General features: G+C 47.8%; 94 protein-coding genes, 11 tRNA genes, 3 rRNA genes and 2 other annotated features (2 of these 110 running past the window's edge). Of the genes, 99 read left to right on the forward strand and 9 right to left on the reverse strand.

The features are described from left to right. The 4 genes in view from HW560_RS11850 to HW560_RS11865 are tightly spaced (at most 48 nt apart) and all read left to right on the forward strand, a layout consistent with a single transcriptional unit that may run on beyond the window. On the forward strand, nt 1-1,356 hold the 3' portion of the coding sequence (locus HW560_RS11850) for a spore germination protein (protein WP_179263210.1). It extends 51 nt beyond the left edge of the window; only the last 1,356 of its 1,407 coding nucleotides appear in the window; its start codon lies off the left edge, out of view; it ends in the stop codon at nt 1,354-1,356. A gap of 40 nt (nt 1,357-1,396) precedes the next feature. After that, nucleotides 1,397-2,512, forward strand: coding sequence for a GerAB/ArcD/ProY family transporter (locus tag HW560_RS11855; protein WP_177185887.1), 1,116 nt, complete (start codon nt 1,397-1,399; stop codon nt 2,510-2,512). An 18-nt stretch (nt 2,513-2,530) separates the two neighbouring features. Further along, complete coding sequence (locus tag HW560_RS11860; protein WP_179263212.1) at nt 2,531-3,706, forward strand: Ger(x)C family spore germination protein; 1,176 nt, start codon at nt 2,531-2,533, stop codon at nt 3,704-3,706. A gap of 48 nt (nt 3,707-3,754) precedes the next feature. Then, the gene (locus HW560_RS11865; RefSeq protein WP_090904421.1) at nt 3,755-3,973 is read left to right on the forward strand and encodes a hypothetical protein; all 219 of its coding nucleotides are present in this window, start codon (nt 3,755-3,757) and stop codon (nt 3,971-3,973) included. Between the two features lie 80 nt (nt 3,974-4,053). Here HW560_RS11865 and HW560_RS11870 read toward each other — a convergent pair whose 3' ends face one another. Next, nucleotides 4,054-4,251, reverse strand: a complete 198-nt coding sequence (locus HW560_RS11870) for a hypothetical protein (RefSeq protein WP_256222467.1) — start codon at nt 4,249-4,251, stop codon at nt 4,054-4,056. Between the two features lie 203 nt (nt 4,252-4,454). On the opposite strand from HW560_RS11870, the gene HW560_RS11875 reads away from it, so the two are divergent. After that, nucleotides 4,455-4,826 carry a hypothetical protein gene (locus HW560_RS11875; RefSeq protein WP_053783145.1) on the forward strand — a complete coding sequence of 124 codons (372 nt, stop codon included), beginning with the start codon at nt 4,455-4,457 and terminating at the stop codon, nt 4,824-4,826. 631 nt (nt 4,827-5,457) lie between these two features. On the opposite strand, the gene HW560_RS11880 is transcribed toward HW560_RS11875, so the two are convergent. Beyond that, nucleotides 5,458-6,813, reverse strand: a complete 1,356-nt coding sequence (locus HW560_RS11880) for a dipeptidase (RefSeq protein ID WP_179263214.1) — start codon at nt 6,811-6,813, stop codon at nt 5,458-5,460. Between the two features lie 230 nt (nt 6,814-7,043). Between HW560_RS11880 and HW560_RS11885 the strand changes: the two genes are divergently transcribed. From HW560_RS11885 to HW560_RS11915, 7 genes are all read left to right on the forward strand, one after another. Then, nucleotides 7,044-9,446, forward strand: coding sequence for a helix-turn-helix domain-containing protein (locus tag HW560_RS11885; protein ID WP_179263216.1), 2,403 nt, complete (start codon nt 7,044-7,046; stop codon nt 9,444-9,446). Between the two features lie 331 nt (nt 9,447-9,777). Then, the gene (locus tag HW560_RS11890; protein ID WP_179265783.1) at nt 9,778-10,707 is read left to right on the forward strand and encodes an ABC transporter permease; all 930 of its coding nucleotides are present in this window, start codon (nt 9,778-9,780) and stop codon (nt 10,705-10,707) included. Between the two features lie 38 nt (nt 10,708-10,745). Beyond that, a complete protein-coding gene (locus tag HW560_RS11895; RefSeq protein ID WP_024632531.1) occupies nt 10,746-11,633 on the forward strand; it encodes a carbohydrate ABC transporter permease in 888 nt (295 codons plus the stop codon). Between the two features lie 18 nt (nt 11,634-11,651). After that, on the forward strand, nt 11,652-13,157 hold the full coding sequence (locus HW560_RS11900) for an extracellular solute-binding protein (protein WP_090904418.1): 1,506 nt from the start codon (nt 11,652-11,654) through the stop codon (nt 13,155-13,157). Nucleotides 13,158-13,389: 232 nt separating this feature from the next. Next, nucleotides 13,390-16,740: a glycosyl hydrolase gene (locus tag HW560_RS11905; protein WP_179263218.1), complete on the forward strand. Its 3,351-nt coding sequence runs from the start codon at nt 13,390-13,392 to the stop codon at nt 16,738-16,740. Between the two features lie 170 nt (nt 16,741-16,910). Then, nucleotides 16,911-17,735, forward strand: coding sequence for a polysaccharide deacetylase family protein (locus HW560_RS11910; protein WP_257031862.1), 825 nt, complete (start codon nt 16,911-16,913; stop codon nt 17,733-17,735). A gap of 56 nt (nt 17,736-17,791) precedes the next feature. Continuing rightward, nucleotides 17,792-19,969 (forward strand): glycoside hydrolase family 88/105 protein, encoded by a 2,178-nt coding sequence (locus HW560_RS11915; protein ID WP_257031863.1) that lies wholly within the window; start codon nt 17,792-17,794, stop codon nt 19,967-19,969. A 125-nt stretch (nt 19,970-20,094) separates the two neighbouring features. On the opposite strand, the gene HW560_RS11920 is transcribed toward HW560_RS11915, so the two are convergent. After that, nucleotides 20,095-20,970 carry a DUF72 domain-containing protein gene (locus HW560_RS11920; protein ID WP_110001408.1) on the reverse strand — a complete coding sequence of 292 codons (876 nt, stop codon included), beginning with the start codon at nt 20,968-20,970 and terminating at the stop codon, nt 20,095-20,097. A gap of 313 nt (nt 20,971-21,283) precedes the next feature. On the opposite strand from HW560_RS11920, the gene HW560_RS11925 reads away from it, so the two are divergent. From HW560_RS11925 to HW560_RS11945, 5 genes are all read left to right on the forward strand, one after another. Beyond that, nucleotides 21,284-22,027 carry a class I SAM-dependent methyltransferase gene (locus HW560_RS11925; RefSeq protein WP_090904413.1) on the forward strand — a complete coding sequence of 248 codons (744 nt, stop codon included), beginning with the start codon at nt 21,284-21,286 and terminating at the stop codon, nt 22,025-22,027. Nucleotides 22,028-22,045: 18 nt separating this feature from the next. Continuing rightward, on the forward strand, nt 22,046-23,035 hold the full coding sequence (locus HW560_RS11930; protein WP_179263220.1) for an MBL fold metallo-hydrolase: 990 nt from the start codon (nt 22,046-22,048) through the stop codon (nt 23,033-23,035). A gap of 171 nt (nt 23,036-23,206) precedes the next feature. Continuing rightward, a complete protein-coding gene (locus tag HW560_RS11935) occupies nt 23,207-23,602 on the forward strand; it encodes a hypothetical protein (RefSeq protein WP_179263222.1) in 396 nt (131 codons plus the stop codon). Further along, nucleotides 23,599-24,645 carry an FAD:protein FMN transferase gene (locus HW560_RS11940; RefSeq protein ID WP_179263224.1) on the forward strand — a complete coding sequence of 349 codons (1,047 nt, stop codon included), beginning with the start codon at nt 23,599-23,601 and terminating at the stop codon, nt 24,643-24,645. The genes HW560_RS11935 and HW560_RS11940 overlap by 4 nt, the downstream gene beginning before the upstream one ends. Nucleotides 24,646-24,678: 33 nt before the next feature. Further along, a complete protein-coding gene (locus HW560_RS11945; protein WP_179263226.1) occupies nt 24,679-25,332 on the forward strand; it encodes a ferric reductase-like transmembrane domain-containing protein in 654 nt (217 codons plus the stop codon). A gap of 129 nt (nt 25,333-25,461) precedes the next feature. Here HW560_RS11945 and HW560_RS11950 read toward each other — a convergent pair whose 3' ends face one another. Further along, complete coding sequence (locus tag HW560_RS11950) at nt 25,462-26,028, reverse strand: phosphatidylglycerophosphatase A family protein (RefSeq protein ID WP_076290808.1); 567 nt, start codon at nt 26,026-26,028, stop codon at nt 25,462-25,464. A 214-nt stretch (nt 26,029-26,242) separates the two neighbouring features. Here HW560_RS11950 and HW560_RS11955 point away from each other — a divergent pair, with 214 nt between their 5' ends. The 9 genes from HW560_RS11955 to HW560_RS11995 all read left to right on the forward strand — a co-directional run bounded on the left by HW560_RS11955 (nt 26,243) and on the right by HW560_RS11995 (nt 36,470). Then, nucleotides 26,243-27,298, forward strand: a complete 1,056-nt coding sequence (locus tag HW560_RS11955; RefSeq protein ID WP_063566699.1) for a GerMN domain-containing protein — start codon at nt 26,243-26,245, stop codon at nt 27,296-27,298. Nucleotides 27,299-27,472: 174 nt separating this feature from the next. Next, a complete protein-coding gene (gene rph, locus HW560_RS11960; RefSeq protein ID WP_090904406.1) occupies nt 27,473-28,231 on the forward strand; it encodes a ribonuclease PH in 759 nt (252 codons plus the stop codon). Nucleotide 28,232: 1 nt separating this feature from the next. Beyond that, the gene (locus tag HW560_RS11965) at nt 28,233-28,856 is read left to right on the forward strand and encodes an XTP/dITP diphosphatase (protein ID WP_179263228.1); all 624 of its coding nucleotides are present in this window, start codon (nt 28,233-28,235) and stop codon (nt 28,854-28,856) included. A 365-nt stretch (nt 28,857-29,221) separates the two neighbouring features. Continuing rightward, nucleotides 29,222-30,064, forward strand: a complete 843-nt coding sequence (locus HW560_RS11970; RefSeq protein WP_179263230.1) for an STM4015 family protein — start codon at nt 29,222-29,224, stop codon at nt 30,062-30,064. A 12-nt stretch (nt 30,065-30,076) separates the two neighbouring features. Further along, nucleotides 30,077-31,426, forward strand: coding sequence for an STM4014 family protein (locus tag HW560_RS11975; RefSeq protein ID WP_257031864.1), 1,350 nt, complete (start codon nt 30,077-30,079; stop codon nt 31,424-31,426). After that, nucleotides 31,423-32,208 (forward strand): STM4013/SEN3800 family hydrolase, encoded by a 786-nt coding sequence (locus HW560_RS11980; RefSeq protein WP_090904403.1) that lies wholly within the window; start codon nt 31,423-31,425, stop codon nt 32,206-32,208. The genes HW560_RS11975 and HW560_RS11980 overlap by 4 nt, the downstream gene beginning before the upstream one ends. Before the next feature lie 53 nt (nt 32,209-32,261). Then, nucleotides 32,262-33,659, forward strand: a complete 1,398-nt coding sequence (locus tag HW560_RS11985; RefSeq protein WP_179263232.1) for an STM4012 family radical SAM protein — start codon at nt 32,262-32,264, stop codon at nt 33,657-33,659. Beyond that, nucleotides 33,656-34,519: an STM4011 family radical SAM protein gene (locus HW560_RS11990; protein ID WP_090904401.1), complete on the forward strand. Its 864-nt coding sequence runs from the start codon at nt 33,656-33,658 to the stop codon at nt 34,517-34,519. Before HW560_RS11985 ends, HW560_RS11990 begins: the two co-directional genes overlap by 4 nt. A 253-nt stretch (nt 34,520-34,772) precedes the next feature. Then, nucleotides 34,773-36,470 carry a methyl-accepting chemotaxis protein gene (locus HW560_RS11995; RefSeq protein WP_179263234.1) on the forward strand — a complete coding sequence of 566 codons (1,698 nt, stop codon included), beginning with the start codon at nt 34,773-34,775 and terminating at the stop codon, nt 36,468-36,470. A gap of 103 nt (nt 36,471-36,573) precedes the next feature. Here HW560_RS11995 and asnB read toward each other — a convergent pair whose 3' ends face one another. Continuing rightward, nucleotides 36,574-38,418 carry an asparagine synthase (glutamine-hydrolyzing) gene (gene asnB / locus HW560_RS12000; RefSeq protein ID WP_090904399.1) on the reverse strand — a complete coding sequence of 615 codons (1,845 nt, stop codon included), beginning with the start codon at nt 38,416-38,418 and terminating at the stop codon, nt 36,574-36,576. 195 nt (nt 38,419-38,613) lie between these two features. On the opposite strand from asnB, the gene HW560_RS12005 reads away from it, so the two are divergent. The 3 genes from HW560_RS12005 (at nt 38,614) to HW560_RS33785 (ending at nt 39,515) form a co-directional block, all read left to right on the forward strand. After that, on the forward strand, nt 38,614-38,913 hold the full coding sequence (locus HW560_RS12005; RefSeq protein ID WP_090904398.1) for a hypothetical protein: 300 nt from the start codon (nt 38,614-38,616) through the stop codon (nt 38,911-38,913). Between the two features lie 25 nt (nt 38,914-38,938). Next, entirely contained in the window at nt 38,939-39,295 is a 357-nt protein-coding gene (locus HW560_RS12010) for a hypothetical protein (protein ID WP_064635807.1), read from the forward strand. A gap of 91 nt (nt 39,296-39,386) precedes the next feature. Beyond that, a complete protein-coding gene (locus HW560_RS33785; RefSeq protein ID WP_256222456.1) occupies nt 39,387-39,515 on the forward strand; it encodes a hypothetical protein in 129 nt (42 codons plus the stop codon). Nucleotides 39,516-39,591: 76 nt separating this feature from the next. On the opposite strand, the gene HW560_RS12015 is transcribed toward HW560_RS33785, so the two are convergent. Then, the gene (locus tag HW560_RS12015; protein ID WP_053783120.1) at nt 39,592-39,885 is read right to left on the reverse strand and encodes a magnetosome magnetite crystal formation protein family; all 294 of its coding nucleotides are present in this window, start codon (nt 39,883-39,885) and stop codon (nt 39,592-39,594) included. Between the two features lie 283 nt (nt 39,886-40,168). Here HW560_RS12015 and HW560_RS12020 point away from each other — a divergent pair. The 3 genes from HW560_RS12020 (at nt 40,169) to HW560_RS12030 (ending at nt 45,832) form a co-directional block, all read left to right on the forward strand. Next, nucleotides 40,169-40,242 (forward strand) — tRNA-Arg (locus HW560_RS12020). A 423-nt stretch (nt 40,243-40,665) separates the two neighbouring features. Next, complete coding sequence (locus HW560_RS12025; RefSeq protein ID WP_257031866.1) at nt 40,666-41,460, forward strand: methyltransferase domain-containing protein; 795 nt, start codon at nt 40,666-40,668, stop codon at nt 41,458-41,460. Between the two features lie 382 nt (nt 41,461-41,842). After that, nucleotides 41,843-45,832 (forward strand): S8 family serine peptidase, encoded by a 3,990-nt coding sequence (locus tag HW560_RS12030; protein WP_179263236.1) that lies wholly within the window; start codon nt 41,843-41,845, stop codon nt 45,830-45,832. Nucleotides 45,833-46,111: 279 nt separating this feature from the next. On the opposite strand, the gene HW560_RS12035 is transcribed toward HW560_RS12030, so the two are convergent. Both HW560_RS12035 and HW560_RS12040 read right to left on the reverse strand, forming a co-directional pair. Then, complete coding sequence (locus HW560_RS12035) at nt 46,112-47,344, reverse strand: CynX/NimT family MFS transporter (RefSeq protein WP_090904396.1); 1,233 nt, start codon at nt 47,342-47,344, stop codon at nt 46,112-46,114. A gap of 553 nt (nt 47,345-47,897) precedes the next feature. Then, nucleotides 47,898-47,971 (reverse strand) — tRNA-Arg (locus HW560_RS12040). A gap of 325 nt (nt 47,972-48,296) precedes the next feature. Here HW560_RS12040 and HW560_RS12045 point away from each other — a divergent pair. The 66 genes from HW560_RS12045 to yajC all read left to right on the forward strand — a co-directional run bounded on the left by HW560_RS12045 (nt 48,297) and on the right by yajC (nt 114,109). Continuing rightward, nucleotides 48,297-49,139 (forward strand): hypothetical protein, encoded by an 843-nt coding sequence (locus tag HW560_RS12045; RefSeq protein ID WP_110001505.1) that lies wholly within the window; start codon nt 48,297-48,299, stop codon nt 49,137-49,139. 135 nt (nt 49,140-49,274) lie between these two features. After that, the gene (gene tig, locus HW560_RS12050) at nt 49,275-50,615 is read left to right on the forward strand and encodes a trigger factor (protein ID WP_090904394.1); all 1,341 of its coding nucleotides are present in this window, start codon (nt 49,275-49,277) and stop codon (nt 50,613-50,615) included. Between the two features lie 377 nt (nt 50,616-50,992). Continuing rightward, on the forward strand, nt 50,993-51,583 hold the full coding sequence (gene clpP, locus HW560_RS12055) for an ATP-dependent Clp endopeptidase proteolytic subunit ClpP (RefSeq protein WP_024633993.1): 591 nt from the start codon (nt 50,993-50,995) through the stop codon (nt 51,581-51,583). Between the two features lie 12 nt (nt 51,584-51,595). Continuing rightward, nucleotides 51,596-52,849: an ATP-dependent protease ATP-binding subunit ClpX gene (clpX, locus tag HW560_RS12060; protein ID WP_063566713.1), complete on the forward strand. Its 1,254-nt coding sequence runs from the start codon at nt 51,596-51,598 to the stop codon at nt 52,847-52,849. Between the two features lie 123 nt (nt 52,850-52,972). Then, nucleotides 52,973-54,070: a flavodoxin-dependent (E)-4-hydroxy-3-methylbut-2-enyl-diphosphate synthase gene (ispG, locus tag HW560_RS12065; RefSeq protein ID WP_090904393.1), complete on the forward strand. Its 1,098-nt coding sequence runs from the start codon at nt 52,973-52,975 to the stop codon at nt 54,068-54,070. 168 nt (nt 54,071-54,238) lie between these two features. Then, on the forward strand, nt 54,239-55,993 hold the full coding sequence (gene lonB, locus HW560_RS12070; RefSeq protein ID WP_179263238.1) for an ATP-dependent protease LonB: 1,755 nt from the start codon (nt 54,239-54,241) through the stop codon (nt 55,991-55,993). Between the two features lie 86 nt (nt 55,994-56,079). Beyond that, complete coding sequence (gene lon, locus HW560_RS12075; protein WP_090904391.1) at nt 56,080-58,419, forward strand: endopeptidase La; 2,340 nt, start codon at nt 56,080-56,082, stop codon at nt 58,417-58,419. A gap of 156 nt (nt 58,420-58,575) precedes the next feature. Beyond that, complete coding sequence (gene yihA, locus HW560_RS12080; protein WP_090904390.1) at nt 58,576-59,229, forward strand: ribosome biogenesis GTP-binding protein YihA/YsxC; 654 nt, start codon at nt 58,576-58,578, stop codon at nt 59,227-59,229. Nucleotides 59,230-59,494: 265 nt separating this feature from the next. Beyond that, nucleotides 59,495-60,085, forward strand: a complete 591-nt coding sequence (locus tag HW560_RS12085; RefSeq protein ID WP_179263240.1) for a non-ribosomal peptide synthetase module — start codon at nt 59,495-59,497, stop codon at nt 60,083-60,085. A 328-nt stretch (nt 60,086-60,413) separates the two neighbouring features. Then, on the forward strand, nt 60,414-60,821 hold the full coding sequence (gene speD, locus HW560_RS12090) for an adenosylmethionine decarboxylase (RefSeq protein ID WP_179263242.1): 408 nt from the start codon (nt 60,414-60,416) through the stop codon (nt 60,819-60,821). A 337-nt stretch (nt 60,822-61,158) separates the two neighbouring features. Further along, nucleotides 61,159-62,547: a glutamyl-tRNA reductase gene (gene hemA / locus HW560_RS12095; protein WP_179263244.1), complete on the forward strand. Its 1,389-nt coding sequence runs from the start codon at nt 61,159-61,161 to the stop codon at nt 62,545-62,547. A gap of 14 nt (nt 62,548-62,561) precedes the next feature. Beyond that, a complete protein-coding gene (ccsA, locus tag HW560_RS12100; RefSeq protein WP_371129197.1) occupies nt 62,562-63,389 on the forward strand; it encodes a cytochrome c biogenesis protein CcsA in 828 nt (275 codons plus the stop codon). 5 nt (nt 63,390-63,394) lie between these two features. After that, on the forward strand, nt 63,395-64,045 hold the full coding sequence (locus HW560_RS12105; protein WP_090904386.1) for a precorrin-2 dehydrogenase/sirohydrochlorin ferrochelatase family protein: 651 nt from the start codon (nt 63,395-63,397) through the stop codon (nt 64,043-64,045). Nucleotides 64,046-64,047: 2 nt separating this feature from the next. Further along, the gene (hemC, locus tag HW560_RS12110; protein ID WP_090904385.1) at nt 64,048-65,004 is read left to right on the forward strand and encodes a hydroxymethylbilane synthase; all 957 of its coding nucleotides are present in this window, start codon (nt 64,048-64,050) and stop codon (nt 65,002-65,004) included. Between the two features lie 4 nt (nt 65,005-65,008). Then, nucleotides 65,009-66,583 (forward strand): uroporphyrinogen-III C-methyltransferase, encoded by a 1,575-nt coding sequence (gene cobA, locus HW560_RS12115; RefSeq protein ID WP_090904384.1) that lies wholly within the window; start codon nt 65,009-65,011, stop codon nt 66,581-66,583. A gap of 94 nt (nt 66,584-66,677) precedes the next feature. Further along, nucleotides 66,678-67,679, forward strand: a complete 1,002-nt coding sequence (gene hemB, locus HW560_RS12120; RefSeq protein WP_090904383.1) for a porphobilinogen synthase — start codon at nt 66,678-66,680, stop codon at nt 67,677-67,679. Nucleotides 67,680-67,701: 22 nt separating this feature from the next. Next, nucleotides 67,702-69,006 (forward strand): glutamate-1-semialdehyde 2,1-aminomutase, encoded by a 1,305-nt coding sequence (gene hemL, locus HW560_RS12125; protein ID WP_179263246.1) that lies wholly within the window; start codon nt 67,702-67,704, stop codon nt 69,004-69,006. Next, a complete protein-coding gene (locus HW560_RS12130; protein WP_090904381.1) occupies nt 69,003-69,911 on the forward strand; it encodes an RluA family pseudouridine synthase in 909 nt (302 codons plus the stop codon). Before hemL ends, HW560_RS12130 begins: the two co-directional genes overlap by 4 nt. Before the next feature lie 136 nt (nt 69,912-70,047). Next, complete coding sequence (locus HW560_RS12135; protein WP_090904380.1) at nt 70,048-71,523, forward strand: LysM peptidoglycan-binding domain-containing protein; 1,476 nt, start codon at nt 70,048-70,050, stop codon at nt 71,521-71,523. A 158-nt stretch (nt 71,524-71,681) separates the two neighbouring features. Next, nucleotides 71,682-71,960 (forward strand) — a binding site (T-box leader). Nucleotides 71,961-72,019: 59 nt separating this feature from the next. Then, nucleotides 72,020-74,686: a valine--tRNA ligase gene (locus tag HW560_RS12140; RefSeq protein WP_179263248.1), complete on the forward strand. Its 2,667-nt coding sequence runs from the start codon at nt 72,020-72,022 to the stop codon at nt 74,684-74,686. 77 nt (nt 74,687-74,763) lie between these two features. Next, entirely contained in the window at nt 74,764-76,140 is a 1,377-nt protein-coding gene (locus HW560_RS12145; RefSeq protein ID WP_090904379.1) for a bifunctional folylpolyglutamate synthase/dihydrofolate synthase, read from the forward strand. A gap of 56 nt (nt 76,141-76,196) precedes the next feature. Next, nucleotides 76,197-77,516, forward strand: coding sequence for a UDP-N-acetylmuramate--L-alanine ligase (gene murC / locus HW560_RS12150; protein ID WP_256222490.1), 1,320 nt, complete (start codon nt 76,197-76,199; stop codon nt 77,514-77,516). Between the two features lie 119 nt (nt 77,517-77,635). After that, nucleotides 77,636-78,835, forward strand: a complete 1,200-nt coding sequence (locus HW560_RS12155; RefSeq protein ID WP_179263250.1) for an SPOR domain-containing protein — start codon at nt 77,636-77,638, stop codon at nt 78,833-78,835. A gap of 145 nt (nt 78,836-78,980) precedes the next feature. Further along, nucleotides 78,981-79,223, forward strand: a complete 243-nt coding sequence (locus tag HW560_RS12160; RefSeq protein ID WP_090904376.1) for a DUF4321 domain-containing protein — start codon at nt 78,981-78,983, stop codon at nt 79,221-79,223. A 92-nt stretch (nt 79,224-79,315) separates the two neighbouring features. After that, nucleotides 79,316-79,927: a Maf family protein gene (locus HW560_RS12165; protein WP_090904375.1), complete on the forward strand. Its 612-nt coding sequence runs from the start codon at nt 79,316-79,318 to the stop codon at nt 79,925-79,927. Between the two features lie 35 nt (nt 79,928-79,962). Continuing rightward, entirely contained in the window at nt 79,963-80,652 is a 690-nt protein-coding gene (radC, locus tag HW560_RS12170; RefSeq protein WP_090904374.1) for a RadC family protein, read from the forward strand. 194 nt (nt 80,653-80,846) lie between these two features. After that, the gene (locus HW560_RS12175; protein ID WP_090904373.1) at nt 80,847-81,881 is read left to right on the forward strand and encodes a rod shape-determining protein; all 1,035 of its coding nucleotides are present in this window, start codon (nt 80,847-80,849) and stop codon (nt 81,879-81,881) included. 188 nt (nt 81,882-82,069) lie between these two features. Further along, nucleotides 82,070-82,942 carry a rod shape-determining protein MreC gene (gene mreC / locus HW560_RS12180; RefSeq protein ID WP_179263252.1) on the forward strand — a complete coding sequence of 291 codons (873 nt, stop codon included), beginning with the start codon at nt 82,070-82,072 and terminating at the stop codon, nt 82,940-82,942. Then, nucleotides 82,942-83,475, forward strand: coding sequence for a rod shape-determining protein MreD (gene mreD, locus HW560_RS12185; RefSeq protein ID WP_090904371.1), 534 nt, complete (start codon nt 82,942-82,944; stop codon nt 83,473-83,475). Before mreC ends, mreD begins: the two co-directional genes overlap by 1 nt. A gap of 73 nt (nt 83,476-83,548) precedes the next feature. Next, the gene (minC, locus tag HW560_RS12190) at nt 83,549-84,211 is read left to right on the forward strand and encodes a septum site-determining protein MinC (protein WP_090904370.1); all 663 of its coding nucleotides are present in this window, start codon (nt 83,549-83,551) and stop codon (nt 84,209-84,211) included. A 3-nt stretch (nt 84,212-84,214) separates the two neighbouring features. Next, nucleotides 84,215-85,009, forward strand: coding sequence for a septum site-determining protein MinD (minD, locus tag HW560_RS12195; protein ID WP_053783092.1), 795 nt, complete (start codon nt 84,215-84,217; stop codon nt 85,007-85,009). Between the two features lie 227 nt (nt 85,010-85,236). After that, complete coding sequence (locus tag HW560_RS12200) at nt 85,237-86,121, forward strand: M23 family metallopeptidase (protein WP_179263254.1); 885 nt, start codon at nt 85,237-85,239, stop codon at nt 86,119-86,121. Beyond that, nucleotides 86,114-86,974, forward strand: a complete 861-nt coding sequence (locus HW560_RS12205) for a M50 family metallopeptidase (protein WP_090904368.1) — start codon at nt 86,114-86,116, stop codon at nt 86,972-86,974. The genes HW560_RS12200 and HW560_RS12205 overlap by 8 nt, the downstream gene beginning before the upstream one ends. A gap of 105 nt (nt 86,975-87,079) precedes the next feature. Further along, complete coding sequence (locus HW560_RS12210) at nt 87,080-88,330, forward strand: Rne/Rng family ribonuclease (RefSeq protein ID WP_090904367.1); 1,251 nt, start codon at nt 87,080-87,082, stop codon at nt 88,328-88,330. A 56-nt stretch (nt 88,331-88,386) separates the two neighbouring features. Continuing rightward, nucleotides 88,387-88,471, forward strand: a sequence feature (ribosomal protein L21 leader region). Nucleotides 88,472-88,485: 14 nt separating this feature from the next. Then, on the forward strand, nt 88,486-88,797 hold the full coding sequence (rplU, locus tag HW560_RS12215; RefSeq protein WP_062328098.1) for a 50S ribosomal protein L21: 312 nt from the start codon (nt 88,486-88,488) through the stop codon (nt 88,795-88,797). Nucleotides 88,798-88,810: 13 nt separating this feature from the next. Further along, complete coding sequence (locus HW560_RS12220; RefSeq protein WP_079347324.1) at nt 88,811-89,140, forward strand: ribosomal-processing cysteine protease Prp; 330 nt, start codon at nt 88,811-88,813, stop codon at nt 89,138-89,140. A gap of 23 nt (nt 89,141-89,163) precedes the next feature. Further along, the gene (gene rpmA, locus HW560_RS12225; protein ID WP_024633959.1) at nt 89,164-89,475 is read left to right on the forward strand and encodes a 50S ribosomal protein L27; all 312 of its coding nucleotides are present in this window, start codon (nt 89,164-89,166) and stop codon (nt 89,473-89,475) included. Between the two features lie 151 nt (nt 89,476-89,626). Then, nucleotides 89,627-90,364 carry a Spo0B domain-containing protein gene (locus HW560_RS12230; RefSeq protein ID WP_090904366.1) on the forward strand — a complete coding sequence of 246 codons (738 nt, stop codon included), beginning with the start codon at nt 89,627-89,629 and terminating at the stop codon, nt 90,362-90,364. 17 nt (nt 90,365-90,381) lie between these two features. Further along, on the forward strand, nt 90,382-91,692 hold the full coding sequence (obgE, locus tag HW560_RS12235; protein ID WP_090904365.1) for a GTPase ObgE: 1,311 nt from the start codon (nt 90,382-90,384) through the stop codon (nt 91,690-91,692). Between the two features lie 228 nt (nt 91,693-91,920). Then, a complete protein-coding gene (locus HW560_RS12240; protein ID WP_024633956.1) occupies nt 91,921-92,358 on the forward strand; it encodes an ACT domain-containing protein in 438 nt (145 codons plus the stop codon). 91 nt (nt 92,359-92,449) lie between these two features. Continuing rightward, nucleotides 92,450-93,736: a homoserine dehydrogenase gene (locus HW560_RS12245; protein ID WP_179263256.1), complete on the forward strand. Its 1,287-nt coding sequence runs from the start codon at nt 92,450-92,452 to the stop codon at nt 93,734-93,736. Nucleotides 93,737-93,850: 114 nt separating this feature from the next. Continuing rightward, complete coding sequence (thrC, locus tag HW560_RS12250; RefSeq protein WP_090904363.1) at nt 93,851-94,921, forward strand: threonine synthase; 1,071 nt, start codon at nt 93,851-93,853, stop codon at nt 94,919-94,921. Further along, a complete protein-coding gene (gene thrB, locus HW560_RS12255; RefSeq protein WP_090904362.1) occupies nt 94,918-95,886 on the forward strand; it encodes a homoserine kinase in 969 nt (322 codons plus the stop codon). Before thrC ends, thrB begins: the two co-directional genes overlap by 4 nt. After that, on the forward strand, nt 95,883-96,764 hold the full coding sequence (pheA, locus tag HW560_RS12260) for a prephenate dehydratase (RefSeq protein WP_179263258.1): 882 nt from the start codon (nt 95,883-95,885) through the stop codon (nt 96,762-96,764). The genes thrB and pheA overlap by 4 nt, the downstream gene beginning before the upstream one ends. Before the next feature lie 137 nt (nt 96,765-96,901). Further along, nucleotides 96,902-97,786: a branched-chain-amino-acid transaminase gene (gene ilvE, locus HW560_RS12265; protein ID WP_179265789.1), complete on the forward strand. Its 885-nt coding sequence runs from the start codon at nt 96,902-96,904 to the stop codon at nt 97,784-97,786. A gap of 193 nt (nt 97,787-97,979) precedes the next feature. Further along, nucleotides 97,980-99,596: a LysM peptidoglycan-binding domain-containing protein gene (locus tag HW560_RS12270; RefSeq protein ID WP_179263260.1), complete on the forward strand. Its 1,617-nt coding sequence runs from the start codon at nt 97,980-97,982 to the stop codon at nt 99,594-99,596. A 495-nt stretch (nt 99,597-100,091) separates the two neighbouring features. Further along, nucleotides 100,092-101,643 (forward strand): 16S ribosomal RNA (locus tag HW560_RS12275). 310 nt (nt 101,644-101,953) lie between these two features. After that, nucleotides 101,954-104,878 (forward strand): 23S ribosomal RNA (locus HW560_RS12280). An 82-nt stretch (nt 104,879-104,960) separates the two neighbouring features. After that, nucleotides 104,961-105,077 (forward strand): 5S ribosomal RNA (rrf, locus tag HW560_RS12285). The 16S, 23S and 5S rRNA genes sit together here with 9 tRNA genes alongside, the layout of an rRNA operon. Nucleotides 105,078-105,161: 84 nt before the next feature. Continuing rightward, a tRNA-Asn gene (locus HW560_RS12290) sits at nt 105,162-105,237 on the forward strand. 4 nt (nt 105,238-105,241) lie between these two features. After that, nucleotides 105,242-105,313 (forward strand) — tRNA-Glu (locus HW560_RS12295). Nucleotides 105,314-105,321: 8 nt separating this feature from the next. Beyond that, a tRNA-Val gene (locus HW560_RS12300) sits at nt 105,322-105,397 on the forward strand. Nucleotides 105,398-105,417: 20 nt separating this feature from the next. Next, a tRNA-Met gene (locus tag HW560_RS12305) sits at nt 105,418-105,491 on the forward strand. A gap of 27 nt (nt 105,492-105,518) precedes the next feature. Then, nucleotides 105,519-105,596, forward strand: a tRNA-Asp gene (locus tag HW560_RS12310). A gap of 21 nt (nt 105,597-105,617) precedes the next feature. After that, nucleotides 105,618-105,692, forward strand: a tRNA-Gly gene (locus tag HW560_RS12315). Between the two features lie 9 nt (nt 105,693-105,701). Next, a tRNA-Arg gene (locus tag HW560_RS12320) sits at nt 105,702-105,778 on the forward strand. A 14-nt stretch (nt 105,779-105,792) separates the two neighbouring features. Further along, nucleotides 105,793-105,871 (forward strand) — tRNA-Leu (locus tag HW560_RS12325). Nucleotides 105,872-105,878: 7 nt separating this feature from the next. Next, a tRNA-Pro gene (locus HW560_RS12330) sits at nt 105,879-105,952 on the forward strand. 238 nt (nt 105,953-106,190) lie between these two features. After that, on the forward strand, nt 106,191-106,883 hold the full coding sequence (locus HW560_RS12335) for a BofC C-terminal domain-containing protein (protein ID WP_179263262.1): 693 nt from the start codon (nt 106,191-106,193) through the stop codon (nt 106,881-106,883). A gap of 291 nt (nt 106,884-107,174) precedes the next feature. Beyond that, nucleotides 107,175-107,678: a crossover junction endodeoxyribonuclease RuvC gene (ruvC, locus tag HW560_RS12340; RefSeq protein WP_053779097.1), complete on the forward strand. Its 504-nt coding sequence runs from the start codon at nt 107,175-107,177 to the stop codon at nt 107,676-107,678. Next, the gene (gene ruvA / locus HW560_RS12345) at nt 107,675-108,289 is read left to right on the forward strand and encodes a Holliday junction branch migration protein RuvA (RefSeq protein ID WP_090903981.1); all 615 of its coding nucleotides are present in this window, start codon (nt 107,675-107,677) and stop codon (nt 108,287-108,289) included. The genes ruvC and ruvA overlap by 4 nt, the downstream gene beginning before the upstream one ends. 55 nt (nt 108,290-108,344) lie before the next feature. Further along, complete coding sequence (gene ruvB / locus HW560_RS12350) at nt 108,345-109,355, forward strand: Holliday junction branch migration DNA helicase RuvB (RefSeq protein WP_053779099.1); 1,011 nt, start codon at nt 108,345-108,347, stop codon at nt 109,353-109,355. Between the two features lie 70 nt (nt 109,356-109,425). Continuing rightward, nucleotides 109,426-111,513 carry a SpoIID/LytB domain-containing protein gene (locus HW560_RS12355; protein WP_179263264.1) on the forward strand — a complete coding sequence of 696 codons (2,088 nt, stop codon included), beginning with the start codon at nt 109,426-109,428 and terminating at the stop codon, nt 111,511-111,513. A 7-nt stretch (nt 111,514-111,520) separates the two neighbouring features. Continuing rightward, nucleotides 111,521-112,549 carry a tRNA preQ1(34) S-adenosylmethionine ribosyltransferase-isomerase QueA gene (gene queA / locus HW560_RS12360; RefSeq protein WP_090903980.1) on the forward strand — a complete coding sequence of 343 codons (1,029 nt, stop codon included), beginning with the start codon at nt 111,521-111,523 and terminating at the stop codon, nt 112,547-112,549. Between the two features lie 45 nt (nt 112,550-112,594). Then, nucleotides 112,595-113,731, forward strand: a complete 1,137-nt coding sequence (tgt, locus tag HW560_RS12365) for a tRNA guanosine(34) transglycosylase Tgt (RefSeq protein WP_062325081.1) — start codon at nt 112,595-112,597, stop codon at nt 113,729-113,731. Nucleotides 113,732-113,797: 66 nt separating this feature from the next. Next, nucleotides 113,798-114,109, forward strand: coding sequence for a preprotein translocase subunit YajC (yajC, locus tag HW560_RS12370; RefSeq protein ID WP_110002009.1), 312 nt, complete (start codon nt 113,798-113,800; stop codon nt 114,107-114,109). Nucleotides 114,110-114,243: 134 nt separating this feature from the next. On the opposite strand, the gene HW560_RS12375 is transcribed toward yajC, so the two are convergent. After that, complete coding sequence (locus HW560_RS12375) at nt 114,244-114,636, reverse strand: TIGR04086 family membrane protein (protein WP_076287744.1); 393 nt, start codon at nt 114,634-114,636, stop codon at nt 114,244-114,246. 228 nt (nt 114,637-114,864) lie between these two features. On the opposite strand from HW560_RS12375, the gene HW560_RS12380 reads away from it, so the two are divergent. Further along, nucleotides 114,865-115,343: the 5' portion of a YetF domain-containing protein gene (locus HW560_RS12380; RefSeq protein ID WP_179265790.1), read on the forward strand. Its footprint extends 238 nt past the window's final position; the window shows 479 of its 717 coding nt (coding positions 1-479); it begins with the start codon at nt 114,865-114,867; the stop codon falls past the right edge of the window.

Below are 115,343 nucleotides of genomic sequence, written 5' to 3' on the forward strand. Positions count from 1 at the left end.
ATGGATGAGGAGACATTGCGCTCCGTGTTTGCCGATTGCGCAGATATCGTATTTCATCCGTTTGACACCGCGTGCTCTATCTCGGCAATTTGCGTGTATTGTGTGGGTTTATGCGACACGGAGCGGCTGGAACGTCAAGTGCTGACGCCTTTGCAGGAAATCGGAATAGAGGCGGCCCAGGTTCCGATGGCATCAGTCAAAACGGTCGAAACACCCTCTCAGGCTGTCCAAGCCATCTTGGAAGGGGAGGCGCTGCTGCTACTGGAAGGTTCAACCGTTGGCGTAACCTATCCGCTCTACAAAGCGGCCAATCGCTCTACGGAAGAGCCGCTCGCTGAATCAGCCGTCCGCGGTGCACGTGATGGGTTCACGGAATCTCTGCCCACGAATTTGTCTCTGCTCCGCAAACGCATCAAAACACCTGCGTTGAAACTTCTTACCCGCACGGTTGGGGAACGATCGAATACGAGCATCACTCTTGCTTATATGGAAGGCATTATTGATCCAAAACTGGTAGAAGAGGTCCAAAAACGGCTTGATAAGCTAAGGGTCCGAGACATATTGGAGAGTCAATATATCGAAGAAGATATTGTGGATCAGCGATTGTCACCATTCCCGCAGATGATAGCCACAGAGCGTCCGGACGTAGTCGCTTCGAACCTGTTTGAAGGTCGTTTTGCCATATTGGTTGATGGGACCCCCTTTACGCTGATTGCTCCCGTAACCCTATTTTCCATGCTGCAGTCTCCGGAGGATTATTATCAATATGTGTTTATGAGCGTCTTCTTGCGCTGGTTGCGCTATCTGTTCTACGCCCTGTCCATGCTGCTTCCTTCGGCTTACGTAGCCATTACGACTTATCATCAGGAGATGATTCCGACAGTGCTGCTGCTCAGTATCGCCAAGGCCAGAGAGGAGATTCCTTTCCCTGCTTTGGTGGAGGCGCTCATTATGGAGATTGCCTTTGAAGCTTTGCGTGAAGCAGGGGTGCGGTTGCCCAAACAGGTGGGTTCTGCGGTAAGTATCGTCGGTGCCCTGATTATTGGCCAAGCGGCGACGACAGCCGGCATTGTATCAGCTCCGATGATTATCATCGTTGCCATCACCGGAATCGCATCCTTCATGATTCCGCGTTATGCTGCCAGCATCGCGACGCGTCTGCTTCGCTTCCCAATCATGATCCTCGCAGGTACGCTCGGACTGACAGGTGTTATGCTGGGAATCATTCTAGTTGTCATCCATCTGAGCAGTCTTCGCTCATTCGGCACACCGTATCTGTCACCGCTTGCACCCACAATAGCGAATGAAGTCAAAGATGTATGGTGGCGTCCATCGCCATGGAACAAGCCGCGTTAATTTATTTTCAATCTCAAGCCATGAAGGAGGCAGGGTCATCATGTTAACCGATCAAGGAAAAATATCCGTGACACAATTGGCTTACATGATTTTCCCGGCTATCCTGGCGACATCGATTTTGTCGGTACCGGGAATCACGATGCATTATGCAGGTCATGATATGTGGATGACTCCGATTCTGGGATCGATCTTTGGGATTGCTGCAATAGGCATATCGTTTGGACTGCATCGGATGTATCCGGGGAAAACGCTTATACAATCCAGCGTACTGATTGCCGGACGAATCCCAGGAAAGGTATTGGGGCTGATCTATATCTTCTTCCTGCCTCATATCACTGGTTTAATTATCCGGGAATACGGCGAGTTCATATCCAATAATGCTCTTCCGCGCACCCCGATGTTTGTCATCATGGGTACCATGGTTATTGTGTGTGCCATTAATGTCAGACTGGGCATCGAAGTTGTCGGACGAACCGCCCAGGTCTTTGTGACGCTGCTGATTGTGCTCCTAGCACTCATTTTTATATTGCTGATCGGAGAGTTACATCCCGTTGAACTGTTTCCGTTTATGGAAAACGGACCGCTGCCCGTTATCCAAGGAGGCTTGGCTCCCGCTGCATGGTTCAGTGAGTACATCGTGCTGGCCTTTCTGCTGCCCTATGTGAATCAGCAAAAGAGGACAGTTCGTGTTATGCTCGGCTCGCTCTTTCTGACAACGATGGCCATGACGGTCACGAATATATTTTGTCTGTTCCTGATCGGGGACCTGACAGATACCTTTGTATTTCCGGTGATGATTGCTGCAAGGTACATCACGATTGCGGATTTTCTACAACATATTGAATCGATCATTATTGCCATATGGATATTCGGTATCTTTGTCAAAATCTCCGTGTTTCTGTACATCTTCGCGACTTCCACTGCGGAATGGTGCGGTATAAAAGATTATAAACCTCTCGTTGGACCGCTGGCATTCATGTCTTTGATATTTGCTTACTGGGTAGCAACAGGCGGGTCGGGTATATCCGGTTTAATCACAGCTTCAGCCAACCTCTATACCATCAGTATACTGTTAATCTTTCCGGCCCTCACCTATGGGCTAGCATGGCTTAAGAAGGGATGGTTACATGTGCGGAAGAAAAGGACGAATACCTGATCGGATGGAGGCAGGCTGATGCAAATATGGCAGCGTATCTTGATCACTGCACTCTGCTGTGTCCTGTTAAGCGGGTGCTGGGACCGTACCGAGATTAATGATCTGGCCATCGTGTTGGCAACAGGCGTGGATTATAAAGACGATAAAGTTGAACTGACCGCACAAATCTTCATTCCTCGTAAAGCCGGTGGAGGAGAAAGCACAGGTGGAGGCGGCAGTCCGAGCGGTGTCACATTAATTCGCACAGCAGAAGGGCGTACCATTGCAGAATCGCTTAACCGGCTGCAACGTAAAATTGCCCGAAATATGTTCTGGGGACATTGTGAAGCCATTGTGCTTAGTGAAGCTGCGGGCAAACACGGAATCCGTGAATATATTGATTTTTTCCTCCGTTATCCGCAGATTAGGGAACATGCTTATGTATTTTCCACCACAGAAGCTGCGAAAGATATCCTTGCCTTGCTTGATCCACTAGAGAGGAGTTCTGCCGAATCTCTGCGTGAAATGGCCAATATGAAACTGGGTACACGTACAACGGTGCTTGACTTGGCCAAATCCATCGAAGGACCTGGTGCTTCCGCCATCCTGTCGCGCATGTTGATTCTGCCACCGGAAGAAAATCAGGATAAATTGACAACCACGCCTTATATCAAGGGACTAAGTCTCTACAAAAATGATCGTTACATCAGAACCGTTACTGAACCGCTATCGGTTGGTGTACTATTGCTCGCCAAAGAATTGAACAACATCATTATGCCTGTAGATTTTGAGCAGTCCAAGGGTTCTTTTTCGATACGTCCTCTTGACATTCAAACGAAATATAAGCCGAAAATTTCGGGCGGACGCTGGAGCATGGCAGTTGACATTCAGACACGAGGCGAAGTGGTGTTAAACACGACAGATGAGAACCTTACCGACCCTGCGGTGCTGAAAAAACTGGAACAGGCATGGTGCAAGAAACTCTCCAAAATGGCTGAAAATGCTTTGCGCATGTCCCAACAGGAGATGCATACCGATTTGTACAAATTTGCGGTGGAATTTCGCAGATATTACCCGAAACAGTGGAAAGAACAGCAGAAAAACTGGGAAACGATCTATTCCGAACTTGACGTGAAGATAAAGGTGAAGGCCAATGTGGTACGTACTGGCAAGTCCACTGGACCGCAGGGCATTCCTGATGAGGATGAGCATTGAACGTTCAAGTTTTCAGGCACGTAAATACGCAATCGGAAGGAGAATTTTATGAAGCTGGCGTCCGTTCTGGGCATACTGATACTCGCTGCAACAATCATCTATGTGGAGTGGAATTACAGTAAGGAGAAGAGAGCCAAGTGGCTTTCAGCAGGATTCACTTCTGTGAGTGCGTTGATTGGCATTGTGCTGCTTTTTGATTCGAACTTGCCAGGACCAAGTGATGTGGTTAAGCTTCTGTTTGGACGTGTGGATCAGATGATGAAATAACATAAGAAGAACCACACTCCGTTGCCGGGTAATGTGGTTCTTCTTTGTTTTGACATGTTGAATAAGATAAACGAACCAATCTATTCCTTGATGACGGAAGTATTAATGGCTTCTTCCATCTCGGCATCATACAAGCGGAAAATCCCTAATCTCCAGAAAGGCGCTCCCTTAAGATCAGAACGTTTGGCCAAGCCAAGCTTATCGTCTACGTAGGACGAGGTTTCACTGTTCAGACTGCGACGCAGGAGCTTTTGTTTAGGGACACCCACACTTAGCAAGTTGAATAGCCTCATGGACCCATGTAGATTATATTCATGCACTGAATTGCGTTATAAACGCATTTAGATTTCCTAGTTATTCCATTTAAAACACAATATTTCAAACTATAAACACTGTATTTATACGTGAAACTCTGTAATGTGATAAAATAGATCTCAAAAAAGCCGGGATCTGCGGATCACGCATTACGGAGGCGTGAAACATGGAACGTAACGCTATGCTCGAATTCGACCCGTTCATCACAGAGCTGGCGGAGAAGCTGCACGTACACGGATATTATGCCTTTTATGGCGAGCACTACAATGAGACCGATATGGAGCAGTACCGCAGACACCTATTCACCTCATTCAGCAATATCGTATGGGTGGAGCTGGATGCACGCAAAAAGTATATGATTGTGGATCACCGTGGACGCAACACGGTTATGAAATTAATCGACGGTATGCTGAACACCCGTAGAACGCTTCGGGCCAATCTGGCGATGGCTGGTACAGACACCTCCGAAGTCCAGCAGGAAATTACGCACATGATGCAGCTTGTGCATATGTTAAATTTCACAACCTTCCGTTCATAAGTGGAGATACAAGAGTAGAATCTGGTGGATGTCTCCGGAAGTTGGTTTGCTTCAACTGGACACAACGCTAATGAATCTGTCGCACCTTATTGTGAGGATTAGTCTGGATCGGAATGGCTAACGAACGTCAGCCACGTTAATTCAGTAAAAACCTGATGAATGACATGCAAAACAAGGGAATAAAGCGTCTACGATTCGTTAATTCGCCGAAACTGCGGATTTACGTCGAATAGCACGTGCTAGGTTCGTTAAAAGGTAAATAACGAGCCGTTGCGAATGTATCCAGATCTACCAATCACAAAAGGGGTGTGCCGTCCATATTTATGGCGGCACACCCCTATTTATATAACTACCCACTACCCATCATTTGTAAAGTAAGCTCAGTCTTAAAATAAGTTCATGGAAAGCTGCAAAGTAGTGAAGGAGACGAAATCGATTCTGTAGAAGCGGAGCGTTTGCCTAAAAGCTTTCTGCAAGAAAGCTACTTCGGAAGCATATGCTATCGTCGGATTTTACCCTTTGAGAAGGGGAATCCAAAAAATCCGACGATAACAGCGATCGAAAGAACGATTCGTATCCGTAACGGCCACTTGCACGCTTTCCAATACTTATTTTTCACATGAACTATACTTTACAAACTTTTTAAAAACTGAACAATCGTCAACAACCCTTTATCAAAGTTCTCCAGGTTGAAATGCTCATTCGGTGCATGCAGATTCTCGTCTGGCAAACCGAAGCCCATCATAACAGCCGGGATACCAAGCACGCGTGAAAGTTTCTCCACGATCGGAATGGACCCGCCGTCTTTCGTAAACAGGGCACGAACACCGTACACTTGCTCATAAGCATCGGCTGCCTTTTGCAGGAATGGATTGGAAGGATCTGTATTGAAAGCAAAGGCTTTCTCAATCTGTTTTATATCCAGCGTTGCGCCTGGTTGGACGTGAGCGCGCAGATGTGCTTCGATACGGTCCAGCACATGCTGTGGATCTTGATCCGCAACAAGGCGGCAGGTAATTTTGGCATGAGCTTCCTTCGGAATAACGGTTTTGGTGCCTTCACCTTGGAATCCGCCCCATACGCCATTCAGTTCCAGGGTCGGACGTGCGCCAACACGTTCCACGAACGAGTAACCTTCTTCCCCATACAATTGCTCCAGTCCAAGGTCTTGACGAAGCTGTTCTTCATTGAAGCCTTGCTTCACGAACTCTTCTCTCATCTCAGGAGAGAGCGGCAAAACGCCATCATAGAAACCATCTACGCTCACGCGGCCTTGCTCATCATGCAGCGAAGCGAGCAGGGACACCAATGCGTGCAGGGCGTTCGGTACACCGCCTCCAAATGAACCGGAATGCAGGTCCGTGTTGGCTGTGTTCAGATCCACTTCGAGCGAGCAAAGACCACGCAGACCCGTGGAAATGGCCGGTTTTCCTTTTTCGAGCAAGGACGTATCCGAGATCAGTACCATGTCTGCACGCAGCTTGTCTGTATTGTCGTTCAGGTAGATCGGCAGGTTCGGGCTGGAGATTTCCTCTTCGCCTTCGATGCAGAATTTCACATTAACGGGAAGTTCCTTGTTTTCGGCAAGCAGAGCTTCAACCGCCTTGATATGTATGAAGATTTGTCCTTTGTCATCCGTAGCACCGCGTGCAAACAGCTTGCCGTCCCGAACGGTAGGTTCGAATGGAGGTGTTTCCCACAGGTTAAGCGGATCGACAGGCTGTACATCATAGTGTCCATAGATCAGTGCGGTTGGTTTGCCGGGTGCATGCAGGTGATCTGCATATACAATCGGATGTCCCGCTGTTGGAATAACCTCTACATTTTCCATACCTGCACGAGTGAGTGCATCTGCAGCCCATTGTGCCGCACGGTTAATATCCTCTTTATGTGCCGAAATGGCTGAAATACTTGGAATGGACAACCATTCGTTTAATTCTGCCAGATGTTTCTCTCTATTTTCTTGAAAATAAGTTTGTTCCTTCATTAAAAGGCCTCCTTCATGTTTTGCTTTATCCTATTGTAATCCATTTCGATGCGTTAATAAAACATTGGTTAAAAAATGCTCTGCTGCATACCGTTTCATTCCCCTGGAAATTATGCGTATAATACAAGAAACGGATTTCATCCATATATTCTCATGTAAACCATTCAGCAGGGGAGTTGAGGGAGTTCCCATGACAGTCAGACCATACGCAAGCAGGCAGGTGAGCGCAGATGGAACCAGTTAGGAAGGGAAGGTCCTCCGGCATACTCACGCGTTGGCCAGGGTTAACCACAGGACGACATAAAGGGCGTTTTTATCGAAATAGTCTGATGCTTATTCTGCTCATTGCCAGCATTCCCGGACTGATTACAGGCATCGTGATGTACCAGTTGGTCGTTGGCCGGATGGAAAATGAATTTAATCAGATGCACCAAAGCCAGATTGAGAACCGGGCGCGCAACGTGGACGACCAACTCGCTTATCTGGAGATGACCTTGTCCCATTGGGCTTTTGAACCCAGGTTTGGCAATGCGCTGCGAACGCTGGATTTTGTGTATTATTTCAACGAAACACAGGAGATCGTCACCACACTGTACGTGCTGCAAGGCTCTCATCCGCTCATCAAATCCGCGCAGCTATATTTACAGGAACCGAAACCGATTTTGTTTAACCGGGATTATAACGCGTTGAAGGATAAAGCCAAAATACAGGCCTATGATCGCTATCTGACGATGGGCAACCATGTGTATTGGACAGACTGGATTGCGAGCCAGAGTAGTGATAAGGCATCTCAAGCAAATGGTAGTATCCTGCATACCGATCCGGGTAATGCACTGGTTCTTGTACATAAGATTCCGGGTGAAAGCATTAATCCATTTGGTGCCCTAATTATTACACTGGATAATGACAAAGTCGCCAGCTTGTTGAAAACGCTTACTCCATATGATGAAGGGGTAACCTTTCTCATGGACCAGCAGGGCAATACACTGGTTACCGGTAATCCGGCAGAAGGGAAGGCCGACCTTGCTTTTGAGCAGCAGCTCAAAGAAGAAATTGCCCTGAATTCAGACGCGCATTCCTTTCTTTTCAAATATGAGGACGAAACTTATTCGGTGTCCTATGGATCATTGAGTCGGATTGATTCGGACTGGACATATGTCTCCGCAGCTCCGCTGACATCGGTGACCTCGCCCGTGAAGCTCGTATCCAAAATTATTGTCATTGCGAGTGCAGGCAGTCTTATCCTGGGATTGGTATTATCCTGGTTTGCTTCACGCAGAATATATTCCCCCGTAGCAAGGATGTTACATCTATTGACGCCGGGCAGGAATGAAGCAACAACAGATACCAGGCTGGATGAATTCCAGTTGCTGGAACAGCAATGGAACGAATTGACTTCGCAGAGTCTGACCGCCCGTCGGCAGTTGCAGGAGCAGCTTCCCCATTTGCGGGACAGCTTTGTATTACAACTGGTGCAGGGGCATCTGTATGCCTATAACGAGCAGGATCTCCAGCAGCGGATGAGGAATCTTGGCTTTGAGGTGGAAGGCCAGCAGTTTTTGCTGCTTCAGATGTATTTTACGGGCTATGCCCAGTTACAGGGTCGATTTGGGAGCCAGGATACGGGGCTGGTTACCTTTGCGGCAGTGAATATCATTGAAGAAGTGGCCAAAAATGTTTTCAGTCAATTTAGTGTGATGAACTTTCACGACCTGTCTTCAGCCATGCTTGTGATTGCTCCCAATGACGAGCCAGTGAAATCACAAGCGTTATTATGGGGACAAGAGCTGGTGGAGGTCATAGGTCAGACTTTGAAAATGAACGTGACGGTAATCGTAAGCCGCCCGGCTGCTTCTCCTCAGGAATTACCGGGATTATTCATGGAGATGGAGCAGGCGGTTGCTTATCGCAGCGTGGAAGACGGGAGCCAGATTCTCGATCTGGAGGATGAGCAATGTTTCCGCAGAACCGAAGAAGCCTCGTATCCGCTGGGGCTGGAACGTGAGATTCTTCAGGCAATCAGGCTTGGGAAGAAGGAAGAGTCTGAGCGTGTACTGGAGCAATTTATGACCGAGATCACCCGAGCGGGCAGTTCCGAATTCCAGGTGCAGCAGATGATGCTTCAATTACTGGGAAGTATTCAGCATATGATGCTGCAGACCGGAGTAACGCCTTACAAGCTGTTTGGTGGCTGCAACATGTATGAGCGCTTGTCCACGATTCGCGAACCTGCACAAATGATGAAATGGATGATGGGAGAAGTATTGCTGCCATATGTGCAGGAGATTGAGATGCGATCCCAGGAGCCTCTGAAGCAGGTAGTGGAACGTACGATGTTGTTTATTGATGAGAATTATAGAAACGAACTTTCCCTGGAAGGCTGTGCAGATGCGGAGCAGATGACCCCTTATACATTAAGCAAGGCGTTCAAGCAGGTATCCGGTATGAATTTCATTGATTATTTAACACGGGTACGAATGGATGCGGCGAAGCAAATGCTGCGTGAGACCACGATGAAAATCAATGATATCGCAGGCGCTGTTGGATACCAGCACAGTTACTTTAATCGGATTTTCAAGAAACAGGAAGGTTTAACGCCGAGCCAGTATCGGGATCAATGGCAGGGTAAATAAACCTGTTTATCAGAGTTCATCACGGACCGGAATCCCGCTTCAGGGGCTCCGGTTTTTCATGTTTCACCTTTGGAACAAAGAAGGATAATACTGCAAAAATGTGCAATAACCTCTACCTCAATATGTCCAAATTGAATTAGAAATGGCGTTATAGCGGGCTTTCGGGCCGCTTTGCACAACCATGCAAAAAATGAAGGTTGCCGGAAACAGGGCAGCTGTATAGTCTGAATAACAGATCAATTGATAACGCTTACATAAATAGGGAGGGGAGACATTTATGAACGGGAAGACGGACTGGAATGGAAATGGCGCTACAGCAGCTCAAGTGGAAATGGCCGCATTGCCCATTAAGCGGAAGTCCAACTGGAAGAGGCAGATCAAACGAAATAGATGGCTGTATGTGCTTGTGCTTCCCGGATTTTTGTACTTTGTCATTTTTAAATATTTGCCCATGTGGGGGATCGTTATTGCCTTCCAGGATTATCAGCCTTTTCTGGGCATTCGCGACAGTCAATGGGTGGGCATGGAGAACTTTACGAATTTCTTCTCCAATCCGGACTTCTTCCGTTTGCTGAGGAATACGCTCGTCCTTGCCCTATATGATCTTATATTCTTTTTCCCGGCACCGATTATCATCGCTTTGTTACTCAATGAAATCCGGGTCGCATTCTTCAAAAGAACGATTCAGACACTGGTTTATGTACCTCACTTTGTATCCATGGTCATTATCGCAAGTATCACTTATGTATTTCTGACTCCGCAAGGCGGGGTATTATATGACCTGATCTCCTGGATCACAGGCAAACCGATCGATGTATTGGCTAGTCCGGGGTCATTCCGTCCGCTCATTATTGTTCAGATGATGTGGAAAGAGATGGGCTGGGGAACGATTATCTTCCTCGCAGCACTTGCAGGTGTGGATACAGAGCAGTATGAAGCTTCCATTGTGGATGGTGCAGGTCGATTACGGCGCATGTGGCACATCACGCTTCCAGCGATCCGCACGACCATTGTTATCTTGCTCATTCTCAGGCTGGGGAACTTCCTGGATACCGGCTTTGAACAAATCTATCTGATGACCAACTCGCTGAATCGTGATGTGGCAGATGTATTTGATACGTATGTATACACCGTTGGGATTACGCAAGGGGCATTCAGTTACAGTACCGCGGTCGGGTTATTCAAGTCTGTGGTCGGCATTATTCTGGTGCTGGGCAGCAACAAACTGGCCAAGAAATTCGGGCATCCCGGAATCTATTAAACGTGTGTTGAGATCCATTCATAAGGAGGAAATCGCCCATGAACAGCCGTCTATACAACAGCCCTGCCGGCAGAGTGTTTGATATTTTCAATTACGTCATGCTGGGGATTCTGGGCATATTAACCGTCCTTCCTTTCCTGTATATTATAGGAAATTCATTCGCGACTGAAGCCGAGATAACCGAACGCAGTTTTTTCCTTATTCCGAAGGTGTTTTCATTCAGTGCGTATGAGTATATTTTTTCCTCGTCCACCATCTTCCGCAGTATAGGGGTTTCAATATTTGTTACAGTTGCAGGTACATTGGTCAATCTCTTCTTCACGCTGACGATGGCTTACCCGCTGTCCCGAAGTGACTTCTGGGGCCGGAATGTCATGATGAACATGGTAATTTTCTCTATGCTATTCGGCGGCGGGATGATCCCGACCTATCTCGTCATTCGTGGACTTGGACTTCTGGATTCCTATTGGGCCCTCATGCTTCCTGGCGCGATTAGCGCTTTTAACTTAATTGTTGTCAAAAACTTTTTTCAACAAATGCCGCCAGGGCTGGAGGAAGCGGCCCGCATCGACGGCTGTTCGGATCTTGGGGTACTGTGGCGAATTGTTCTGCCATTATCCAAACCGGTGATTGCCACATTTGCGTTATTCTATGCCGTAGGGCATTGGAATAACTTTTTTTCGGCACTCCTGTACATTTCCGACAGTGACAAATGGCCATTGCAAGTCATGTTGAGACAGATCGTTCTGCTCTCGCAGGCCAGTGTCGGAGATATGGCGAACATGGACCCCAATTTTGTACAGCCACCAGAGCAGTCCATTAAAATGGCGGTTATTGTGGTCGGTACCATTCCGATTTTGCTGGTGTATCCGTTTTTGCAGAAGCATTTTGCCAAAGGTGTCATGTTAGGTTCAATCAAAGGCTAAAGCCAAGGGGGAGAACGTATGGGACAAAAGACGGGATTCAAAAAAGGCGTATTGCTACTCTCTGCATCATTGGTATTGAGTACGATTCTGGGAGCTTGCTCCACGGACAAAGCAGGTTCAGGAACAGCTGCGGGTGGCACGAATCAGATCACGATCATGCTTCCGAACTTTGAAGCGGAGAATCCGCCGGATAACAGTCCTGTGATTCAGAAGCTTGAGGAATTGACCAAGATGGATGTGAATCTGCAATGGGTACCGAGCAGCTCTTATGAGGACAAATTCAATATTACGCTGGCTTCGGGCAAGCTGCCCGATGTTATGGTTGTGCTGGGCAAGTCCCCAAGTTTCATTAATGCGGCTCGTACCGGGGCTTTCTGGGAGCTTGGACCTTATTTGAAAGACTATCCGAACCTGAGCCAGATGAATGAAATTATTACCAACAATGCTTCCATCGATGGCAAAACCTATGGCATCTACCGCGCACGTGCTCTGGGACGTAACGGTGTCACGATCCGCAAGGATTGGCTGGAGAAGCTCGGTCTGGAAGAGCCAAAGACCATTGACGAGTTCTACAACGTATTGAAAGCGTTCACGAAGGATGACCCGGACGGCAACGGCAAAGACGACACCTACGGTCTGGTGGCAAGCAAGTTCACGGGTCCTTGGGATAACATGCAGATATGGTTTGGTGCACCCAACAAGTGGGGCGAGGATGGTAACGGAGGTTTGATACCGGCGCATGAGACACCAGAGTATATGGAAGCTCTGAAATTTTTCCGCCAAATCTATAGCGAAGGTTTGGTCAACAAGGACTTTGCCGTGATGGATGCGACGAAACTGCCTGATCCTTTTGTGAACGGGCAAGCAGGCGTGATGGTGGATGTGGCGGATAACGCACAGCGTATGGATCAGAAAATATTGGAGAAAGATCCGTCAGCAACCGGTCACGTGGATGTGCTTCAAGCGATGGAAGGTCCAAAGGGATTGCGCGATATGCCAACATCCGGCTATTCCGGCATGATCGCCATTTCCAAAAGCAGTGTCAAAACGGAAGAAGATCTGAAAAAGGTGTTGAGTTTCCTGGATCAACTAAATGAACCTGAATTGCAGGCGCTGCTGGGGAACGGACTGGAAGGCAAGCAGTATGAGAAAAAAGAGGGTTACATCATTCCGACCACGGACAAACTGGCGCTACGAGATGTACAGGGTTTGAACCAGATCCTCATGTTTATTCCAGAGGATAAAACACTTCGTGTGCAGCAGACCCCTGTTCGTGAAAAGGTTGCACAGGTGCAGAAAGCCAATGAGGAGATCGTCATTGCCAATCCTGGCGAACCGCTGATTTCCGATGTGTATGCGCAGAAAGGACCACAGCTGGATAACATTATTAATGATGCCCGTATCAAATTCATCGTGGGGCAGATAGATGAAAAAGGCTTCCAGGATGCTGTTGCATTGTGGAAAAGCAGTGGCGGCGATGACTATGTCAAAGAAGTGAATGAGCTGTACGCTGCACTGAAGTAGTTTGATGTTCCAGAGCCCGGCAGCCTTGCTTGTAGTGCAAAGGTGCAGCCGGGCATTTCCGTATATGCATAGTTCAGGACAATTAAAACCATCTTCATCTCTGTTTTTGTGATTTATAGCTTCCAGTCTTTGGATTTTGATGTATAATCAATGCGAAACAAACCTATTTGAACTTAAATGAACGTTATCGGTAGATGGACGACCACTCTTGCACATACAGGGAGGAAGCGACATGTGGAACGGGGATGCATTTGAAAATCCCGAGGCGCAGTACCGGGTTCATCCCTTTTGGTTTTGGAATGGGGATATGGAAGAAGAGCAAATCAAACGGCAAATAGCCGAAATGTCCGCACAGGGCGTAGGTGGTTTTTTCATCTGTCCACGTCAGGGGCTGGAGATTCCCTATCTGTCCGAAGCATGGTTTGACAAAGTACGGATTGCAGTGGAAGCGGCGGCCGCCTGCGGCATGCAGGTATGGTTATATGACGAGTATCCCTATCCAAGCGGGATGGCTGGCGGTGAGGTGACACTTGATTTTCCTGAGGCGAAGCAGCGCCAGCTTGTACATCAGCACATTTGTGTTCATGGCCGAGAAACAGTGGATCATGAGTTGCCGTGGGGTCGAATTTTAGTGGCGAAGGCAATACCCAAGGATGCGCAGGGCCAAAGATTGTGGCATGAATCCATTGATTTGCGCAGTAACATCGGCAATATCCAGACTGATCAGGTGTATCAGGAGACAGGACTCACGTCGTATAATCGCAAGCGGTTTTTTACATACCGAACGGCTTTTCGCCTGTTGTGGAAAGCTCCCGCTGGGGAATGGGACGTGATTATATTTCAGGAAGAAGAGGTGCATGATTTCAAATATTACGGCAACTTTGTAGACCCGTGTCACAAAGAAGCGATGAGCCGTTTTATTGAACTGACCCACGAACGGTATAAGGAAGCCGTTGGAGAACAGTTTGAAAGCGTAATTAAAGGTATGTTCTCCGATGAAATTGCGCCGCTTGGGCGTATCCCCTGGTCTCCACAGCTTCCTCACTATTTCAGTGAACGCTGCGGTTACAGTCTGATCGAGTCGCTACCCGGTCTGCTGCATGGCGATGTCCCAGATGCAGAACGAATTCGGTATGACTTCTACCAGTCGTTACATCTGCTGCTCAGGGAGTCGTATCACAAACAGGTACATGACTGGTGCGAAAAAGCAGGGATTCAGTATGCGGCAGAAGTGCCCGGGGTAAGGATGACCACGCAGTTGTTTAGCCATATGCCAGGTGGAGATTCCGCGCACGAGAAAATCGGACGCCCCTTATCCTGGATTCTGGAACGGTATGGCAAAAAAATGCGCGACAATCCGAAGATGGTCAGCTCACTTGCCAGACAGTTGGGACGAAGCCGTAATCTGATTGAGTGTTTCCACAGTGTAGGCTGGTCGATGACCTTACAGGATGCCAAATGGATGATTGACCGGATGGCAGCCATGGGTACCAACTTTTTTAATTTTCACGCCTTCTTCTATACCATCGACGGACTTGCCAAGCATGATGCACCGCCATCCCAGTTTATACAGAACCCGTATTGGCGTCATTTCCGGCAGTTGGGAGATTACGCGGGGCGTTTAAGCTATCTGATGAGCACCGGGACAGCGGACATTCGAATTGCCGTGCTTGATCCAACGACCACGTTCTGGAGCCTGATGGGAAATCCGTTACAAGGGTTCGAATATGGCGGAGAAGACGAAGCAGAACGGACGCAGCTGGATCGTCTCACGAACGATTGGATGCGGATCACCTCGCATCTGCTCGAAAACAGACGTGACTATGATCATCTGGACCCCGAGCTGTTAGCGGAAGCTGTGCTGGCAGAGGGCACGATTCAGATTGGCGCTGCACGTTATGAAGTGCTGATTCTTCCACCGATGCTGAACCTGGAGGCAGCAGCCTGGCAGCAGGTGAAGCAGTTCGTGGAACAGGGAGGAACGGTTATATCTGTAGGCATGCCGCCGTATGTAGCCATCCAGCCAGGAAGCCCTGTAGGAAATGAGGCCGCCCAATTCTTTGGTGCAGGCAACCAGCCGCATGAGGCATATTGGGGCAATGCGGACGAAACAGGTCATGACAGCAGCGAATTGATGTGGCAGCAGGGACAGGGAAATGCCTATTTTCTACCTGCGGGAACAGGTCGCGGGGATGACTTCTCCTTGGAACTGATCTCCCTGCTGCTGGATCAGGTACTGCCCGAACCGATCTGTTGGATCATGGAAGAAGAAAGTGCGTCGCTGCTTATGCAGACCCGTCAATTATCGGACGGAGAGTTTATGATCTTTTTGTCCAACCAGGAAGGACAACAACTTGAAGGGCAATTGAAAATGGTAGCCAAGCGCTTATGGACGGATGTGGATCTTTCAGCGGGTACAACTCTGCTGGCGGAACGGCTCAATCTGGAGAACGGACAGCATGAACCATTGCCGTTTACCAGCAGTGGTGGTGAATGGTGCATTTCGTTAAAGCTTGCTCCCTATGAAGCACATGCGGTAAGGCTTACTTTACAACATGCCCAAGAGGCATTAGAGGAGAATTCTTTTGCTCTGAATCAAACAGGGACGAAGTCTGGCGCGGGTCGTTTAGTTACTGAGACTGAGAACGCACCCTATACCATTCAGCTTCCTTCGGAAGGGCCATGGCGACTGGAAAGCGTACAGTCCAACACACTTCGCATGGGGCAGTTCAACGTAACAGCTTCCAATGACAACGGTGTAATTTTTGAACGTAATCATGTTGCAGTCAAACCGTTTATTGACCAGGCGGCGGAATTATCGGAGAACCATCATCTGCCGCTCCAGTTTAATCAGGTATTTGGCACACCGAAGAAAGCATCCGTTGCCTACCCAATCCAGTGCAAGTATACGACTACATTTGAGCTGAGAACGGCATTGGCAGAATGTCTGTTATTCATGGACAGGGCGGCGATATCAGGTGACTGGACCATGGAAATCAACGGAGAACCGATTGGACCCGATCAATTTGAGCCAATTGAAATTACCGATCACCATAATATTGGCTGCAATATAACTGCGTTGTTGCGCAACGGCCTGAATGAAATGACCGTTACCATACAGGTTACGAGGGATGAAGAAGGTATCGTTGATCCGCTGTATCTGCAAGGGAGGTTTGGCGTGGAATTCCATCATGAAGGCATGGTCTCTCTCGTTCGTGAGCCGGATACGGCGACTCGAATTGGACCTGAGCCACAGCCGTTTTATCCCCATTTTGCAGGAGAGATGAGTTACAAACGCAGCTTCTGGGTGAATCAGCCTACTGAAGAAGTCGCCTCCTTTGAACTGGAATTCAGCGACTGGCAGGTGCAGGATGTGGTAGAAGTACGGGTGAATGGTTACAGTCTGGGCGTTCGATGCTGGTCTCCATATCGCTGGAGGGGAGAAGTCTCCTGGCTGCGAGCAGGGGATAACGATATTGAAGTACGCGTTACCAATACATTAATCGGACTGCTGGAAGGTACGTATTTTGACTCGGGTAGCCACCGTTTGCTGGAAGCTGGTCATGTATCAGCTGAAGAATAAACCTCACAAGATAAACGGATTTATTCCTTAAGGAGTTAGAAGGATCGTTGATCTGCTGTTCTACAGCAAGGATAATGAAAAGCCGGAAAAAAGCAATTGAACGTACATTTACACGATAACGAAGAAACAGTGTGATTCATTCGCTATTGAAGAAGCAAGTGGGAGGAAAAATGATGGGACATCGTATCCAGTTTGACCGCTACCCGGGTGGCGTGATGAAGGCTTTGACGTTCAGTTATGACGATGGTGTGGTACATGATCGCAGACTGGTGGAAATTTTCAATCAACATGGACTGCGGGGCACATTCAATCTGAATTCCGGTACGCTGAGCAAGCCTGGCCGAATTGAGACGACAGAAGTTGCGGATTTATATGCTGGGCATGAAGTGGCTGTACATACGGTCACCCATCCCACATTGCCCTATGTCCCGGATGAGCTGCTGACCGAAGAGATCATGGAAGATCGGAGAGTGCTGGAACAGCTGGTCGGTTATCCGGTGCGAGGTATGGCCTACCCGAATGGGAGTTATGACCGTTCACTCAGCACCAAGCTCGAATGGCTTGGCATCGATTATGCACGCACGGTTGAATCCTACGGCAGGTACACACTGCCTGAGCGGCCGCTCGAATGGCATCCAACCTGCCACCACAACCATGATTTGACAACCCATGCCGAACGATTTATCCAGCATACGAAGACAGGTACGCCACTCCTGTTATATGTATGGGGTCACAGCTATGAATTCAATGATAACGACAATTGGCAGATTATTGAACAGTTTGCTGAGCAGATTGGCGGTCGGGATGACATCTGGTACGCCACAAACATCGAAGTGATTGCTTACTGGAAAGCGGTCAAACGCCTGGAATGTTCAGCAGACCGGTCGATTATCCACAATCCATCGGCTATCTCTGTCTGGTTTACGGCGGATCAGCAGGTGGTTGAAGTGAAGGCTGGCGAGACATTGCGACTAACCGAACGAATTAAGGTATAGGAAGGGAGCTGAAGATCATTCGTTATTTTCATGAGAACGAGGCGATTGCAGGCAAGGTGTATGATTCAATTCCGGATATGTTGACTACCGTGGCACAGCGTTATATTGGGGACCATCCGAAACACTCCTTTTTGTTCCGAGCGTACCACCGTGGAGGCTTCCGTAGACTGGGGGATTATCGTTATGATCTGAATTTGGATGCCAAATGGAAAGAGGCTCGTGCAGGACAGTACGTGTACGTATGGGGCAAGTTGTGGAGCCAGCAGGAGGCTACGTTAAATACGGGACTGAACTGTTACAGTCCGGTGACGGTCTATGTGAACGGAGAAGAGATTTTCAAATCGGAGCTGTTGCAGGAGTTATTTCCCGAGCGCATAACCCAGATTCCGATTTCCGTGAAATATGGCTGGAACGATGTGCTGCTTTGTTTTGTAAAAACTGAGGTGGGATTCGGCGGGATCTACGGAACGGCCTCATTTAAAAACTTTCCGCTTCACTTCCTCACACCTGGTTTGGACCGCCAAGGACAGGAGGGCTGGCTGTACTCGGAACCAGTCGATGAACCTTTATCATCACTCCCTCGTGATGGCATGACTGAAGAAGAAACGGGCCTCTCCTGGTATCCGCGCAGGGACTGGACAGAAGGGGAACAGAACGCTGGAGCTTTCGCCAGAATCTTTGGGACAGAGCAGCCTGCTGTTGCGTACGCATGGTCCAAACTGGATGTCATCCAACCGGGATCGACACCTGTTCTTCTGCAAGGAAAACATGAAGGTGCCCTCACCCTGTACGTTGATGGCAAGGAGATATATTCCGCTGGGCAAAGCGGTAATTTCCGCGTTGAACTGCCTCGCCGATACGGTGGTTCTGATCTGGTAGCGAAAGGTGAAACCAAGGCTGGGAGCGAGTTGTGGGGATTTACACTGGAAGATGCGAAGACCTCAGGGACGAAAGGCTGGAGATTAAGACCACCTCATCCGGTTGCAGGATGCCACGATGCGTGGCTGTTTACGGGTGTATTTTCCCCAGGCTCTGAACCATCTCCCCAAGATATTGTGGTAACAGATACTGTATTTGATGATGGAACCCAAGGCGTATACTGGCATGTGGATCTTCCTGAAACGAGTGTCCGTCCCTATTTGGAAAATACCCACTATGGCAAATGGAATTATCCACTCGGGGTCACCCTGCTTGGACTTCTTCAGATTGGCCAGGAGTTGGGACGTGACGACTATGTTCAGTATGTGCGTGACCATATCGGCCTGAGTACGTCGTTTGACCGTTATGGTCTATGGGATCGGGAAGGGTACGGCGCCGCGGGAATCAATAATCAGTTGTCTGCGATCGACAGTCTGGATGACTGTGGTTCGTTTGGATCTACTTTGCTGGCAGCGATGGAACTCGGCGACATTCGTGGGGGGAGAGATACCGCAGATCGTATTGCGGGCTATATTACGGATGAACAGGAACGTCTGGACGACGGAGCCTTTTACCGTGTTCGTGGCAGCGGAGAGATGCGCCAGGAAACGATGTGGTGTGATGATCTGTATATGAGCACACCTTTCCTGATGCGGTACGGTCAGTTGACGGGAGATACTTCTTATTGGGATGATGCGATCAACCAGTTCCTCATGTTCCGCAAATATCTGTATATTCCTGAACAACAGATCATGTCCCACGTGTATGATTTTGTGCGTGGACGGGCGACAGGCATACCATGGGGGCGCGGGAACGGATGGGTTCTGTTTTCGCTAACCGAACTACTGTCGATTCTGCCAAGCGATCACGTCAAACGGCCGGAACTGCTGGGCTTCTACCGGGATCTATGTCAGGGGTATCTGGCGCTGCAAGGTGAAAATGGTCTCTGGCATCAGGTGCTGAACCGCCCGGATTCGTATGAGGAAACCTCCTGCACGTCCATGTTCATCTACGCCTATGCCCGCGGTATTCGTGAAGGCTGGCTGGAGCAGCCAGCGGCCTACTTGGATGCGGTACGCAAAGGATGGGAGGGTATGACCCATCTGTCCATTGATTACAAAGGCAATGTGTACGGTGTATGCCGGGGTTCCGGTTACTCCTTTACCGCACTTTATTACCGGGATGATCTGGGATGGATTCTGAACGATACGCACGGTATTGGCATTGTGCTTCTGGCCGGGATTGAGGTGCATAAAATGAACCAGCAGCTGAGCCGGATTTCGTTCGACTCTTCGGTTACAGCTGCACAACGCTAGTACAGCAATCATGAGTTCATCTGCATATAACCTAACGACAAATAAAGCGGCACAGCCTTAATGGCTTACCGCTTTTTTCGTTATGAATGGAAATATTCAATTAAGATTCCAAATTAAACGTGTTGTTAAAACAGTTCCAATTGCTCCGGACCCTCTTCCTCTTCCGGCTCCGTACGATCAGGGAAGGGCTTCACGGGCTGCTCCAGCAGCTCCATCATCATCTGAGCATTTGCAGCCGCATCGCCGCCCGAGTTGTTGTTGAAAATCACATAGACATCTTTGCTCTGCTCCTGCAATTGCTCCAGATAACCTTTCCACTCCAGCAGCTCTTCCTGGTTGTAGCGATACAGATAACGGGTTTCGCGCCAATTAGGTGCACCATTCTGATGCCAGCCTGATACATTGCGCCCATGCATACGCACCAGTGTCATTTCGGCATCGGTAGCCTCAGGTACAATAGGGATAGATCCTGGCCCCGCTTGAGGTTCATCACAGACGCTGTGAATCCAGCCTTGTTCCTTCAGAAATGCCAGCGTCCGTTCGCGCATGCCCTCTTCATACCAGCTGCGATGACGAAATTCGAGGGCACAAGGGATGCCTTCCATTCTCAGTTTTACTTCACGAAGTTCATTAACGTTGTCCCGATTGCATTCAAACCAGGGCGGGTACTGGAATAAGGCCGCTTGCATCTTGCCTGCTTCCATGACAGGCTCCAGGGATTCGCGAAAGGCCTTATACATCTCTGAGGTGCTTGTGAAATAGGGTTTTCCTCGCAGGTGTCCGGTCATCCCTTGATAGGCTTTGACGATAAAAGCAAAGGATTCCGGCGTTTCCGCTGCCCAGCGTGCCATCCGGTCCCGAGGCTGAACGGCGTAGAAGGAACTGTCTACCTCCACGGTCGTAAAATATTGTCCATACAGACGGAGCTTGTCTTTCGCTTTGGTACGGTTGGGGTACAAATCCTCCTGATCTCCCCAGCCCGTAAGTCCAATCCGAATCATAAATAACACCTCCTGCTGCTTTCCTCTTATGTTAGCGTTATGTTTCAGTTGTCTCATGTTGTTCATGAAGTGAAAATGCCATAGTGGTTCTGTATCAATCTTCTATGTATAGTTAACCGATTTACGTGGGCCTGACTATGTTTAACATTATATCGTGTGGTTTCCGGCCGTTCAATGTGGACGATCCTTGGAAATTTTTGAGTTTGAAGGATAAAGACGATACAATGGCTAAAAGCTATAGAGATATGATCCGGCTGATAGAACAGCTTATTACGGATAGTTGGGCCAGTGACCATGTGGAGGGCGATACGTAATGACGGAATGGTATGAAAAGAGTTTTGGAGAAGACTACCTTCTTGTGTACAAACATCGGGATGTGCAAGGCGCATATCAGGAAGTACATAAAATGATCAATTGGTTAAAGCTTGAGCCAAAGTCCAAGGTGCTTGACCTGTGCTGTGGTATGGGTCGACATTCTCTGGCCCTGGCTGACGCTGGTTTCCAGGTGACCGGAATCGACCTGTCTGATGTGCTTCTGCGTGAAGCACGCAATATGGACACCGAACATCGTGTAGAGTGGTATCACGCCGATATGCGTGAGCTTCCGTTGAAAGGCGGATTTGACGCCGTGGTCAATCTGTTTACATCATTTGGTTATTTCCGAGAGGATGGAGAGCAACTAAGAGTGTTACGCGCCATTCATCGGATGCTGAAGCCAGGTGGCAGCTATATTATTGATTTTATGAACACGGCTTATGTGACTCGTCATCTGGTGCAGCATTCAACACGTGAAAGCGAAGGACAGAATATAGAGGAGTTTCGCAAGATCGAGAATGGATTTGTGCAAAAAGAAATTCACATCACCGATACCGTATCGGGCCAAAAACCGCGGATCTATCAGGAACGCGTCAAGCTGTACACTCGCGAACAACTACGTGATCTGCTTCACGAGGCAGGACTCGTGGTGGATCAGGTACATGGCGGTTATGATGAAGAAAAGTACGATGAGCAGGCATCGCCGCGGATGATTTTTGTCGGTCATCGGCCTGAGCAGTAGAGTTGGAGGAGAATATTAATGAAGCAAACGGAATCCATTTCCATGCCAGCAGGCATGCATCGGGTCAAGATTACTATGGCTTTTCCACTGCGTTGGGTGAACAGCTATGTGCTTCATGAACCGGATGGAACAATAACGATTGTTGACCCGGGACCACGCAGTACTGAGACGGAACAGGAGTGGCACGAAGCACTTGCAGATTTCAATTTAACTTTTCAGGATATTAGTCAGATTGTACTGACCCACCATCACCCCGATCATCTGGGGTTGTCCGGCTGGATACAGCAGCAAACGGGTGTGCCTGTTCGAATGTCCACACGATCCCGCCAGGAAGCGGATTACATGTGGGGAACAGAGGCAACCATCAATACCGTTTTACCTGAATATTATAGTCGCCATGGCATGCCGGAAGACAAGACGCAGCAGATCCGCGAACATATGGGGGGATTCATCTCACAGATTACGCCACTTCCGGTAGTGACACCGATTGAAGATGGTGAATGGCTGGTTATGGGCGGGAAAAAGTGGCTTGCTGTAGAAACCCGTGGTCACGCCCCAGGGCATCTATCCTTCTATGCGCCGGACTCCAGAGAGATCTTGTGTGGAGATGCCGTATTGCCGCAGATTTCACCGAATATCAGCTTGCAACCGGGAAGTGACGATCAACCTTTATTATCTTACATGGAAGGGCTGCATCGACTGGGGGCTTTGGATGTAGAAGTGGCATATCCAGGGCATCGGAATCCGTTTGGTCATTTTGCCGATCGAACGGTTCATCTGCTCACTCATCATGAAGAGCGCCTACAGAAGATGATGGAGCAAATCCGCGAAGCACCGACGAATGCGTATGATATCTGTGTGTTTATGTTTGGTGACCGATTGGGAACACATCAGCTTCGTTTTGCGATGAGCGAAACTTTGGCGCATCTGCAAGAATTGATCCGGCGAGAGCATATTGTACAGGAGCAGCAGCCCGACGGAGTGTTCTTTTTTATCGAAAATACTTAGAGGATGACAAGACTTTGACCAGGAGAACTGCCTGTTCAGAGTCTTTTTTTTGCGTGTAACGACTCAAATAAATGAAAGCTTTAGTCTCTCTTAACCGTTCATTCATCTTCTTTTAAGGCAGCACTTCTATGATAAATGCATGAACTTCGCCAGAGAAAGCAGGGAAGAGCGATGACCAGGAAAAAACGAAATCAATGGAGAAAATGGCAAGCCTCAGCGGCAGCAACGTTGACCGTGGCTGCACTCTTTCAATATGTAAGAACTTCTGATGCCTTTGATGTCGCTTATGCGGCGGCTAATGGTACCGATATAAGCAGTACAGCTTCTACCCAGATAGATGCTCAGGATGATGTCATGGACGAATGGACGAACAACACAGATAACAATTCCGATGCATCGTCCAATGAGGGTGACATCCTGGATGAGGGAACGACGGATGGAAGCACTGCCATCGGTTCGAATCAAGGCAGGTCGTCGGGTGGCTGGATAACAGATCAGAACAGCAATCAGGATACTGACTCCGGATATAGTCGTGGCAATTATCAGTCACGCACAGGTGCGTCATGAGCCGCACGGAGCAAGTCTCCCGTCTTCTCAAGTTCCGCTTCCGGGCGATGAACACGAACGTGGAAGTTCAGTTAGCCGCAGGACGGGAAGAGGCTGAGCATGCGGCAGCCATGGTGAAGAATTGGTTCGAAGCGCAGGAACAGCGTTTCAGCCGATTTGTGGCAGACAGTGAATTGAATCGTCTGAATCGTTGCACAGGGTGGATGCCCATCTCCGCAGCAATGGACGAAGTGTTAAGTTTGGCATACGGTTATATTGGTCAGACGGAAGGGATTTTTCAGCCGGGTATTTCTCAGGCTCTGCGGGCTTCTGGTTATGATGTCAGCTTCGAACAGCTGCAACAAAGAAGAGGACTTCCTCAATCAGGAACCGAACGCAGATTGGACATTAAAAAATTGAAAATAGCAGATATGCTGAGAGACGAATATGACTATAGCCGCCCACGATGGATTCAAAGGGAAGGCAGCCGAATGGTTCATAAGGACCCTGGGACTGAGCTGGACCTTGGAGGCATTGTTAAGGGTTGGGCCGTTGAGCGTATCGCCGATTGGCTGCAACGTACACTTCATATTTCGGCCGGATTAATCAATGCAGGTGGAGATATTCAGGCATGGGGAACAACATCTCATCCGATGTGGTCCGTGCAAGTCACTGACCCGTATGAGGAGAAGCGTGATCTGATAGGGAGAATTCAATTGAGGAAAGGTGCGGTGGCCACTTCAGGAGTGATACGAAGACAGTGGCAGAATACGGACGGAAGCCTCTCACATCACTTAATTGATCCCCGGAAGATGGAGCCAGCAGATACGGATGTGCTACAGTGTACCGTTCTGGGCCAGCATACATCGCAATGTGAGATTATTGCCAAGACCGTCTGCATTTTGGGAAGTGCCGATGCAGTAGGTTGGTTAAACCGTCATTACGATCGTCATGACGTCCTGTGGATGACCCGGGATGGGAGCACTTATTTTAGAGGAAATACCGGTACGCTCGCTGAACGCTGGCCTGGTTTCGATCCGGATCACCGCTTCAGTCTTATATAAACGACAAGTCTATCAGATATGGGGGAGCCGGTTATGGCGCAATGGATTGTAGATTACCTGCCGACGTGGAATATCATTCGAATTAGTGGGATCGCCGCTTATTTGCTGCTCTTTGCGGGGGTATTTCTGGGAATTGCCCAAGGGATGCCCATGGCTAAAGGCAAACCTAAAGCGGCCATGTTTAAATGGCATACCCGAACGACCTGGCTCGCCTTTGGACTTGGACTTGTGCATGCGTTAACCCTATATATTGATCACTATAGTCCATTTACATGGAGTGAACTGCTCATTCCGTTTACGGCTTCAGTACATCCGATCGGCAGCGGACTGGGCACATTATCCTTTTATGGTTTGGTGATTGTACTGCTATCCAGTGATTTGCGTAACAAGCTTGGCCGTAAATGGTGGTTTATGTTCCATATGTTGTCTTATCCCGTATTCATCGGTTTACTGTTCCATGGTATGGTTACCGGCTCTGATTCAGGCAATGTGCTTATGCGTCTGATGTACGTGTTTACTGGCTTGAGTGTTCTTGGTATTACGGTACTTCGAGGCATGCTGCGAGAACGCAAAGGCCCGGAAATTACGATTGGACCCAGCCGTGTACAGCCTAAGCCGGCAGCGGAACAGAAATGGGCTGAGGTGTATCGTTTGGCGGGAGCGGGAAGACAGGAGCATCTGAAATAGTTTAGTACAAAAGAAATGAATCCATACAAAAGAAGCGGCCTTTATGGCCGCCTTTTTGTCATGATCAGTATAAATCGGAGAGTGGAACATGCGTGGTTCGTTATTTCCAACTCCTGTTACACATGCCAATTATACGATATCATCGCTGACAGGTTTTTCTCCCAAAGCCTCTTCAAGCTCCGATTGTTTGCGATGCGCAATCCGGCTGCTGGCCGCTGAGGCAATGGCCCCCACAATATCATCCAGAAACGTATGCACAGGCCCAAGGCTCTTGTCGTTCAAACGTTCAAGCACACCGGGTTTGAGCTTGTCTACATAGCCGTAGTTCGTAAATCCGATACTTCCGTATACGTTGACGATGGAGAATGCGAGAATCTCATCCACGCCATATAACCCTTCATCATTTTCAATCATCTCCTGCAAAGGAGAAATGAGTTTGCCTTGCTCTGCCAGCAAGTCCAGTTGAATGCCTGTCAGGACTGCGTTCTGCACCTCACGTTTGCGTAATACTTTCTCCACATTGTCAATACATTCTTCCATCGTAAGACCCGGGTAATACTTTTTCTGCAGCATCATGACCAGTTCTGCGATCTCAGGGATCGTAACGCCCCGCTTGTGCAGCCATTCCCTCGTTGCCTCTGCCACTTTGCGGCTATTCAGGCTGTAAGGGATTTTTTCTTGCTCCGGATGTTCCATGGGCGATTCCTCCTCTGAAGTTAGCAATGTCCCTACACTTGTATCCTAATACGTTATTAACCGTTTTGGGTTTCTTTGCTATCCTTCCACGGGGATGGAAAGTCTGTTTTCAGCTTTATGCATGGTGAGCTTGTTTAAAAAGTAGTTATTTTTTGGGCAAAGGCTCGTATACATGGTAGTACAAACTGTAAAAATGATGAGGGGGAACGTGATCATGAGTAAGATCCGTTATTTGCGTACAGCTTCTGCAGCTGCGCTGTTGAGTATTCCTGTGGTGTTATCCGGATGTGGCATGTTTGGGGCACAGTCCTCCGAAGCCATTGATCCACCGCCGCCGATTCAGGAAGCGGCCATGATTCAGGCGGCTGAAGGCAATGGCTCACTTGCCAAGCTGCCACTTACAACCGTGTATCTGCAGGATCAACAAGGTTTGCTAGCTCCGGTATCCATGACACTCCCGTCAGGCACGGACGTTAGCAGTCCCAAAACAGCCCTGGATACACTTGTGACGGGTGGTCCATATGCAGGTATGTTGCCTGAAGGATTTCAGGGCGTACTCCCGCAGGGGACCGTTGTTCAGAACGTAACGATTCATTCGGATGACAAGCTGGCAGTCGTGGAGTTCTCCGGCAATTTTGCCAAGTATGATGCCAAGAACGAGCGAAAAATGCTGGAGGCAGTCACCTGGACACTCACGGGTACACCGGATGTGCAGAACGTACAGATATGGGTAGACGGCAAAAAGTTAACGCAAATGCCAGTAAACAGCACACCCCTGCCGGAACCGTTGAATCGGGCGGTGGGCATTAATCTCGATTTGGGTGATACATTCACGACCAACAGCAGCCCAGTAACCGTTTATTTCTCAGCCGCTTCGCCAGCAGGCATTCAATATTATGTCCCGGTTACGCGTCTAGTGACACCAGGTGGAGACCGGGTGCAGGCGGCGTTGAATGAACTGATCAAGGGGCCAGCCAAAGGTGGCGAGCTGGAAGAGGTCATGACAGGTGGAACGCAGCTGCAATCGGTCAAAACATCCGAGGATGGAACCGTAACGGTTGCACTCAAAGACGACATGTTCACCGAGGGGGACGTCGTGCCAAGTGAACTGCTGCAATCCGTCGTATTGACTACGGCCGAGAACACAGCTGGCAAGGAAGCTAAAGTCCAGATCGAATGGAATGGGCAAAAGACGGTCATGAGTGATGATAACCGGGATTACAGTGCCCCAGTATCGAAGCCTGAATATATCAATGAGATTCCAATTTAATCCACAAAGGCGGTTTAGCCTACTGTCGATAGAACTCTTTGGGGGACAGGATGCTTTTAAGTGAACTCTTTGGGGACAGGTGCTTTTAAGTGAACTCTTTGGTAATATAGAAGGGATTAGTAAAAGTGTGAACAAGCTCGACATTACAGGATGCTTAAGTCGTAGGAGGCAGAAATGATGAGATCTAACGGACGAACCAGCGACCAGCTGCGCCCGATGAATTTAACAATTAACACGAATAAATACGCCGAAGGTTCTGTACTGATTGAAGTGGGAGATACCAAGGTTATTTGTACAGCTACGGTGGAGGAGCGTGTTCCTCCCTTTATGAAAGGGCAGGGTAAAGGCTGGGTAACGGCTGAATACTCCATGCTGCCACGTGCAACACATACCCGTAATCAGCGTGAAGCGAACCGCGGCAAATTGACTGGACGCACCATGGAAATACAGCGTCTGATTGGCCGTGCACTGCGCTCAGTTGTTAACTTGCAGGCGCTTGGCGAGCGTACGATTACACTGGACTGTGATGTTATTCAAGCCGACGGAGGTACACGCACAACGTCCATTACCGGTTCGTTTGTAGCTCTGGCGCTCGCGGTGAACAAAATTGCCCAACAGTATAAATTGCAAGTATTCCCGATTACGGATTTCATTGCAGCAGTAAGTGTGGGTGTAGTTGGAGAACAGCCTGTGCTGGATCTGAACTATGATGAAGATTCCAAAGCCAAGGTAGATATGAACCTCGTGATGACAGGCGGCGGGAAATATGTGGAGCTTCAGGGAACAGGTGAAGAAGCACCCTTTGACCGTCGTGAGCTGAACGCGATGCTGGAGCTGGGTGAGCAGGGCATTCTGGAGATGATTGAGCGCCAAAAAGAAGTTCTCGGTCCCATTGCGCTCAAGATCGGTGCTCGTGGATTAGGAGAAGCCTAACATGAGTCTGGATAGCCCAATTATCATTGTCGCAACCCGTAATGCAGGAAAAGTACGTGAATTCGCTCATGCATTCGCTCCGCTGGGCAAAGAGGTCAAAAGCATGTTCGACTATCCGGAGCTGCCGGATGTCGTTGAGGATGGCGTAACCTTTGCGGAGAATGCCTGGAAGAAAGCCAAAACAGTGGGCGATGCTCTGGGTCTGCCTGTTCTGGCTGACGATTCGGGATTGTGTGTGGATCTGTTGGACGGTGACCCGGGAGTGTACTCTGCGAGATATGCAGGCGAAGGTGCTACCGATGCGAAGAACAATGCCAAACTGCTTGAGGCGCTGGAATCACTCAAATCCGGTGAGGATACGGAGCAACCGCTTCTGAGTCCAGCAAGTTTCGTCTGTGCACTGGTGCTGTATGACCCGGCAACCGGAGACAAGTATGAATCAGAGGGCACGGTGGAAGGCTGGATCACAGCTAAAGCTGCCGGTGGTGGCGGTTTTGGATATGACCCACTCTTCTACGTGCCTGAATACGAGATGACAATGGCCGAGCTTACGCTGGAGCAAAAGCAGGCAATCAGTCACCGGGGGCATGCCCTGAGAGCGCTCGTATCCAGTCTGAAAGGCTGAGATTCAAACTTGGCTTATGCGAATATGAATGTTATAAGGTGAATTATGGCCTTGCTTAAATATCAAAGCGTTAATGGAAGGTAAGTGTCATTCCTGTGGAATGGCCCACCAACCATTAGCGTTTTTTTATTTTTGCATGACTAAGCAATCTTAATGAAGCCAGTACGTGAGACCTATAATAAAATCCGTTTCTATAGGGGGAACTATAGGAACGTACGTTCTTGTACCTATAAAGAAAATACAGGGATTTCACGTTTGAGCAGCACATTAGGACTGGGGTTGGAAGAAGTTGCAAGTCTTGTACCGTATGGGTTAACATTCAAGTTAACGAATCATCAATGAACTCAAACGGAGGGGATTTGCTTATGCAAGAAGTGAAGCTTACGGTGTCTTATGATGATTATGAGGACGGTATTCGCATGGAAACACTGATCAGGGAATTGGCTGCCAAACCGGAGGCGGGTTCGCTGGAGAGCCTGATTATTGGAGACTGGGGACAGGCCTATGAAAATTCGCCGGAAGAATTTATGGGCACACTCATCGAGCTGGCTCCAAGCTTTCCATCTTTGAAGAAACTGTTCATCGGAGATATGGGCTTTGAAGAATGCGAGGTTTCATGGATTATTCAGACGGATCTCACACCCCTATTGGTTGCTTTCCCTGAATTGAAGTCATTCACAGTGAAGGGCAGCAGCGGACTAAGTCTGGAACCCATCGAACATGCCAAGCTTGAAGAATTAATCATTATTTGCGGTGGCCTTCCCAAAAGCGTGTTAGCTTCAATTGCCCGGGCAAAGTTGCCTGAATTGCGTAAGCTTGAGCTGTATCTGGGCGTGGATGATTATGGATTCGACGGCTCACTGCAAGATGTACTTCCACTTTTGGAACAGGGCTTATTTCCAAAGCTTGTATACCTGGGTCTGAAAGACAGTGAAATTCAGGATGAGATTGCAAAGGCTGCAGCTGAGGCACCAATTCTGGATCAACTTGAAATCCTGGATCTGTCAGAGGGCACGCTGTCTGATGAAGGGGCGGAGGCGCTGCTTGCCAGCAACAAGATCAAAAAACTGAAACATCTCAATCTTAGTTACCACTACATGACGGACGAAATGCTTATTCGCTGGAAACGTTCCGGTATATCTGTGGATGTTAGTGAGCAACAACAGAGTGATGAAGATGACTGGCGTTATCCGTCGTTAACGGAATAAATGATATCAGGCATGACGGAAATGGAAGGAAATTTGCAAAGCCCAGTTAAGGATTCGGATATGACGCTGGAGCAGCCCTTATTGTTAATTGGAAACCCGAATAATCGCCGTACCCTTGGACTACAGGAGGCAAGACAGCGCCTTGGTTTACAGCCTGCACTTGTGCTGCCCTATATCCGTTTGCTACAGACCTGGAGAAGGGGTGGAACTATTGCGGATGCCGTACAGCAATGTCTGGAAGGGCGAGTGGCTACACACACGCACGGAGCGTCGTGGATATCTTCACCAGCGTCGATCTCATATGCCAATCATGATCCAGTTGACGGAGTGAATAGTATACCTCTTATTCGACTGGATGCCCCTGGTGAGGAATGGGAAGTAGAGTGTGAGCTGCTCTTTCTTGGAGCTGTGAATGATGTATCTCCGTTAATCGATGGCCCTTCTGCGGGAATGATTCCGGCAGCGCAGACACTCACTCTTGAACAGGAGTGGGGGCGGATCTACGCGCCCAACCAATGGTTTCGTGGCTGGAAGGCTTGTTTGGAACGAATTCGCTATGAAGCCTTGGAGTATTGGCCCAATGCCCGGTTTACGAATGATCCCAATGATATTGCGATCATGTTTGATAAAAGGAGATGCCAGCAGCAACTAACTGCCCATGGCGTTCACGTTCCCCCAACGCTCCAGTCTTCGGAGCCGATCCGCAATTATGCGGACCTGCGTACAGCGATGAAAACAGCCGGTATGAATCGGGTTTTCGTGAAACTTGCGTGTGGCTCCGGGGCTTCAGGCGTTGTTGCCTATCAAATTAATCCGCGAACGGGTGCTGAAATCGCTATAACCACTGTGGGAATGGAGCGGATTCAGGGAAATCTCATTTTTTATAATGAAGGTCGGATGCGCAGGTACACACGTACTTCGGAAATTTCGGTGCTCATGGATTGGTTGTGCGCTGAAGGTGCCCAGATTGAACGTTGGATGGCAAAAGCATCCCTTGGTTCAAGCGTGTTTGATATTCGCCAGCTTGTGGCAGGTGGACAAGCAGGTCATGCCATCGTACGGGTTAGTCAGACACCGATCACCAATCTGCATTTGCGCAATGAGCGGTTGCTGCCCGCAGAAGCGGGGCTGGATGAACAGCAGATGGATGGGGTTCAGACGTCAGCGAAAGCAGCAATGGCTGCCTTTCCCAACTCATGGTCTGCCGGGATTGATGTGATGCTCAGTGGTGGAACTGAACCGCGTGCTTATATTCTGGATGTGAATCCGTTCGGAGATTTGTTGTACAGAGTACAGCATAACGGACTTGGAACCTATGAATGGCAAATGGAACTTTTGCGAAAGGAGCCCTTACAACCATGACTGATATGAACACCATAGTAGGCTCCCATGATCTATTAATGATTACGCTGGACACGTTAAGGTATGACGTGGCCAAGCTGGAGGAACAGAATTGCCCCAACCTGTGCGGTACGGGTCCTTGGGAGAAGCGTCATACTCCGGGAAGTTTTACCTATGCGGCACATCATGCTTTTTTTGGTGGCTTCATGCCTACACCTGCCAATACGGACAAAGCCTCCCACGTACGACTTTTTCATTCCCGGAATACCGGATTAAAGACACATCCGCATACCTGGCTGTTCGACACTCCGGATATCGTATCCGGGTTAGCAGCGGAAGGATACCGTACGATTTGTATTGGCGGGGTCATTTTCTTCACCAAGAAAAATCCACTCGCCAAAGTGCTGCCGGGTTATTTTCAGCAAAGCTACTGGCGGATGAATTTTGGCGTAACCAACCCCAAATCGACCGAGCATCAGGTTCAGCATGCCTTGAAGCTGCTGGAGCAAATCACACCGGATGAAAAGCTGTTTTTGTTCCTGAATGTGTCTGCCATCCATGGGCCCAATCGCTATTTTGTGGAGGGTGCAAGAGAAGACTCCGTAGAAACACAGCGAGCAGCCCTTCGGTATGTGGACCAGGCTCTTGGGCCATTGTTTGATGCAATGAGGCAGCGTTCACGGCCTACGTTTTGTTTAGCTTTTTCCGATCATGGCACGGCGTATGGTGAGGATGGTTATCAGGGGCACAGGCTGGCGCATGATGTTGTCTGGAATGTGCCTTACCGTGAATTTATTTTATAGAACAATTGATTCATATCATCAACAACTACAAACCGGATACAGGGAGGAAACCGATGGACGATCAATCTCAACATACGACAGTAGGTCATTCCGCAGAGTCCGGACCCAATACAACTACTGGTCTCAGAGAAGTGCTTACTTCCCCCTATCGCTCTTATTTATATTCGTATCCCCACAAGACCGCATATCGGGAGTTGAACCCGCCATTACCACTCGGTCCATTGTGGGAACGTGAGAATACAGAAACGTATTTTTTATACATGCACATTCCGTTTTGTGCCGCTCGTTGCGGATTCTGTAACCTGTTTACGTTGCCGGATCGTCGTGATGACACCCATGTGCGTTATGTGGATGCGCTGGAACGGCAAGCCAAGCAGTGGGCACCGCTCACATCACGCAGACCCTATTCGAGGTTTGCCATCGGTGGTGGGACCCCCACATTATTAAATGAAATTCAGTTGAACCGCTTGTTCGATATCGCGGAACAGGTGATGGGGCTCGATCCGACGCAAGCTTCGATCTCGGTAGAAACGTCACCGGATACTGTGACAGAAGCCAAATTGGCCATCATGAAAGAACGGAGCGTGGACCGGGTAAGCATGGGCATCCAAAGTTTTATCGAAGCCGAAGCCTCAGCCATCTACCGTCCGCAGAAACCACAGGAAGTGGAACGAGCGCTTGAGAAGCTTACACAGTATGAATTCCCTTTGTTGAATCTGGATCTGATCTATGGTCTGCCGGGACAAACGGTGGAATCATGGCTGTATTCGCTGGAACGTGTCCTTTCATATGAACCGGGTGAGATATTCATTTACCCATTGTACACTCGCGAGAATACCATTGTGAAACCCGGTGATATTCAGCGTCAGGGACCGGATATTCGGATGGAGCTGTATAAGGCTGCGCGTGAAACTTTGAAAAGCCGGGGTTATGTCCAGTATTCCATGCGCAGATTTGCCAAAGAACAATCTTCTTCGGGAAGCAAAGAGCTTCTACCCTACAGCTGTCAGGAAGAAGGCATGGTTGGTCTGGGTTGCGGTGCACGCTCTTATACCCGTGAAGTACACTATGCTTCCAAGTATGGTGTTAGTTATAAGGCCACACAGAGCATCATCGCCGATTATGTGGCAACCGAGCGTTATGATGTGGCCGATTACGGCATTGTACTCAGCCGGGAGGAGCAGAAGCGCCGCTTTATTCTGAAAGCCCTGCTGCATCGGGAAGGATTGGCGCTATCGGATTATGATGAGCGATTCGGAACGGGAGTCCTGTCAGACTACGGTTGGTTGAGTGAACTGTTGTCTGAGGGCATGGCTGAGCTGAAGCAGGACGATAAAGGAAACCAGGTGCTGCGTCTGACAGAAGAGGGATTGGGCTACTCGGATGCTATTGGAGATTGGCTCATCTCCGCTGAGGTTCGTGAACAAATGGAAGGGTTTGTGTTCTCATGAGAGCAACCTTGTATTATCGGGGGAAGCTGTCGTCCTGTAATTACGACTGTCCATATTGTCCGTTTAGCAAAACGGTAGATTCCAAGGAGACGCTCGAAGTGGATGAACTGCAACTGCGTCAATTTGTGAATTGGGTGAGGGATCAGGAGAGTGCTGGACATCAATTTTCGATTTTCTTTAACCCGTATGGAGAAGCTCTGGTACGACGCTGGTATCGTGAAGCGATGATTGAGCTATCTCATATGCCACATGTGGACAAAATTGCAGTTCAAACCAACCTGTCTGTCAAACTGGACTGGGCCCGTGAATTAAATCGGGATAAAGCGGCATTCTGGGCGACCTATCACCCGCGTGAGACGAAGGAGTCTTCCTTCGTCAAACAATGTTTGACTTTACGAGAGATGGGGCTTGCTTTCAGTGTGGGGACGGTTGGATTGCGCAGTGCATTTCCTGCTATTGAATCGATGAGGCAGGCTTTACCTGATGACGTGTATATGTGGATCAATGCATTTAAAGATCGACCCCAATATTACAGTATGGAAGAGGTCGAATTTTTACGATCCGTTGATCCGCTGTTTGAAGGGAACCTGCGGGATTATGAGAGTCTGGGCAAGCGTTGTTCCGCTGGTTCGGAGGTATTTTATGTTCAAGGGTCAGGGCATGTAAAAAGGTGTTACAAGGATCGTCGAATTATTGGGCATCTCTACCGAGATGGTTTGCAGGCTTTGGCCGCAGATCGGCCTTGTGGCATGAAGAAGTGCGGCTGTTATATCGGTTATATTCATATGGAGGATTCTCCGTTCAGGGATATCTTTGGCCGTGGATTGCTTGAACGTAATCCGGCACTGATCAATCAATAGATGTCGGTCATCCAACTGACAGACTTTACACCAGAAAATGTGCTGGTGTAAGGTCTTTTTTTATTTTGAACAAAAGATTCATGCTGCTGGCATATAGGTTAATAGGCTTAGGAGAAATTGTCGTTTAGGGGCATTGGGAATCATAATTTCGGGAGAAAAAACGACAAAAGTCCTAGTTTAATTTTAGAAGAATGGAGGGCACGGGAGTAAAACTACATAATTGCAAAACATCTGAACATATGGGGGAATTCACATGAAGAGAGTATCCATCAGTCGCAAATTACTGTTAGGTTTTGTAGCTGTATTGATTTTATTGGTGGCAGTTGTCGTCATCTCGTATACTCAATTTATCTCCGTAGAGAAAACATATACAGATCTCATCAAGGAACGTACGTATAAACTGCTTACGATTAAAAACATGATTATTGATGTGAAATCTCAGCAGGTTGCATTGCGAAACTATGTGACCGAAGCCAGTGATGCTAATGAGCAGCTGTTTCAATCGTCTTATGAAGATTACCGTAAAATAAGTGAAGAATTAAGATCAGGTCTTAAAACACAAACCATGATTGACCTTCTGGACCGTTCCGACCAGCGTGTGAAAGATTACTTAGCCTTTGGGCAGAATGTTATTGCATTAAAGAAACAGGATCGAAATAGTGAAATTACAACGTTGCTGCTCAACACAGGACCTGCAATCGTATCTGAATTTGAAGAAACCATGGCATCGATGGAGCAGGTTCAGCAAGATTTATTGGACACAGGGGTCGTGAATGCCAATCAGCTGATTCAAAAGGTAATCCGGTCAATTGTAATCATCGGTATTGTTTCGATCATTGTGGGAGCTGCCATTGCTTTACTTATGGGTAGATTGATCTCTAAACCGGTGGCTTCTGTTGCTAGAGCAGCAAGACAAATAGCTGAAGGTGATTTGACTGGCGAGGCGATCATTGTACGAAATAAGGATGAAATTGGCGAGTTGGCCCAATCCTTTAATACGATGTCGGTTCATTTACGCGAGTTGATTCATCAGGTGGGTAATAACGCGGATCGGGTAGCCGCCTCATCTGAAGAGCTAACGGCTAGTACGGAACAGACTGTGGCGGCGACAGAACAAGTGGCCATTACAATGGAAGAGATTGCTACCGGTATGGATACACAAGTGAGCATGGTTAGCGATGGGTTCCATACGATTAATGAACTATCCACAGGTTTTCGGCAAATTACTGAGAATACGCAAACGATGTCTGATGAAGCTACGAACGCATCGGCTAAAACCTTAGCTGGCAATGACTCGGTGCAATCGGCTGTGGAACAAATGAATTCCATCCATCAGACCGTACAGGGTCTTGCAACGGTTATTGAAGAGCTGGGTAACCACTCACAATCTATTGGTTCGATGGTGGAAACCATTTCCGAAATATCGGCGCAAACGAATCTGCTTTCGCTTAACGCAGCCATTGAAGCGGCAAGAGCTGGAGAACATGGACGCGGGTTTGAGGTGGTTGCTACCGAGGTGCGGAAGCTCTCGGAGCAATCGGCAAGGTCAGCAGAACAAATAGGCACATTGGTAGCCTCTATTCATAAAGGCATGAGTGATGCCGCCCAATCCATGGGAGAAGTGACTGCCGAGGTTCAGGCAGGGATCAGCCTTGTGCATAGAGCAGGAGACAGTTTTGAAGAAATTCGTGCAGCTGTCAGCAAGGTAGCAGGACAGACCCAGGAAGTATCCGCTTCTATTGAGCATATGGCGGCCGGGGTGGAACAGATCAACGTATCCATGAAAACAATCATGGATGTTACACAGAATGCAGCAGCAGGCACAGAAGAGGTCAGCGCGACGTCTGAGGAGCAATTGTCTGCTATGCAGGAGATATCTTCTGCTGCCAATGAACTTTCGTCCATGGCGGAAGAATTACAGCAGTCTCTGGGTCATTTTAAAGTGGGATGATGTGTAGACATAATTAAATCGAGTATGACAAAGGGGGGTGCCTGATGAACAGCTGATATGCTGCTCACCGGCACCCCTTTTAAGAAAGAAAAGATAGCTTTGTTTATCGAATGGCCACTTTGTACGTACGCAACCACGAGTTAATCTGTGTCAGATAAGCAAATAGCTGTGGACCCGACATTAACTGTCCAAACCAGGGCAGGTTCGATGAAGCATCCGGTGAGGAGGCCAATTTGCGAATTTGAGCTTTGTCGATTAATGGCAAGATCGGTGAACTTGCGTCATCCAGAATATCAAGCACCTGCTGTTTAACGGAAGCGAGATACTGCGGGTTATGTGTTTTCGGATACGGACTCTTTTTCCGGTACAACACATCGTCAGGCAGCACACCTTCCAGCGCTTTACGCAGAATGCCTTTTTCCCGTCCGCCTGTCATTTTCATGTCCCAAGGCACGTTAAACACATATTGAATCAAACGGTGATCACAGTAAGGTACCCGAACCTCAAGCCCGGCTCCCATACTCATCCGATCTTTCCGATCCAGTAGTGTAGGCATGAACCGGGTGATGTTCAGATAGGACATAACTCTCATCTGGGCAGCCTTACCGGTCTCCCCATCGAGTAAAGGCACTTCTGCTACAGCATCCGAGTAACGATCTGCGAGATAGTCGAGTGGTCTGATCCATTCCCGAATGTCCGGGGATAACAATCCTGCTCGCATATCAGGTGCTACAGACCATGGGAATGTACCGGAGTTCAGCATCTCTTCCCGATGGAACCAGGGATAACCGCCAAATACTTCATCTGCTGCTTCGCCTGAGATGGCAACGGTGGCTCCTTTTTTGATTTCTTTACAGAACAGATAGAGAGAGGAATCTACGTCCGCCATACCCGGTAAATCCCTTACGACCATCGCCTGAGTCAACGCATGAACCAGTTCTCCGTTTTCAATCTCAATCCAGTGATGATCTGTCTTCAGTTCATCCACCATTCGCTGAATCCAGGGTCCATCTGCACCAGGCTGGAAGGAATGCGCCTGAAAATGCTTTGCATTATCCACATAGTCGACAGAATATGTGCTGACCTGGCCTTGACCTGTACGGTTGTAATAATCCACGGCTAACGCAGATAGAGCACTTGAATCCAATCCCCCCGACAAAAGGGAGCAGACCGGAACGTCCGAAGCCAATTGGCGTTCTAATGTATCCTGCAACAGTCTGCGTACTTCGGCAGCTGTCTCCTCCAAATTATGTTCGTGATTCTGGCTTTCCAGCTTCCAGTAAGCATAGGTTTTAATGCCGTTTCGGTTGTAGATAAGCGCATGCGCAGGTTTGAGCTCATTAAGGGAGGAGTATACGCCGTGTCCAGGTGTCCGGGCAGGACCGACAATAAATACTTCTGCCAAACCTTCGGGTCCTACAGCAGCCTCAACATCCGGATGGATGAGCAGTGCTTTGGGTTCTGAGCCAAATACGAGTGCATCCTTTGCATGACTGTAGAAGAGGGGTTTGACGCCCAGCCGATCACGGGCGATAAAAACCTGTTCGCGTCCGCCATCCCATATAGCAAAAGCAAAAATGCCGTTAAACCGGTCAACGCAGGCCGGTCCCCACTCAATATAAGAGGCGAGCAGCACTTCCGTATCACATTGTGTGCGGAAATGGTGTCCGCGTTGGAGCAATTCCTTTTTCAACTCGGGTGCATTGTATAGTTCTCCGTTATACACGACGGTATAGGAGGTGTCTCCCTGTAACGCATGCATGGGCTGTGCCCCATTCTCCGGGTCCATAACGCTGAGACGCCGATGTCCGAACGCACAAGGATTGGAGATCCATGTACCTGAAGCGTCGGGCCCCCGGTTCGACAAGCTGTCCGTCATCTGGACCAGCAGCTCTGATTCCTGGGTCAAATCCCGATTCCACTGTATGAAGCCGGTTATACCGCACATGGTTTGTTCATCCTTTCTTAGTCGAGTCATTCATCCGTATGGCTGCTTGAGTTGCTAACAGCCAGCAAATGTTGTCTTTTTCGTCAGAAGTCGTAACAAATATATGCCGAAAGCAGGCATAAAATGTCTGTCCTCTTCGGAAACTATATCTAGGGACAACGGCCTCAACATGCCTGTGAAGGAGAGAACTTGCAAATGGACAGTATGACCTATTATGTATCTGTCATGGGGCGCTCTGTTATACCTGACCCGCACGTAACGTCGTATGAATGGGTGATCCAGGCAACGCCTCAGGAGGCGGAACAATTACTGGGATTGCTTAATCTGATGCAGGAAAAAGAGGAAGAGGCCTTTCCAGGAATGGTATTCCCTTGGCCGGATACGCCGGAGGAGTCTGTAAACCGCGCATATGAAGCTGTATTACAGCAGGTGTATCGGGAAATTTATCGCTTGGGAACACCAGAGACCCGATACCAGATCGAACAAAGTATATGAAATGGACAAAGGAGTGCGATAAAAAATGTATGCCATTCAGGATGCCAAAATACGCAGATTAACCGAAGTGGATGGATTGTCTTGTGCAGAAGTTGAGGTACAGCCAGGAAATACAGGTGATCCGTCTTTGCTTGTATACGTTGCGGCTACCCAGCCTGGGAATTCGCTTGAAGTCGTTCGAATTGTACGCAATCATTCAGATGCAGTTCTGGATTGGTACAATAACAATATGCACACAGCGTTTGAAGATGCTACGGAAACGGCGTTTGAGAACAGTGAAGGCATTACAGCCGGAGAAGATAAAGCCCGGTTTCAGAGTGAGCTCCTTGCTTTTGGATTACTGGGGCCGACGCTTCAACGCTATTTGGTGGGTCAAGGTTAAGCTAGGCGTTCCAACAAATGCCGATAGCGGCAAAGGATAAGCGGAATTACCCGGAGCCATACTATATGCAAGTTCCGGGGAGGTGATAGCAATGGCTTCCAAGTTCAAGAAAAACAAAGGGAACCTTTATGCACATCATACCGAGTTTGCCGAGGAAGTGCTCGCCATTAACAGCAAGCGTCCTGCCCAGAAAAATCCGTGGCTTAAGGGAAACAAGTAACCGGAATGCAGAAACCCGCCCTTCTTTCGAAAGGCGGGTTTTTGAATGTTTAATTGAACGTGATTGGAAGCTTTGCTCAGGCATATTCACGCAGTACTTGAATACCTTTGACAATATTGTACACAAAACTTAATGCATAAATGACAAAGAACAAAATTACAAATCCGACAGCGGAACCCAGACTGTGTGCGGTAACGAAGAAATACAGCAGCGGGATTGCCGCAAGAAACGGGAATATATGCGAGAATAAGGCTCGTTTCGCATGTCCCTCAATATAGTTGTCCTTGGCCACAATCCAAATAATGATGGGGAACAGGAACGGGGCAAAGAAAATACTAAAATAGGATAATGCTGATAAAAGTTGTCTCATATCGGTTTCTCTCCTTTATTTGGTTCAGTAGAATATATGTATCCAAATGATTACCCAGCAGGTCTCATCCTGAATATATCTGCCCATGTTCTAAACGCCCTGAGCTTAATATTCTCAATATTGCCTGCTTAAAGCATTCATATTCTGTAGCTGTCCTGAGTATGAAAATAATACGTTCAAGTCATGAGGAACGATGCAATTATTAATTTTTTTATAAAACTATTGAAAAATATAGAAATGAGAGTATAATAGGAATCGCGCGGTATTTTTATTATACATATTTGTCTCAGTAGCTCAGCAGGATAGAGCAACGGCCTTCTAAGCCGTCGGTCGGGGGTTCGAATCCCTCCTGGGACGTTAGAAAAAGCTTCCTTATGGGAAGCTTTTTTGCGTACAGGGGAAGAGAACCCCAAAGGTTCGTCGGAGCATAGGCTTCGGTAGGAATACTTCGCAGTCTCGACGGCAAGGAGAGTATCCCTCCTGGGACGTAAGAAAAGGCTTCCTTCGGGAAGCCTTTTTGCGTACAAGGGAAGAGAACCCCAATGGTTCGTCGGAGCATAAGTTTCGGTAGGAATACTTCGCAGTCTCGACTGGAAGGAGAGTGGCATTTCCTCCAGGCATCAAAAAAAGCTCCCCGAGGGGCAGTAGAGGGAGGCCTTTGAGTTAAATGATTTGTGTTTATGGAAAAGAGACGAGCATTTATAGGTATAAACTATCAAGTGAATAGAATTTATATATTTAATTAATAAACCATCTTATGACACAATGAAGATATCAATCATGAAAGCGATGGTGGTATCCATGCAATCGATTAATCAATGGCAAGCGGATGAGTATGACAACAAACTGGCTTTTGTATCGGGTTACGGTAAAAGTTTAATCTCATGGCTTCAACCTCAAAAAGGGGAATACATCCTTGACTTGGGCTGCGGGACGGGGGATTTGACGTACGAAATTTCTATATCACAGGCTGAGGTAGTTGGCATGGATGCATCACCGGACATGATTCGTCGTGCAAGAGAGAAGTTTCCCGATATTGAGTTCATGGAGGGGGACGGCCATCAGTTTGCGACGAACAAGCTCTATGATGCCGTCTTTTCCAATGCAGCTCTGCACTGGATGCGAAGTCCACGACTTGTAGTGGATAGTATATGGAAGTCTTTGAAGCCTGGGGGACGTTTTGTGGCGGAGTTCGGTGGCAAAGGAAATGTGCAGATCATTGTAAATGCATTAGAAGAAGTGTTTGAACGACACACTGGCATTCCTGGATCGGAACGCAACCCTTGGTATTTCCCGACGATCGGACAATATAGCAACATTTTGGAACAATGTGGATTTTTGGTGCGGCAGGCCTACCACTATGACCGTCCTACCAGACTGACGGATGGTGAACAGGGTATAGAGGGCTGGTTGGCCCATTTCGGAGGGGACTATTTTGATGGTTTGAGTCAGGAGCAAATTCAGGAAATCTGTCGTGAAACTAGCCAAATCGTTGTGCCGAAACTTTGGGAAGAAGATGCAATCTATGCCGATTATAAGCGTCTTCGAATTGAAGCAGTGAAGCCGGGAAGTTAAATAATCAAGAGATGTATCTTTGTTAAATGAATCAATAGCATATTTTTCATGAAATCCATTGATCACATATAGGCTGGGGATCTCTTTCGAAATGAAGAGGTTCTTGGTCTTTTTTCCTATGTTGTATTTAGAAATTGAATTATTCAATCGACAAATAAATACAATTTCACACGGTTCTCTTACTCAAGAACCATATAAGTAACTTTTATATCATAATTGTAATTATTTAGAAGGGAAATGTGCTATTTTAGTAGAATAATTTACCAAGGGTCAATCTTCTTGCAGATAGGGCGGTGAGTTGTCACAGGTATTGCAGTACTTGTCATAGCAGGACCCAAGCGATTGGTGAGGTACTTTCATATTGAGAAGGAGGGGCATAGCCTTGAATAAACGATTGATATCCATATTGTTAAGTATCCTTATGACTTTTTCTATCATCATGCCAGCGGCCGGAGCCGCTCCTGTAGGTGTTCAGCTTGAGAACTCGTTAAGCAAGGGCGAAGCCACACAATGGAGAGAGATTCTTGCCCAGCGGGAAGGAAAGCTTGCAGCAGATCCATTTTTGGACAAGAGCCTGGAAGGTCTTGGGGGAGAGAAAACAAGAGTAATTGTTGAGCTCTCCAATAAACCAGTTGCAGTTGCTCAAGGCGAATCTACCCTCTCTGGAAAATCTTTTACCTCCTCTATGGAAACAAAGGCTGTGACTCAAGTCGAGCAACAACAACAGTCATTTGTACATAGCCTCACTCAGAATAAAATCAAACACGAAGTATTGGAAAATTACACATATGCCCTGAATGGTGTAGCCATCGAACTTAAGGGCAACCAATTGGGACAGTTGCTTCGCATTCCGGGCGTAGTCAGTGTATACCCTGACCTTGAAATTACCGTAGCCCCGGAAACAGATGAAGTGAACCCTTATATGAAAGATACTGCACCATTTATTGGCGCCCCTGAAGTATGGAATCTGGGTTACAAAGGAAAAGGCGTCAAAGTTGGTGTTATTGATACAGGAATCGATTATGAACATCCTAATTTGCAAGACGCCTACAAAGGTGGTTGGGATTTCGTTGCAAATGACAATGATCCTTATGAGACAACACGTGAAGAATGGAAAGTATCTGGCGCACCTGAATTTAATGCCAATGGAAGCGCCTATTACACATCCCACGGTACTCATGTAGCCGGTACCATTGCTGCTCGTGAAGCAGGGGACTACGGCATTGTCGGCGTTGCACCCGAAGCTGACATCTATGCCTATCGTGTGCTTGGGCCCTACGGAAGTGGTCAAACTTCATGGGTGCTTGGTGGAATTGACCGTTCCGTTGCCGATGGTATGGACGTGATCAATCTCTCGTTGGGTAACGCTGCCAATGATCCAAGTTATATCACTTCAGTTGCACTTAATAATGCCATGCTGTCTGGCGTGACTGCAGTTGTGGCAAGCGGAAATGATGGTCCAAATCGTTATACATTAGGTTCTCCAGGAGCATCTGCTATGGCCATCACTGTAGGTAACTCCACAGGGCCTAGCCAGAGTATAACAGCCAACACTCATTTCTGGATTGGTGAGGAAGGTGAAGGTACGCTACCTGAAGAACAACCTGTCCCTGAGGTTGAGCCGTCTCCTGAACTGGGTACAGCACCGGGTACGGATACGTCTGAAGTTCCGACTCAAGGCGAACCATCAACCACATCGGAAGACGCGACAAGCGAAGAAGCTTCATCAACAAACGAAGCTGCATTGTCTGAATCAGCATCTGACGATGCTACAGATTTAGATGTGGAAGCCAGCCAGTCAGAAGAGAGTGTTCAGCCAGCATCGCCTTCGGCACCAGTCGAAACCTCTCCAGAGGTTGCACCTGTGAAAGAAGAGCCTGCGATTGCTCCAACTGAAACGGAGCAAAATCCATTGGCTGTTACTGAGTCGGTGTACCGACTTGATGTAATGGGCTGGAGTCTTTCAGCTGATCCCGAATCGGTTTTGACGGATCAATATGATCTTTTATTTGCAGGGTTGGGTAAACCGACCGACTTTGAAGGCAAGGATTTTACAGGAAAAGTGGCTTTTGTGCAGCGCGGTGAGTTGGCATTTGTGGAGAAAGTAGCTAATGCCAAAGCTGCTGGTGCAGTTGCTATTATCGTATATAACAATATTCCAGGCCCGATCGGCGTAAGTTTGGGAGATAATTTTGAACTTATTCCAACCTTGAGCATGTCGAAGGAAGATGGAGAAAGTATCAAGGCTGAACTGGATGCCGGTCAACGTGTTGAAGTAAGCTTCAGTGACTTCATTAAAGGTCAAACGGCTGGCGATGAAATGAATGCATCCAGCTCCCGCGGACCAGCCAAGGTGACTCTGGATATCAAACCGGATGTAGTTGCACCGGGGACCAGCATTCTGTCTACAGTTCCTGCCTATGGCAAGGACGAGCCTGGAGCAGATTATTCACAGGCTTATGATCGTAAATCAGGTACAAGTATGGCTACACCTCATGTTGCCGGGCTGGTTGCCCTGTTGATTGAGAAGCACAGTGACTGGACACCATTTGATATTAAAGTTGCACTCATGAACAATAGTAAAGTGCTCGACACAACAAAATATGATGTGTTTGATCAAGGTGCAGGACGTATTCAAGCAGTAAAAACGATTGATCCTGCTGCATTTGTTAAAGTATTGGACGTAACGAAGTACACAGAGAATGGTGTGGCTGTTGAGAAGCCTAATGTTATAGGTAGTGTCAATTTCGGCAACTTCCTGAGCACGGACGAAAAAACAGTCAGCAAAACAATCAAAGTGGAGTCGCAGAATGGCAGTGGTGGAAACTACACTGTAAGCGTGAATCCAACACGTACGGTACCTGGTGTATCCGTTGTGGTAGACAAGAGCTCTTTTACACTGAATGGTGAGGAAGAGTTGCAGGTTACCATTACAGTTCCAAAAGGTGTTACTGCGGTAACAGAAGCGCAAGGATACCTTCAGTTGTCTAATGGAACGGACACATTTACGGTTCCGTATGTCGCACATTTCAACCTTACCCTTGCAGGCGTTAAATACATTGAGACTGTCAATGGTACAGAGAAGAACCCATTCCATTATCCATTGAAGTCGGATGGTACCCTGGATACACTTAATGTAGCTATGGAATTCTACAATCCGATGAATTTTGCCCTTATTGAGATCTTTGATGGCCTTAACCCTGAGGGGGGCTATTATGGTGATGGATATATTGGATCTATTTTTGGGAACTACTACAATTTCGCTGCCAACACAAGATATACTCTGGCTTGGGATGGACAGTATGCTGACTACACTACCGACGAGGTAACGACAATTCCAGATGGTCTTTATACGGTTGACATCACTACAATCGGTGTGGATGGCAAAACGTATATCGAAGATACTTCTCCATTCTTGGTGAAAAAAGCAGCGCCGGTTGTAACAGCACCGGATAAGTTGGAATTCAAGCAAGATGAATCTGTTGTTATTGATGGCAGCGTGGATGATTTGTACTTCCGTGTTGCTCCTTCACTTAAAGAGAACTGGAACATTGAGTTTGATCCAGCGGCTGCCTTGAAAGCAACGTACGTCCTGAAAAAAGAGGATGGTTCGATTTACAAGGAGGGTGTATTTGAAGTAAAACCTGATGGTAGCTTCACACTTCCTTTAGAAGGCATCCAAGCAGGTGAATATGCTGTTGAACTTACGGTAAAAGACCAACAAGGGCTTTCTGGTAAAGCCACTACGGCCCTGAGTTTGAAATCCAAGGAGACTGAGCCGGAAACTCCAGCTGTCAAAGCGCCTGGAACACCTGTGTTGTCTCATAATAATTGGGTTGGTAATGGCCTGAGCGAAGGCTCATATATCGTTACCATGAACCTGTGGTGGGGCGAGAACGCCACCAGCTACAAACTTTATGAGGACGGGGTTTTGATCGATACGCAGAAGTTGACCTACAATGCGCCTCTGGCACAGTTTGCCCAAACGAAGATCACAGGCAAAGCCAACGGCACCTATACGTACGTAGCCGAGCTAACGAACGACAAAGGGACCACGCGGAGTCAGACACTGACAGTCAAGGTTACCAACGCATCGCCAGGCAAAGCAGTTCTCTCTCAAGATAACTGGGATGGCGACGGCAATTATAAGGTTACTATGAACTTGTGGTGGGGAACCAATGCCACGGAATACCGGCTCTACGAAAATGATAAGTTGATCGACACCCAAGCACTCAAGGCTGTTACGCCTAATGCGCAAAGTGCTGTTACTTCGCTGACTGGGCGCGCTTCGGGTACGTATACGTACCGGGCTGAGTTGCTCAACGCAGCTGGTGTCACCAGCACGGACAAGATCACGGTAAAAGTGAAGTAAGTTCTTCGGCACTAATTTATTGAAGGAATTGTTTTTCGTATATGCGGTCTTCATCCTGAACTCACGGGATGGAGGCCGTTTTATTTTGTTTTTCTGTCTTGTGATGGATGACTGCTCGTGGTCCTGTTAATTTGTAATTGAACATAGTTCGTATGAAAGTGCGTCATAAATAAAACGCTCCCCTTAGGAGGAGGACAGGTTTTGTTAGCCTGTCACCACCATAAGGAGAGCGTAAGTTAAAAGTCTCGTATATGATCAGAAGTTATCCTTTTATTGAAACTAACCGATCACTCGATTCTTGCTGGCCTTGATACCTGCGATCAGCAAAACAACCGCAAGGATAACCTGTACCAGCAGGGGAAGGGTCCATCCTTGTGTCCAATCATGAAGCACGCCGAACAGCAAAGGTCCGACCGCCGCCAGCATGTATCCTAAGGATTGAGCCATACCTGAGAGACCAGCAGCCTGTCTTGCATCGGACGTACGCAGTACAAAAAACATGGTTACAAGCCCGAACGAAGCCCCGGCTCCAACGCCGGCCAAAGCAACACCGACGGTTACGAGAGAGGGAATGCCGCTTAAAAGGAATGCATATCCCAGAATCAGACATGAGCCAGTAATTGCTGTCAGCTTACGTTGGTCCTTCATTCGTCCAGCGAGAATGGGAACGATGAACGTTACCGGAACGCTAACCATTTGCATCAGGGATAACATCCAGCCCGCTGAAGAGGAACTGAAACCCTGATCAGATAGAACCTCGGGCAGCCAGGTAATTGTCGTGTAAAAAATTAAAGATTGCAGTCCCATGAACAACGTAACATGCCAGGCTAAGGAAGAGGAAATAAGACGAACCGGCTTCGCTTCTGTTCTCGAAGCCACATAAACTTCGCCGCGACGTCCAGAACGGACGTGAGGCAGCCAGAGAATCAGGGCTAGAATGGACAGTATAGCCCACATGCCCAGTGAAGCGTGCCATCCCATGGAAGTTAAACCTGCAGCAGGAACACTGATTCCTGAAGCGATGGCGCCCCATATATTCATGGATACGGAATAGAGACCGGTAACAAGTCCCACTCGCAATGGGAAATCCCGTTTAATTAGACTTGGCAGCAATACATTGCTTAGGGCAATGCCACATCCAAGAATCGCTGTTCCTGCAAAGAGAACGGGAACAGAGGGCATAAACCTTAGGGATACACCTATGGTCACGAGAATTATGGCGGTTAACAGAGCGGTTTCTAGTCCGAATCTTCGCGCCAATTGTGGAGCGAACGGAGAAATTGCCGCGAAGGCAAGCAAAGGAAGAGAAGTAAGCAAGCCTGCCATTGTATGACTTATTCCTGTATCTGTACGGATCAGTTCCACAATTGGACCTGTTGCCGTAATAGGTGAACGCATTGTTGCTGCGATAACGATAATGCCTGCCAGCAAAAGCCCAAGTTTCATGGATGCTGACGATGAATTATCGATTGCAGAGCGGTCAGGTGAGTTTTGATGTAAAGATGATGGCATGGTAAATCTCCTATAGTTTATTTGTCTAATATGTATGCATTGATACATACCTATACATAAACAAGCATAACATCCCGTGTCAACATCAGGCGATTAACGTATTCAACCATCCCTAGAACGCAAAAAAAAGCTTCCCGAAGGAAGCTTTTTTTCTTACGTCCCAGGAGGGATACTCTCCTTGCCGTCGAGACTGCGAGGTAGTGCTCCGGAAGCTTATGCTCCGACGAACCAATGGGGTTCTCATCCCCAGAACGCAAAAAAAGCTTCCCGAAGGAAGCTTTTTTTAATACGTCCCAGGAGGGATACTCTCCTTGCCGTCGAGACTGCGAAGTAGTGCTTCCGAAGCTTATGCTCCGACGAACCATTGGGGTTCTCATCCCTAGAACACAAAAAAGCTTCCCGAAGGAAGCTTTTTTTAATACGTCCCAGGAGGGATACTCTCCTTGCCGTCGAGACTGCGAAGTAGTGCTCCCGAAGCTTATGCTCCGACGAACCATTGGGGTTCTCATCCCCAGAACGCAAAAAAGCTTCCCGAAGGAAGCTTTTTTTAATACGTCCCAGGAGGGATTCGAACCCCCGACCGACGCCTTAGAAGGGCGTTGCTCTATCCAGCTGAGCTACTGAGACATGAAATTTTTCAAGCAAAATTGATTTTATCATAAATAATGATGAATATCAAACATTTTATTTTAAACTATTTTTCGTATATGATATTTGGCGGCGGTAACGTTTTTTTCATTATAATTAAGGTTATGTTAGAATATCAGAAGAACTCAAAAAATAGATCGACTTTCGTTTAATATACATCTATTTATGGTTGATTGCGACTGGAGATTCAGGATACAGAGGAGGTGCTCCTATTAAGGAATCCACGACCCCGGAAACCGAGCACAGTAACAATATCGTGCTGTTTCCTAAGACGCTGGACTATTACCAGATTCAATTGACGGTTATGCTAGAAAATGAACGATATGGTGAAGCGATGGACCTGCTTCGCTTTTTGCTGCAATGCCAAGGGCAGGAAGAACGGCATTACGACGAATGGCGAGCCTTGCTCGAATGGCTTGAAGCTGCTTTCCCTCATTATGGGGAAGATTTGCCCGAGATTCGTGAAGAGCGTGAGGAAGAGGACATTAGTGAAGAGGACATGGCACGCCAACATGCCCGGTCCAAGCTCGAGCAGGATGACGGCTATGCGGATAAACTGCTTCGTACCGTGATGGAGGAACCTTTATCTGAACAAACGATGCTGGCGCTGGAGCAGCTTGCGTATCTCGAACGACCAGAAATTGATGATTCGCTTACCGGTTGGCTCAAAGACAAGACACTGCATCCATTGCTTCAGTTCCGTGTGCTTCAAACATTACGTCGCCGAGGTGTCCAAGGCATTATTGCGTTTACTCGAGGGGAAGAGCCGGTTGAAGTGGAAATTGATACCGTTCCGCTTAGACCTGAGGATTTCCCGATTCAGATCGTTCAGATTCTTGAAAGAGTGGCAGATCAGACGGAGGTTCATGAACCTACGCTCTTTTATTTTGCACAAGAACTGTGGATTCAATATGTCATGGCCGTGTACGGAACCCGTGATTACATGTCCATGCTGGAAGAAAATGATTCCATGACAGATATCTGGGCAGCCGCTCTACATATGACCGTAGCAGACAGTCTGGGCGGTTCGCATGACGAGGAAGATACTCGCTCAATGTATGCTGTGACAGGGGCGATGCGCTTTCGTCTGGAGCAAGCATATCGATCGATGAAGCAGTTTGTTTCTGCCGGTTTGGACGGTCAATAGGAGCCGGAAACGTTTTCCTCAAACCGTATCAAGGGATTCCCCTTGAAAAAGAATCTAATCTTGTTTATACTAAAATGGTTATTTTGTACGTGATTGCCTACGTGAACATGTGAATTTTGGAGGGGAAAGTATACAATGAAAGCAACTTGGGAAAAGATAGAGAAGAACCTTGGGGTTCTTGAGGTTGAAGTGGGTGCAGATCGTGTAACTGCAGCACTCGACAAAGCTTTTAATAAAGTAGTTAAACAAGCAAACGTACCTGGATTCCGTAAAGGTAAAGTTCCACGTCCAATTTTCGAAGCTCGTTTTGGTGTGGAAAGCTTGTATCAAGAAGCAATCGACATTTTGCTTCCTGAAGCTTACACAGAAGCAATCGACCAAACGGACATCTTCCCGGTTGATCGTCCTGATGTAGATATCGAACAATTCGCTAAAGGACAAGTTTTCAAGTTCAAAGCGAAAGTAACCGTTAAACCTGAAGTTACACTGGGTGACTACAAAGGCGTTGAAGTTGCTGTAGCCAAACATGAAGTAACTGATGTTGAAGTGACTGAAGAGCTCGAGCGTCTTCAACAACGTCACGCAGAACTCGTTGTTATCGACGAAGGTGCTGCACAAAACGGCGACGTTGCTGTAATCGACTTTGACGGTTCCGTTGATGGTGTACCGTTCGAAGGCGGACAAGCTGAGCGTTATTCCCTGGAACTTGGTTCCAACACGTTCATCCCAGGATTTGAAGAGCAGGTTGTGGGTCTGTCCACAGGCGACTTCAAAGACGTTGAAGTGACTTTCCCAGAGAGCTACCATGCAGCTGAACTGGCTGGCAAACAAGCGGTTTTCAAAGTGAAAGTACATGAAATCAAACGTAAACAGCTTCCTGAGCTGGATGATGAATTTGCTAAAGATGTTAGTGAATTCGATACGCTTGAAGAGTACAAAGCTGATCTGAAAAAACAATTGGAATCCCGTAAAGCAGACGAAGCCAAAGCAGCTCAAGAAAATGCTGTTGTAGAAAAAGTGGCTGAAAATGCTGAAGTGGACATTCCTTCTGCAATGGTTGAGAGCGAAGTACAAAACATGATGCGTGATTTCGACAACCGTCTGCGCAACCAAGGTATGAACCTGGAAATGTTCCTGAGCTTCTCTGGTCAAACACAAGCTGACCTGAGAGGACAAATGCAGGAAGATGCTTCCAAACGTGTTCGTAACAACTTGGTTCTTGAAGCAGTTGGTAAAGCGGAGAACATTGAAGTGTCTGACGAAGAAGTTAACCAAGAACTCGAAAAAATGGCTGAGTCTTACAAGCGTCCTGCTGAAGAGATTCGTGGCATTCTCGAGGGTAATGGTTCCCTGGACAGCCTTCGTGATGAAGTGAAACTGCGTAAAACGATCGATGTTCTCGTTGAGAACAGCAAAGTCGTTGAAGCTGTTGAAGCTCCAGCTGAAGAAGTTGCTGCAGAAGCTGACGAAAAATAAGACAAGCTGTTATGTAATGAACAGCTGAATAAACGATAAGGCACGTGAATCATTGCGTGCCTTATTTTTAAATTATGGCATCCATTTTATAGAGGATTCAGTAATAATATGGATGGGATTTGTTGCGGAATTGGTTATGCATATCCAACGTGCTATGGTTCTCCTGCAAATAAAAAAAAGGTGAAACGGCATAGGATTGCTCCGATTTGCACATACATAGAAAACATGGTTAAATATGATCAGGCTAAAAAGTAAACTCACCCCGTCTTGACACCACTTGTGAAAAATGACATTGTCACAGGAACGTGTTAGAATGAATTTGGGTTTGCTTTACAGGTAGCCTATGTCTAATTACATGTAGAAAAGAGGTTGGTCTCATGAGTCTGGTGCCAATGGTTGTAGAACAAACCAATCGAGGCGAGCGTTCTTACGATATATATTCGCGTTTGCTGAAGGATCGCATTATTTTTCTAACCAGTGCGATTGATGACGATGTAGCCAATCTTGTCATAGCTCAGCTTTTGTTTTTGGCAGCCGACGATCCTGAGAAGGATATCAGCTTGTACATTAATTCACCTGGTGGTTCTGTCACCGCAGGGATGGGTATATACGATACGATGCAATATATCAAGCCGGATGTATCGACCATTTGCGTAGGTATGGCAGCAAGCATGGGCTCGTTATTGCTGACAGCAGGTGCTCCTGGCAAACGATATGCGCTGACAAACAGCGAAGTGATGATTCATCAGCCGCTTGGCGGCGTTCAAGGACAGGCTGCGGATATCAAAATTCACGCAGAATGGATTATTAAAACACGTCAGAAACTGAATCAAATATACGTCGATCGTACAGGTCAACCCCTTGAGAAAATCGAGCGGGACACAGACCGTGACTTTTTCATGAGTGCTGAAGAAGCCAAAACGTACGGCATTATTGACCAGGTGCTCAGCAGACCGATCAATTCCTAAAGGGGTGGTTTCATGTTTAAATTTAACGATGAGAAAGGGCAATTGAAATGCTCTTTTTGCGGTAAATCTCAGGAACAGGTGCGCAAGCTGGTCGCTGGACCGGGCGTTTACATTTGTGATGAATGTATCGAACTGTGCACTGAAATCGTAGAGGAAGAGCTCGGTCATGACGAAGAACTGGACCTCAAAGATATTCCAAAACCGAAAGAAATCCGCGATATTCTTGACCAGTACGTTATTGGACAGGATCAGGCTAAGAAGTCTTTGTCTGTAGCGGTTTACAATCACTATAAACGGATCAACACGCAAAGCAAGATTGAGGACGTTGAATTGCAAAAAAGTAACATTTTGCTGTTAGGGCCTACGGGTTCTGGTAAAACGTTGCTTGCGCAAACGATGGCTAAAATCCTTAATGTTCCTTTTGCTATTGCTGATGCAACTTCATTGACGGAAGCAGGTTATGTCGGCGAAGATGTAGAGAACATTCTGCTCAAGCTGATTCAAGCTGCTGATTATGATGTGGAAAAAGCAGAGCGCGGCATTATTTATATCGATGAAATTGATAAAGTAGCGCGTAAATCCGAGAACCCATCCATTACACGTGATGTATCGGGTGAAGGTGTTCAACAGGCGCTCCTGAAAATTCTGGAAGGAACTGTTGCTTCTGTACCACCACAAGGTGGTCGTAAGCATCCACATCAGGAATTCATCCAGATCGATACTACGAACATACTCTTCATTTGCGGCGGTGCCTTCGATGGTCTGGAGCAAATGATCAAACGCCGGATCGGTAAAAAAGTCATTGGCTTTAACACCGTTGCGGAACAAAAAGATCTTAAACCAGGTGAATATCTGGGTATGGTATTGCCGGAAGACTTGCTGAAATTCGGTCTGATTCCGGAATTTGTAGGCCGTTTGCCAGTTATCTCCACTTTGGAGCCGCTGGACGAAGACACATTGGTACGGATTCTTTCCGAGCCAAAAAATGCGCTTACGAAACAATACCAAAAACTGCTTGAGCTGGATAATGTAAATCTGGTGTTCGAACCAGGAGCATTGCTTGCGATTGCGAAGGAAGCCATTAAACGTAACACGGGTGCACGTGGACTGCGTGCAATTATCGAGGGCATTATGCTTGAGATTATGTATGAAGTACCTTCCCGTGATGATGTTACGAACTGTGTCATTACCGAAGAGGTCGTTGAGAAGAGAGTCGTGCCTGAACTGAGCCAATCCAAGGACGACAAGCAGGAAGAAAGTGCCTAACTAAAGGGTAATATTCCGTTTCAACACTGAAATATAGACTTGTCAGTTCTCCACTCCTGGCAGAAGGCGAATTCATGTCTCTGTCAGGGTGGAGCTTTGACGTTGTGGGGAGAGAAATCACTCATGTTTTTAAGACAAGATACACGACCCGTAAAAGTGGGAAACTTAACGATTGGTGGCAGCAACGAGGTCATCATCCAGAGCATGTGTACAACGAAAACGGCAGACGTTGAGGCAACCGTGGCAGAGATTTTGCGTTTGGAAGAAGCAGGCTGCCAAGTAGTGCGTGTAACGGTGAATAATGAGGAAGCTGCCGCAGCCATCAAGGAAATCAAGAAACGGATTCATATTCCGCTCGTAGCGGATATCCATTTTAATTATAAACTGGCGCTCCTTGCGATTGAAAACGGCATCGATAAAGTACGGATTAATCCCGGCAATATCGGTAAACGATCCAAAGTGGAAGAAGTGGTCAAGGCTTGTAAAGAGAAAGGTATTCCGATTCGCATCGGGGTAAATGCGGGTTCGCTTGAAAACCATTTGCTTGAGAAATATGGGTATCCAACGGCTGATGCTATGGTAGAAAGTGCATTGTATCACATTGGTATTCTGGAAGAGCTTGACTTCCATGATATCATTGTATCCCTCAAAGCTTCGGATGTACCGATGGCGATTGAAGCGTATACCAAAGCGGCTCAAATCATCAAATATCCTTTGCATCTGGGCATTACTGAGGCGGGGACGTTGTTCTCTGGTACAATCAAAAGCTCGGCCGGTATGGGTGCTTTGTTATCCATGGGTATTGGCTCAACGATGCGGATATCGCTTAGTGCGGACCCGGTTGAAGAGATCAAGGTTGCGCGTGACTTGCTCAAAACCTTTGGTCTGATTTCCAATGCAGCTACGCTGATTTCATGCCCTACCTGTGGACGTTTGGATATCGATCTGTTCTCTATTGCAAATGAAGTGGAAGAGTATATCTCCAAGCTCAAGGTGCCGATCAAAGTATCCGTGCTGGGTTGTGCCGTTAACGGCCCGGGTGAAGCCAAGGAAGCGGATATCGGTATTGCCGGTGCACGCGGAGAAGGCTTGTTGTTCCGTCATGGTAAAATGATCCGTAAAGTGCCGGAAGAGATCATGGTTGAGGAATTGAAAAAAGAGATCGACAAAATCGTGGAGTCCTATGAAACGACAGGAGTTATTCCTGGCCGCTCGCACTGATTGATTTATATAACGTTTTGCAACAGTCCGTCAGCAATGACGGGCTGTTTTTTTTCTCAAACATACAATTTCCTGATTACCCGTTTACGTCTCGGTGAAAAGGCTATACTACCAAGTATTAGCATGATCTCATATGAGAATAGGGATAGAACAGGAGGATGTTGAGACATGGAATTTGGTATGGTCATAATGATGATTCAGTTATTTTTTGGTGTGGTGATCGGTTTGTATTTCTGGAATTTGCTTCGTGGCCAGAAAACAAATCGCAGCGCGGTGGAGCGTGAATCCCGCAAGGAACTGGAGAAGCTGCGCAAGCTGCGCTCCATTTCACTCACCAAGCCTCTGGCAGAGAAGACACGTCCGGCAACCATTAATGATATTGTAGGGCAAAAAGACGGACTCCGCGCCCTTAAAGCCGCGCTATGCAGTGCTAATCCACAGCATGTCATTATATATGGCCCACCAGGGGTCGGGAAAACAGCTGCGGCAAGGGTGGTATTGGAAGAAGCCAAAAAGAATCCGTCCTCTCCTTTCAAGGCCGATGCCAAATTCACGGAACTCGATGCCACGACGGCGCGTTTTGATGAACGGGGTATTGCTGACCCTTTGATTGGTTCAGTGCATGATCCGATCTATCAAGGAGCAGGAGCGATGGGCGTAGCAGGCATTCCACAGCCAAAACCCGGTGCGGTTACAAAAGCGCATGGGGGGATGCTTTTTATTGATGAGATCGGAGAACTGCATTCTATTCAGATGAATAAACTGCTGAAAGTATTGGAGGACCGCAAGGTCTTTTTGGAAAGTGCGTACTATAACTCGGAAGACACGCATACTCCTGCTTATATCCACGATATTTTTCAAAATGGTCTGCCAGCCGATTTTCGTCTAGTCGGAGCGACAACTCGTTCGCCCCATGAACTGCCTCCAGCCTTGCGCTCGCGGTGCATGGAGGTCTATTTCCGTCCATTGCTGCCCGAAGAGATTGGGCAAATTGCGGAAGATGCCATTCAGAAAATCGGATTCAGTCCATGTCCAGAAGCAGTTGATGTGGTTAAGCGCTATGCAACCAATGGCCGTGAAGCGGTCAATATTATTCAGCTCGCTGCTGGGCTGGCTTTGACTGAAAAACGTGAAACGCTGCAGGCGTCGGATGTGGAATGGGTCGCTGGCAGCAGCCAGATTCAGCCCCGGCCAGATCGCAAGGTGCCTTTGCGGCCACAGATCGGTTTTGTGAATGGCTTGGCCGTATATGGACCGAACATGGGCACCATTCTGGAGATCGAAGTATCCGCTGTTCCGGCTCTTCGAGATCAGGGACGGATTAACATCACGGGAGTTGTGGATGAGGAAGAGATTGGAGGCGGTTCGCGCACACTCCGGCGAAAAAGCATGGCTAAAGGCTCGGTTGAAAATGTGTTAACCGTATTAAAGGCCATGGGTATTCGTCCTAACGACTATGATTTACACGTCAACTTCCCAGGTGGAACGCCAATTGATGGTCCATCTGCCGGGATTGCTATGGCGACAGCCATTACATCAGCTATTCAGGGGCGTCCGATTGACCATGAGACAGCGATGACTGGCGAGATCAGTATTCATGGCCGGGTAAAACCGATCGGTGGTGTACTCGCCAAAGTAGAGGCTGCATTCCAGGCCGGTGCTAAGACAGTCATTATTCCGGCAGAGAACTGGCAGTCCATCTTTGAAAATCTGGATGGCTTACGTGTTATCCCGGTCGATACTGTTGAAGATGTATTCCGAGAAGTATTTGACTGGGTGCCTAATGAGGAGCAAGCGAAACAAATCAACCTTGCGGAGGAGGCAGGGACACCTGCACCGGAGATTTTCCCACCGGCATCCGCATCCTATTTACGTGCTGACTTGCCCCGTCCAAGACAGGTTACAGATTCGGGAAGCTGCTAAGCGCTTCCCTTCATTGGTTTTTTATGTGAACATTTGATAGAATAATGAATGACTACAACCTGAGAGCCATTGGAGGTGCGAAAGCGATGGGACCGAGCAAAGCGAAAGGTCGTCGTTTTCCTTTACTGCCTTTAAGAGGACTTCTCGTCTACCCGAGTATGGTACTGCATCTCGATGTGGGCCGGGAGAAATCGGTCAAGGCTTTAGAAAAAGCGATGGTAGAAGAACATTTGATTCTCCTATGTTCCCAAGCCGAGGTAAATATTGAAGAACCAACACAAGAGGACATTTTCAGAATCGGAACCGTTGCCAAGGTCAGACAGATGCTGAAGCTTCCAAACGGGACGATTCGTGTACTTGTGGAAGGCTTGGAACGGGCTGAAATCATTGAATATACGGACAACGAGGAATATTATGAGGTTCTGGCTCAAGAGCTTCCTGAAGAGGAGAACAGTCATCCGGAAACAGATGCGCTGATGCGTACAGTTCTGAACCAGTTCGAAAATTATATTAATCTGTCCAAAAAGGTTACACCTGAGACACTTGCGGCTGTGTCCGATATTGAAGAACCGGGTCGCTTGGCTGATGTAATTACCAGTCACCTGTCCTTGAAGATCAAGGACAAACAGGAGATTTTGGAAACCATCGACGTTCGTGAACGGCTGGAGAAGCTGCTGGACATCCTGAACAACGAGCGGGAAGTACTGGAGCTTGAACGCAAAATCAGCCAGCGCGTGAAGAAACAGATGGAGAAAACCCAGAAAGAATATTATCTGCGCGAGCAGATGAAGGCGATTCAGAAAGAACTGGGTGAGAAAGAAGGCCGTGCCGGCGAAGTTGAGGAACTTCGAAATCAGATGGAGGCTCTTGGCTTGCCGGACAAGGTAAAGGAAAAGGTCGAGAAAGAAATTGATCGACTGGAGAAAATGCCATCAAGTTCTGCCGAAGGCGGCGTTATCCGCAACTATGTAGATTGGCTGCTGGGACTGCCTTGGACGCAGATGACAGCCGATGATCTGGATATTCAGAAGGCTGAAGATGTGCTAAATGCAGATCACTACGGTTTGGAAAAACCGAAAGAACGTGTGCTTGAATATCTGGCTGTCCAGAAGCTGGTGAAAAAGCTTAAAGGACCGATCCTCTGTCTGGTTGGACCTCCAGGGGTCGGGAAAACGTCGCTTGCCCGCTCTATCGCCAGATCGCTTGGACGCGAATTCGTCAGAATATCGCTGGGTGGCGTGAGAGATGAAGCAGAAATTCGCGGTCATCGCCGTACTTATGTTGGTGCAATGCCAGGCCGCATCATTCAGGGCATGAAGACGGCGGGGTCACTCAATCCGGTGTTCCTGTTGGACGAGATTGATAAAATGGCTTCGGACTTCCGTGGAGACCCTTCCGCAGCGTTGCTTGAAGTACTTGATCCCGAACAGAACAATACGTTTAGTGACCACTTTGTGGAGTTGCCGTTTGACTTATCTAACGTTATGTTTATTACAACCGCCAACACAGTGCATAACATTCCACGTCCACTTCTGGACCGGATGGAGATGCTCAATATTCCGGGGTATACCGAGCTGGAGAAGCTGCAAATCGCCAAAAACTATTTGCTGCCGAAACAGAAACAGGACCATGGCCTGGAAGAAGATCAGCTGAATATCGGGGATGACAGCTTGCTGCGTGTCATTCGTGAATATACACGAGAGTCTGGCGTGCGGAATTTGGAACAGCAGATGGCATCGTTATGCCGGAAAGCGGCCAAAAACATCGTCTCTGGTGCGGAAGGTCAGATTAATATTACACCGGATGAAGTGAAGGATTATCTTGGTCCGGGTAAATTCCGCTACGGTATGGCCGAACTGGAAGATCAGATTGGTACGGTGACGGGACTGGCGTGGACTGAAGTGGGTGGAGATACCCTCGTGATCGAGGTTACCGTTGTACCTGGAACAGGCAAGCTGACGCTGACAGGTAAACTGGGCGATGTCATGAAGGAATCGGCTCAGGCGGCATTCAGCTACACCCGCTCCAAAGCTGCACAGCTTGGCATTCCGTCCGACTTCCACGAGAAGAACGACATCCATATCCACGTTCCGGAAGGAGCCATTCCAAAGGATGGACCATCCGCCGGAATTACAATGGCGACGGCCTTGATCTCTGCTCTAACGAACAAACATGTCTCCAAAGACATTGCCATGACTGGCGAAATAACGCTGCGTGGTCGTGTGTTGCCAATCGGCGGACTTAAGGAAAAATCACTGGCGGCTCACCGCGCCGGTTACAAAAAAATATTATTGCCCAAGGATAACGAACGGGACCTGCGGGATATTCCGGACAGCATCAAGGAAGATGTGGAATTTGTTCCTGTAGCCCATATGGATCAGGTGCTGCAACATGCGCTTGTGGAACAGGCAGGAATACACCTGTAGCCCGTTAAACGAGGGATCGTATGAAGAGTAAACCGTTCTGCGGAAGCTTTGGCGTCCGCTGGAACGGTTTTTTTGGTATGATAGAACAATCCATGGCATAATACCAACAGCAGCTCTAAGTAAGAGCACAGGAGTTAAAGAGAGGACAGATACATTATGAAAGTAAATCAATCCGAATTTATTATCAGTGCCGTTCGGCCTGAACAATACCCCGAGGACGGCCTGCCCGAGATTGCCTTGGCGGGACGATCCAATGTAGGGAAATCATCTTTGATCAACCGTTTGATTAATCGCAAAAACTTAGCACGGACGAGTTCTACCCCTGGTAAGACACAGCAACTGAACTATTATAAGATCAATCAGGATCTCTACTTCGTCGATTTCCCGGGATATGGCTACGCTAAAGTTTCCAAAGAGCAACGCTTTGCCTGGGGCAAAATGATGGAGAAATACTTGCTGGGACGCGAGGAATTGAAACTGGTCATGCAGATGGTGGATATGAGACATGAGCCATCCAAGGATGACAAGATGATGAATGAGTGGCTCCGCCATCATGGATTGCCTCTGGTAGTGGTTGCGACGAAGATGGACAAGATTCCAAAAACGCGTAGAGCCAAACATATTAAAGTCATCAAGGAAGCTTTGGATCTTCGTCCTGGTGATCTGTTTGTACCGTTTTCATCGGAAGAAGGTTTAGGTAAAGAAGAATTATGGGAGATCATTACCCGCTTTGCCGGAATCGGTCAAGCTTCAGCGGAAGAAGAGCCACAGGCTGAGGAAAATCACGAAGACTACGAAATTAAAGGATAACCGGGGATTACGCCATTTTGATGCAGGAAAGCGAGCAACTGGGGTGGATCTTTGATGCGATCAAGGATTAATCCATTTTTTATGGATTTTCGTGGAAATTCATTGTTTTATTTTGGAGCGAAATAGCTATACGGTAGTGTATAATGAGTATAGGTGCATTGTGCCAACGGTACCAAAGTAGCGGCCTTACCGACCTGAAGAATTTTGAGATCACTGCCGCTGTGCAGGAAGACAAAACAATCGGGAAAGAATTGAGGAGATTTTTATGGCTCAGCGATTAGCCACAGAGTATGTTAAAGCCACTTTGAAATTGTCAGAACCCCAGATGCATCAGTTTTTGCGCATGACAGAGGATGGCCGGATTCATCAACGTGTGAAGGTGATGGAGAATGGCTGCCAGGAAATTGTGCTCGTAGATGTGAGTGGAGAAGAAGTTCATTTCCCTTTTGACCGTAGGGAAGGGTTTTACATCTGTGAGTTATCTTGCCGCCTGGTAAACCATCATCTGACGAACGTAGTCCGGAAGCTCTTTATGACCTTTAAGGGTGATGGCGTTGTTCATCGGATTTATGAAGAGTTCACCATGACGTATGTTTATACTCAGGGCGTTGTCCGTAAAATTGTGGAGCAGACGGGTGAGAATATCCGTGTCATCTACGAATACAAAAATACGTTGCTTGAATTGCAGCGTGTGTTCCAGGCTCGGGATATTGAGCGCGAGATAAACCGGGTATACGCCGAGGTTGATTCGTTACTCGATACAAGAATGGATGCTTCTACTTCTGAACAACTCCAGCAGATTGATCAAAAGCTTGCGCGCCACCAGAAACGGCTGTTTGAGCTTGAAGCCTATTGACCTAAAAGAGTGAATTATACAAGTATTTAACTGACCATCCCCTAATGCTCTGATCTGGCACATTCCAGGCAGAAGCGAAAGGGGATTTCTTGATTTTGAAAGCGGATCGGGACTTAATCTTTTATTTTTTCATCTTCTTAAAAGGGGTTGCATTCCCTTTGATTAGATGTTATTTTTAATCTCGTTGAAATGAAAAGAATATAGGAACCAGGATTCACTCAGGACATTATATGTTGCGAGAGATTTTTCCCTCGGGAAGTGAATGACGTAGGTCCTAGCGGATGAAATTTGTTTAAACATTTTATTCCTAGGAAGGGGGCGCCGAAGGATGGAATATTCAACTTTCGGAAGACACGTTGCTGTGGATGCTTGGGGTGTAGACTTTGATCTACTAAACAGTGCGGAGTATTTGCAAGCTCAATTGGTTGAAGCAGCGGAGGCATGTGGCGCGACAGTAATGTCCGTACAATCCAAGCAGTTTGAACCACAAGGAGCAACAGTGCTTGTACTGCTGTCTGAGAGTCATCTCTCGATTCATACGTATCCTGAGAGAGGGTTTGCAGCCATTGATTGCTACACTTGTGGGGAGACGGTAGACCCGCAAATGGCCATTGATTACCTGGTATCCGTATTAAAACCGGAAAAAACGTACGCAAAGAAACTGTTACGTGGATTGGGCGAATTGCAAGTGGAGACACCGGAAATGAATACAAATGAACTGGTATATATGATTTAATAACGACAGCATGAATAATGTTCACATATCGGGGTGGAACGAAGATGATCCCAAACCTGAATAGTCATGGAGCCTTCCATGGCTATTTGTTTTATATGGGATTTTCCTAAATCTTTATCATTAAAACAAGTATTTAACGCATAACGGTGAAGATTGGTGAGACACTACAATAAATGACAATGCATAAGATGATCTACATGGGGATTTCATAAACATTTCATAAAAATGGCCCAGTCATACTATGGATGTGTGATATAATTAACCATGTCAATCATAAATGGATGAACATATGTAGAAAACACTTTGATTGGAAATTTATTAGGCAGGTGAACTTGCAATGCACATCGTTGTCGTTGGTTTGAATTATCGCACGGCGCCTGTAGAGGTTAGGGAACGATTCACATTTGCAGAAAAGGACTTGTCTGAAGCGCTGCAGCAGCTCAAGCTGACCAAGAGTGTATTGGAAGGTGTAATCGTAGCCACATGTAACCGTACCGAGTTGTATGTTGTGGTAGACCGTCTTCACATGTGTGGTTATTTTATTCGGACGTTCATGGAACAATGGTTTAATGTTCCGCGAGAAGAATTTACGCAACACTTATATATATATGAAGATGATCAAGCTATGCGCCATTTGTTCCGTGTGATTTGCGGGCTGGACTCGATGGTTATTGGCGAGACTCAGATTCTTGGACAGGTGAAACAGGCTTTTTTCAAAGCACAGGAAGAAAAAGCTACGGGCACCTGGTTTAACATGCTGTTCAAACAGGCTGTTACATTAGGCAAACGCGCACATTCAGAGACTTCAATCGGTGAGAGTGCGGTATCTGTAAGTTATGCTGCTGTAGAACTAGGCAAGCGTATCTTTGGTATGTTCACGGATAAGAAGGTGCTGATTCTAGGTGCCGGCAAAATGAGTGAACTTACAGTAAAACATCTGTATAGCAACGGAGCCTCTGAAGTTATTGTGGCGAATCGAACACTTGCACGAGCTGAGGAATTGGCAGCGAAGTTTCGAGGGACACCATGTACAATGGAACAGGCGCTAGAGCGAATGAACGAGGTTGATATTGTCATCAGTTCGACGGGGGCCGAAAGATATGTACTGGATGCCACTGTTGTTCGAGAGAGCATGAAGCGTCGTCAATCGCGTCCGCTGTTCCTGATTGATATTGCTGTTCCACGGGATATTGATCCGGCGATCGGCGAGTTATCCAATGTATTCCTTTATGATATTGATGATTTGGAAGGAATCGTGGAGAGCAATCTGGAGATGCGTAAGGTGGAAGCTGCCAAGATCGAGAAAATGATTGAGCTTGAGATGGAAGACTATTATCAATGGCTCAAAACGTTGGGCGTTCGCCCTGTCATTCGGGCATTGCAGGAGAAAGGCGCTTCCATTCATGAAGAAACGATGGATAGTCTGTTTAATAAATTGCCTGAACTGGATGAACATCAGCGTAAAGTTATCCGTCGTCTGACGAAAAGCATCGTGAATCAAATGACGACAGATCCGATTAACCGGATTAAGGAAATGGCTGGTACCAAGCACGGCGATGAAGCACTGCGCATGTTTACTCAGATCTTTGCTTTGGAGGATGCTGTAGAGGTGGCCGCTGAGAAAGTAAATCAGAGTGATGCCACGGCTCTGCGCAAACCGGATGCCGTTCATCTTAACGATTCCCGGCAAGACCCCGTGCCGGCTTATGCTCCGGCAGGCGTATAAGGCGGGTGGGCAGCTTGACCCTAGCTGAACAAATCTATGAAGCTTTAATTTATATGTATGCCCTGAGCCTACTGTTCTATTTCTCGGACTGCATTCGACGCAATGCGGGGGCGAAGCGGACAGGCACAGGGTTTCTTGTTGTTGTGTGGGCGCTTCAGGTGTTCCATGTCATTTTGCGTATGTTAACTGAAGGGCATTTTCCAATCTACACCACGTTTGATTTTTTGTTTATCTTTTCATTTAGTATTGTGCTGATGTCTCTGGTGATGACTCGGATTCAGCGTTCCGAATTTGTCATTTTATTGCTGAATGTGGTTGGTTTCTCCGTTACGGTGTTGAACCGGTTGTGGTTTACAGCAGGTGAGATATCTCTGCATAACTGGCAGACTGTCCATGGATTGCTTATTATGCATATCACCTTGGCCAATCTAGGTTTTGCGGCTCTCACAGTAGGTGCTGTATTTGCCATGTTATATCTGTTTTTGCACCGCAAGCTGAAGAACAAGAAATGGAATGATACCGTACGTCGTCTACCGAGTCTCGAAGTGATCAGCAAATATATGGATGGGGCTACACTGATTGGCACACCTCTTCTTGGTGTTTCTATCATGCTTGCTGTATTATCCATTGTAGCCGAAACGCGCTGGAGCCTGCTCTTGGATCTCAAGGTTATTGCAACGGGACTTGCCATAGCAATCTATGTGGGGTACTTCGTATTCAAGAGAAGGAAACAGTTCTCCACAGTGATTATGGCGAGATGGACGTTGATCGGATATGCCTTTGTCATTATCAGTTTTTTATCCAATGCGTATTCAGCGTTTCATCGTTGGACGGGAGAGTGAAGGGGATGGAACGGTACACGCCAATATTTGTGGATATATCAGGAAAATCCTGCTGCGTGGTTGGAGGCGGACGTGTCGCTGAACGTAAAATAAAAGGTTTGCTTCATGCAGAAGCGCAGATCAAGGTCATTAGTCCGGAAGTTACGCCAACGTTACAACAATTGCATCATGATTCCCGAATTCAATGGCTGGCCCGGTCCTACCGCAATGGAGATTTGCGGGGGGCCTTTCTCGTATATGCAGCAACGGACCATAGTGAAGTGAACACAGCGGTTGTCCAAGAAGCTGAAGATGCGGGTATACTGGTTAACGACGCCATATCTTCTGAGCGAAGCACTTTTATTACACCAAGTGTGGTCAGGCGCGGAAGGCTAAGCATTGCAATATCGACCGCTGGAGCAGGGCCTGTAGCCGCAGCAGAAATTCGTGATACCTTGGAACAGCAATTCGGAGATGAGTACGAGACATATATTGAATTTTTGTATCAGATGAGGATGGAAGTAAAGGCACGTGTATCTTCTTCAGGTGTCAGAGCTAAATTACTCCGTCGTTTAACCGAAATGAATGTGCTGGAAAAGATTCGTACAGGTCAGTTTCAGTGGTGGACCGAAGAACAAATTGGGGACTGGATATCCCATAATCAGGAGGACGTGTAGACATGCGGACAATTAAAGTGGGAAGCAGACAAAGCGCACTTGCTTTGACCCAGACAGGCCATGTAATTCAAGATTTACGTGATATTTGTGAGCGGGAAGGATTAGCTTTTGATTTTGAAGTACATAAAATCGTTACAAAAGGAGATTTGATTCTGGATGTAACTCTGTCCAAAGTCGGAGGCAAAGGACTGTTTGTCAAAGAGATTGAACAGGCGATGATAGATCGCACGATTGATATGGCTGTTCATAGCATGAAGGATATGCCTTCCGAGTTGCCTGAAGGGTTGACGAACGGAGCTGTTCCGCGCCGTGCAGACCCTCGTGACGCACTGATTTCGAATGGTGGACTCACATTGGATCAATTGCCGGAAGGTGCAAGAGTGGGGACGAGCAGTCTGCGTCGGTCCAGTCAATTGAAATCATACCGTCCGGATTTGAAACTCGAATCGCTTCGTGGCAATATTGATTCCCGTCTGCGCAAGCTGGAGACAGAAGGTTTGGACGCCATTATTTTGGCTGCTGCTGGTTTGTATCGAATGGGCTGGCAGGATCGGATTACGGAATATCTGTCAGAAGAAGCTTGTCTTCCCGCAGTAGGGCAGGGTGCGCTCGGCATTGAATGCCGTGAAGATGATGCGGAGCTGCTTCATCTGTTGCAATTGTATAATGATCCGGAAACCGCATTTCCTGTGTTGGCTGAACGTCGCTTCCTTAGTGTATTGAATGGGGGCTGTCAGGTTCCGATTGGAGCTCATGCCGTATGGCTGCCACAGCAAGAAGCAGATTCCCCGAATGGACAAAACACGTTACAATTAACAGGTATGGTCGGTACGCCGGACGGCGGATTGATTCTTAAAGAAGCGATGACGGGCAAAGATCCGGTTCGTCTTGGAGAAGAAGTGGCTTGGAGATTGATTGAACGGGGAGCAGAGCAGATACTGGCAGAAGTTAGGGGATGAAGACATGGTGGGGAAGGTCTTTTTGGTTGGTGCAGGTCCAGGGGACGCCAAGCTGATTACGGTAAAGGGCTGGGAATCGATCGGTCGAGCGGATGCTGTCGTTTACGATCGGTTGGCTAGTCCGAGATTACTTAAACAAATGAAGCCCGGCGCGGTTAAGATCTATGTGGGCAAACGGCCGGATCGACATACGATGAAGCAGGAAGAGATCAACCAGCTGTTGGTTGATCTCGCACTGGAAGGCAAGGTTGTGGTCCGGCTTAAAGGGGGAGACCCGACGATATTCGGACGCGTAGGTGAAGAGGCTGATCTGCTGCGCAAAAACAACATTCCTTTTGAAATCGTACCTGGTGTAACCTCAGCAATAAGTGTACCTGCTTATGCTGGAATACCTGTGACCCACCGCGACTATGCTTCCTCTATTTCCATCATTACGGGGCATGAGAGTCCGGACAAGCTTGACCGCAGTATTCATTGGGATAAAGTGACGAATGCTACAGGCACACTGGTATTTATGATGGGTGTCTCCAAAATTGGATATATCAGCGAACAGTTGATTCGTCACGGACGCCCGGCGCAAACACCGGTGGCATTGATTCGCTGGGGCACAAGAGCAGAGCAGGATACGATTACAGGCACGCTTGAAGATATCGAAGCAAAAGTGATCGCTGCGAATTTTCAACCACCCGCTGTCATTGTTGTTGGTGAGGTGGTGAACCAGCGTGAACAGTTGAAATGGGCAGAAGCACTGCCGTTGTTTGGCAAACGCATTTTGGTGACGAGAGCTCGCAGTCAGGCTAGTGAATTGGTGAACCGGATCGAGGAACTTGGCGGCGAACCTTACGAATTTCCGGTAATTGAGACCGTGATGCCATCAGGGGAGTCGGCACTGGAAAGTGTCAAACAGGCCTTTGGTGCGTTAAGTACATTTGACTGGGTATTTTTTACGAGTGTAAACGGAGTGGAATTCTTTTTCCGTCATTTGCAGCAGCAAGGTAAAGATATTCGCTCCATTCATCAAGCGAGAGTTGCTGCGGTAGGACCTTCCACTGGGGAAGCTTTGCGTAAGTATGGCATTGTAGCGGAGGTCATTCAGGGGCCATTTCAGGCTGAAGGTATGCTTGAAGCATTTGAAAATGAATTGAAGCAAGGCCAGAGGGTGCTTTTACCACATGGAGATCTTGCACGTTCCTGGTTGCCTGAACAGTTGAGGGAGCGGGGACTTCTGGTCACCGAGGCAATTATCTATGACACCATTCTGGCTGGCGAGGATGACGATGAATTGCTGAAGCTGCTTGAAGAGGGCGGCATTCATGCGATGACCTTCACGAGTTCTTCCACCGTCACCAATTTCATGAGTATTTTGAAACGGATGGGATTGCAGGACCCTTTGCCTTTATTGAAAAATGTAGAGGTCGCATGTATCGGGCCTGTTACAGCGAAGACGGCAGAAGCAGCAGGCTTGAAGGTCACCATGATGGCTGAAGAAGCAACCATTGAGAGTCTGATTTCTGTGTTGTCTGATTGGAAACGAAAGCCTGCTACAGAAGCTGTATTTCCTGCTAACCATATAAATTGAACCGCAATCGATAGATGAAGCGTGCTGAATTCGTTACGATACCGGCGCGCTTCGCTTTTTGCTCCATATCACTATTCAAGGAGGTTTCACACGTATGAGTTTTCCAATTGTGCGGCATCGCCGTTTACGTCAATCCACAGGTATTCGCAATATGGTGAGAGAGACCCATTTGACTGTGGATGACTTTATCCAACCCATCTATGTTACTTATGGTGAAAATGTAAAATCTGAGATCAAATCTATGCCAGGCGTATTCCGCTTCTCGCTGGATCGTCTGCAGGAAGAAGTGAAGGAGATTGCCGAACTGGGTATTCCGGCTGTGCTCTTATTCGGTATTCCCGAAACCAAAGACAGTGTTGGTTCGTCTGGATTCGCAGAAGATGGTATTGTACAGGAAGCAACGAAGCTGATTAAGTCCTGGTATCCTGAGCTGCTGGTTGTTGCGGACACCTGTTTGTGCGAATTCACCGATCACGGTCATTGTGGCATGGTGCACACGGTTGAAGTGGACGGTCACATTTGCGGAGATGTCCTTAATGACGAATCACTGGAGCTGCTCGTGAAAACAGCGGTATCCCAGGCCAAAGCTGGAGCGGACATTATTGCACCATCCAACATGATGGATGGATTTGTCCAAGCGATCCGTGCCGGACTGGATGAGAATGGTTTTAGTCATATTCCGATTATGTCCTACTCCGTAAAATATGCGTCGGCATTCTATGGTCCATTCCGCGAAGCTGCCGATTCCACGCCGCAATTCGGAGATCGCAAGTCATATCAGATGGACCCGGCGAACGCTCGTGAAGCATTACGTGAAGCCGAAACCGATGTGCTCGAAGGAGCTGACATGCTGATGGTGAAACCTTCCCTGTCCTATCTGGATGTCATGCGTACGATCAAGGACAATTTTGATCTTCCACTGGTTGCTTACAACGTAAGTGGAGAGTATGCCATGGTGAAGGCAGCAGCAATTCAAGGCTGGATTGATGAGAAGAAAGTGGCCATGGAAATTCTGCTGAGTATGAAACGTGCGGGGGCAGATATGATTATTACGTACTACGGAAAAGACGCGTCACGCTGGCTGGCCGAGAAATAAATTTATATTAAGGAGGATGTTCATGACTGCACAACAAGGAACTCGTCGTAATGATGAGCGCTCACGCAGCGCATTTGAAGAAGCCAAGCAGTACATACCTGGGGGTGTGAACAGTCCCGTTCGGGCGTTCAAATCGGTGGGGCTTACCCCGATCTATGCAGAGCGCGGAGAAGGCTCCAAAATCTATGATATCGATGGCAATGTTTTTATTGATTATGTGGGATCCTGGGGTCCGCTTATTATGGGACATGCACATCCTGACGTTGTGGAAGCTTTGCGTGAGACAGCCCTTAAAGGAACAAGCTTTGGTGCGCCAACACTCCTGGAGACCGAGATGGCTAAACTCGTCTGTGAGCGTGTGCCTTCGATCGATATTGTACGAATGGTGAATTCCGGTACGGAAGCAACCATGAGTGCAATTCGGCTGGCACGTGGTGTAACCGGACGCAGTAAAATTTTGAAATTTGAAGGATCATATCACGGACATGCCGACAGCTTGCTGATCAAAGCAGGATCTGGTGTAGCAACACTGGGTCTGCCTGACAGCCCTGGTGTTCCTGAAGGTGTGGCCATCAATACGATTACGGTTCCATACAATGACCTGGAGTCAGTGAAGCTTGCTTTTGAACGTTATGGTGAAGAACTGGCAGCCGTCATTGTGGAACCTGTTGCAGGTAATATGGGAGTTGTGCCACCAGTTCCAGGTTTCCTTGAAGGCTTGCGTAGTTTGACGTCTCAATACGGCAGTTTGCTCATTTTTGATGAAGTTATGACCGGATTCCGTGTAGGGTTGAACTGTGCACAGGGACGATATGGCGTAACACCTGACCTGACTTGTCTGGGTAAAGTCATCGGTGGCGGGCTTCCGGTGGGTGCTTATGGCGGCAGACGTGATCTGATGGAACAGATTGCTCCGACCGGACCGATCTATCAGGCAGGGACGCTGAGTGGTAATCCGCTGGCTATGGCAGCAGGTTATACGACGCTCAAATTGTTGACACCGGAGGTCTATGATCGTCTGGAGACACTGTCCGCACGCTTGCAGGCTGGGTTTGAAAAGAATGCAGCAGAGACGGGTGTACCCATAACCATTAACCGTGTGGGTTCGATGGTATGTCCATTTTTCAGTGCTGTTCCGGTTACGAATTATGATTTCGCCAAAGAAAGCAATCTGGATCAATTCCGTCGTTACTTCGCGGCCATGATTGATCAGGGTGTGAGTGTTGCACCTTCCCAATACGAAGGCATGTTTGTCTCTGGCGTGCATACGGAGCAGGATATTGACGATACGATTGAGGCGAACCGTAAGGCTCTTCAATCGCTATGACCATCAAAAGTTGGAAACGCCGCGGGGAATGGCTTGAGCTAATGCCAGGCAAAGCGGTGACGGGAAGTTCAGACAGGCAAACGGCTGCAGAGCAATGGCTCTTGTCCGAGCTTCAGTTACCAGAGAAAATGTTGCGTCAGCTAAAGACGAACCAGGGCATACAACTGGCAGGGGACCGGCTTCGGCTGGCCCTTTTTGCGTCTCAGCCGATCGATGTTGAACCGCGTTGGACGGATATCGATGTTTTGTATGAGGATGACTTCTGTCTGGTTGTGCACAAACCGGCCGGAATGAAGCTTCATCCCGATGGGAGCCGGGCGGATCAAGCGATTACGCTGGATCACGCGGTGGCCTCCTATTACGAAATGAATGGAATTCAGGCGAATGTACGCCATGTTCATCGTCTGGACGAGGACACAACTGGGCCTGTTTTATATGCCAAAAATGCTTTTGCTCTCGCCAAACTGGATGAAGCCATGCGGCGTAAAGACATTGGGCGGCATTATGTTGCCATTGCAGGCGGTCAGATATCCACGGAGCTGATTACGATTGATGCTCCGATTGGGAAGGACAGGCATCACAAGCAACGCAGACGTGTCTCTGAAGGTGGACAGGACGCTGTAACTCATGTGGAGATCGTGGAGGTGTGGGACAGGGCTACCCTTGTCCGGCTGACACTGGATACAGGGCGTACACACCAGATTCGGGTGCATTTAAGTTATGCGGGGCATCCCCTCGTCGGAGATGAGTTATATGGAGGCAGAAGGGATTCTATTGGTCGGCAGGCGCTTCATGGTGAGACGCTGAGTTTTAGTCATCCGCTCACAGGGGCACGAATTGAAGTGGCTGATCCTTGGCCGCAGGATTTCGAACAACTGGCAGGGCGGGAAGACAAGGACCAATAAACTGGGAAGGTTTGCATAAAAGGTGGCATGCTCATCTCATTCAAGGCATATAGATGGGGTAACGAAGGATTTGGACCATGGATCAGTCCCATGAGAAGGATCATGGTGAACATATGCCGAAAGGAGGACGCCACCTTTGTTGAATCAACCTTATGGTTTGCGGTTCGATATTTATGAGCGCGTTCATTTGTCAGAGGGAGTCCCTGCGATTGAGGAACTGGAGGAAATTGAGTTATATCCCCGTATTCAGGTGATCGGTCAGGATGATCATGCAACATTACGAGGTCATCTTTTGCTAACAGGTGCGTATCGGGGAGAGAATGAGATCTCGGAGGAACTCAAACATTTTATCCCGGTGGAGATCACGGTACCCTTGAACCGGGTAAGATCGCTTGAGGATATTTCCATTGAGATCGAAAATTTTGATGTCGATTTGTTATCCGACCGAAGTCTGAACATTACTGGCGTATTGTCGCTACGCGGCATCGAGGGCTTTCCGGTGGAGGAACCGCAGGTCTGGTCAGCAGATGAATTTACCGTTATACATTCGCCCGATCCTAGGCAGGGCGACCGTTCAGCTGACACAGAGCAGACAGGCAGCTCTCCCAATGTATTTGCTCAGGAGTATTTGCTTCAACGGAGCGAAGAGGAGCTGCAGCGGGAACATCTATTTCAAGCTACTCCCGAACCGTTTCAGTCTTGGCAGCAAGGGGATGGGAACGCGGAGCAAAGCAAAATAGGAGCTGAAAACGAAGAGTCCTCATCCTTGAGGGACAAGGAGGATGAAACGCAAGCGGAAGTGTTGTCCGATACGCCTTCTCCCGTTTCGTCTTTTTTGGCGGAGACAGCCGACAGGTTGGCTTCTTACCCTGAATCCGAGCCTTTGCTTCCTCTGGCTGAAGAGTCGTCTGTCTGGTCCGAGCCTTCCGTCGAGACCTTACATACGAACTTGAGGAATTCGGAACAGGCCGATTCCAAGCGGGACGCGCAGCCTTCCGATGAACCTGCAGCACCGGACGTATGGCATTTTGAATCTGCCCGATCCGAACCAAAGCAAGAGGAGAAGGCGGTTGCAGATGTCCCGGCAGGTTCGCAGTCAGAGAACTGGCAGGATGTCTTTGCAGCGTCTGAACCGGAAATTTCAGAGGAAGACAGACCTCCTCTTGAAGCGTTGGACACGAATGAGTCCGTTGAAAAAGAAGCATTTATTCCTGAACCTGTGGCTGAGACGGAAGACAAGCCGGAGCTCAAGGTTGCTTTTGGCAGCAAGAGAGAGACTGCGCCCAAACAGGAAGAAGGCGTGGGCATCTCCTCCTTGTTATCCTCTGGCAGAGTGACACGTGAAGCGGAAGCAGAACGGGAGCAAGAGGCACTCGCTGGAGTCCTGCAGGAAGAAGCATACCAGCCTGATGATGTAGAGTGGAAGAACCTGTTTCTCGGCACCATTGTCGATCAGACTCCGTTCCGTAAGGTGAAATTATGCATTGTACAGCGTGAAGAGACACTCGATACTATAGCAGACCGATATCAGTTAAGTACCCGAGAGCTCCAGTTGTATAATCGTCTTTCCGAACAGGTTGTGGAAGAAGGACAGATTCTATATATCCCTTAACCTGTAGGCAGGTTTAATGACCATTTCGACCCGTGATCCCTTGAGGATGGCGGGTTTTTGCTTTATCTGCCCTCAACCTGCATTGCAGCACGCTTTTTCCGCTGTTGTCAGGTTGACTATCGGGCACGGGCAGGGTATGATGTGTTTAGGTTTTTTGAAGAACAACGTGGATCGGGAGTAGTAGACAGTATGACCTTTCAGAGAGCGGGATTGTAGCGCTGGGAAATTCCGTAGGAACCAACTGATCGAAGTCGCCCGGGAGTTGCCTGTTTGAATACAAGGGATGAGTAACTTTAGTATCATTCATTCCTAAGGTAGGATGGGCCGGTCGCAGCCGTTATCTGCTTGAAGTGTCACGTAAGTATAGAAGGGGTAGTCTATCTTCTATCTGCGTGAAACAAAGGTGGTACCGCGAAAGCTAACCTTTCGTCCTTTGATGGATGAAAGGTTTTTTTTGTTTTTTGGCGATGATGAATAAGTAACGGAGGAATGACACATGTCTGAACAAAAAAATTCAGCTGCAACAGAAATGCCAACCACATATGATCCGAAAGCTGCGGAACAAAAATGGTATTCCACTTGGATGGAAAATGGATATTTCAAGGCAGGCCAGCGCAAAGACGCTGAACCTTATACGATTGTAATTCCACCCCCGAACGTAACCGGAATGCTCCATATCGGGCATGCGCTCGATTTTACACTGCAGGATATTCTGATTCGTACCAAGCGGATGCAGGGCTATGATGCACTGTGGCTGCCGGGTTCTGACCATGCAGGTATTGCTACTCAAACCAAAGTAGAGCAGAAATTGCGTGAAGAAGGTCAGACTCGTTATGATCTGGGACGCGAAAAGTTCTTGGAGAAGGTATGGGACTGGAAGGAGCAATACGCAACAACCATTCGTCAGCAATGGGGCAAAATGGGCTTGTCTCTCGATTACTCGCGTGAACGTTTTACACTGGACGAAGGTCTATCCCAGGCTGTACGTAAAGTGTTTGTTCAACTGTATGAAAAAGGCCTCATTTATCGTGGCAAACGAATCATTAACTGGGACCCGGTGAACCGGACTGCACTGTCCGACATTGAGGTTGAATATAAAGAAGTTCAGGGTCACTTGTACCACCTGCGTTATCCGCTCAAAGACGGAAGTGGTTATGTCACAGTAGCGACTACTCGCCCGGAAACGATGCTGGGAGATACGGCAGTTGCTGTTCATCCGAAGGATGAGCGTTACGCAGACATGATTGGCAAGGTGCTCGTTCTGCCTATTATCGGACGCGAAATTCCGGTTATTGCAGATGAGTATGTAGATAAAGATTTCGGAAGCGGCGCCGTGAAAATTACGCCTGCTCATGATCCGAATGACTTCGAAGTGGGCCTCCGTCATGATCTGCCGCAGATTACGGTGATGGATGAGACGGGTACGATGAATGCCGAAGCAGGCAAATATCAGGGACTTGATCGCAGCGACTGCCGTAAGCAGATTGTTGCCGACCTGCAAGAACAGGGCGTATTGATCAACATCGAGGATCATACGCATCAGGTTGGACACAGTGAACGTACAGGAGCTGTCGTTGAGCCATATTTGTCGACACAGTGGTTTGTTGAGATGAAGCCACTCGCAGAAAAAGCGATTGAGAAGCAACAAAGCGGTGAAGGGGTTCATTTTGTTCCGGATCGTTTTGAGAAAACGTATCTGAACTGGATCGAGAATGTTCGTGACTGGTGTATCTCTCGTCAATTGTGGTGGGGTCATCGTATTCCTGCCTGGTATGACGAGGAGACTGGAGAAGTTATTGTATCTGCTGAAGATCCGACAACATTGCCAGAATACGCTGGACGCAAGCTGAGACAGGATGAAGACGTTCTGGATACATGGTTCAGCTCCGCATTATGGCCATTCTCTACATTAGGCTGGCCGGAAGACACGGAAGATCTGAAACGTTATTACCCGACAAGTGTACTCGTAACAGGGTATGACATTATTTATTTCTGGGTGGCGCGCATGATCTTTACCGCTCTGGAGTTCACGGAAGAAGTTCCGTTCAAGGATGTGCTGATGCACGGTCTTGTTCGTGATGCAGACGGACGCAAGATGTCCAAATCGCTCGGCAATGGTGTTGATCCGTTGGATGTGATTGAGAAATATGGTGCGGATGCAATGCGTTACATGATCTCTACAAGCAGCACTCCGGGTCAGGATCTCCGTTTCCGCTGGGAGCGGGTTGAACAGGCTCGTAACTTTGCCAATAAAATCTGGAATGCATCGCGCTTCGCTTTGATGAATCTGGAAGGGTTCACCTATGAAGATCGTGATATTAGTGGAGACCTTGGAACAGCGGATTATTGGATTTTGCACCGCCTGAACGAAACTTCTCGTGATATTACGCGTCTAATCGAAGCATATGAATTTGGAGAAACAGGCCGTTTGCTGTATAACTTTATTTGGGATGACTTGTGTGACTGGTATATTGAATTTGCGAAGTTGTCCTTCTATGGTGAAGATCCGGTTGCCAAGAAGAAAACACAATCGGTACTTGCTTATGTGTTGGATCAGACTATGCGCCTGATTCATCCGTTCATGCCGTACATTTCGGAAGAGATTTGGCAGCATCTGCCGCATGAAGGCGAGACGATTACGTTGGCTTCCTGGCCGGTGTATGACCCTGCGTTGGAGAACCCAGAAGCAGTTGCCGAGATGAACCTGCTTATGGATACCATTCGTGCAGTACGAAACATCCGTGCAGAAGTAAACGTACCAATGAGCAAGAAAATTGAATTGATGGTGAAAGCGAACAACGCAGAGACATCCAGCATCATTGAACGCAACAGCCATTACATCAAACGTTTCTGTAATACGTCCGAGTTCGACAGCGGCCTGGATCTGAGCTCACCGGATAAATCAATGACTGCTGTCATTACTGGGGCTGAGCTGTACTTGCCGCTGGCGGGTCTTATTGATATTGATCAGGAAGTGGCTCGTCTGGAGAAAGAGTTGCAGAACCTTGAGGGCGAAGTACTCCGTGTGGAGAAAAAGCTGGCGAACGAAGGCTTTGTTGCCAAGGCTCCTGCCAAGGTTATCGAGGAAGAGCGCGCCAAGCAAGCGGATTATTCCGATAAACGGGATAAGGTGATTGCACGAATCAAGGAACTGAAAGGTTAATATATTCGGGTCGGATGGAGTGCTTATGCGCCATCCGGCCGCTTTTTTCAACCAAACTCAAACCGAAGGTGAATCATATGACGGAACTTAACGGGACAGAAATAGCATCTCCTTTACTTACCTATGACGAGGCCGTGAACTGGATCAATGGCCTTATTCCTTTTGGCATCCGACCTGGATTGGAACGAATCGAGGGATTGATGTCATTGCTGGGCAATCCTCACCAGCGTCTCAAATTTATTCATGTCGCGGGAACGAACGGCAAAGGTTCGACTTGCGCTTTTTTGACGTCAGTGCTTCTTCAGGCGGGATATGATGTTGGAACGTTCACATCCCCGTATATCACCAAATTCACAAACCGTTTTCAGTACAACGGTGAGGACATCCCGGAAGAAACGTTGCTCAAACTCTCGAACCGTCTGTATCCGTTGGTTCAAGAGATGGCTTCAACTCCCCTTGGATCACCCACGATGTTTGAGGTATCCACAGCACTCGCCCTTCTGTATTATGCGGAAGAGTGCTACCCGGACATTGTGGTATGGGAGACAGGGCTCGGGGGAAGGATGGACGTAACGAATATTGTTACACCCGTGGTATCGGTCATTACCAATATCGGTATGGACCATACGGATGTACTGGGAGATACGATTGAGGCGATTGCTGGAGAGAAGGCAGGCATTATTAAGGCGGGGGTACCCGTTGTTACCTGTGCCACGCAGCCAGAGGCTGTGAAGGTGATTCAGGAAACGGCAGAGCGGCTGCGTTCAACCGTGTATCTGGCGGGAGATCGTTTCTCCTATCATAGGCTGGACAGTGATGAGAACGGACAATCTTTTCATTTTACAGGACCGTTCCGTGATCTGGACGTTCGTATTCGCATGCAGGGCGTACATCAATGCGATAATGCTGCGGGCGCACTTATGGTACTGGAGTTGCTTCGCCAATACATGGCATTTATGCTGGATGATGAAGATATTGCACTTGGACTGGAACATGCCTTCTGGGCAGGACGGTTCGAGAAAGTGGTTGATCAGCCCCGCATTGTTCTGGATGGAGCACATAATCCGGAGGGTGCCGAATCACTGGCCAAGAGCATTATCGACGTATATCCTCACAACAAGTTAATTTTGATGATGGGCATGCTGGCGAATAAGCATCACGAAGCGTATTTGCAGCATATACTGCCACTAGTGGATACGCTGATCCTGACCGAGCCAGATTTCCGACGCAAAATGGATGCAGCCGATTTGCTGCAGATCGTCGAACGGGTACGTCCCGCCATTGCGAAACCGGAGCTGGAAATCATCGTCGAGCCCGAATGGGCAAAGGCACTTGATCTATTGAAGTCACGGACGGAAGCGGAAGATCTGGGGGTGGTGTCCGGCACATTGTACCTCATTGCAGATGTGCGGGCAGCCCTTTTGCATCAAACCGATTCTGAAAAAGGTTGGTGAAAGTTTTGTTAAATACATCGGAACACGTTCATTTTATAGGAATTGGCGGATATGGCATGAGTGCCATCGCGAGAGTTATGCTTGAGATGGGATACACCGTTACCGGATCGGATGTCGCTTCACAGGAGTTGACCGAGAAGCTGGCAGCCAAGGGAGCGAAAATATATATCGGACATACAGCAGAGCACGTAAATGGGGCAGACCTCGTTGTCTACTCTACGGCTGCTCCGGCTGATAATGTGGAGCGGGTAGCAGCTGAAAAGCTGAACATCCCGATTCTGCATCGCGCCCAGATGCTCGCACGTTTGCTGAATGAGCGCAAAGGTGTGGCTGTAGCCGGGGCTCATGGCAAAACAACCACGTCATCCATGATTGCACTTGTTATGGATAAATGTGATACAGACCCGACATACATTATTGGCGGGGAGATCATGAACGTGGGGACCAACGCCAAGGCAGGTCAAGGCGACTGGGTCGTTGCCGAGGCGGATGAGAGCGACGGTTCATTTTTGCAGTATCACCCTTGGCTCGGTATTGTGACGAATATTGAAGCGGATCATCTTGAGAACTACAACAGTGATTTTGAGGAACTCAAAAAGGCTTATGTGCAGTTCCTGAGTCAGATTCGTCCAGAAGGCACGGCTATTGTGTGTGCTGACGACGAGAATGTTCAGGCCATTTTGCCAGAGCTGAAATCACGGGTAACCACATACGGCATTGATTATGCTGCTGATTATACGGCAACAGATATCGTGCTTGGCGACCGCCGAATTTCCTTCACGATGAGCCATCAGGGCAATGTGTTGGGTACGGTGGAGCTGTCAGTTCCAGGTAAACATAACGTTTATAATGCGATGGCTACGGTCATCACCTGTCTGGAAGCAGGTATTCCATTTGAGAAAATTACGGCTGCCATTATCCAGTTCCATGGAGCAAAACGCAGATTCCAGGTGCTGGGCGAGGCGCGTGATATGCTGATTATTGATGACTATGCGCATCACCCGACCGAGATTGAGGCTACAATCAGTGCGGCCAAAGCAACGGGGAAACGTATCATTGCGGTATTCCAGCCACAGCGTTACACACGTACGTTCTTCCTGCTTGATGCGTTCAGTCGTGCCTTTGCAGAAGCGGATGAGGTTCTCATTACCGACATCTATTCCCCTGCGGGTGAAAAACAGATTGAAGGTGTTCACTCGGCTAGGCTGGTTGAACTCATCGTTCAAAACAGTAATGCTTCTGCACGTTATCTTCCGACAAAGGAAGAAGTTGTGGCAGATTTGCAGAACCGTCTTCAGCCAGGCGATCTTGTGCTCACGATGGGTGCAGGTGATATCTGGAAAGTTGGCGATACACTTGCCAAAGGGTTGAAATAAATACAATTGTAAAACCGTCTGACTTCATTTCGAAGCAGGCGGTTTTTTGCATGAAATGGAATGTTTCTGACTCTCTCCACATATAGCTGTTATAAATGGGACAAAGGAGAGGGTACGGGGTGAGCAATGCTAGAATGACGTTTCGCTTTGGGGATAACGAGTCGGACAAGCCTGAAAAAAAGGGGATACCCACATCCAGCACATTTGCAGCTTTGAGTGAAGAAATTCCGCACAGTCCAACGCCAACACCAACGCAGTTGAATACAACACCTTCATGGACACCAGAGGAAATACCCGGTGACTGGGGAGAGACGATGCTGACAGGCTCCACTGTACCTGAACCTTACCCAAGAACGGACAAGGATTCTAAACTCGATGAGCCCCGATACAGTTATAATCATCTAAGTGCGTATCCGGGAGATGAGGACGAGAACAGATCGGACGAGAATTATGGAGGCCATGATTGGCTTGCAGATAGTGAAAACTACTCGTATAAGCGAAATCGCCCCCCGAGGGGTTGGAAAATGATTGGTTCAGTAACGGGTGCGCTTGTAACCGGGGCCCTCTTTGGCATGGTTATTCTTTCTTTTTTTAATCGGGAAGGGGCTGTAGATCCTGGGAGCAAGATGCCCGCCAATCAGGCGGTATCGGCCGTGACAGGTCAGCAGGGAGTGGCAGGTTCGGAACAGCAGCTCCAGGCAACGACTACAGGCGGCAGCTATTATGCACTGCAATATGGTGTATTCAGTTCTCCTGAACGCGCTGAACAGGCGAAGGTGGAGCTGTCCCAGGCAGGGATTGCGGCAGGCTCCGATCCGGAGGATGGTAACCGGGTATATGCAGGCATTTCGGCTGACCGTGAGGAGGCCAAGCTGCTCAGCTCAAGGCTTAAGGCCGAAGGTGTGGAGCTGTACGTTAAGGAAATTGTCAACCCTGAAGTGAATCCGGCAGTTTTCGGCGGAAAAGCAGAGGATGTGAAGCAATTCTTCGCAAGTGGGTCGGCCTTGGTTGAACAACTGTCTACCCTCTCGATCCAGCAGCTTGGTCAGTCTGTTCCTGAAGCCGTTTCAACCGAAACGATGACCTCTTTACAGAACCAGCATCAGCTCTGGCTAACCGGTTTAAATAGTATCGCGCCAGGTCTGAGTGCAGACGTACAACCCTATGTATCCGCGATGGAAAAATCGATGAACAGTGCGGTAACGGCTATTGCCGAATACAACAAAAATCCGGCTAATGTGTATATGTGGTCCGTACAGTCCGATCTGATGGAATATGTATTACAGCAAAAAAAATGGCTTGAAGCGATAAAACAATAATCAACGCTTTCCCATAACACAGCCTTGAAATACCTATCCGGCAAGGAACTGGAAATAGTTCCCCTTGCCGGATTTGTGTTTGTATTGACGTACAAAACCCCGTATAATAATGTGGGTGTCAAAAAATGGCGAGGGAAGATCACCGATGAAAAAAAACTTCGGCATGTTATTGCTGTTTCTGCTGCTCGGCTGGCTGGCCGGTGCGTGGATCGCCAAGGCACTGCAGCCTGTAAAGGCCGTTGCCTTTCTAACGAAAGCCACGACCATTCGTTGGTCGCCGCAGGCTGATCTGGATATTATCAGTTATGATATTTCATTTCAATTTCAAATGAGCCTCCTGAGCTTGATTGGTATTATTGCTGCTGTATGGCTGTATCGCAGGTTATAGGAGAATGACGAATTTTGACGAAGAAACTAAAAAAATGATATCTACTAGCGTGATCCGACAGGATGTCGCCGTAGCATAAGGGGCCGGTTATTTTGGATAAAACACAACAGCGTCGCATTATTCTGGCTTCGACATCGCCACGGCGTAAAGAACTGATCGCATCACTCCATCTAGCTTTTGAAGTAATACCAAGTCACGCCGATGAAGATACACCGCCGGAATGGACTCCTGAACAGACGGTACAGGAACTTGCGATGCGTAAGGCGCTTGCCGTTTATCGCGGACTGGAAGGCCGTGAACAGGACGCAGTTATTGTTGGTAGTGACACTGTTGTCGTTCTGGACGGTGATATTCTCGGTAAACCCGTAGACGAAGCGGACGCTGTACGTATGTTATCTCGTCTACAGGGTCGTGTACACCGTGTTTTCACGGGAGTAGCTTGTATCGATGCAGGAAATGGACAATCCATGGTTCAGTATCGGCAGACGGATGTAACGATGAAGGAACTGTCTGACGCTACGATTCGTGCGTATGTTCAGACTGGAGAGCCTTCGGACAAGGCAGGATCATATGCCATTCAGGGCATTGGTGCTTCACTGATAGAACGTGTTGAAGGATGTTATTTCAATGTGGTGGGACTACCGTTGTCCTTGCTTAGCGATATGCTGGATGGATTCGGCGTACATGTACTGCCACGAACATGAAATTCCGCAGTTGACGATCTGAAAAGAGGGAACATATGGAGTCGCCTCAATATATGATGCGCGACATCCCCCAGGAAGAACGCCCGAGAGAACGCATGATGGAATACGGGGCGGGCGCCTTAAGCCATGCTGAATTGCTGGCGATCTTACTTCGAACAGGCACAAGACAGGAGTCCGCAGTGCATATGGCACAGCGGATTCTGACCGAAGCGGGTGGAATTCGCTCGTTGATGGATTTGAGCCTGGAAGAACTGACTGCAATGAAGGGAATCGGCATGGCCAAGGCTGTACAGCTGAAAGCCAGCATTGAGCTTGGTCATCGGATTGCGAAGAGCAGACTTACACAGTCAACTTCAATCCGTACCCCTCGTGATGCGGCCGATATTCTTACCGAACAATTACGTTACTTGCAGAAAGAACACTTTGTGTGTCTTTTCCTGAATAGCAAAAACCACATTATTGCCCAGGAAACACTCTCCATGGGTAGCCTTAACGCTTCGATTGTACATCCGCGTGAAGTGTTCCGGGCTGCCATCAAATGCAGCAGCGCCTCTATTGTGTGCGCACACAACCATCCCAGTGGTGATCCTACGCCTAGTCCAGAGGACATCCAAATAACCAAAAGACTGATCGAGGCCGGCTCAATTGTCGGCATAGACGTGCTGGATCACATTATTATCGGAGATGGGACGTACGTAAGTTTGAAGGAGAAGGGCTTAGTATAATATAATGGTTGGCGTTGATGTTTTCCTATGAATGTTGACGGCGTTGTCCGTAGAAGATAGGTTCACTTTACACATGCAAAACAATGCAACACAAAACAAATGCGAATAGTAGCTCCACCATGTTGGTGGTAATGAAAATGAAACGCTCTTGATTCACTGGAGCGGCTATATGAGGCAGAAAAGGAGATTACATTATGTTTGGTGGTTTTAACAAAGATTTGGGGATTGACTTGGGGACAGCGAATACACTCGTTTATGTACGTGGAAAAGGAATTGTGGTACGGGAACCTTCCGTAGTTGCTATTCGGACTGATACCAAAACTATTGAGGCAGTAGGGGAATCTGCCAAAAAAATGATTGGACGTACACCTGGTAACATTCGTGCCATTCGTCCAATGAAAGACGGCGTTATTGCCGATTTCGATACAACAGCAACAATGATCAAGTACTTTATTCGTCAGGCGCAGAAGCAACGTTCCATGTTCCAGCGTCATCCTAACGTGATGGTATGTGTACCATCCGGGATTACAGCGGTAGAACAACGTGCGGTTGAAGATGCAACAAAACAAGCTGGTGCTCGTGAAGCCTACACGATTGAAGAGCCTTTTGCAGCTGCAATCGGTGCAGATCTTCCAGTGTGGGAACCAACGGGAAGCATGGTTGTAGATATCGGTGGTGGTACGACCGAAGTGGCAGTTATTTCCCTGGGCGGGATTGTAACAAGCCGTTCGGTTCGTGTCGCTGGTGACGAGATGGATGAATCCGTGATTCAATACATTAAACGCCAGTATAATCTGATGATCGGTGAACGTACATCCGAGCAGTTGAAGATGGATATCGGATCAGCTATGCCGCTTGAGCAAGTAGAAACGATGGAAATTCGTGGACGCGACCTCGTAACAGGTCTGCCGAAGACGATTACGATTACATCGGATGAAATCAGCGAAGCTTTGGCGGATACGGTGAATGCCATTGTTGAAGCTGTAAAAGTAACCTTGGAGAAATGTCCTCCTGAGTTGGCAGCGGATATTATGGACCGTGGTATTGTTCTCACAGGTGGCGGCGCACTGCTTCGTAATCTGGACAAGCTGCTTGCTGGTGAGACAGGAATGCCTGTGATCGTAGCAGAGAACCCGCTCGATTGCGTTGCAATCGGAACAGGTAAAGCGCTTGAGAATATTCATTTGTTCAAGAGCAGAAGCAGTTCGGCAGTTCGTTCCAAACGTTAATTGACATATGCCATGTTTGGCTCGCTTATCGACCAAGCGGCATGATATCAATGAAGAGGACCCGGTTAACCCCGGGAGAGCTAATACCCGCATACCCGGGGAGAATCGGCTGATATTCTCGACGGGACTATAAGTCTGACAGTCTCCCCGCCGGGCATGGCTCGGAAGAGAATAATGGATGTTAGAGGGTGGTCGAACTGTTTAAACTGCTGGGTAACAAAAGACTTTTTGTTTTGCTGGTGGGCCTTGTTACATTTATCGCGTTAATGGGCTTTACGCTCGGTCCGCGAACCGCTCTATCCTGGCCGGAGAAATTCCTGAAGGATTCAGTCGGATTTGTACAATACGTATTTTACAAGCCCGCTTCTTCTGTAGCGGGCTTTTTCAAAGATTTGGCGAACATGCGTACGGTATATCAAGAAAATGAAGAGCTTCGTATTGCGATGGGGCACTATACCCGGGATCGACTGAAATACAATGAGATGGACAAAAAAATTGCGCAGCTGGAAGAAAATCTCAAATTCACTGAGGAGCAACGGAACCGATACAATTATGATACGCGAATTGCTCAGGTCATCAGCGCCAATTCCGACCCCAACAGCAGATCGATCAATATTGATATTGGCGAAAATGCCGGAATCAAACCAGGCATGGCGGTGACCTCGCTGGATGGTCTGGTTGGGGTTGTCAGTCATGTCAGCTCGTATACGTCAACGGTTAATCTGCTAACCTCTATGGACGCCAATGACCCAACATCCAATGCCATCGCAGCTACAGCCGTGGGCAAAGAAAAAGTGTTTGGCATGATTGAGAGTTATGATCCAAAATCCGGCATGCTCAAAATGACCAAGATCTCGGAAGATTCAGATATTAAAAAGGGTGATGAAATCATCTCCTCCGGGATTATCAACAATTTTCCAAAGTACATGCGCATCGGAGAAGTGCAAAAGGTTGAAGTTGGGGAATATGGTTTGACACGGACTGCGATTATTAAGCCTTATGCAAGCTTCCTTGACTGGAAAGAGCTGATTGTCATTATCCCACCTGAGGTAAAAGAATAATGATAACGCGCAAGCAAGTCTTATTCCTGTTACTGTTCGTTTTGTTCATTGTTGAAGGAACGATTCTTCCGCTGCTCATTCCTTCAGCCTGGCAAACGCGTATTTCTGCCAACCTGGTCTACATCGTGATTTTGTTTATTGCTGTATATCATCATCGGCACACGGCGTTGGTGCTTGGCATATGTTTTGGACTATTGCACGATGTCGTGTTCTACGGCGAAATGATTGGACCATACGGATTTTCGATGGGATTATCGGCATATATGATGGGACTTATTTTTCAAGCGCCGCGCGCACCACTGCCGGTTATGGTTTCCGTCGTCCTTTTGGGAAGTTTGCTGAATGACACCATGTTATTCTTTCTGTACAAGCTCTTCCAACTCAATCATGTGACATTTGACTGGGCGTTGCTTGAATACATGATTCCCAATTTGTTCATTCATTTTGTGTTTGCGCTTATCATTTATGTTCCTCTTCGGAAACAACTGGAGCGGATTGGTAAGAGAAAGAGCAAAGCACAAGAAGCTTCTTGATACATTTATGGAGGGAGAAGCAGGAACTTGGGGACCCGGGCACGAAATGTAATGAGATGGGAGGGACAGGCTTATGACGGTAAAATCGAATCACGTAACGATTAAAGGCATCCGAGACGGCCTGGTTTTCCTGTTGGACGATCAATGTGAATTCGAGGAATTGCTCTACGAGCTCCGCTATAAGCTGGAACACAGCCATCAAAATATTTTGACCGGACCGATAGTTCATGTGGATATCAAACTGGGCAACCGGGAAGTAACGGAGGACCAGAAAGAAGCAATTCTTGATATATTGAAACAAAAAGGGAATTTGCTCATTCGTTCCATAGACTCACCGGCCCTTAAACCAGAGGTTAAAGGGCCGCCGCCGATTATAACCATGTGTGGTATGGTACGTTCGGGTCAGGTACTTCATCATGAAGGGAATCTACTGTTTCTTGGTGATATCAATCCGGGGGGCACAGTAACGTGTACCGGAGATATATATGTTTTGGGTTCACTCAGAGGCATGGCTCACGCTGGAATTGGTGGGGACGAAGACTCGATCATTGCAGCTTCGGTGTTTGCACCAACGCAGCTGCGGATCGCTGACATCATCAGCCGTCCTCCCGATGAGTGGGAGAGCCGAGAGACCGGAATGGAATTTGCTTATTTACAGGACAATCAGATGCAGATCGACAAGATGAGCAATATCGTTCGGTTGCGCCGAGATTTTAATGTGTTTAAAGGAGTGTAGCTCATGGGAGAGGCGATCGTGATCACTTCGGGTAAAGGCGGCGTGGGTAAAACAACCACCTCGGCAAACATCGGGACAGCGCTGGCGCTGCTCGGCAAAAAGGTTTGTCTGGTAGATACCGATATCGGCCTTCGCAATCTGGATGTCGTGATGGGACTCGAAAACCGGATCATTTATGATCTGTGCGACGTTGCAGACGGCCGCTGCCGACTGAATCAGGCTTTGGTCAAAGATAAACGTTTTGAAGAATTATATATGCTTCCTGCAGCACAAACGAGAGATAAGAACTCTGTGTCACCAGAACAGGTGAAGGACATTATCCTCGAATTGAAAAAAGATTTTGAATACGTCATTATTGATTGTCCAGCCGGAATTGAGCAGGGGTTCAAAAATGCGGTTGCAGGAGCTGACCAGGCGATTGTGGTCACTACACCAGAAAATGCGGCTGTCCGTGATGCGGATCGTGTCATTGGTCTGCTGGAGAGTTCACACATTCAATCACCAAAATTGGTTGTGAACCGTATACGCAACAATATGGTCAAATCAGGCGACATGCTCGACATTGACGGCATTTTACAAGTACTTAATATTGATCTGATTGGGATTGTTCCTGATGATGAGCTTGTCATCAAGGCCGCCAACTCGGGAGAGCCTACAGTGATGAATCCGGATTCACTTGCGGCCATTGCCTATCGCAATATTGCCCGTCGTATTCTGGGAGATACCGTTCCCCTGATGCAATTGGAGCAAAAAAAGGGTGCTTTCACACGCTTTAAGAAGTTTTTTGGAATGGGTTAACTGGCTCTTCCTTATCATATTTATGTATGACAGCCGTGGCCCTAAAGCCCGGCTTTTTGATTATAATGGAGCCTTTGATTAAAGGAGCTTTGGTATAGAACAGGGCATGTGCTTCACAATAGGACTCCACGTTGTGGGGTTATTTTTGCTTCCCGCCGAAGCTTGTTCATATTATGAACGAGCCCCTCATAGGATGTAGTAAACAAGCCTCGGCGGGAGGACATTCCATGAATACGAAACTCAGAATCAAGCAGAGAAGAGAAGAGCGCATTCGGCGGTTAATGGATGGTGCTACGGAAGAAATTATGCAGCAGCGAGAATCGGGCTCGGTTTCCGATAAGCGTACATCTGCGCAACGTAATCCGTTCTCGTCTATAGATATACAAGATAATCTGCGAACGGCAAGATCTTCGCTGACAGAACAGGAAAGAGATCCGGAATGGCTGTGGAAAAAAGAGAACGGGCATTATGGTCCTGGCGGCCATCCACGTTTCAATCTAATGAAGTCATTGGTAGGACGAACGGTGGTTAGTATTCTATTATTCGGTGGCGTCTGGGGGTTGTTCCAGTTGAACAGTTCATGGACGACACCTGCCAAAACCGTGATCGCCGATGTGCTGCAACGGGATATGGATTTTGCCTATGCCGCTGCCTGGTACGAAAGGCATTTTGGCGGAACGCCATCATTCCTGCCTGTTCTTGGGCATACCACTGATCCTGTGAACGGATCGGGTATCCGACACCTCCTGGGTAAACCGATCTCGGGAACGGTCGTTCAGCCTTTTGCACTGAGCATGAAAGGAATTGAGATTGTTCCCGAAGCTGGCGGTACAGGACTTGTTCAAGTAGTCAGTTCAGATGCCGGACGCGTACTTCAAGTATTGGATGATCCGGAAAATGGGACAACGGTTGTAATCCAGCACACTGGTCAAGTCACAGCCATATACGGACGCTTGAACGAAAGTGAAGTCCAGGTAAATGATTGGGTAGAAGCGGGTGACGCAGTCGGTAGCCTAAAGGAGACTGGAAATGATCAACCTGCCACATTGTATTTCGCTGTAAAAGAGGGCGAGCAGTACGTAGACCCTGCGGAAGTGGTTGCCCTTGATTAGGTTGTGGGGTGTACGTATCTCGTTTCATCCTTTTTTTGTGATTATCATGATGGCTTCCCTGTTGACTGGGAATTTTATTGAACTCATCACGCTGTTTGCCATCGTTTTTATTCATGAATGTGGACATGCTGCAGCGGCAGCCCTTCTGGGCTGCCGTGTCCTTTCGATACAGATGCTTCCTTTTGGCGGCGTCGCCGTTATTGAAGATGCCGGAAATATTACAGCACGTCGGGAGATCATTATCGCTTTGGCAGGCCCGTTTCAAAATATGCTCATGGTTGGAGTCGTTTTGTTGCTAAAGTATGGAAATTTGGGAGACCCGATTTTTTTAGATTATATTATACAGGGGAATCTGCTGATTGCCCTATTTAACCTGTTACCCGTGTTGCCCTTGGATGGCGGTAAAATTGTACAGGCACTCGTTAGTCTTGCTGCTCCCTACTATACGACATTGATGTGGACTTACAGAATCAGCATTGTGTGTAGCGCAGGAGTTATCTTGGTTGCCATCGGTCGATGGTTTACCGGTGATTCCGGGCTGCCGTTAAATATTCTGTTGATCGGAATTTTTCTGTTCTATTCCAATGTGACCGATTACCGAAATATTCCCTACCGGTTTATCCGCTTTCTGATGAATCGTGAAAGTGCATTCACCCGTCATGCAGCTACAGGCAGTTTGGCACAGCCGATAATCTCATTTCCGGCGAAACCTTTGGAGACTATTTTGCGTCTATTAAAGAGAGAAAGATACCATATGATATATGTGATGAATAGACAGGGAAGAATCATGGCCGTTTTGCCTGAGCAGCGAATCATCGGTTCTTATTTCAAACAAGACAAGGATAAGTTATAGCATCTTGGTGGAACTGTCCTTCATTTGGTTAATACATGTACAATGAGTATGGCGAAGATACAGAATGGATGTGGATGAATTGAATTGTCTTCTAGAGGTGAAGCCATGAAACAAATGATTGTACATAATGAACATAACCTCATGCAAATGGCGCTTCTGGAAGAAGGCAAAGCTGTAGAATTCATGGCAGAGCGTACACGCGAGCGTGGACTGCTGGGTTCGTATTTCAAAGGACGGGTAGTGAACGTGTTACCAGGTATGCAAGCTGCTTTTGTGGATATAGGTCAGAAAAAGAATGCTTTTCTGTATGTGGACGATGTATTGCATCCCAATCTGGAGAAACAGCCCAAAGTGAAGCCTTCCATTTCGGAGCTGCTTCGTCCAGGTCAGGAGGTAATCGTCCAGGTCTTGAAGGAGCCAGTAGGAAGCAAAGGAGCCCGGGTGACGACTCATTATTCGCTGCCGGGCCGATGGCTTGTCTACATGCCTTTAGCGGACTATGTAGCCGTCTCCAAGAAAATTGCCCGTGAGGGGGATCGATCCCGCCTCAAAACGTTGGGGGAACAATTGAGACGGGACGAAGAGGGGCTTATCATACGAACCGTATCCGCAGAGGAACAGAGGGAAGCCATTCAGGCCGATCTGGAAACATTACGTGAGCAGTGGCGTCTGATTCGTGAAAAAGCGGATAGTTTGCCTTCACCAAGCCTGCTGCATCGGGATCACAGTATGGTTCAGCGGATCATTCGTGATGTGTATACGCCTGGCAGCGATGAGGTAATTACGGACAATGAAGTACAAGCCCGTGAGTTGAGTGCTTTGCTGGAGGAAATCTGTCCGGGCCATCAACCTAAAGTACAGGTATACAGGGGAGAAGAATCAATCTTTTCTGCTTATCGTGTACAGGAGCAGTTGAACAAGGATTTTGCCCGCAAGGTATGGCTGCCTGGAGGCGGATATATTGTCATTGATCATACCGAGGCGCTCACTGTAGTCGATGTCAATACAGGCAAGTACACCGGAGCAGGCGGTGACAGTCTGGAAGAGACTGTGACGGAGACGAACATGCAGGCAGCGGTTGAGATTGCCCGTTTAATGCGTCTTCGGGATATCGGCGGCATGATTATTGTGGACTTCATTGATATGGAGGAAGCGATGAATCGGCATGAAGTTGCGGCAACACTGGAAAATGAACTCAAGAAGGATCGAACCAAGGCTTTTGTAATAGGGTGGACCAAGCTGGGGTTGCTCGAACTTACCCGTAAGAAGGTACGGGAAGAAAGCACGCTCCCTTATGTAGAACCTTGTTCTTCCTGTCATGGGACAGGCAAAAGATATATTTCGCCGTTGCATTGATTTTTAGTATAGTTGGTGGTATAATCATCAGGTATGTGTTTAGCCTATTGGTCTTGCACATGCTGTAACCGCACTGGCCGGGTACAAGAACAGTTCCGCAAGGACACTGTCACCTGAGACCGGGCGAGTCTGAGACATGAGGAGGTGCAAGGCAAATGTACGCAATTATTGAAACAGGTGGCAAACAGTACAAAGTCCAAGAGGGCGATGTTCTGTTCATCGAGAAATTGACTGCGAACGATGGCGAAAGCGTAACGTTCGACCGTGTCCTGGCTGTATCTAACGATCAAGGTTTGACAGCAGGTACACCATTGGTTTCCGGAGCAACTGTAACGGCTAAAGTGGAGAAACATGGCAAAGGACAAAAGGTTGTTGTATACAAATACAAACCTAAAAAGAACTACCATGTGAAGCAAGGTCACCGTCAACCGTATACAAAAGTAACTATCGAAGCAATCAAAGCGTAAGAAGGTGCGATAAGTGATTATCGTTCAAGTCTTTCGTAATGATGACGGGAGTATCGATCGTTTCTCCATCAAAGGGCATGCTAATTTTGCCAAGCGAGGAGAAGACATCGTATGTGCCGGGGTATCCGCTGTTACAGTGGGTACGGTGAACTCGATCGAAACATTGACTGGTGTCGAAATGGACGCCAAGATGAAGAATGGCTTTTTAAGCGCTTCTTTACCTGTGTTGGAGAAAGACGGAACCTGGTCCCAGGTGCAATTGCTACTCGAATCCATGGTACTTATGCTCACTGATATTGCAGAGTCATACGGAAAGTATATTCAGATAGAGCAAGTCAAATAATTAAAGAAGGAGGACAACCAATCATGTTGAAATTAAATCTTCAGTTATTCGCATCGAAAAAAGGTGTAGGTTCCACGAAGAATGGTCGTGACAGTAACGCACAACGCCTTGGCGTTAAACGTGCTGACGGTCAAACAGTAACTGGTGGTAGCATTCTCGTTCGCCAACGCGGAACGAAAATTCACCCAGGTACTAACGTGGGTATCGGTAAAGATGACACTTTGTTTGCGAAAGTTGACGGCGTTGTGAAATTCGAACGTTGGGGACGCGATCGTAAAAAAGTAAGCATCTACCCTGTGAATGTTGCTCCAGTAGCAGCTGCAGTAGAAGCATAATATCGGCATTCCGCCTAAGGAGCCTTCGGCATTTTTGCCGAAGGCTTTTTGTATTTATAGGTTATTCGATAATGAACTGGCAGAAAAGACATGTTATACTTGGTTACGGTGGGGATTAAACCAACCGAGTTTTGTAGAACGGGGAGAAGCCATGAAATCTTGGAAAAGAGTGCCCTGGATTGCGGCATGTTCACTTCTGATTCCTTTGGTTTTCGTTATGCTGTATCCAGTGGTTATTTTAATTGCTGTATACGCATTGTGGTCCGTCGCGGTGCTTTTTGTTTCTGTGAACGTGATGAAGAGACAGGCAGAGGCGGAACGCAGAACCATCATACAATCTATGGAAAAAACAGCAATTGCATCATTAAATCATCATAGGCATGATTGGATGAACGATCTTCAGGTGTTGTATGGATATCTTAGACTGGGCAAACTTGATAAATCAGTGCAATGTGTGGAAAGAATAGTAGAGCGGGTTAACGAAGAAAGCCGAATCTCCAGATTGGGTATTCCTTCACTCGTATTTTATCTTCAATCTTTCCGGACCAGTGGAGTCGCTCTGGAATTGCATGTGGTCGTAGAGGAAGAGTTGCAGCTTAGTGCTCTGGTCTCTCCCGAGGATGGCGAGTCGCTTACGGGGGCGATTGCCGATGCGATTCGAGCCTATCAATATGGCGGCGGCCGGTCGTCTTGGGGAGAGGTTCGCAAACTGACCTTGAACTTCGGACAGGATCACGGAGATGTGGTTGTCCGGCTGGATGGGGATCAAACACCCGATCCGGAAACATTGCGGCAGCTTAATGCCGTACTCAAAGGAAAAAAAGTCAGAACGGAGCAGCTTCCGTCTGAGGATACGTTTATACAATTCAGAATGCCTTGTGGAATATAGGAAGAAGGGGTTAACCAATGTTTGTAGATAAAGCGAAGATTTATGTGAAAGCCGGAGACGGAGGGGACGGAATTATTTCGTTTCGTCGTGAGAAGTATGTACCGAACGGCGGACCTGCCGGGGGTGATGGAGGCAGAGGAGCTGACATCATTTTCCGTGTGGATGAAGGTCTGCGTACGTTGATGGATTTCCGTTACCAGCGTCACTTCAAGGCCCCTCGTGGTGAGAAGGGACGTAATAAAAGTCAGCATGGCGCGAACGCTGAGAACATGATTGTACGTATTCCACCTGGAACCGTCATTTTGGATGAAGACAGTGGAGAAGTACTGGCTGATTTGACACGTCATGGTCAACAGGTTGTTGTTGCTCGTGGCGGACGAGGCGGACGGGGAAACATTCGTTTTGCCACGCCTAACAATCCAGCACCAGAACTGGCCGAAAATGGTGAAGAGGGCCAAGAACGTTACATCGTACTTGAGCTTAAGGTCATGGCAGATGTCGGTCTGGTTGGTTTTCCGAGTGTCGGAAAATCCACGCTGTTGTCTGTTGTTTCGGCAGCCAAGCCTAAGATTGGAGCCTATCATTTTACAACCATTACACCTAACCTCGGTGTAGTTGGTGTGGGTGAAGGTCGCAGCTTTGTTATGGCCGACTTGCCGGGTCTGATTGAAGGTGCTCACGAAGGTATTGGACTTGGACATGAGTTCTTGCGTCACGTAGAACGTACACGTATTATCGTCCATGTCGTTGACATGTCTGGTTCCGAAGGACGTGATCCGTTCGAAGACTGGCAGAAAATCAACGAGGAACTGAAATTGTACAATCCTGTCCTCGCTGAAAGACCACAGGTTGTAGCAGCCAATAAAATGGACATGCCGGATTCTGAAGCCAATCTGGAACAATTTTTGCAGAAGGCTCGTGAAGTTCAACCGGATATTGAAGTAATGCCTATTTCGTCGCTGACACGGAAAGGGATTCAGGAGCTCCTGTATCGTGCGGCTGATCTTCTGGATCAAATTCCGGACGAGCCCATGGTCGAAGAAGTTGCTGACTTATCCGAACGCAAAGTGTACAGCTTGGACAAAAAAGAGGACGATGGTTTCCGTATTGTACGGGAGAATGAAATCTTCGTGGTCGAAAGTGCCAAGATTGAACGTATGATGAAACGGATGCAGCTGAATTCGCATGAAGCTATTCTCAAACTGGCGCGTACATTGCGTCATATGGGTGTGGATGCGGAACTGCGTAAACGCGGAGCTGAAGAAGGCACCATTGTGCGCATTGGCGATTTCGAGTTCGAATTTGTGGAAGGCAGCAGCTACTATTAAGATAGCCGGCCACAGTACCGATACTGGTTAAAACATAAACGCAGAGAAGTGGGAGTTTACCCGCTGCTCTGCGTTTTTTTAATTTTCCTTACCTGCGCGTGGAAGAAACTTGTATACTGTTAGGAATAGTTTTTCAAAAAATAGACATGTGAGGTATTGCCCTTTCGGGATAGATCCTATATAATGTCCACAATATGAATACATGAGTCTTTGAGGAGAGGACGTTCTGTGAATGAACGCTATTACTTAGTACGGGAAGACATTTTGCCAGAGGCTGTGGTAAAGACCATGCAGGTAAAAGAACTGCTGGCTTCCGGTGATGTCAAAACAGTTCATGAGGCGGTTGAACAGGTTGGATTAAGCCGAAGTGCTTTTTATAAGTACAAGGATGGCATCCATTTGATCAATCAGCTTGAACGGGAGCGAATTGTAACGATCTCCATTGATTTGGAGCATCAATCAGGAATATTGTCTCGTGTGCTCGGACATGTAGCTGGTTATGGAGCCAATGTGTTAACCATTAACCAAAGTATCCCGCTCCAGGGAAGAGCCAACGTTGTCATTTCAGTGGAGACGTCACATCTTCATGGAGAAATCGGAGAAATGCTCGATCGGATGCAGGATATGCCCGGGGTTCGACGCACGCGCATTGTAGGCCAAGGTTAATTAGACGTTATCGTAAAACGTTTAGGAATAAGTTGTATGGTTAAAATCGTACAGGGGTGAAGGAGAAAAAGACATTGGGGGTAGGTCGTTAGTGAAACCGGTAAAAGTAGGATTGTTGGGCCTGGGTACGGTGGGTACTGGGGTCGTTCGCATCGTGGAAGGAAATCAGGAGGATCTGAGCAGTCAGGTTGGATCACCTATCGTTATTGAGAAGATTGCAGTAAAGAATACAGAGAAGGATCGTGTCATTGCTGTAGACCGTGCGAAGCTCACTGAAGATCCTTGGGAAGTCATCCGTCACCCGGATATTGATGTTATCGTGGAAGTTATGGGCGGCATTGATCAGACCAAAGAATACATTCTTGAAGCACTGGAGCGGGGCAAACATATCGTAACTGCAAACAAGGATCTAATGGCTTTGCATGGTTCCGAGATCTTGGCCAAGGCACAGGAAAAGCAATGTGATGTATTCTATGAAGCGAGTGTGGCTGGGGGCATTCCGATCATCCGCACGCTGATTGAAGGTTTCTCTTCCGACCGGATTACCCGCATTATGGGGATAGTGAACGGAACAACGAACTTTATTTTGACCAAAATGAGCCAGGAAGGTGCCTCTTATGAAGAGGTTCTCGCAGAAGCTCAAGCACTCGGATATGCAGAAACTGATCCAACTTCGGATGTCGAAGGACTCGATGCAGCTCGCAAAATGGCGATTTTGAGTACTTTGGGCTTCCGTACCAATGTGGAACTGAAAGACGTGACCGTTAAAGGGATTACATCCGTCACTCGTGAAGATATTACCTATGCCAAAAGACTAGGTTACGAGATGAAGCTGCTGGGTATCGCAGATCGTCGGGATGATGAGATCACCATTAGTGTTCAGCCGACAATGGTAAGACAGAATCATCCGATTGCATCCGTCAATGGGGTGTTCAACGCTGTGTATGTACATGGCGAGGCTGTAGGTGAGACGATGTTCTACGGTGCGGGTGCAGGCGAGCTTCCGACGGCAACTTCTGTAGTAGCGGATATCGTGGCAGTGATCAAAAACCTGAAGCTGGGTGTGAATGGTCTCAAAGCGATTGTGCCTTATAAACAGAAACGTCTGCAAAGTGACGAGCACATTATGTCGAAAAACTTTATTTTGCTGCATGTGGATGATAAGGCAGGGGTACTGGCGCAAATTACACAAATCTTCGCTGAATACGAAGTCAGCTTGGCTTCAGTTGTGCAACAGCCGAACGAGCACAACCCGGATGCTGAGATCATCATCGTTACGCATAACGCTAGCAAGGCGAGCATGGATAAAGTATTGAAACACTTTGAATCCCTTGCGGTTATTCGTCGCATTAAGAGTGTGTATCGGGTAGAAGGATAAATCGTCCCCAAATTCCGGTTTGAATTTTTTAAGTCCAGGTTTAAGATACACGTTTAACCATATAGATGTATGCAATCATATTCGGATTATTAATGACAAAGGAGTTTACCCACAATGAGATATCAAGGATTACTGCAAACGTATAAAGAGCACCTTCCGGTTAATGAAAACACGCCCCTGCTTACGCTTCACGAAGGAAACACACCCCTGGTTCATGCGGAGAATCTGTCCGAGGAACTCGGATTGAATTTATATTTCAAATACGAAGGTTTGAATCCGACAGGTTCATTTAAAGACCGCGGAATGGTTATGGCTGTTGCTAAAGCAGTGGAAGAAGGCAGCCGCACGATTATGTGTGCATCAACAGGTAATACTTCAGCGGCAGCAGCAGCCTATGCGGCTCGTGCTGGTCTGAATTGTATCGTTTTGATCCCGAATAACAACATTGCGCTGGGTAAACTGGCTCAAGCCATGATCTATGGAGCAAAAGTTATTGCGATTAATGGCAACTTTGACCGTGCATTGGAAATTGTGCGTGAGATTACAGCCAAACATCCCATTACGCTCGTGAACTCCGTGAATCCGTTCCGGATTGAAGGACAGAAAACAGCTGCGTTTGAAGTCATTGAACAGCTTGGTCAAGCACCTGATGTACTCGCCATTCCAGTGGGTAACGCAGGGAACATCTCGGCTTACTGGAAAGGGTTCAAAGAGTATAAAGAAGCAGGTAAATCGAACTCCCTGCCTCGTATGGTCGGTTTTGAAGCGGAAGGCGCGATGGCAATTGTCAAAGGTGAACCGATTCTTGAGCCTGAAACCGTAGCAACAGCTATTCGAATTGGTAATCCGGCAAGTTGGAAAACCGCTGTAGCTGCAGCTGAAGAGTCTGGCGGACAGATTAATTATGTAACTGACGAAGAAATTCTGACTGCCTATCGTACGATCGCCGCTCGTGAAGGGATCTTTGCTGAACCTGCATCTGCTGCTTCCGTTGCTGGTGTATACAAACTGAAGAGTGAAGGGTACTTTAAAGGCGGAGAGACTGTGGTTTGCGTACTGACAGGACATGGACTCAAAGATCCTAATATTGCAATCAAAACGGTAGCGACCGAGCCGCTTGTTGTCGAAGATTCCGAAGAAGCGGTTATGGCGGCAATTGCACAACTGGAGCAACAATCCGTATGAGTCTGCAGCAAAGGGTAATTGTTAAAGTGCCTGCAAGTACAGCCAATCTGGGTCCAGGGTTTGATACCCTGGGCATGGCGTTGTCTCTGTATGCATGGCTTGAGATGAAACCGGCAGAGCAGACAACATTCCATTTACATGGAGATCATCTGACGGGTCTGCCAACAGATAAATCCAATCTGATATATGAAGTTGCACAGATGGTATTCAACGAAGCAGGGGTTTCTGTGCCGGAGTTGGAGATTTCCATGTATTCCGAGATTCCGCTTACTCGGGGACTGGGAAGCAGTGCATCCGCCATCGTCGGTGCATTGGCTGCTGCTAATGCATTAATTGGCACTCCGTTATCTGATGCCAAGCTTCTGGATATGGCTACGTCGTTGGAGAAACATCCGGATAATGTAGGTGCTTCACTATATGGAGGTATCATTGCAGCAGCGTGGGATGGCAGTCGGGTAGACCATATTCGTATTGAGCCGCATCAGGATTTGCAAACTTTGGTCATTGTACCGGACTTCGAGTTATCCACTTCGAAAGCAAGAAATGTAATTCCACAGCAATTTGACAAGTCTGATGTCATTCACAACATAAGCAGATCATCCTTACTTGTTGCGGCTTTGGCAAGTGGAAGATTGGACATGATTCAAAAGGCGATGTCTGATCGGATTCATCAACCTTACAGGGCATCTTTGGTACCCGGCATGGCTGAGATCCTGGAACATGCGGTCAGTCATGGAGCTCTGGGGGCTGCATTGAGTGGAGCTGGACCCACTGTTTTGACGTTGGTAGATCGTCATGATACTCGTAAGCTCGAACTAGAGCAATATTTGATAGACACGATGAGCCGTGAAGGCATCGCTGCATCTGCATTATGGTTGGATCCGGATCTGGATGGTGTTACCGTACTGCCTGATCAAGATGAAAGTCCGTTTATGGACAGAGTTAAAGGGGAAGTTAACGCATGAAACGAATTGCAGTATTACCTGAAGGTTCAGTCTCTCATGAAGCAGTAGATTTTCTGTTTAATGGGGAACCTTTGGAATTGCTTCATTCCAAGCTGATTTCTGATGTTTTCCGGGCTACGGATAGTGGGAAATCCCAGTACAGTGTCATACCCATTGAGAATACCATTGAAGGCTCCGTTAGTTTGCATATGGACTGGCTGGTTAACGAAGTGGATATTCCGATGCAGGCAGAATGGGTTTACCCATCCATCCAGAATGTCATTGGACATGGGTCCGAGTTCAGGACAGAGAGTGGTGAATATGATTTCGGGAAAATTACGAAGATCATGTCCCATCCTGTAGCGATTCCGCAGTGCCAGAATTTTATTCGCCTGCATTCACCTGGAGCAGACCTTGAGGGCGTAAATAGTACAGCGGAAGCTGTAGAAATTGTGAAAAAAAATCCTGGCAAAGGCTGGGTTGCGATTGGCACAAGGCTGGCTGCACAGAAGCATGGTTTGGATATTATGGCTGAACGGGTTACCAACCATGACAACAACTATACTCGTTTTGTGCTGATAGGCCATGAGCCTGTTCAGATACCACGAGAGCCTGATCATGTGAAAACCAGTTTGCTGGTTACATTGCCTGAAGATGCACCGGGTGCATTGCATCAGGTGCTGTCTGCTTTTGCCTGGCGGAAGCTGAACTTGACGCGACTGGAATCTCGTCCAACGAAGAAAAGGTTGGGGAGTTATTATTTTTACATTGATGTTGAGGAAAGTGCAGATTCGGTATTGCTTACCGCAGCCATGGCTGAGATTGAGGCTTTGAATTGTCAGGTACGTATTCTTGGCAGCTATCCGTGTTATACATATCCTTCGTTGAAAACGACCTGAATCAGGACGTACATTATTGAAGGCTGTCATAAAACTGGGTAATGTGAGCAATAATAGCTTGTCATTTGTTGTACAATGAACGAGATAAAATTAGTTCCGGAATCAGGGATGAAAATTTTATGGAGGTGCAGTCATCGGTGCCAGATCAATGGATTTATTTGGATGGTCAATATGTGACCAAGGAGAATGCAACCGTTTCGGTATATGATCACGGATTTTTGTACGGAGACGGTATTTTCGAAGGTATTCGAATTTATAACGGTAACATTTTCAGATGCAAAGCGCATTTGGATCGTTTGTACGATTCGGCTAAATCCATCAGTCTGAACATTCCGCTGTCTTATGATGAGATGCTAGAAGTGATGGCTGAAACGGTCCGTCGCAATGATATGCGTAACGGTTATATTCGTCTGATCGTTTCACGTGGACCTGGTAACTTGGGCCTTGATCCGCTGCGCTGTCCTAAAGCATCTGTTATCATCATTGTAGAGCAACTGGCAATCTATCCGGAGGAAGCATATCTTACTGGGTTGAAAGCCGTGTCTGTCTCCCAGCGCCGCAACATCCCGGATGCACTTAATCCAAAAATTAAATCATTGAATTATCTGAATAACATCCTTGTTAAAATTCAATCCAACTATGCGGGTGTTGGTGAAGCGATTATGCTGAACTCGCAAGGATATGTTACTGAAGGTTCCAGTGATAACATTTTTATCATTAAAAAGGGTGTAGTGTATACGCCACCTTGCTATCTGGGTGCACTGGAAGGAATTACACGTCAGGCCATTATCGATCTGTGCGGTGAGCTGAATCTTGAATTAAAAGAAGTGCCATTTACGCTACATGATGTGTATATTGCCGACGAAGTCTTTTTCACTGGAACAGCTGCGGAAGTTATTGCTGCTTATGAGGTGGACGGCAGAACGATTGGAACGGGCGTCGCAGGTCCTGTAACCTTGAGACTGCTGGAAGCGTTCCGTCAAATTGTCGACAAAGACGGTTATAAAGTTTGGGAAGATTAAATGGAACGATCGGAATAGGGAAGCAAAAATCCTTCTTGTCTCAGAAATTCAGCATACCTGGAGTATGCGGTTTTTGGGGCAGGAAGGATTTTTTTTGCTTAGTTGATGTCATTGGCCCAATTTCTGCATAGGATGTAGTAACGGTATGGGCGAATGTACTGCCCAAGTATCACGTCTAGGAGGTTAGTTCCAAGTGAAAATACACATGGTGAAAAAAGGCGACACATTATATCTGCTGTCCCAAAAATATAATGTAGCGTTGGACAAAATTATCGCAGCCAATCCGCAAATTGCAGATCCCGACAAGTTGGAGATTGGTATGAAGGTCAAAATTCCTGCGGAGCCTGTAACACCAAAGCCGGAAGGCATGTTACACAGTCATAAAGTTCAGCAAGGCGATTCATTGTGGAAGTTGTCACAGGCTTGGGGAGTTCCGTTGAAAGATATGATCAATGCGAACCCACAATTGAAAAATCCGAATGCTCTTCTTGTAGGGGAGACTGTGTACATTCCATCAGCGAATGCACCTGGAAATGCGAATTCAGAGAATGGTGCATCATCCATTGTTGCTCATGAGAAGTTGTCGCCTGAAGGGAAGGAATACACAGGAGTTAAAGAAGAAACGGCTCCAGTAGTCCCCGTACATGAACCAACACCTGTACCAGAAGTCTCCAATGTAGTTCCTGCTCCTGTACCTGCAAATCCGGTCGTACCTAATATCAACCCAGAAGTGGAAGTGTTACCACAGTTGCCTGAAATTTCTGAAGAGAAGCCGCAGATGGAAGCTCAGAATAAGGAAAACACCAAATCCGAAGTGCAATTAAAACCGATAACTGAAGCGCCAACGTATACGATGCCTAATATCTCACCTGAAGTTCTGCCTTTACCTGTAATACCTAACAATACGAAATGGCCTACAGAGGTGGCGCCTGCGACCAAAGCTCCGTGTGGTTGTGGCAGTAAAATGCTTCATGCTCCTGTCGAGCATCCATATGCCCAGGTTCCTGTACCTGCACAAGAGGTATACACTGCTCCACAAAACATGTATACAGCTGGGGCGAATGACAATGCTACATTCCCGGGTATAACTGAAGTGAGTCCTTACGACATAGGTAATACATCTAACATGCCTTGGACTGGTTCAGAGTATAACCATAACAACGTTATGCCGAACGTATCTGCAGAGATGCAGAATAACTCGTATCCGATTGCACCAGCAGGTCAAGTGAACAGCCCATACCCTCCATTTGCGGCCAATGAGCATATGAACCACCAACCGCCTCATATTTCTCCTTACTCTATGCTACCGTACCCGCCATGCGGATGTGGCAACCATCATATGCCTAACCATCAATACGCATATCCCTCACATAACTACCAGAACCCAGCGTGGGGCACATACAATCCTTATGGGATGCAACCCGAAATGACCACATCCATGATGCCTCATCAGCCATTGGAATATGCCTATCAAAACCCATACCCTACTCAGAACATGGTGCCGCCGTCTCCGCTAGGTGCATTCGGTGAACTCTACCCTCCACAAGGCAAGGGGGAAGGCAAAAAGGGCGGACGTGACGAGGCTAACTTAAGCCAGTCCTCTACAGAGAGTGAGGCTGAGTTCAATCTGGAAGCAAAGCCTAAACAAGCAGCCAAAACAGGAACTGCGAAACGCAGAACAGCCAAACCTGCTGCCAAAGCTAAATCTAAAGTATCTGTATCCGGGAAACAAGCAAGAGAACGCACGGGGATAACCAATAAACGTAGTTCTGACAGCAAAAAGCGTAGAAATCCATGGATACAGCAATAACACTGTACTGTAACGAGTAGCGTTAAAGTTTCAAAAGGTCGACTCTGGGAAGAGGCGGCCTTTTGACTTTTGTATGGAGAAGAGGGTAATCCTACTGGAGTATGGAAGTGTCACGCTTGTAGGGCTCTTTAGCAGATATTAAGAAAGCCTATGAATGTGGACGCATAGTTGGAGGGCCTCAGATTCGCTAAAGTTTTAGTGTCTCATTGGAGACTTAGAATCTATTAAAATCTTTTTTAGAAAAAGCTATTGCATTGGTTTCGTCAGTATGATATATTATTTAAGTCGCCGCTGAAACACAGCGCTGACGCGAAAAAGAGTAACACGAACAAGTTTGATCTTTGAAAACTGAACAACGAGTGAGTAACGATCTTGCTTGCAAGATCGACGCTGAGAAATCGGTACAAGCCTTCGGGCTGTATGGTTTCAAAGCAAAATAAATGAGATTTTTAATCTCGTCAGTTTCAAAATGAGCTTATCGCTCTTTTCAATACTTTATTGGAGAGTTTGATCCTGGCTCAGGACGAACGCTGGCGGCATGCCTAATACATGCAAGTCGAGCGGACTTGATGAGAAGCTTGCTTCTCTGATGGTTAGCGGCGGACGGGTGAGTAACACGTAGGCAACCTGCCCTCAAGCTTGGGACAACTACCGGAAACGGTAGCTAATACCGAATAGTTGTTTTCTTCTCCTGAAGAGAACTGGAAAGACGGAGCAATCTGTCACTTGGGGATGGGCCTGCGGCGCATTAGCTAGTTGGTGGGGTAACGGCTCACCAAGGCGACGATGCGTAGCCGACCTGAGAGGGTGATCGGCCACACTGGGACTGAGACACGGCCCAGACTCCTACGGGAGGCAGCAGTAGGGAATCTTCCGCAATGGGCGAAAGCCTGACGGAGCAATGCCGCGTGAGTGATGAAGGTTTTCGGATCGTAAAGCTCTGTTGCCAGGGAAGAACGCTTGGGAGAGTAACTGCTCTCAAGGTGACGGTACCTGAGAAGAAAGCCCCGGCTAACTACGTGCCAGCAGCCGCGGTAATACGTAGGGGGCAAGCGTTGTCCGGAATTATTGGGCGTAAAGCGCGCGCAGGCGGTCATTTAAGTCTGGTGTTTAATCCCGGGGCTCAACCCCGGATCGCACTGGAAACTGGGTGACTTGAGTGCAGAAGAGGAGAGTGGAATTCCACGTGTAGCGGTGAAATGCGTAGATATGTGGAGGAACACCAGTGGCGAAGGCGACTCTCTGGGCTGTAACTGACGCTGAGGCGCGAAAGCGTGGGGAGCAAACAGGATTAGATACCCTGGTAGTCCACGCCGTAAACGATGAGTGCTAGGTGTTAGGGGTTTCGATACCCTTGGTGCCGAAGTTAACACATTAAGCACTCCGCCTGGGGAGTACGGTCGCAAGACTGAAACTCAAAGGAATTGACGGGGACCCGCACAAGCAGTGGAGTATGTGGTTTAATTCGAAGCAACGCGAAGAACCTTACCAGGTCTTGACATCCCTCTGACCGGTACAGAGATGTACCTTTCCTTTGGGACAGAGGAGACAGGTGGTGCATGGTTGTCGTCAGCTCGTGTCGTGAGATGTTGGGTTAAGTCCCGCAACGAGCGCAACCCTTGATCTTAGTTGCCAGCACTTCGGGTGGGCACTCTAAGGTGACTGCCGGTGACAAACCGGAGGAAGGTGGGGATGACGTCAAATCATCATGCCCCTTATGACCTGGGCTACACACGTACTACAATGGCCGGTACAACGGGCTGTGAAGCCGCGAGGTGGAACGAATCCTAAAAAGCCGGTCTCAGTTCGGATTGCAGGCTGCAACTCGCCTGCATGAAGTCGGAATTGCTAGTAATCGCGGATCAGCATGCCGCGGTGAATACGTTCCCGGGTCTTGTACACACCGCCCGTCACACCACGAGAGTTTATAACACCCGAAGTCGGTGGGGTAACCGCAAGGAGCCAGCCGCCGAAGGTGGGATAGATGATTGGGGTGAAGTCGTAACAAGGTAGCCGTATCGGAAGGTGCGGCTGGATCACCTCCTTTCTATGGAGAATCGTTTCCAGTAACGGAAACATTCAAATACGCAGCTTAGCTGCACAACTTACTCACTCGTTGCTCAGTTTTGAGAGCTCAAACTCTCAAACAGCTTGCTTTTGCATGGAGCTTGTTCTTTGAAAACTAGATATCGAAACGAAATTTTACGATTTAGAACATTCCTTTTTAAGCTGAACTTGTGTTAAAACAAGTTTCAATAAATAGTGAAAACTGCATTGCGATGGTATCGAATGGGAGTGACTTTTGGCTTTGCGTAAGCAAAACAAGGGAAGCGAGCAGTCGAAACCGGAGCAATTATGGTTAAGCTACTAAGAGCACACGGAGGATGCCTAGGCGCTAGGAGCCGATGAAGGACGTGGCGAACAACGAAACTGCCTCGGGGAGCTGTAAGCAAGCTTTGATCCGGGGGTGTCCGAATGGGGAAACCCAGCTGGGGTAATTTCCAGTTACTCACAACTGAATACATAGGTTGTGTAGAGGCATACCAGGGGAACTGAAACATCTAAGTACCCTGAGGAAGAGAAAACAATAGTGATTCCGTCAGTAGCGGCGAGCGAACGCGGAGAAGCCCAAACCAGAGAGCTTGCTCTTTGGGGTTGTGGGACATCTCACATGGAGTTACAAAGGAGCCGGTTAAACGAAGAGGTCTGGAAAGGCCCGCCAAAGAAGGTAAAAGCCCTGTAGTTGAAAGTCTGCTCTCTCCGAGATGTATCCCGAGTAGTGCGGGGCACGTGAAACCCCGTATGAATCCGGCAGGACCATCTGCCAAGGCTAAATACTTCCTAGCGACCGATAGTGAAGCAGTACCGTGAGGGAAAGGTGAAAAGCACCCCGGAAGGGGAGTGAAATAGAACCTGAAACCGTGTGCTTACAAAAAGTCAGAGCCCGTTTTAGGGGTGATGGCGTGCCTTTTGTAGAATGAACCGGCGAGTTACGTTCCCGTGCAAGGTTAAGGTGAAGAGCCGGAGCCGCAGCGAAAGCGAGTCTGAATAGGGCGATGTAGTACGTGGACGTAGACCCGAAACCGGGTGATCTACCCCTGTCCAGGGTGAAGGTGCGGTAACACGCACTGGAGGCCCGAACCCACGCACGTTGAAAAGTGCGGGGATGAGGTGGGGGTAGCGGAGAAATTCCAATCGAACTCGGAGATAGCTGGTTCTCCCCGAAATAGCTTTAGGGCTAGCCTCGGAAAACAGAGTCGTGGAGGTAGAGCACTGATTGGGTGCGGGGCCCGCAAGGGTTACCAAGCTCAGTCAAACTCCGAATGCCATAGACTTACTTCCGGGAGTCAGACAGTGAGTGCTAAGATCCATTGTCAAAAGGGAAACAGCCCAGACCATCAGCTAAGGTCCCCAAGTGTGTGTTAAGTGGGAAAGGATGTGGAGTTGCACAGACAACCAGGATGTTGGCTTAGAAGCAGCCACCATTGAAAGAGTGCGTAATAGCTCACTGGTCGAGTGACTCTGCGCCGAAAATGTAACGGGGCTAAACACACCACCGAAGCTATGGCTTGATGCTTGCATCAGGGGTAGGGGAGCGTTGTATAAGGGTTGAAGGTGTACCGTAAGGAGCGCTGGACATTATACAAGTGAGAATGCCGGTATGAGTAACGAAAAGATCAGTGAGAATCTGATCCGCCGAAAGCCTAAGGGTTCCTGAGGAAGGCTCGTCCGCTCAGGGTAAGTCGGGACCTAAGGCGAGGCCGAAAGGCGTAGTCGAAGGACAACAGGTCGAAATTCCTGTACCACCGTAAGCCGTTATGAGCAATGGGGGGACGCAGCAGGGTAGTGACGCGGACTGATGGATGTCCGTCTAAGCAGTGAGGCTGATGTGTAGGCAAATCCGCACATCGTAAGGCTGGACTGTGATGGGGAGCGAAAATTATAGTAGCGAAGGTCATGATCTCACACTGCCAAGAAAAGCCTCTAGCCAGGTGATGGTGCCCGTACCGCAAACCGACACAGGTAGGCGAGAAGAGAATTCTAAGGCGCGCGGAAGAACTCTCGTTAAGGAACTCGGCAAAATGACCCCGTAACTTCGGGAGAAGGGGTGCCCCGGTAGTGTGAATAGCACGAGGGGGCCGCAGTGAAAAGGCCCAAGCGACTGTTTAGCAAAAACACAGGTCTGTGCGAAGCCGTAAGGCGAAGTATACGGGCTGACGCCTGCCCGGTGCTGGAAGGTTAAGGGGAGCGGTTAGGAGCAATCCGAAGCTGTGAACCGAAGCCCCAGTAAACGGCGGCCGTAACTATAACGGTCCTAAGGTAGCGAAATTCCTTGTCAGGTAAATTCTGACCCGCACGAATGGCGTAACGACTTGGGCGCTGTCTCAACGAGAGATCCGGTGAAATTTTAATACCTGTGAAGATGCAGGTTACCCGCGACAAGACGGAAAGACCCCATGGAGCTTTACTGCAGCTTGATATTGAATTTGGGTACGATCTGTACAGGATAGGTGGGAGCCTTTGAAACGTGAGCGCCAGCTTGCGTGGAGGCACCGTTGGGATACCACCCTGATCGTATCTAGGTTCTAACCTGGTACCGTAATCCGGTGCGGGGACAGTGTCAGGTGGGCAGTTTGACTGGGGCGGTCGCCTCCTAAAGAGTAACGGAGGCGCCCAAAGGTTCCCTCAGAATGGTTGGAAATCATTCGAAGAGTGCAAAGGCATAAGGGAGCTTGACTGCGAGACCTACAAGTCGAGCAGGGACGAAAGTCGGGCTTAGTGATCCGGTGGTACCGCATGGAAGGGCCATCGCTCAACGGATAAAAGCTACCCTGGGGATAACAGGCTTATCTCCCCCAAGAGTCCACATCGACGGGGAGGTTTGGCACCTCGATGTCGGCTCATCGCATCCTGGGGCTGAAGTAGGTCCCAAGGGTTGGGCTGTTCGCCCATTAAAGCGGTACGCGAGCTGGGTTCAGAACGTCGTGAGACAGTTCGGTCCCTATCTGTCGTGGGCGTAGGAAATTTGAGAGGAGCTGTCCTTAGTACGAGAGGACCGGGATGGACGTACCGCTGGTGTACCAGTTGTTCCGCCAGGAGCACCGCTGGGTAGCTATGTACGGAAGGGATAAGCGCTGAAAGCATCTAAGCGTGAAGCCCCCCTCAAGATGAGATTTCCCAGTATGTAAGACCCCTTGAAGACGACGAGGTAGATAGGCTGGGGGTGGAAGTGCAGCAATGCATGGAGCTGACCAGTACTAATCGGTCGAGGGCTTATCCAAGATATGCAGGTTGTAACTCGCAAAGTTCGTTTCGGATCTAGTTTTCAGAGAATAAACTCTGAGATGTAAGCTAAGCTATGCGTTTGGTGGCGATGGCGGAGGGGTTCCACACGTACCCATCCCGAACACGACCGTTAAGCCCTCTAGCGCCGATGGTACTTGGACCGCAGGGTCCTGGGAGAGTAGGACGCCGCCAAGCGAACTCTTTCATCTTACATAGAAAACAGGCTCTGCATGTTAGCGTTGTATGATGAATTGCATTTGCACTGCAGATGCTTAGTATTCCCTGATAGCTCAGTTGGTAGAGCACTCGACTGTTAATCGAGTTGTCACAGGTTCGAGCCCTGTTCGGGGAGCCATTAAGGCCCGTTGGTCAAGGGGTTAAGACACCTCCCTTTCACGGAGGTAACAGGGGTTCGAATCCCCTACGGGTCATATATTATGGAGGCTTAGCTCAGCTGGGAGAGCATCTGCCTTACAAGCAGAGGGTCGGGGGTTCGATCCCCTCAGCCTCCACCATATAGTTTTCTGAATAACGACGCGGGGTGGAGCAGCCCGGTAGCTCGTCGGGCTCATAACCCGAAGGCCGCAGGTTCAAATCCTGCCCCCGCAATTAAGCTTTCTTTGAAGAAAGTGATCTGGAACCGTGGTGTAGTTGGCCTAACATGCCTGCCTGTCACGCAGGAGATCGCGGGTTCGAATCCCGTCGGTTCCGCCATTTTTATCTTAATTACCGCTTGCGGACGTGGCTCAGCGGTAGAGCATCGCCTTGCCAAGGCGAGGGTCGCGGGTTCGATTCCCGTCGTCCGCTCCAATATTATTTGCGCCCTTAGCTCAGCTGGATAGAGCGTTTGACTACGAATCAAAAGGCCGGGAGTTCGAATCTCTCAGGGCGCGCCATTATAACTTCATACGCCGGCGTGGCGGAATGGCAGACGCGCTCGACTCAAAATCGAGTGGGAAACCGTGGAGGTTCGAGTCCTCTCGCCGGTATATATAACGGGATGTAGCTCAGCTTGGTAGAGCACCTGGTTTGGGACCAGGGGGTCGCATGTTCAAATCGTGTCATCCCGATCTCAAAAAATACGGATTATCTATTTATAGATAGTCCGTATTTTATTTATGTCTAAAAGTTGATTGTGTTTTAAGCAATCATAACCTCTTTATTCTTGACAACGTTTAATAAGGAATAAATATAGCTTTCATCTTATTACGCTCAAGCGTAGCGTATTGCTGGTGCCTTAGGTTAATTTTGCATAAACCCCAGTTCTTTCGGTCACAATAGGTTTAAAAAGTGATAGAAGGGGTTCATGTGAACACGTTTAACTTCAAAAAACAATTCAAGAGACGCTGGCGTCGGTGGAAACGAACAGTGTGGATGACTGCATCATTGATTGCCGTAGCCATACTGGCTTACAGTGGTTTGCCGATTTCTTCTGCGATCGAGCGTTTATTAACAACCAATTTTAGTGAGGCTGTATCTGTAATTGGACCTGCTACGAGTGAGCAAAGATCTGAGCAAGAAATTCAGACTTTGATGGAACAACTCGATTCTGATCCGGACCATTTAACGAGTGTTGTATTGGAGACGCAATATATTTGTGGGGTAGAAACGGAACAATTGGGTAAGATGGCGATTCCTCAATTGAAGATGCTGCTCGTACAACATCCGGATTGGGATGCTCAGGTTGAATCGGCAGAAGTGTTACGCATTAAGCAACATGTGGATGATCTTTCTCCATTATGTAAAGAGCAGGCATATATTAGCATAGATGCTGTGGGTAATCTCAATCTTTACGAAGGACGGCCTACAGAAGAGAAAGTCATTCGTACTTTTTTTCAAATGGACGTAGGCACGTTGGAGACATCATTGCCTGAAGGTGTGTTGGAGCAGTTGCAGCAGGGTATCCGTATCCAGGACAAGGATGAGTACGACAGCGTAATCTCTACGTTCAGCGATTATGCAGTGGATGAGGCCAATAAAGAAATCCGTAATGGCGGATAACAGACAGGCTGATCTGCATTAAATGTATTCTTAACATCGCGTAGAAGAGAAGTGCCTTGTCGAAGGACATTCAGAGTCTATACAACATACGAAGTGAACCGAAGGACATCGAAAGATGTCCTTTTTGTCGTTCCAGGACAGTTACAACGGAATATGGGAGATAACGACTTAGGTTATTCACGAATTGAGGCGAGTATATGGAAGGACAAAGTTTTTCCTGCCGTAGGGTCTATCTTTTGTTATAATAAAATGAACGATACATATGTTCGCTTTTGTAAGGGAGAGATGGATTTGCGTTTTTTGGGAATTGACCCGGGGATTGCGATTGTCGGTTTTGGGTTTGTGGATAAAATCGGCAGTAAGGTAACCCCAGTACAATATGGCTGTATTCAGACAGAAGCTCATACCCCTGAAGAGGAACGGCTGCTTCATGTTTATGAGGGCATGGTACAGCTGATTGATAAATATAAACCGGACGCGGTAGCGCTGGAGAAACTTTTTTTCAATCGTAACGTCACAACAGCGATGTCTGTAAGTCAGGCTAGAGGTGTCATGGTACTGGCTGCTGCCCAGAAGGGACTGCCTATTGCCGAATATACGCCGATGCAGATTAAGCAGGCGATTGTGGGATACGGAAAAGCAGAGAAGCGGCAAGTGCAGGAGATGGTCAAAATGTTTTTGCGTTTACAGGTGATTCCGAAGCCGGATGACGTAGCTGATGCTTTGGCTGTAGCAGTGTGTCATGCACACTCATATACATTAAATTCCAAGTTGAATGAGGTATTGCGAAAATGATTGATTTCCTAAGAGGACAGTTCGTACATCTGGAGAATGAATATATTGTGCTTGATGTTCATGGCGTTGGTTATCGTGTATTCTGTCCGAATCCTTTTGCATTTGCGAAGCAAGAAGGCCAAATTATGGTGTATACCCATCACCATGTACGTGAAGATGCGATGTTGCTGTTTGGCTTTGCTACTCGTGAGGAACAGAAGTTATTTCGCAAGCTGATCGAGGTATCAGGTATTGGACCTAAAGTTGCTCTGGGTATACTCGCTGGCGGTACGCCGGACCATGTCGTGACTGCAATTTATCAAGAGAATCTGACGTTCCTGACCAAACTGCCGGGGATTGGCAAGAAAACAGCGCAGCGCATGATACTGGACCTTAAGGACAAATTGGATGGTTTCGGTGCTGCCACGTATGCAACAGGTTTGTTTGCCCCTCCTTCGGAAGAAGCAGGAAGCGGCTCTGCCTGGGATGAGGCTCGTGAAGGGCTGAAAGCGCTGGGGTATACCGACAGTGAACTGGATAAAGTCTGGCTCAAACTGAAGAAAGATGTTACTTCGGCCGATTCTGTTGATGTGTTGATGAAACGGGCACTGCAAATGCTGTTTACGGGATAATTAATTTTGCCTCTATAATAGAGCAGTAAGCCGCATAAAAAAGGTAGGGATGAACATGGATGACCGGATTATTTCCGCGAACCTGATGATGGAGGATCAAGCTGTCGAGCTCAGTCTTCGTCCCCGGTATTTGAATGAATATATCGGGCAGAACCAGGTCAAGGAGAATTTGAAAATATACATTGAAGCGGCCAAGATGCGCAATGAGGCGCTAGATCATGTGTTGTTATATGGCCCGCCTGGACTTGGTAAAACAACACTTGCCAATATCATTGCCAATGAATTGGGTGTTAACTTGCGCACAACATCGGGACCCGCGATTGAACGCCCAGGTGATCTGGCTGCGTTGCTCACAAACCTGCAAGAAGGGGATGTCCTGTTTATTGACGAGATTCATCGCCTTCATCGTACGGTAGAAGAAGTGATGTATCCCGCCATGGAAGACTTTGCGCTGGATATCATGATTGGAAAAGGACCAAGTGCCCGCTCCGTACGTCTTGATCTGCCATCTTTTACGCTGATTGGTGCTACAACCCGTGCAGGCTTGCTGTCTGCGCCTCTCAGAGACCGGTTTGGTGTTATCAGTCGGCTGGAGTTCTACACGGTGGATGAGCTGGCCTACATCGTCTCACGGGCCTCAGAGATTCTAGGAGTGGAGATTGTTGGTAATGCCGCAGAAGAGATAGCATTGCGCTCCCGTGGGACACCGAGGATTGCCAACCGTCTGTTGAAAAGAGTGCGTGACTTTGCCCAGGTACGGGGGGATGGTATCATCACACAGGCTCTGGCGGAAGAAGCGCTGCAACGTCTTCAGATTGATCCGCGCGGTCTGGACGAAATCGATCACAAGATGCTCAAATCAATGATTAACAGTTTCCGGGGAGGCCCGGTGGGTCTGGATACGATTGCCGCTACGATTGGTGAGGAGAGTCAGACCATTGAGGATGTCTACGAGCCTTATTTATTGCAGATTGGTATGCTTCAACGTACACCGAGGGGCAGAATTGTAACAGACCTGGCCTATCATCATCTGGGTTTGCCAGTTCCACCGAGAGACGCCAAATAATTTGTGATCATATATCAATGAGATTCATCTTAATATACAACTTGGGACAAACAGAGAGAGGAGACTGATCGTGGGGAAAGTAATACAAACAAAGAAGTGGAGTCGGCGTTTGAAGGTATTGGCCGCAGCTCTGTTGACGGTAGGATGCCTGCAAGTGCCGGTTTATGCCGCTGAAAGTGATGGGCAGATGATCCGGGTAGCCATGTTTGCGAACCTGGGAAGTACGTATAAATCGACTACCCCTCTGATTACGCTTGAGTCGAGTGGAAAATGGAATATCGGTTCGGAAAGCGGGGCAAGTATAACTCTTCCAACAGGACAAATCCGTTTCAGTGCGGATGGATTCCGCGTCAAAGTGTTGGAAACAGGGGATTTCAAAACGGCAGCCGCCGCCGCAAAATTGTTGCAGGCCACTAGTGATAAGCCGTTGTTGTTTACAACTTCTCTGAATGGTAAAGCGACCTATCAACTATACACCGGAAACTATGCAACAGAGGCGTTGGCTGGACAAGCGGTTGCACGTGTACAAAAAGTGGCTGCAGCCCAGTTGGGTGGACAACAACCAGTGGTGACGGGCAGCAAGCGTTTATCTACAGGAGTCTACAGTTCGCTCCAAGAGGCAGAAGCGGTACAAGCATCTCTTTCATCGGCAGGAGTTAGTTCTTATACCGTTCTTCAACTGGATGGAGGGAGTCAAGGGTATACCGTATGGGTGGGTGAAGCCTCATCAGATGCTGATCTGTCTGCATTCAAAAAGAGTGTGGAAGCCAGTGTTCCAGGAGTAAACCTGTCTCCGGTAAACAGTAATAGTGCTGCGCTTATTATCCGGCAGGATGCCGGGTTAAGCACTGATGCACTTAAAACAGCCCCGCATTACACCATTGCCGGCAGTGAAGCCAAAGCCTTTGTACAAGGAGACGGCAGTGGAATCAAAGTCGTGGAACGTTCCGGGCGGACATATCGCGGTGACATGGAAATTAGCATTGTAAGCGGCGATTTGGCTTTGGTTAATGTAGTTCCACTGGAGCAATATTTATACTCTGTTGTCGGTGCAGAAGTGTATTCATCCTGGCCAGCAGAAGCGCTGAAAGTACAGGCTGTCGCTGCACGCTCTTATGCGCTTCAACAGGGAGACCGTTTCAAAATTGCCAATGTCGTGGATACCACCCTTAGTCAGGCATACAACGGAATGGGTTCAGAGAATGATAAAGTCTCCAGCGCGGTTGATGCCACCTCTGGAGAAGTTATCAAGAGCGGTGGTAAAATCGTAGAAGCTGTATTCTCATCCAATGCGGGGGGACAGACTGCACATCCATCCGAAGTATGGAACGGAGGCGGGGATGTGTTCAGTAATGTGGATAGCCATGGAGATACATCGGCTCAAGCTGGATTGCAAACCTGGTATCATGTGCTGTTGAGTACAGGAGTCAGCGGCTATCTCCGCGAGGATAATGTAAAAGAATTAACAACCAAAACGGATGCGGGTTTAGCCAAAGTAACGGTTACTGCCCAAAATACCAATGTGCGTCCCGTTCCGTTAATTCAATCCAATGTTGATCCGGTAGCGAAAATGAATCCAGGCAACGAAGCTGTTGTCCTGGCCAAAGTGCCGCAGTCCAATGATTATGCCTGGGTAAGAGGACCATTCACGTCAGCCCAGTTGGTTAAAACCCTACAGGGTAAAACGACTTCTGCTGTTCCATCCTCAATCTCAACGCTCGAAGTGACCAAGCGCGGGCCATCAGGAAGAGCACTTGAAGTTACAGCCAACGGCCAGCCCATGACGGTAAAATATGCAGATACATACCGCTCTGCTCTAGGTGGATTACCAAGTACTTTATTTGATATTGCAGGGACCGGAAGTTATACTGTATTAGGCGCTGACGGCAAAACAGCAAGCAAAACCGGCTCACAAGGGGCTTCTGTTCTATCTGCCTCGGGCACAGGGACTTCATCCAGTAATGCTCTTGTGGTTATGAGTGGTGATGGTCAAGCCCGAGCTGTAACTCAGAGCCAAAGCTTCATGTTCATCGGTCAGGGTAACGGGCACGGATTGGGTTTATCCCAATGGGGTGCCAAAGGCATGGCAGATGAAGGGTATGATTACCAGACAATATTGAAACACTATTATCAAAATGCGACTATTGTTAAGGAATGATTTGAATATGAATGTGAACTTATATGATTTTGAATTGCCGGAGCAATTGATTGCACAGACGCCACTGCTTGACCGCACGGCATCCCGGTTGCTTACCTTAAACAAGGAGAGCGGTGAAGTTAACCATCACACGTTCCCTGATATTATCGACTTTCTTCAGCCTGGGGATACACTGGTATTGAATGATACACGTGTTCTTCCAGCCCGTTTGTTTGGAACCAAAGAGGACACTGGAGCAAAGGCGGAAGTGCTCCTGCTCAAAAACGTGGAGGGCGATCGCTGGGAAGCTCTGGTCAAACCAGGCAAGAAGCTGAAAGCAGGGTCAGTTATCGTTTTTAGTGACGAGCTCAGGGCCGTCATTGACGAGGAAGGCGAAATGGGTGCGCGTTTGCTTACATTCTCCTATGATGGAATCTTTCAGGAGATTCTGGATCGTTTGGGTGAAATGCCTTTGCCTCCGTATATTAGAGAAACACTGGATGACCGGGAAAGGTATCAAACGGTGTATGCAAAACACGAAGGATCGGCCGCTGCACCGACAGCAGGATTACATTTTACAGAAGAACTGTTGAATCGGATTCGGGATAAAGGGGTTAATGTTGCTTTCATCACGCTTCACGTGGGACTTGGAACATTTCGGCCGATGTCGGTTGACAATGTTGAAGAACATGTCATGCATGAGGAATACTACTCCTTGTCTCAAGAGACGGCGGATCTAATTAATGAAACGAAAAAACGTGGCAACCGTATATTTGCAGTAGGAACGACGAGTTGTCGAACACTTGAAACGGTAGGCAGCAAGTTTGAAGACGGGCAGTTGCAAGAGAGCAGCGGCTGGACCAAGATCTTTATCTATCCGGGATATACGTTCAAAGTGATTGACGGGATGCTTACGAATTTTCATCTCCCCAAATCCACATTGGTCATGCTGGTCAGTGCGCTTGCGGGAAGAGAACAAATCATGCATGCGTATGAGGAAGCGATTAAAGAACGATACCGTTTCTTCAGCTTTGGCGATGCCATGTTGATTTATTAAGATATGAAGGTATTACGATTAATTTTTAGAGGATGATTAAAACCAATGGCAGCAATTACGTACGAACATATCAAAACCTGTAAACAATCCGGAGCCCGTTTGGGACGTGTACATACACCTCACGGTATTATTGAGACACCAACCTTCATGCCTGTAGGAACACAGGCCACAGTGAAGACGATGAGTCCCGAAGAGCTGAAAGAGATGGATGCACAGATCATTCTGAGCAATACCTATCATTTGTTCCTTAGACCTGGGCATGAAATTATCCGTCAGGCAGGCGGGTTGCACAAATTTATGAACTGGGATCGTCCGATTTTGACGGATAGCGGAGGTTTCCAGGTGTTTTCTCTTAGTGAGATGCGCAAAATTACGGAGGAAGGCGTTAACTTCCGCTCTCATCTAAATGGAGATAAAAAATTCCTTTCGCCTGAAGTGGCAATGGAAATCCAGAATGCACTGGGCTCCGATATTATGATGGCATTTGATGAGTGCCCGCCGTATCCGGCTGAATATGAATATGTGAAAAAATCGCTTGAAAGAACGAGCCGCTGGGCAGAACGTTGTCTGGAAAGTCATGCTCGTCCGAATGATCAAGGACTGTTTGCCATCGTACAGGGAGGTATGCATGAAGATCTTCGTCGTCAGAGCGCGGCAGATTTGACTTCCATGGATTTCCCGGGTTATGCTATTGGTGGACTGAGTGTTGGAGAACCGAAACATTTGATGTATGGGGTATTGGATTATACTGTTCCTTTGTTGCCTTCCAATAAGCCACGCTATTTAATGGGTGTAGGTTCACCCGATGCATTGATTGAGGGATCGATTCGCGGAGTGGACATGTTCGATTGTGTTTTGCCTACCCGAATTGCCCGTAACGGAACAACGATGACCAGCCAAGGACGTCTGGTAGTTCGTAATGCCAAGTTTGCAACCGATTTTGGGCCACTGGACCCTGAATGTGATTGCTACACTTGTCGTAACTATTCAAGAGCCTATTTGCGTCATTTAATCAAAGCGGATGAAACGTTTGGCTTACGTTTGACGACCATCCACAATCTTCATTTCTTGCAGAATTTGATGCGCAATGTGCGTAAAGCCATAATGGAAGATCGTTTGCTTGATTTCCGGGATGAATTTTTCGATCAATATGGTCTTCATGACAATGACAAAGGTTTCTGATCAGGTTTTTGCGGAACCGCAGTAACAAGTATTATTTGAACGTATAGTCGATAAGGGGGAGTTTGAATGTTCCAAGCATTACCAGCTACAACCGCTAATGCGGGTGGTGGAATTGTATCTTTGATTGTACCTTTGGTACTCATGGTTGCAATTTTTTACTTCTTGATGATTCGTCCACAGAACAAAAAACAAAAGCAACGTAATTCTATGCTAAGTCAATTGAAAAAAGGCGATAAAATTGTTACAATCGGTGGTCTTCACGGAACAATTGCTGAAATCACGGATGATGTAGTTGTATTGCGTGTAAACGATGTTACTAAACTGACATTCGATCGTAATGCGATTAGCAGTGCAGTTGCCCGTGAAACGGCTGAATAAATCATAGAAGTTCAAAAAGCCTGTAAGGCAATGAGTACGTTTGCAGCGTATTCTTCATTATCAGAGAACTGGATCTCCATAGAGACCCGGTTCTCTTTTCTTTTTTGCTCAAATAACCGTTACTCCCCAATCTTCTATGATCTTCGTGTATTGACTCCAAATATACCGCCTAGTGCAGAAATCAGGAATGCACTTGCAAGCTGCAGACTGTCTTTCCAATTGAATGAGGCATCGAGTGCCAGAAATCCGATGAGCAATACGATTAATCCGTAAACGATTCCGGTAATACCTCCGTGGTACCAGCCTCGCTCACCTGACCTCTTGCCAGATACAAATCCACCAACCAGCAAAGACAAGCCATGGACAACGTACGTATACAGGGAAAGATCCTGTTCCCGCATTCCGGTCATCCAGAGAAAGAAGGATAGAATCAGTGCGCCTAACATCATCCATACAAAAGCATGACAGAGGCCCGAAAGAACCGGGTTAGACATTCGAAATGAAACCATTCGGCGAATCAACTGCATGAAGCAACCCCCTTGTACAAGTTTGAAATTAATACAGTGTATGGTCAAGCCTTCGGACTTATGAACTGAATTTTCCATTAAATGAACAGTTTATATTTGCATGAGCATGTAAGCTTCAGGTCAAAATAGGGATTACGCTTCAGGTACCTGTATAAAATTCAGATCCGAAGGAGGAACCCTGTTGTGAATTTCTCAGATGTCGGAGCACATATTTTTCGAACCATACTCATGTATTTTATTGTTTATGCTTCTATCCGGATTATGGGCAAACGTGAGATTGGGAAGCTGTCCATGTTTGATCTGGTCGTATCCATCATGCTTGCAGAAATTGCGGCATTTGTCATTGAAGATATCAATAAGCCGTTATTCCATGGTATTGTACCGATGCTAACGGTCCTGGTCGTGCAGATTGCCATAGCTTTTCTCAGTCTCAAGAGCCGGAAGCTGCGGCTGATGATTGATGGCAAGCCGACCGTGTTAATTTCCAAAGGTAAATTGCATCGAGATGAGATGCGCAAGCAGCGTTATAATCTCGACGATTTGCTACAGCAACTTCGTGAACAGAATATAGACAGCATTGGTGAAGTTGACTTCGCCATATTGGAGACTACAGGCAAGCTGACTGTTTTTCCAAAAGTTCAGAGTTCTTCAGGCGGTAACAGCGGTTCATCAGGTTCTGGTTCGACAGGATTTAATTCCAAACAAAA

Source organism: Paenibacillus sp. E222, from assembly GCF_013401555.1.
GTDB lineage: Bacteria > Bacillota > Bacilli > Paenibacillales > Paenibacillaceae > Paenibacillus.

Excerpts from the sequence above, each read along its gene's own strand:
- HW560_RS11855 (WP_177185887.1), top strand. The coding sequence starts at position 1,397 with ATGTTAACCGATCAAGGAAAAATATCCGTGACACAATTGGCTTACATG.
- HW560_RS11860 (WP_179263212.1), top strand. The coding sequence starts at position 2,531 with ATGCAAATATGGCAGCGTATCTTGATCACTGCACTCTGCTGTGTCCTG.
- HW560_RS11865 (WP_090904421.1), top strand. The coding sequence starts at position 3,755 with ATGAAGCTGGCGTCCGTTCTGGGCATACTGATACTCGCTGCAACAATC.
- HW560_RS11875 (WP_053783145.1), top strand. The coding sequence starts at position 4,455 with ATGGAACGTAACGCTATGCTCGAATTCGACCCGTTCATCACAGAGCTG.
- HW560_RS11880 (WP_179263214.1), bottom strand. The coding sequence starts at position 6,813 with ATGAAGGAACAAACTTATTTTCAAGAAAATAGAGAGAAACATCTGGCA.
- HW560_RS11885 (WP_179263216.1), top strand. The coding sequence starts at position 7,044 with ATGGAACCAGTTAGGAAGGGAAGGTCCTCCGGCATACTCACGCGTTGG.
- HW560_RS11890 (WP_179265783.1), top strand. The coding sequence starts at position 9,778 with ATGGCCGCATTGCCCATTAAGCGGAAGTCCAACTGGAAGAGGCAGATC.
- HW560_RS11895 (WP_024632531.1), top strand. The coding sequence starts at position 10,746 with ATGAACAGCCGTCTATACAACAGCCCTGCCGGCAGAGTGTTTGATATT.
- HW560_RS11900 (WP_090904418.1), top strand. The coding sequence starts at position 11,652 with ATGGGACAAAAGACGGGATTCAAAAAAGGCGTATTGCTACTCTCTGCA.
- HW560_RS11905 (WP_179263218.1), top strand. The coding sequence starts at position 13,390 with ATGTGGAACGGGGATGCATTTGAAAATCCCGAGGCGCAGTACCGGGTT.
- HW560_RS11910 (WP_257031862.1), top strand. The coding sequence starts at position 16,911 with ATGATGGGACATCGTATCCAGTTTGACCGCTACCCGGGTGGCGTGATG.
- HW560_RS11920 (WP_110001408.1), bottom strand. The coding sequence starts at position 20,970 with ATGATTCGGATTGGACTTACGGGCTGGGGAGATCAGGAGGATTTGTAC.
- HW560_RS11925 (WP_090904413.1), top strand. The coding sequence starts at position 21,284 with ATGACGGAATGGTATGAAAAGAGTTTTGGAGAAGACTACCTTCTTGTG.
- HW560_RS11930 (WP_179263220.1), top strand. The coding sequence starts at position 22,046 with ATGAAGCAAACGGAATCCATTTCCATGCCAGCAGGCATGCATCGGGTC.
- HW560_RS11935 (WP_179263222.1), top strand. The coding sequence starts at position 23,207 with ATGACCAGGAAAAAACGAAATCAATGGAGAAAATGGCAAGCCTCAGCG.
- HW560_RS11940 (WP_179263224.1), top strand. The coding sequence starts at position 23,599 with ATGAGCCGCACGGAGCAAGTCTCCCGTCTTCTCAAGTTCCGCTTCCGG.
- HW560_RS11945 (WP_179263226.1), top strand. The coding sequence starts at position 24,679 with ATGGCGCAATGGATTGTAGATTACCTGCCGACGTGGAATATCATTCGA.
- HW560_RS11950 (WP_076290808.1), bottom strand. The coding sequence starts at position 26,028 with ATGGAACATCCGGAGCAAGAAAAAATCCCTTACAGCCTGAATAGCCGC.
- HW560_RS11955 (WP_063566699.1), top strand. The coding sequence starts at position 26,243 with ATGAGTAAGATCCGTTATTTGCGTACAGCTTCTGCAGCTGCGCTGTTG.
- rph (WP_090904406.1), top strand. The coding sequence starts at position 27,473 with ATGATGAGATCTAACGGACGAACCAGCGACCAGCTGCGCCCGATGAAT.
- HW560_RS11965 (WP_179263228.1), top strand. The coding sequence starts at position 28,233 with ATGAGTCTGGATAGCCCAATTATCATTGTCGCAACCCGTAATGCAGGA.
- HW560_RS11970 (WP_179263230.1), top strand. The coding sequence starts at position 29,222 with ATGCAAGAAGTGAAGCTTACGGTGTCTTATGATGATTATGAGGACGGT.
- HW560_RS11975 (WP_257031864.1), top strand. The coding sequence starts at position 30,077 with ATGACGGAAATGGAAGGAAATTTGCAAAGCCCAGTTAAGGATTCGGAT.
- HW560_RS11980 (WP_090904403.1), top strand. The coding sequence starts at position 31,423 with ATGACTGATATGAACACCATAGTAGGCTCCCATGATCTATTAATGATT.
- HW560_RS11985 (WP_179263232.1), top strand. The coding sequence starts at position 32,262 with ATGGACGATCAATCTCAACATACGACAGTAGGTCATTCCGCAGAGTCC.
- HW560_RS11990 (WP_090904401.1), top strand. The coding sequence starts at position 33,656 with ATGAGAGCAACCTTGTATTATCGGGGGAAGCTGTCGTCCTGTAATTAC.
- HW560_RS11995 (WP_179263234.1), top strand. The coding sequence starts at position 34,773 with ATGAAGAGAGTATCCATCAGTCGCAAATTACTGTTAGGTTTTGTAGCT.
- asnB (WP_090904399.1), bottom strand. The coding sequence starts at position 38,418 with ATGTGCGGTATAACCGGCTTCATACAGTGGAATCGGGATTTGACCCAG.
- HW560_RS12005 (WP_090904398.1), top strand. The coding sequence starts at position 38,614 with ATGGACAGTATGACCTATTATGTATCTGTCATGGGGCGCTCTGTTATA.
- HW560_RS12010 (WP_064635807.1), top strand. The coding sequence starts at position 38,939 with ATGTATGCCATTCAGGATGCCAAAATACGCAGATTAACCGAAGTGGAT.
- HW560_RS33785 (WP_256222456.1), top strand. The coding sequence starts at position 39,387 with ATGGCTTCCAAGTTCAAGAAAAACAAAGGGAACCTTTATGCACATCAT.
- HW560_RS12015 (WP_053783120.1), bottom strand. The coding sequence starts at position 39,885 with ATGAGACAACTTTTATCAGCATTATCCTATTTTAGTATTTTCTTTGCC.
- HW560_RS12025 (WP_257031866.1), top strand. The coding sequence starts at position 40,666 with ATGAAAGCGATGGTGGTATCCATGCAATCGATTAATCAATGGCAAGCG.
- HW560_RS12035 (WP_090904396.1), bottom strand. The coding sequence starts at position 47,344 with ATGCCATCATCTTTACATCAAAACTCACCTGACCGCTCTGCAATCGAT.
- HW560_RS12045 (WP_110001505.1), top strand. The coding sequence starts at position 48,297 with ATGCTAGAAAATGAACGATATGGTGAAGCGATGGACCTGCTTCGCTTT.
- tig (WP_090904394.1), top strand. The coding sequence starts at position 49,275 with ATGAAAGCAACTTGGGAAAAGATAGAGAAGAACCTTGGGGTTCTTGAG.
- clpP (WP_024633993.1), top strand. The coding sequence starts at position 50,993 with ATGAGTCTGGTGCCAATGGTTGTAGAACAAACCAATCGAGGCGAGCGT.
- clpX (WP_063566713.1), top strand. The coding sequence starts at position 51,596 with ATGTTTAAATTTAACGATGAGAAAGGGCAATTGAAATGCTCTTTTTGC.
- ispG (WP_090904393.1), top strand. The coding sequence starts at position 52,973 with ATGTTTTTAAGACAAGATACACGACCCGTAAAAGTGGGAAACTTAACG.
- lonB (WP_179263238.1), top strand. The coding sequence starts at position 54,239 with ATGGAATTTGGTATGGTCATAATGATGATTCAGTTATTTTTTGGTGTG.
- lon (WP_090904391.1), top strand. The coding sequence starts at position 56,080 with ATGGGACCGAGCAAAGCGAAAGGTCGTCGTTTTCCTTTACTGCCTTTA.
- yihA (WP_090904390.1), top strand. The coding sequence starts at position 58,576 with ATGAAAGTAAATCAATCCGAATTTATTATCAGTGCCGTTCGGCCTGAA.
- HW560_RS12085 (WP_179263240.1), top strand. The coding sequence starts at position 59,495 with ATGGCTCAGCGATTAGCCACAGAGTATGTTAAAGCCACTTTGAAATTG.
- speD (WP_179263242.1), top strand. The coding sequence starts at position 60,414 with ATGGAATATTCAACTTTCGGAAGACACGTTGCTGTGGATGCTTGGGGT.
- hemA (WP_179263244.1), top strand. The coding sequence starts at position 61,159 with ATGCACATCGTTGTCGTTGGTTTGAATTATCGCACGGCGCCTGTAGAG.
- HW560_RS12105 (WP_090904386.1), top strand. The coding sequence starts at position 63,395 with ATGGAACGGTACACGCCAATATTTGTGGATATATCAGGAAAATCCTGC.
- hemC (WP_090904385.1), top strand. The coding sequence starts at position 64,048 with ATGCGGACAATTAAAGTGGGAAGCAGACAAAGCGCACTTGCTTTGACC.
- cobA (WP_090904384.1), top strand. The coding sequence starts at position 65,009 with ATGGTGGGGAAGGTCTTTTTGGTTGGTGCAGGTCCAGGGGACGCCAAG.
- hemB (WP_090904383.1), top strand. The coding sequence starts at position 66,678 with ATGAGTTTTCCAATTGTGCGGCATCGCCGTTTACGTCAATCCACAGGT.
- hemL (WP_179263246.1), top strand. The coding sequence starts at position 67,702 with ATGACTGCACAACAAGGAACTCGTCGTAATGATGAGCGCTCACGCAGC.
- HW560_RS12130 (WP_090904381.1), top strand. The coding sequence starts at position 69,003 with ATGACCATCAAAAGTTGGAAACGCCGCGGGGAATGGCTTGAGCTAATG.
- HW560_RS12140 (WP_179263248.1), top strand. The coding sequence starts at position 72,020 with ATGTCTGAACAAAAAAATTCAGCTGCAACAGAAATGCCAACCACATAT.
- HW560_RS12145 (WP_090904379.1), top strand. The coding sequence starts at position 74,764 with ATGACGGAACTTAACGGGACAGAAATAGCATCTCCTTTACTTACCTAT.
- murC (WP_256222490.1), top strand. The coding sequence starts at position 76,197 with ATGAGTGCCATCGCGAGAGTTATGCTTGAGATGGGATACACCGTTACC.
- HW560_RS12160 (WP_090904376.1), top strand. The coding sequence starts at position 78,981 with ATGAAAAAAAACTTCGGCATGTTATTGCTGTTTCTGCTGCTCGGCTGG.
- radC (WP_090904374.1), top strand. The coding sequence starts at position 79,963 with ATGGAGTCGCCTCAATATATGATGCGCGACATCCCCCAGGAAGAACGC.
- HW560_RS12175 (WP_090904373.1), top strand. The coding sequence starts at position 80,847 with ATGTTTGGTGGTTTTAACAAAGATTTGGGGATTGACTTGGGGACAGCG.
- mreD (WP_090904371.1), top strand. The coding sequence starts at position 82,942 with ATGATAACGCGCAAGCAAGTCTTATTCCTGTTACTGTTCGTTTTGTTC.
- minC (WP_090904370.1), top strand. The coding sequence starts at position 83,549 with ATGACGGTAAAATCGAATCACGTAACGATTAAAGGCATCCGAGACGGC.
- minD (WP_053783092.1), top strand. The coding sequence starts at position 84,215 with ATGGGAGAGGCGATCGTGATCACTTCGGGTAAAGGCGGCGTGGGTAAA.
- HW560_RS12200 (WP_179263254.1), top strand. The coding sequence starts at position 85,237 with ATGAATACGAAACTCAGAATCAAGCAGAGAAGAGAAGAGCGCATTCGG.
- HW560_RS12210 (WP_090904367.1), top strand. The coding sequence starts at position 87,080 with ATGAAACAAATGATTGTACATAATGAACATAACCTCATGCAAATGGCG.
- rplU (WP_062328098.1), top strand. The coding sequence starts at position 88,486 with ATGTACGCAATTATTGAAACAGGTGGCAAACAGTACAAAGTCCAAGAG.
- rpmA (WP_024633959.1), top strand. The coding sequence starts at position 89,164 with ATGTTGAAATTAAATCTTCAGTTATTCGCATCGAAAAAAGGTGTAGGT.
- HW560_RS12230 (WP_090904366.1), top strand. The coding sequence starts at position 89,627 with ATGAAATCTTGGAAAAGAGTGCCCTGGATTGCGGCATGTTCACTTCTG.
- obgE (WP_090904365.1), top strand. The coding sequence starts at position 90,382 with ATGTTTGTAGATAAAGCGAAGATTTATGTGAAAGCCGGAGACGGAGGG.
- thrC (WP_090904363.1), top strand. The coding sequence starts at position 93,851 with ATGAGATATCAAGGATTACTGCAAACGTATAAAGAGCACCTTCCGGTT.
- thrB (WP_090904362.1), top strand. The coding sequence starts at position 94,918 with ATGAGTCTGCAGCAAAGGGTAATTGTTAAAGTGCCTGCAAGTACAGCC.
- pheA (WP_179263258.1), top strand. The coding sequence starts at position 95,883 with ATGAAACGAATTGCAGTATTACCTGAAGGTTCAGTCTCTCATGAAGCA.
- ruvA (WP_090903981.1), top strand. The coding sequence starts at position 107,675 with ATGATTGATTTCCTAAGAGGACAGTTCGTACATCTGGAGAATGAATAT.
- ruvB (WP_053779099.1), top strand. The coding sequence starts at position 108,345 with ATGGATGACCGGATTATTTCCGCGAACCTGATGATGGAGGATCAAGCT.
- queA (WP_090903980.1), top strand. The coding sequence starts at position 111,521 with ATGAATGTGAACTTATATGATTTTGAATTGCCGGAGCAATTGATTGCA.
- tgt (WP_062325081.1), top strand. The coding sequence starts at position 112,595 with ATGGCAGCAATTACGTACGAACATATCAAAACCTGTAAACAATCCGGA.
- yajC (WP_110002009.1), top strand. The coding sequence starts at position 113,798 with ATGTTCCAAGCATTACCAGCTACAACCGCTAATGCGGGTGGTGGAATT.
- HW560_RS12375 (WP_076287744.1), bottom strand. The coding sequence starts at position 114,636 with ATGCAGTTGATTCGCCGAATGGTTTCATTTCGAATGTCTAACCCGGTT.